This is a genomic window from Snodgrassella communis (assembly GCF_914768045.1).
GTDB classification, from domain to species: Bacteria; Pseudomonadota; Gammaproteobacteria; order Burkholderiales; family Neisseriaceae; genus Snodgrassella; species Snodgrassella communis.
The window spans coordinates 1-115,343 of record NZ_CAJZCD010000003.1 but is presented as its reverse complement, the minus strand read 5'-3'; the positions used below and the strand labels follow the sequence as shown (position 1 = coordinate 115,343).

The following is a 115,343-nucleotide window of genomic DNA, read 5'->3' as shown; positions in this document are numbered from 1 at the left end:
GTTTTATCAGAATGAATCCAGATTGTTTATAATTCATTCATAAGAAATGGTTTTAGATAAATATTATATAAATGTACCTGTACCTAGAAATGTTTGTATAAACATTAAAACTAAAACTTAAGCCTAGATTACATAATATGTTGTTGGTATTGAGATAATATAAAATTTTAATAAAGATTAGTGAAATGCAACATGCAATTCTAGATTAATCTATATAGCCAAATTTAAGGTTTATTATATAAATTAAATTTCTATTAAAGAATAATAATAAAATACTGATATTAAAAGATATTGTTGAAAAGATTGAAAAATGGTCTTATGTAAATATTAAATAAGCGATGAAATATTAAAATCTAATTTTGAAGTTATTAATGTTTATTTTATGTAAAAATAACGATAAATTAACATATAATAGCTTGCAGTTTTCTCAGAAGACAAAATAAATCCAAGCAAGGATTGTAATGCAACAGGCTAAGTTGCAATTACCTGATTGTGTATGTAGTAATTTAGACGCAAATTAACTCATGTCCATGCATTTTCATGTACATGACGACATGGTATCATCAACGTTTGTCCGATCGAAAATACCAAAACAGGCGGGAGTAGTATAGTCCTAACATTTAATACTATACCTGTAAGTTTAAATAGAATCTTTAACTTAATTTTATAAAGTTAGCTTGGAATCTGTTTAATGTGTTGAATTGCTACTCCTAATATATATACATGTAAATTATATCGCAAAAGTTATATTTTGCAAGGTTTGATTTAATTTTATGCAGGTCAGTGTTGCATTTTATTAATCTTTAAGTTGTAAATGATTGTTTAATAATAAATTTTAAATCAAACCTTAGTTATTTTTATTTGAAGGTAATTCAAATATGGAAAATTTTAATGTTGGCTTTGCCTCAAGAATGCAAGAAGTAGTGGATATACTCGGCAGTGTTTCTGAGTTATCCAGAAGAGTAGAGGTAGCTTATCCGACAGCATCAAAATGGGTTAAAGAGGGAGCTGAACCCAGTACCACTAATCTGATCAAAATAGCTCGTGTTGCCCAAGTAGAAATAAAATGGCTGGCAACAGGTAGAGGACCAAAATTTGAACAGCAAGGCGTAAACGGGCTGACAGATTTTTATGCAGAACTGGCTAATCCACTGATAAGAAATAACGTTATCGGTGAGGCCGAATGTGGTTATGGCAGTCATCTTCATACAGTCTGTGCCAGCGATTATGTATTTGTTCCGGTATACTTAACCGAGAATATGAATGATCTGGATGCTACAGAAAATAAAGCAATATGTACCACCGCTTTCAACCGCAACTGGCTGGAAAATTATCTGAATGTTGATCCGCAAAAACTCAGTACCCTAATTATTAAAGATGACAGCATGACCGGTGTACTCAACGATGGCGATCATGTGCTGATTAATCACGCTAAAAAAGCTGGTGGCGATGGCTTGTATGTATTACGGATCGGGAAGAATATTTTGGTGAAGCGCACTCAGCTAAAACCAAATAATCAACTTCTGGTAACATCAGCTAATAGTGTTTATGAACCATTTACTGTTGATTTAGCTAATACTGAACAGGATTTTGAAATTATAGGCAAAGTTGAATGGTTTGGTCGCAAAATCTGATTTGACCACTAGGTCTACAGGAAAAACCATATCAATGGCTGAATGTATCGTCCTTACTGAATCTGAAACGACTAATCAAATTGAGATAGTGTCTGTTAAACAGCTTAATAGCAATCTTAATTATTATTCCTGAAACCGTATGGCTTGTAACGATAACTGAAAACGGGTATATGCACACAACTGCATGTTTATTTAAAGAGGCAGCTCAGACAAATGAGTGTTAATCAAGCCTATGGTTGTAATCGGCTACAAATAGAACTAATAGGCTAAGTGGCATATGAAGCATCGCTGATATAACTGATTTTCATATCCATCTGGAATTTACTGGAAATTAGGTTAATCCAGATACAGTGCGAGCCATTCAATCAGTATCGGATAAGCTAAATCGATTGCTCTAGCGCAACTGACTATCCTTACTGCCACGCCGGTTGTATAAACTGAATGTTTTCTGCCTTTCCTTATCGCGTTCTGTCTGGCAGCTAACACAAAACCGTACACCTTGAATTGCCTGCCGGCGTGCCAATGGAATTTCCTCTCCACATTCTTCACAGAATTCTGCACTTTCAGCCGCCAGATCCATTTGCTGGCGTACATGATTAAGGGCATCTGCAATCGTACTCTCTATCTGTTGATTCACAGCATCATCTGAAGCCCATCCACTAGCCATAATAAATTCCTTTAAATATCAGGATATTGAAATGGGGGTGTTCATTTGATTTTCAATATGCTGCTAATTAACATCATTATTGTAAGCGTGGATAGCTAAATCAGAGGATTGTCGCTGTCATCCAGACAATGGCCTCAGATAAATAAAATGCTGGCAGCAAAACGACTATTATTATGGCTGAAAACAATGGTGATATGTATATCAGCGCAGTTGTTAAAATGCTGTGTATAAATTGTATTAAATAGTCTCTTGTATGCCATGTGTAGCATCATATGTGTCTAGGCTGCCTGCTGTTTACTTTGTAGCGAAACTGTATTTGTTAACTATTCAATCTATATGATTACAGGGCAGGCTTATAAGACAAATCATTCTCTAGTAGAAAAATAATCATTCAGACCCACAATCTTATAATTATTGCTGAGCTTTTCACTGGCCAGTTTACAGTAACAAACAGTTAATATTGTGTATTTGGCTAATATTGATTATTTGCCACTACAAATTAAATTAACCTATCTAAATCATAAATTTATTTACTTATAACTGGATTGCATTATGCGCTATCGTTTTATAGACTGATTTTGATTTATCTTGTTAAATCAAAATATTGTTAAAAAGGATGCGAATCATGGATGCACTTAAATTTAAGGAATGTGTAGAAGCATGTAATTGTTGTATAGCCTTGTGTCAGTATTGCTCAACAGCCTGTCTGCAAGAAGATGATGTCAAAATGATGGCTAAATGCATCAGTCTGGATCTGCAATGTGCTGAAATGTGTGCACTTGCAGTTAATTTTATGTGTAAGAACAGTGATTTTGTCGTACAGGTATGTCAGCTATGTGCACAGGTGTGCCGTGCTTGTGCGCAGGAATGTGGCCGCTTTGATATGGATCACTGCCAGCGCTGCGCTGAAGCCTGCAATGCCTGTGCAGATAAATGCATGGCGATGGCTGCCTGATATCACAAAGTTTTTCAGGCCATTATCAAAGATAATGGCCTGTTAGTATCTGCTATATCAAATTGTTGCTGGGAAATAAATCAACTGAAAGGTTTTTTGGTTAAAGTTGATTAGTTGCGGTGTATATATATGGATAAAACAAGCATACAAGGCTAGCCGGATTAATGACTGGTCTTGTGACAACAATTTTTTGCTATGCTTACTTCAGGCCAAGTACATCCTGCATATCAAATAGCCCTTGCTGATGCTGGCGCAGCCATACTGCTGCACGGACAGCTCCATTGGCAAAAGTGGCACGGCTGGAAGCTTTATGACTGATTTCCACACGTTCGCCGTCTGTAGCAAACAGGGCAGTGTGGTCGCCAACAATATCACCAGCACGAATGGTGGCAAAGCCGATGGTTTGCGGGTCGCGCGCGCCGGTGTGGCCTTCGCGGCCATAAACCGCACAGGTTTTCAGGTCACGGCCAAGGGCATCGGCAATGACTTCACCCATACGCAATGCAGTGCCGGAAGGGGCATCTACTTTGTGACGGTGATGCGCTTCAATGATTTCAATATCATAGCCCTCATTTAACACGCGAGCTGCGGTATTAAGCAAGGCAAAGGTCAGGTTTACACCCACGCTGAAATTGGGCGCAAATACAATAGCTGTTTTCTGCGCTGCCTCGGCTATGCGTTGTTTACCTGCGTCATCAAAACCGGTAGTGCCGATAACGTCTTTAACACCAAGACGTTCGCAAATAGCCAGATTACTAAGTGTGGATTCCGGTTTGCTGAAATCAATCAGTACATCGGTATTGTCCAGTACTTTTTCGGGGTCGTGACAAATGCTCACGCCAAGTTCCAGTCCGATAGCAAAACCGGCATCCATACCGATAGCCGGTGAGGCTTTGTGTGTCAGTGCACCACTTAATACACAATCTTGCCGCTGGCTGATACTTTGAATCAGGGCTCTGCCCATGCGGCCATTGGCACCGGCAACAGCTACTCTCAAGCGGGATGCAGACATATGATTACTCCGTTTTTTCAGGCACAGCAGTAGATACTGGCTGTGGTTGGGCAGTGATGGCATCCCCTTCGGCATGAATCAGCTTGCCATTAGCATCAAAGTAAAGTGTCAGTTTTCTTTCTTCCTGAATTTGGCTGGCGCGGGAAATCACAAACAGATAATCCCAGCGATTGGCATGAAACGGATCGCGCAGTAATGGTGTGCCAAGCAGCATTTGTACCTGCTCACGGCTCATGCCGGGCTGCAATGAGTTCACTACCTTCTGATCAAGTTCATTTCCCTGAATAATTTTCAGTTTGTACGACGGAATTTGTGCCAGTTTGGCTGTAGAGCAGGCACTCAGGCCAAGAACAGCCACTGCCAGCAGGCAGTATATTTTTTTCATGCTGATACCTCGGAGCCGGGACGAAACAGTTAGCAATGGCGATGGCGACATTGTATGACACCCAGTGGGCAATTGCTTTAAAAGTGCGTATTATAGCGAGTATTATCAGATCGTGGTGAAATAAGCGTCATGAATAACAATGTAGCTCAATTGAAAGATAACGGTTTAAAGGTGACTGGCCCCAGACTGAAGATTCTGGAGCTATTTGAAGCTCAGCCTGAATTGCACATGAGTGCAGAAGATGTGTACCGCCGCTTGCTGGATGAGGGCGTGGAAATCGGTGTGGCTACCATTTACCGGGTGCTTACTCAGTTTGAACAAGCTAATATTCTGCTGCGCCATCATTTTGAAACTGGCAAGGCGGTATACGAACTGAATCGCGGCGGCCATCATGACCACTTAGTGTGTATTAAATGCGGTAAAGTAACTGAGTTTTGCAGTGAAGAGATTGAACAGCTGCAAAAGAAAATTGCCGACGATAACGGCTACCGCATTGTTGACCATGCATTGTATATGTATGGTGTGTGTAGTGAATGTCAGCCACTTGATAATAAATATCTGTAAGTAACGGGCAGGAAATATAGGCATGAGCGAGCCTGAATACCCGTCATGTATTCCGGTGCTAGACAGTGAAAGTCTGGATTTCCCTGATATTGTAGCTGCACAACGTCAGCGTAACGGGCTGGTAGCCATTGGTGGCGATTTAAATCCGGCACGAATACTGGCTGCGTACCGGCAAGGTATTTTTCCATGGTATGCGCCTGATGAACCAATCATGTGGTGGGCATTTGCACAGCGGATGGTGCTATTTCCAACCGAATTGAAAATCAGCCGTTCACTGGCGAAAAATCTGCGCAATAAACCCTACGCGGTAACGATGAATTTTGCTTTCAGGCAGGTAATTGCCAATTGTGCGCAAACGCCACGTAATGGCCAGAACGGCACTTGGCTGGTGCCGCAAATGCAGCAGGCGTATTACGCACTGCACCAACAGCATCATGCATGTTCGTTTGAATGCTGGTATCAGAATGCAGACGGGCAGGTCTTTCTGGCCGGTGGTTTGTATGGCGTGCTGCTCGGGCAGATATTTTATGGAGAATCCATGTTTGCCCATGCTAGCGATGCTTCTAAAATTGCTTTTGTACATGCAGTACGTTATTTGCAGCAGCAAGGTGTGCCGCTGATTGACTGTCAGGTGTATACCAGTCATTTGGCCAGTTTTGGTGCACGGGAAATTCCATTTACTGATTTTATTGCCTGTCTGCGTCAGTTTAATGCACAGCCACTACTACAGCCGGTTAAACCACAGATACTGGCCGACAATGGTGTCGTCCCCTTATCCGGCAACAACTTTGACCTGATTCAATGATTATAGGAATACTTTATGTCTTTACAACAAGTAATTGAAACTGCTTTTGAAAATCGTGCCGAAATTACCCCGGCTTCTGTTACTGCGGAAGTAAAAGAAGCAGTAGCAGAAACTTTGCAACAACTGGATAGTGGTCGCCTGCGCGTGGCTGAAAAACAGGGCAATCAATGGCAGGTAAATGAATGGGCGAAAAAAGCAGTGTTACTGTCATTCCGTATCAGTGACAATGTGGTTACCGATGATGCTGTAAACCGCTATTTTGACAAAGTGCCCACCAAATTTGCTGGCTGGGGCGCGGCAGATTTTCAACAAGCCGGTTTTCGTGCCGTGCCGGGTGCGGTAGTACGTGCCGGCAGCCATATCGGTAAGAACGTGGTGCTGATGCCTTCATTTGTAAACATTGGTGCGTTTGTTGATGAAGGCACCATGGTAGATACATGGGCAACTGTAGGTTCCTGTGCTCAGATTGGCAAACATGTTCACCTCAGTGGCGGCGTGGGAATTGGTGGCGTACTGGAACCTTTGCAAGCTTCCCCCACCATTATTGAAGACAACTGTTTTATCGGTGCCCGTTCTGAAATCGTTGAAGGGGTAGTTGTCGAAGAGGGCAGTGTGATTTCTATGGGTGTTTTTATTAGCCAGTCCACTAAAATCTATGATCGCGAAAGCGGTGAAATTACTTATGGTCGCGTGCCTGCCGGTTCTGTGGTCGTGTCTGGCAGCCTGCCGGCCAAAGACGGCAGCCATAGCCTGTACTGTGCTGTGATTGTGAAAAAAGTGGATGCCAAAACCCGCGCCAAAACCAGCGTGAATGAATTATTGCGTGGTGTTTAATTTTCAATCTGTTTACAGTAAACAAAAGCCTGTTACTGGTCGTAACAGGCTTTTGTTTTCGAATGCGACAAATTACATATCTGCCACCATTCATCATATTTTTTATCAACTTAAGACCGATTGCGTATAGACTGATTGATTTTATTGGCCATCAGCGTGGCCGCAGTCAACAACGCACCTACCAGTATTTTATTACGCCAGCGTTTTGGTTTACTGGCCAGCTTCAGTGCCAAACCACCGGCCGGAATTTTGTCCACGATATTCAATGAACGCTGCCACAGGTTTGACTTGGTAGGATTGTGACCATTTTTAAGTTGTTCAGCTAGTAATTTTAATCGTGCACCTTGTGCCTGTAGGTCTAGCAGTTCGCGTTGCTGGGCTATATTCAGCTTACTGAATTTACTCATATTCAATGTTCTCCATTACCTTTGGTATCACTGGTATGTTTGAGATAATTGATGTCTTCATTTATGGCGGCCAGTGTTTCAGTCATAAACTGACTTTGTTTGCGTAGTAACTTAATAATCGCAATAGACATAAGCAGGATTAACAGCAGAAACAATATGGCGATGCCAAAAAACACCCATATTTTGGCCTGTGGTGTGAGCAGGGTATTCAGACCGAACAACAGACTGATAAAACCCAGAAAAAACATTAATCCGGCCAGCATGATAAGCACCAGCAAAGTAATAATACTTTGTAGCTGGGCAATGGCATCCAGACGCAGCATACGTACACGAATCCATAATAACTCACTACCGTATGTCAGCCAGATTTTCAGCTTGCGTAAATCGCGGCCAAGATTACCTAAACTCATGCAATGGTATCCGTTAAAGAGTGAATCATATTCAGGCAAGCGGTATAGTTACCAGATTGCCTGAATGTAGCCTGTATAGGCAGGTTTAGCGCTTACAGCGTCCGAGCATAATGCCGGCAATCAAACCAGCCGCAGCAGCAATACCCATAGCGTAATAGGGTTGTTCACGTACCAGCTCATCTGTGCGTTCGGCTGTAGCACGGGCTTTATCGGCCAGCGTGCTTTCCAGATCGCTCAGTTTGGATTTGGTATTACCTAATTTCTTGCGCAGCTGATCTTTCAGCTCCTTGGCCTGATCTGAACCATTATCACTGGCGTTTTCATATAAATCTTCAACTTCATCCAGCACTGAACGTACTTCTTTCATTAAATCTTTTTTTTGGGAATCAAAATCAGCCATAACAATTCTCCTAACAAGTGGCGTGAAAATATCGACAACATCAAAGTCAGCAGCTAACTTAACCTCAGTCGTGCAGCAAACAGACTGCCAGTTTAGGTGCAATATCGGTTAAAATAATTATTGGCTGCTAACATCTGTTACACAAAGACTACCTTAGCACAAGGATATGTTTTTGCACAGATATTGAACTATTAGCAATTAACCGTTTTGATGGGAATGGATAATGAGTGAGCTGGCACTAAAGAAAATATATTCGGGTAAAGTACGCGATCTGTATGCAATTGACGAGCAGCGCATGCTGATGGTAGCCACTGATCGCTTATCAGCTTTTGATGTAATTTTACCTGAACCTATAACAGGAAAAGGTGAAATTCTTACCCAGATATCCAACTTCTGGTTTAAAAAACTGCAACATATCATGCCTAACCATTTTACTGGCGAAACAGTGTACGATGTGCTTCCAAGCCAGCAGGCAGATAAAATTGCCAAACGCGCGGTAGTAGTGAAGAAATTGACGCCACTGAAAATCGAAGCCATCGTCCGCGGTTATCTTTCTGGCAGTGGCTGGCGTGATTATCAGTCTACAGGTGCTGTCTGTGGGATTCAGTTACCGGCCGGTCTGCGTGAAGCCGAGCAGTTGCCGGAAGTGATTTTTACCCCGTCCAGCAAAGCTGCCGTGGGTGACCATGATGAAAACATCAGTCTGGCACAATGCACCGCACTGCTGGGAGAAGAACTCACCAGACAGGTAAGCGCCAAAGCCATTGAGCTGTATACCGAAGCGGCTACTTATGCCCGCAGTAAAGGCATCATTATTGCTGATACCAAATTCGAATTCGGCTTGGATGAGAATGGTACTTTAACCTTAATGGATGAAGTGCTTACTCCGGATTCCAGTCGTTTCTGGTCAGTAGATAACTATCAGGTTGGTACCAATTCACCTTCATTTGACAAACAGTTTATCCGAGACTGGCTGGTGGCATCCGGCTGGAACAAACAACCGCCAGCACCGCAAGTACCGGCCGATATTATTGCCAGAACACTGGCTAAATATCAGGAGGCACTACATTTACTTGCAGGCGTGTCATCTTAGTCAGGACAGCAGGCAGATTGTTCAGTTACAACTGCTCTAAACTTTAATACCTATCTGAAATTAAACTTTTAGAAGCCATTGGTGCGAGTAAGCATCAATAAAGGCAAAGATTATTAACTAATCTATCAATTCTGAATTTATGATTTCATTATTGATCTTCTTCTAAGAAATGACACCTTAACCAGACTGGCATTATCAATATACCGGGCATACTTTATTATTAATCCTGAATTGATAGCACAAATTATGCTTTAGCAATAAGTATCTGTTTGAAACCATACCAGTGCTAACCGGCTTCGCGCTGGTATTCTTTTATCTGCATTCAGGCAGATTGAGTCCATTGACATTTACTGAATACAGACCATTTTTTAAAGAAAAAGTAATGAATATATCTGTAACAGAAGAATTATTGTTATAACGGCGCACTGTACGAAATTTCAAAGACCAGCCATTCACAACCGAGCAATATACACGCCTGATGGAAATTGCGCGCAACGCAGCTACATCGCATTTCTCACCGCAATGTTCTATTATCCGTGTTACAGATTTACAATTACGTGAACAGATTCGCGGCATCTGTCATTAGCAATATGTAGGAACGAAAAGTAATTTGCAGGTTTTTGTGGTTGATTTATATCGTAACCATCGTATCTGCAACCAGCTTGGCTTGGCATCAGCACCGATATTTTTATTCAGGGCGTGCAAGAAGCGATAATTGCCACACAAAGCGTGATAATTGCTGCCGAAAGCATGGAATTGGTTGTGTATACCTGAGCAGTATTCAGAACGATATCCGTCCGCTTATCCAGATACTAAAACTGCCCAAACTGACTTTTCCTCTGGTGGCCATGCAGATAGGCATTCCTGCTCAGATGCCTGAACGTAAATCCCGCCTGCCACTGGTAACGTGTTCATTTGAATAACATCATTATCGGAATCTATTCACTGTGGCCGATTTTGCTGAATACAATAAAATTGTGCAAACTTATTACGGCGTAAGCGACAGCAACCAGCGTATTGATTCATTTACCACCCAAATAGCCAGTAATTTATCAAATACACATTACAAACGTGGCAATATATTAGACATCATTCACAAGCAGGATTTTTGTGCTCTTTAAATAAAACATAAATCCTGCCATACATATATAATATGCCTCAACAGGCCTCACTATTCGTACTGTTAAATTTAAGCTGTTCAGAACAGTGAGACTGTTTTTGCCAGTAGCTCCCTGCATGACAGCACTGGCTTATTTACCTCCAATATTAGCTTGAGTAGCAGGTTACTGATATTCTGCTGACTAAAGCTAATGAGGATAAACAGACGTAGCTGGGCGCATATTCGATTACCAGACAGGCACCAGCAACACCATATTATCTGATGATGGAAACCACCATGCCACAACATCCTTATCGCCGTTTACGACCTGCCCGCCATGAGTTACCGGAAGTGGGCATATCCGAATCAGGTAATATCCGTTCTTTGCATCTGGGTACCCCTACCATTCAAAGCTCAATGAATGTAGATAATCCGGCCGAGCTGGTTCTATCATACAGCCGTGCCATGATGGCTTGGCTGCTGTTTGCCGATGATATGCCGCAACATATTACCCAGATCGGATTGGGCGGTGGTTCATTTGCACGCTGGATTGATGCCTATCTGCCTGATACCCGCCAAACTGCTGTTGATATCAATCCGCAGGTCATCAGCATTGCGCGCAGCATGTTTGAATTGCCGTTTGAAGGTGAAAAATTCGAAATTATCGAAGACGACGGTGCCGAATACATCAAAGTATTACGCGGCAATACCGACATCATTCTGGTAGATGGCTTTGATGGTGAGCAGATTATAGACAGTCTGGTAGCGGAACCATTTTTTGCTGATTGCCGTCAGGCACTCAGTGAACAAGGCATTTTTGTCACCAACTGGTGGCAGGGTGACAAACGTTTTCAAACCTTTGTACGCCGTCTGCGCGAAGTATTTGACAACCGAGTGTTGATGGTGCCGGCAGAAACTCATGGCAATATTGCCGTACTGGCCTTTCAGCAGCAGCCAACACTGCGCGACTGGGATAAGCTGAAAAAACGTGCCGGGCAACGCGCCAGCCAGTTTAATCTGGACTTACCCGCCATGCTGGCTGCCATAAAAGCTCAGCAGGTACACAGCAATCGTCCGCTGTCATTTAATGATTAAATAACCTCACGCTGGCGCGGCAACTCGCCCTGTCAGCGTAAACAGGCAGAAAGAATAAAGGAAAACCCGTGAGTTATTATGCCAAACATCTGTTTGTCTGCACCAATCGCCGTGATAACCCTTGCCGCCAGAGCTGCGGTGACAATAACGTCGGTGCCGATGCAGTCGATTACCTCAAAGGCCATGCCAAAGCAATGGGACTGATGGGCGTAGGTAAACTGCGCATCAGCAGTGCCGGCTGCCTCGGACGCTGTGATGAAGGGCCAGTTATGGTACTGTATCCGCAAGGTCGCTGGTATACCTATGTAGACGAAAGTGATTTACAGGAAATTCTTGATGAAGAACTGGCTAATGACCGAGTCGTTACCCGTTTATTAATGGATAAACCCGAAAGTAGTGAGTAAACCCGATGCTAAAGCAACAACCCAACATCTGGATTAACGGGCCGGCAGGACGGCTGGAAACCATATATTTACCGGCACAGGGCACCGCCCGTGGTGTGGCCGTGATTAATCATCCTAACCCATTACAGGGCGGACTGAATACCAACAAAGTCGTACAGACTGCTGCCAAAGCGCTGACCACTCTGGGCTTTCACTGTTATCTGCCCAATCTGCGCGGTGTGGGCAACAGCGACGGCGAGCATGATTATGGCCGCGGTGAAGTAGCAGACTGCCTTGCTGTAGTTGATTTTGCCCGTTCCCAGCATCCAGAAGTGAACAAACTGGTGTTGTCCGGCTTTTCCTTTGGCGGCTATGTTGCCTTATTCAGCGCCTTAACTGCCCGTCCGGATGCTTTACTGCTGATGGGGCCGGCAATCGGCATGTATCCTGTTGATGCGCCCAATGCCTACAATCCAGCCACTACCTTGCTGATTCACGGTGAAAAAGACGAAGTTGTACCATTGCAAAACAGCATGAACTGGGCAGAGGCGCAGGATTTACCTGTACTGGTTGTGCCCGGCTCCGGCCATTTTTTTCATGGCAAACTGATTTTGCTGCGCCAGTGGATTGAGCGGCTGTTTCCAGCGTTACTGGCTGAATAATAAAAAATATTCCTACCCTGAATGCTTAATTAAAATATAAGCAATTAAATATTAATGTATTTATTTTACAAGAGTTGTTCAGGGTGAATCAGAATTTACCTGTTCAGAATCTTATATTGGCAAGCACACCCATGAAACAATATAGCCAACAGCTAAAAATAGGCTCGCCAATATAAAACTAGAAAAGCGTACTATCAGCTGATTTCAAAATGTGCAGAACACACCCATTGCTGATTTAAAATCACATCTCCACAAAATTGACGATTAGACAGATAAACGGCTATTCAGGATTTTATGCATTAGCGTTACCAATAGCGTCAACTATATCATATATATATATCTTTTCTCGTTCAAAATCATGTTCCTTAACACCAAAAACTGATGTGTAGGCGATCATACCTTCAAGTATTAACATAATCAGGCAAGCCGCCTGCTCAGATGCTGCGGTTGCACCCAGCCATTGAGCAATAGAAGCCTGCATCCATTGTTTGTGTTCTCTAACAATAGAGCATATTTCTTCACTCCTATTGCCATATTCAGCCTGAGCACGCACAAACATGCAACCGCGATAGTCGTCATCATTAAACCACCTGATATGCCATGAAATAAGCGCATTAATTTTATCTTTTTTCTCCGAAAATACCGCAATCACATCTGTAAGTGACTTTTTAAAAAAAGCATTCCTCCTAAGTAATACTTTACTCACCAGCCCATTTTTGTCACCGAAATATTTATATAACGTTCGTTTTGATACTCCTGCATGTTCTGCAACCAGTTCCAGACTAACAGCGCAGTAACCAAATTCATTAAATAGTGATTCAGCAGCAGTAAGTATCTTATCAATAATTTCAGATTTCATTATTTTTACTTTTTAGCATATTTTTTAATTTTATCACAATAATACTATTTTGGTTAATTATAAATATTATTTGACCATATATGGTTTTAAAAATACAATAAGTAAACGATGTTGTTTACTTATTGTATTTATTTGAACAATTATGTTTACTTATTTATTACAGGAGGAATTCATGTTAGCAAAAATTAAAGGGGGAGAGGCCATGCAGCCCAGACCTAATGCAGTAGCGATATTGAGAGGTTTTACTGGTGGTACTTTGGGAATTTTCGTGTTACTCCTGATAACTTACTGGAGCGGTACTTTAGCAATCATGGCTCCATTTGGTGCAACATGTGTATTATTATTTGCCGTACCTAAAGCACCATTAGCCCAGCCAAGAAGTGTTATCGGCGGGCATTTTATCTCCGCTTTAGTAGGGATTTTGTTCATCAATTTATTTGGTAATGGAGTACTATCCATAGCATTAGCGGTTGGCATAGCCATTGCTTTAATGCAATTTTTACGTGTAGTCCATGCCCCAGCGGGTGCTAATCCCATTCTTATCATGATGTCAGGAATCACTGATTATTCATTCTTGATAACACCCGTACTAATAGGTTCAGTTCTGTTGGTTCTTGTCGCATTAATAGTCAATAATATCGGAGCTGGAACCCATTGGCCTTGTTATTGGTTGGGTTATCGTTCAGGTATGGATAACAAAAATATAAAATCAAAAGTGGACTAACCTGCCTGTATGATTTGGCCGAATGGTTAATAATTCTCAGTACTTAAATACTTCATCAGGTACTAACTAATATCATGCCAATGCAATAGGCAACCCCGAAACAGACTGCTTAATTTTCTGGATAGATTTTGTACTAGATATAAGGTATTTAGATTAAAATTTTATCATTGTACTTTATCCAGTTAATAAAAAAAGGCATAACCATGATGATTATGCCTTTTTTAATTTGTACCTTACAAATAAGCTTGGAAGCGATGAGACTTCCATCTTGCAAACAGGTTCTATACCCGCACAATAAGAAATACCGCTTTTTTCTTGAGCAGGGCAAACAGTCTGTGACTTGTGTACTGCTAACCATGAAAGTAGCTGCGGTTATAATTAATAGCCATTTTTCTTCACTTTCCCTGTTATTTTAATTGATAATTAAAGTTATTATCGATAAAATAGAATACAGAGATCCTTGTTAATATTATGTTTTTATACAAATATAGCTTATTGATACATTATCTTTTGTGTAGTAAGCTTTTTATTTTGTCTAAATACAGCACTTGTTGGATAAAGCCTATAACAATACTGGCTAAATAATAATAAGAATAAGTGATTTGGCTTAAGATTAATCAACAAAAAAGTTGTTGTAAATAATTATGTACTCTAGTTAGCATATTAAGCATCTGAATATTAAATTAGAAGATAAATATGAAAATTTTGAGAGAAGATTGTCTGCGTGAAATTTTACTACAAAGTTATAATAAAAAATTTACTATTGTTTGTGCTTTTATAAGTGGAAATGAATCTGATATAAAATAATTACTTGCCCAACATAATCAGGTTAAACTTATTATGGGTACGATCAATGCCTTTTCTTCTATTGATTTGATAGATTTTTGCATTGAAGAGGCTGAGGAGAATAATAATTTTAAATTTTATATTGATTTCAGATATGACGATAGCGTTCATTGGAAGCTTTATATGATAAAGCCAGATATTACTGTTATAGGGAGCGTCAATTTTACTCAAAAAGGGCTGAAATTTATTCAAGATATGTGCCTTTACATAAAGAATAAAGAGTTGTATTTAGACTATTTAAAAGAAAGTGCTGAAGTAAAAGCTTTAGATAAAGTATTCGATTGTAAGAATGAAAATTTTAATAATGAACTAAAAAATATAGAAAAAACATTCAAAATCCAGAATTTGGTTAAATTCAAATTGTATAGATTCAAGTTTGGAAGATTATTTAAAAAAAGAAATTCCACCTGAATTGGCAATTTTAATTTGGGATAGTTATATGGATGAGGAGGCGATGAAATATATTGAAGCGAAAGTTGGAAAAGAAAATTCTTGTGAGCAACTGAATTTTGATAAGCATGAATGTTTTAAGATTAAGCGTAAGTATGAGAAAGACTATAGAGAAATTGAGATTATTTTATGTATGAATGAACGAAGGAATAAAATCAAGTTTTTGTTGCCAGAAAATTGTCGTCGATAAATCAAAAGGTAATTTTTATCTTATTGATTTTTTAAAAAATATATCTGGAGAAGCATTCGAATTAACCAAAGAAATTAAAAGTAGAATTAAGGGAAAAGCTCTAAAATGGCGCAAAGATAGCACAGATAAAGTTAAATTAAGCTTTGAAGATTTAAATGAATTATTACAGAATCAATGATTTAAATTTTTAGTGTCATGTGTTTGGGTTATCTATTATGATGGTTGTAAAAAATTATTTATTCTTTAATATTGTATCGTTGTTTGCACAGGAATGATTAGTTTGTTTAGGCACCATTCTGATTTATCTGAATCATTTAATAATCCTTGAAGTCTTAATAAAGAAGTAAGATTTTATATAACTTGTCTATGGAAAAGCTTCCTAAGGAGAGTAGTTTTGCTTGCGACAGACGAAAGTGCTTTTCACTACAAAGTTAATTAGTTATCAGTATTACCTGACCAGATTAATCTGATAAAAGCCCAGAAATTTGCGGAAGCTGATACTGGGCTTTTGTTTTATATTCTGTAGATGTAATTTTTTATGCTATTTGCGTTTGATGTTCATCACCCTGACGTGTACGAATGGTGCCAATCTGGTAAACAGTTTCGCCCTGCTGCTGTAGAAAGTGCTGTACCGCAACAGCGTCTGCGGCATCTACAATCACTACCATGCCGATACCGCAATTAAAGGTACGATACATTTCCTGTATATCTACTTGTCCGGCCTGTTGTAGCCACTGGAAAAGTTTTGGCAGTGGCCAAGACTGTGCGTCTATTGTGGCAACGGTGTTATCTGGCAGGATACGGGGGACGTTTTCGCTGATGCCCCCACCGGTAATGTGTGCCATACCCTTGATGGTAAACTGTTTTAATGCAGCCAGAACGGGCTTAACGTATAAACGGGTAGGGGCGATGATGGCCTGCCGCAGGGTTTTGCCATTTTCGAATTCTGCGTCCAGTTCAGGTTGGGCACGCTCAATAATTTTGCGCACTAATGAATAGCCGTTGGAATGAATACCATTAGAGGCGAGTCCCAGTACAATATCACCGGCTACAATACTGCGTCCGTTGATGACCTGTTCTTTTTCAACTACGCCTACGGCAAAGCCGGCCAAATCATATTCGCCATCTGGGTACATGCCGGGCATTTCGGCGGTTTCACCGCCAATCAGGGCGCATCCTGATTGTTCACAACCGGCAGCAATGCCTTTAATCACTGTTGCTGCACATTCAACATCCAGTTTGCCACAGGCAAAGTAGTCCAGAAAAAACAGTGGTTCCGCTCCCTGTACCAGAATGTCATTGACGCTCATGGCCACCAGATCGATGCCGACGGTATCGTGTTGATCCCATTCAAAAGCCAGTTTTAGTTTGGTGCCTACGCCATCAGTACCGGATACCAGTACTGGCTGGCGGTATTTCTGGCTGATTTCGACCAGTGCGCCAAAGCCGCCCAGATCGCCTAATACTTCGGGGCGCATGGTGCGTTTAGCAAATGGCTTAATCTTTTCGACCAGCGAATCGCCAGCGTTAATATCAACACCGGCATCACGATAACTCAGGGACTGGCTCATTAGTGTGCTTCCTTTGGACAAGAACAAAGCTGATTGAGATGAAGTAGACAAAAACTGGGCAATTTTAACATTTTTCAGCTTTTTACGGTGCTGAAATTGGTAAGGTTTATTGCGGGTATATTCTGGCTGATATTTTTCGGGCAACTTTAAGCAGGATAAACCTCAGATAAGGAAGGGGGATAAGCTATGGCGAGTAGTTGGTTTAAATTTCCAGATATTGATGGTTTGTTATCTGCTTTGATATGCTGGTAGCAGACAGGGATTCTAGGTGGTTTAGTGCAGCAATCAAAGAAAAAAGGCCGAATTAATGAATTCGGCCTCAGGATTAGTCTGCCATAGGCAGCTAATGTATGGTGTATGCTGCTTAGGCTTTGCGAGCCGGCAGTTTTTCACGAATACGGGCAGCTTTACCGGTTAAGCCACGCAGGTAATACAGTTTGGCACGGCGTACATCACCACGGCGTTTAACTTCGATTTTTTCAACGGCTGGAGAGTATAACTGGAATGTACGTTCCACACCTTCACCGCTGGAAATCTTACGTACGATGAAGTTGCTGTTCAGGCCACGGTTGCGACGGGCGATTACAATGCCTTCGTAGGCTTGTAAACGGGTACGGCTACCTTCGGTAACGCGTACAGATACAACCACGGTATCACCAGGCGCAAATGCCGGGATTTCTTTATTCAGACGAGCGATTTCTTCCTGCTCTAATTGTTGAATCAAGTTCATGTTAAGCTTCCTATTATAATGGGATGTCCCGTTCCTCTTGTCTGATATGCTGCAAGAGTCTGGATTCCTCTGGGGTTAATCCACGATCGGCCAGTAAATCCGGACGACGTGTCAGTGTGCGCCTGAGCGCCTGAGTTAATCGCCATTGAGCGATTAAAGCATGATTACCGCTACGTAAAACGTCGGGAACTGTCTGTTGACGAAATTCTACCGGACGGGTGTAATGCGGGCAATCAAGTAAACCATTGGCAAATGAATCTTCTACTGCTGAGCGTGCATCACCAAGTGTGCCGGGTAGCAGGCGGATTACTGCGTCCATTAACATCATGGCCGGTAATTCTCCACCGGAAACCACAAAGTCGCCAATACTGATTTCGGTTACTTCGTTGCTGGTGAGAATACGTTCATCAATACCCTCGTAACGACCACACAGTACAATCAGCGCCGGTTCTCTGGCCAGACTGGCTGCCTGCATATGATTCAGCGGTTTGCCCTGAGGGCTCATGTAAATCAGTCGTCCCTGCGGGCTGCTTTGTCTGGCTGCATCTATGGCTGCCTGTAAGGGCGGAGCCATCATAATCATTCCGGGGCCACCGCCAAACGGACGGTCATCAATATAGCCCTGTGGATTATCAGCAAACTGCCGCGGGTTAATTGCTGCAAACTGCCAGATGCCCTGTTGTAAGGCACGTCCGGTTACGCCACTGTCGGTAAGGGCAGTAAACATTTCCGGAAACAGGGTGATGGCCTGAATGTGCATCAGTAGTCGCTGCCCCAGTCGACACAAATCTGCTGTTGTGGCAGGCTTACTTCGTCAATGTACTGGGCGACAAAGGGAATCAGTTTGCGGCCAAAGGCACCATCTACTACTAGCACGTCATGCGCACCGGTCTGCATTAATGAGCTGACAATACCCAGATTTTCCTGTGTACGGTTAATGACACTCAGGCCAATCAGGTCTGTCCAGTAATACTCATCATCATCAGTTTCGGCAAAGCTGGCACGGTCTATTTCGATAGTAAAGCCACGCAGTAATGCTGCGCTGTCACGATCGTTTATTCCATCAAACCTCACCTGTAATTCATCACCGCTGATTTTACTTTCGGCAATGCTTACAGTTTTGATCTGTCCATCTTTGCTCAGCTGCCATTGTGGATAGTCGAGCAGGCTGTCGGTATATTCGGTATCGGAATGGACTTTCACCCAGCCCTTTACGCCAAATACGCCCTTAATGTAGCCCATTGCTACCCATTGTGGCTGTGTACTATTCATCTGCTTTACTGCTGAATCAGGCCGCAGCCTTTTGCTCTTTAACCAGTTTGGCAACAGCTTCGCTTAATTGCGCACCCTGACCAATCCAGTGGTTCAGACGGTCTGCGCTCAGACGTACGCGTTCCTGTTTTTCATTGGCAACAGGGTTGTAAAAGCCAACGCGTTCGATAAAGCGACCGTCGCGACGGTTGTGAGAGTCAGTTACGACGATGTTATAGAAAGGACGGTGTTTAGAACCACCGCGAGCCAAACGGATAACTACCATTGTGTATATTCCTTAGTGAAAAAATCGAAGTAATTTTCTTCTGCCAATATAACAGAAAATCGCCAATTTTAGCGGGTAATTCCCAATTTTGGCAAGCTGTTAATGCATATTGTTGCATATATCCTGCTGTAGATTTATTTATTGCCGGATACTTATTTTGCTGACATGTTGGCTGATGCTGTCTGGGTAAGTTGTTGCTGTATATGGTTAAAATGTAATGAAATTTGGTAATGTTAGCTGGATATGCTGAAGGTGATTCAGATGTTTTCTATAATTATTTTTTATGGAAATCATGTGTTTATATATTATTTGTTGATATGCGGTATCAGGTTTTTGTTATTTGGGGCTGCATAGCTTCATTTCTTCGCGTATCATAGCTGCGACATGTTTTTGCGGATATCTTAACAATGAAACAGATTTTTTTGGATTTTGAACAACCTATAGCCGAGCTGGTACAGAAAATTGACGAGCTGCGCTTTGTGCAGGATGAATCGGCTGTGGATATTTCCGAAGAAATCGCGCGCCTGAAGAAGAAAAGCGATGATTTAACCAAAAATCTTTTTGCCAAGCTGACACCAGTGCAGATTTCGCAGGTATCACGTCATGCGCAGCGTCCTTATACTTTAGACTATATTGATGCGCTGTGTACTGATTTTGAGGAGTTGCACGGTGATCGTGCATTTGCTGATGATGCTGCTATTGTAGGTGGTCTGGCGCGCTTTAATGGTGAAAGTGTTATGGTAATCGGCCATCAGAAAGGTCGTGATACCAAGGAAAAAATTCGCCGGAATTTTGGTATGCCTAAGCCAGAGGGTTATCGCAAGGCTTTGCGTTTGATGAAGCTGGCAGAAAAATTTCAGATTCCTTTGCTGACTTTTATTGATACACCGGGAGCTTATCCGGGTATCGGGGCAGAAGAGCGTGGCCAGTCTGAGGCAATTGGTCGTAATCTGTATGAGCTGGCGCGGCTGCGGGTACCGGTGATTTGTACGATAATTGGTGAAGGTGGCTCGGGCGGGGCATTGGCTATTGCTGTGGGCGATTATGTAAATATGTTGCAGTTTTCTACCTATTCTGTGATTTCGCCGGAAGGTTGTGCTTCGATTCTGTGGAAAACGGCTGAAAAAGCGCCGGAAGCTGCTCAGGCACTGGGTATTACGGCCAAACGCCTGTATGAGCTGAAGCTGATTGATACTGTGATTGAGGAACCATTGGGGGGCGCTCATCGTAATTATCCGGAAATTATGCAGCGAGTTAAATCTGTACTTACCCGCCAGCTGCAAGAAGCTAAAGGTAAACAGTTGTCGACTTTATTGACGCGTCGCTTTGATCGCCTGATGAATTATGGTCAGTTCAGCGGTAAATAAATTTTGTATCCAATTATGTGACAGTATTGCGCAACAATGGTCAGCCACTATGGCTGGCCGTTGTATTTTGTCTGTCGGTCTTAGTGGCGGGCTGGATTCGGTAGTTCTGTTGCATGCTTTGACTCTTTTACGTCACCGTTTGCCGCTTGAGGTGTCTGCCATTCATGTACATCATGGATTAAGCCGTCATGCAGATGAATGGGCTGCTTTTTGTCAGCAGTTATGCGCATCTTGGTCGGTGCCGCTAAAGATAGTTAAGGTGGATGTGTGTGCTGTCGGTGAGGGACTTGAGGCTGCGGCTCGTAAGGTTCGGTATCAGGTTTATGCTGATAGTGAGGCGGATGCAGTGGTACTGGCACATCACCGGGATGATCAGATAGAAACCTTTTTTTTGGGGGCATTGCGTGGAGGTGGTTTACGTTCACTTTCGGCTATGCCAGCTGTGCGCAAATTAACTGAACGTACCGCTTTGTGGCGGCCATTGTTGCATTTTTCACGCCAGCAGTTACAGGCTTATGCTGATGAGATGCAGTTGGTGCATATTGAGGATGACAGTAACAGTAATTGTGCTTATTTGCGCAACTGGCTACGTCTGGATGGTTTACCTCACTGGCGTGAGCATTTACCGAATCTGGATACGCAGATTGAAGCAGCGGTTGGGCGCTTACAGGATGAGCTAGCTTTGCTGGATGAGGTGGTCGAAGCTGACTGGGCAATGATTCATGCACAACAGCAGGGATTTCAGATACCTTTATGGCGTACTTTGAGTGGGGTACGGCGCCGGCAGCAGTTACGCTTGTTTGCACATAAAAACTGTCTGGGGATGTCAACAGCGGCTGCGCTGATAGAATTTGAACGACAGTTAATGGAAAGTAAAAATGGTGCACAATGGTCTTTGCCTCAGGCTTGTATAATCTATTATGATTCCAGATTGTGGATTGACAGACATGAGGTCAACGGGCAATGGCGCTGGTTTGGACAGTTGCCAGTAGCCTGCCGGCAGTTGGTTGCTGCCCACTATTTGCAATGGAATCGGCATAGTTTTGGCTTGGCAGAAATTATTGCTGAGTGGACGGTGCGTCAAGTGCATGTTCAGGATACAATTGTTTTGCGAGGAGGAAGAAAAAAGGTTAAGAAATTATTACAGGAACGGAAAATTCCACCTTTTATGCGTGCTGTTTGGCCGGTCTTGTGTGATTCGAATAATCAGTGTGTTGCTGTTATTAATGTGGCTGTGGCAACTGATATTGGTGTGGTTAATGGCTGGATGCCGTTTATGGAGGATTTGCCTATCAGATTATAAATCAGAAAACTGATACTATATTTATCGCAGATTCAGCTGCTGATTAATGCAATAACGATAACTATTGATGCAATAACAATAATTAGAGGATACCAGTATGCATGATAACCGTACTCAACAGGTTGAAGAGCAGATGTTGGTGCGTAAGGCTCAGCAGGGTGATGCACAGATTTTTAGTTTACTTGTCAATAAATATCAACGTCGTTTAAACCATTTTCTGCATCGTTTTACTCATGATGAGCAAATAACGCTGGATTTAGTACAGGAAACGTTCCTCAAAGCTTATAAGGCGTTACCACAATTTCGTGCTGATAGTCAGTTTTATACGTGGTTATGCTGCATTGGAATGAATACAGCAAAATCTATGGCTGCTATTTCCGGGCGGGAACCTCAGATGATTACTGAGATTGTGGATGACGATGGCGAACAGATTGATGTTCTGGAATATCTGTCTGATTATCACACGCCGGAAGCGCAACTGCTTAATCGCGAATTGATTGATGCTGTGGATGAGGCCATTGATAATTTGCCTGTCAGTTTACGGCAGCCAATTATATTGTCGGAAGTTAATGGTTTAACGTATGAGGAAATTGCTCATGTGATAGGTTGTCCGGTTGGTACTGTGCGCTCGCGTATTGCACGGGCTCGTGAAATTTTGTCGGTGCAAATTAAAACCAGATTTGAACGTGAATAGGAGATCAGTTTTGGCAATACTTCAGACAGTCCGGTATTTGTCTGTAGTGGGGCAGGAAAACTGAATCGGCTATAGATATGGCTTTAATTGGGTAAGTACTATGTGTATCTGACTATTTTGTGATGATGATATTAATGGTTATGGTGTGGTTGAGGCAGCAGTAGTTGGCGGTATGAAACCAGACATCAATCCTGAACGTGGATGTGAGCATCTGATATAGTAACGCTGGCAACAATCACTTTCAAAACCAATTTTGATACCGCATATATGCCTATCATCAGTCAAAGTCGCTTTTGCTCTGCTAAGCTCTAACTTTGTTACCGCCGTATATTCTTTCATAGTTCTTTCAAAGTATGGTTACTATTAATCTGCTAAACATAAAATAAGATTTAATATTTTTAATAAATATGTTGTTTAAGATTAATAATTTATGTTGATTGGGCTGGTATGATTTTGTTGTTTGCATATTTTGCTGATAATTGGATATGCGATATGAATTTTAAATGCAGAATTTTTATTGAACTATATGTATTAACTGCAATTTCTATACAAAAGAAGTTAGTCTATTTAGGGTGATAGGATAATACTTTTTATTACTGATTATATTATTGATAGTTTGGCTAAATTTGTACCATTTTATTGATACAATTTGCTATTCAGTGATTTTTTGATTTTATAATTCTCTATTATTCTCATCATACCGAATTTCTATTTCAGATAGGGTTATTTTAGCTGAATAATTATAAATTAATAAAAAACGGATTCTTGTAGTGACCTTAGGTTTCGCCGGTAAACAAAAAATTATTATAAAAGTAGTCATTACTTTGATTTTTTAGTTGATTAAATTTTATTCAGACTATTATGTTTTTTTATCTTTTAAGAGCGTAAGCTGATGTTTTAAATCATCTGGTAAAAATACCTGAAAATAATCAATTCTATTATCGCTGTTTTATTCTATGTCAATTAAAGCAAATGCTTGTGGCCGATATTACTGTTTTTCGCATGAGTAAATTTGTTTGGTATGCTGGTTCTGCTTGATAATTCAATATTTAAAAAAGCAATTGAGCTAATCCGGCAATGGTTGCAAGTTCAATCAATGGTATCAGCGCATTAGGCTAAGACATCGGTTTGTAAAAAACGCTGAGTTAAATAGAGACTTATCTGAGTAAATTCCTATGTATCGGTCGCGGGAGAAATCATCAATCTTGATAAATATTTTCTGCGCTGTTCCTTGATCTTGGCTTTAAGCATTGGCTGAAATCCGTGTACAATAATATATCCATAGCCTGCCAAAGCAGGCTTTAATTTATCATATCAGGCAAATACTGTTGCATTAGAGTATACGGCCTGTACTCACGGCGGGAATGCTCCGGATTGCACGGTGCAACAATTAGGACAACGATACAATGGATAACCACGGTAACTTCAGCGAGCAGGAACGTCTGCATCTAGACACTGACCATATTTGTGAGCTGGTTGCTACTCTTTTACCTGTTGCTGAATATATCCATTCGCACACTCAATCTTATTTACAGATGCCCGAGCAGCAGCAGGCACTGACTGAACTGATTGCTATCCTGCACGAATTACATCCTGCTGATATGGCCACCTTGCTGGAGTCATTGCCATTGCAGGAACGTATGCTGGTGTGGAAGCTGGCCACTCCTACTGAAGATGGTGAGGTGTTACTGGAGGTTTCAGATCCGGTACGTGAAACTCTGATTGAGAATATGGCACAGCAGGAGCTGCTGGCCGCCGTAGATAAGTTAGATGCTGATGAGCTAGCCGAGCTAGCACCGGATTTGCCCAAAGAAGTTGTTTATGAGGCGATAAGCAGCCGCGATGAAGAAGAGCGGGCGCAGATTACCGCCGCCATGTCGTTCGAGGACAATCAGGTTGGCGCATTGATGGATTTTGAGCTGGTTAGTATTCGTGCCGATGTAAGCTGTGAAGTGGTATTGCGTTATCTGCGCCGGTTTGAGCGTCTGCCCGACCATACTGATAAAATCTTTGTTGTCGATAATTATGATGTACTGCAAGGCGTATTGCCTATCCGCAGCTTACTGGTAGCCGATCCGGACTTGCTGGTTTCTACTGTTATGGCTGATGATGTGGTTACTTTCCGTCCAGAAGACGATGCCGAAGAAGCAGCCGCAGCATTTGAACGTTATGATCTAGTTACCGCACCGGTAGTAGACAATAATTGTAAATTAATCGGACGTATTACCATAGATGAAATGGTGGACGTAATTCGTGAAGAATCAGAAACCGATATGCTGAATATGGCCGGTTTACGTGAAGAGGAAGATTTGTTTGCACCAGTATTCGATTCGGTAAAAAACCGCTGGATCTGGCTGGCTGTTAATCTGTGTACGGCTTTTGTGGCCAGTCGCGTGATTGGCATGTTTGAACACTCAATTGAAAAAATTGTTGCTCTGGCTACCTTAATGCCGATTGTAGCCGGTATTGGTGGTAATTCCGGTAATCAGACTATTACCATGATTGTACGTGCCATGACTTCCGGTCAGATTAGTAATAGTCAGGCGTGGCGTTTATTGCGCAAAGAAGAGGGCGTTGCTCTCGTCAATGGCATTATCTGGGGCTCAGTGATGGGCTTAGTTTCCTATTTTCTCTATCATAGTGTCGGCATTGGTTTGGTGATGGTGGCTGCTATGACGTTGAATCTGTTACTGGCTGCTACTGTCGGCGTGCTCATTCCGGTATGTATGCAGAAAGCCGGCCGTGATCCGGCACTGGGCAGCAGTGTGCTGATTACCGCTGTTACCGACTCCGGCGGCTTTTTTATTTTTCTCGGTCTGGCCACCCTGTTTCTGTTATAAACCAGTTCTGATAAGTAAATGATGAATGCTGATTTACCCATAACCATTGACGGCTGGTTACGCAACTGTGGCTTGCCACGGCTGGAAGCGCGTATGCTGCTTGCTCAGGTACTGGATATCAATTATGCCTACATTATTGCCCATGGCCAGCAACCGCTGAGTACTAGCGAACAGGCCAGCCTGAGTCAGTTGGCACAGCGACGGCTGGCAGGTGAACCATTAGCCTATCTGCTTGGCTGGCGCGAATTTTACAGCCGGCGTTTTCAGGTTTCTACAGCAGTACTGATTCCTCGCCCGGAAACGGAACATCTGGTAGAGGCTGCGTTGGCACATTTGCCTGAACAGGGCACTCTGTGGGATTTAGGTACGGGCAGTGGTGTCATCGCAGTAACCGTTGCCTGTGAGCGCCCTGATGCGCAAGTATGGGCAGCAGACATCAGTAGCGAGGCACTGGCTATTGCATGTAGCAATGCTACGGCCTTACAGGCGAATGTGCGTTTCGGGCAAGGATCATGGTATCAGGCACAGCCACAGCCGGCACTGCATAGTGTAGATGTGATTGTATCCAATCCTCCGTATATTGCTGCACACGACCAGCATTTGCAGCAGGGGGATTTACGCTTTGAGCCGCAGCACGCACTAACAGATAATCACAACGGTCTGAGTGCACTGGCAACTATTATTGCTGGTGCCGCAGCCTTTCTGCGTCCGGCAGGCTGGCTGTTACTGGAGCATGGGTTCGATCAGGGAGAAGCCGTGCGTGATATGCTGGCGCAACATGGTTTCAGCCAGATTCACACCTTACCTGATTTAGCCGGTCTGGATAGAGTGACTCTGGGACAAAGCAATATCCATCCCTGATTTGCCGCATCTAAAATTTTTCATTCAATATAAAAACATCAGGCCACAGAAACAAAGTCTGCGGCCTGATACAAGTTGTCATCACTTATTGCGGCATTAAAAATACTCAGAACAGATCAATTAAGATTGCCATCATTGACATAACCAAATTGACAAATGGCCGTAGTATAAAAGACAGTACGCCACTGATAATCATAAATATAATAATCCATGTGCCATACGGTTCAAGCTTGCGGTACTGCATCGAAGCACGAGGCGACAGAAAGCTGTCAACAAAGCGGGCGCCCGGCTGCGGCGGAATCGGCAGCAGACTGAAAAAGCAGAACACGGCATTAAACCGCATACCCATTATTCCCATCAGCATCATTGGTTCCTGAAAATACTCCGGTACCCAGCGACTGATAATCACCACAATCGTCCAGCCTAGACACATCAGCAGATTGGCCAGCGGGCTGGCAATGGCCACCAGACGCTCACCCTTGCGCAGATTAGTGAAATTACGCGGATCAATCGGTACCGGCTTGGCCCAGCCAACCATAAAATAACCCTGCAAAACAATCAGCGTAAAGGCCGGGACAATAATTGTTCCAACGATGTCAATGTACTTAGCCGGATTCAGGCTAAGCCTGCCCATCGTTTCAGCCGTACGGTCTCCACAATAACGTGCCATATAGCCACAGGCCGCTTCTGAAAGAGTAATGGCCAGTAAAATTGGCAAAATGGCCAACAATAGAAAAGCCAGATCAAATTTCTCCAAGGTACAATCCTTAAAACATAAATAAAAACCATCACACTAGGCACGATATAGTACCAGTTTGTCCTTTACAAACCAAATACAGCTGTATCACCTTTGCCTGCACGCACCAGTGTAATGCCTTCAGTCATATCAATTACCGTTGTCGGCTCCGTACCACACCAGCCGCCATCTATCACCAGATCAACCGTATGTTCCAGTTGATCACGTATCTCATACGGATCAGTTAAAGGTTCACTTTCGTGTGGCAGCATCAGTGTACACGATAACATTGGCTCACCCAGATTCTGTAATAACGCCAGCGCAATCCGATTATCCGGTACACGTAAACCAATGGTTTTGCGTTTGGGATGAAGCGTACGGGCAGGTACTTCTTTAGTTGCCTGTAAAATAAAAGTATAACTGCCCGGCGTTGTGGCTTTGAGTAAACGAAACTGGCTATTATCCACTCTGGCATAAACACCCAGCTGGCTTAGATCATGGCACATCAATGTAAGATGATGTTTCTGATCAATACCACGTAAACGCAGAATCCGTTCCATTGCCTCTTTGTTACCTAGCTGGCAGCCCAGTGCATAACAGGAGTCAGTTGGATAAACAATTACACCGCCATGACGAATAATATCCGCTGCCTGAGTAATCAGGCGTTCCTGCGGATCAGTAGGGTGGATAGCAAAAAATTGTGCCATAAATGATTTCCTCTTCTTGTGTTCATCATTGCAATCAGTTATTGTAAACATAAGCGTGCCACCCTGATAAGCTTAATATGCATCTACTAGTCTTCAAGAGGTGTTACAGGCAATAAACAGACGCAGCACATACTCAGGCGGGCAATAAAATAAACAGAAATTCTGCGAGAAAAACTTATTATGCAGCCTGAAATTATCAGTGGAGATTTACTGGAACAACCTGTCGAAGTTATTGTCAATGCATGGAACCGGAATATTATTCCATGGTGGTTACTATTGCCACAGGGGGTATCTGGTGCCATCAAGCGAAAAGCCGGCTACGCACCTTTTCGCCAGCTAGGCAGAGCAGGGGCGATCAAATTAGGTTCCGCAGTCGTTACCAGTGCCGGTAAATTACCTTATCAGGCCATCATTCATGTGGCCGGCATCAACATGTTCTGGCGCGCCAGCGCTTATTCAATCCGAACATCAGTTATTTCCGCCATGAACATTGTTAATACCCAGAACTATGCGTCTGTTGCTTTCCCACTGATTGGCGCCGGTTCAGGCGGTTTCAGTCCGGAGCAGGCACTTGAGCTTATGCAGGAAACATTGTTACCGATTGAAACCAACGCACGGGTTATTATTGTTAAATATATGCCCACTTAATCAATAACTGCACAAGAAATTATTAAATGGTTGATCAAATTTCTATTGTTCGGGCAACATCAGAGCAGCTCGATGCTGCTGCTTTACTGTTTGCTAGCTATCGCCAGTTCTACGGTCTGGCTGATAATCAAACAGAAAGCAGAAAATTCATTCAGGAAAGACTGGAGAAGCAGGATTCAGCCATCTTCATTGCCTATCATCAGCAACAAGCCTGCGGATTTGTACAGTTATATTTTTCCTTTTCTTCATTATCAATATCGTCCACTATAATCCTCAACGACTTGTATATCCCTGTAAACCATCGGCAAAAGGGCATCGCCACCCAGCTCATGCAATACGTGAAAAAATTTGCCCATGATGGTGGCTACAGTGGCATTTCATTATGCACCGCCAGTGACAATCACAAGGCAAGAGCCCTATATGAACAGGCGGGATATCAAATTGATAATCAATTTGTTTATTATTTTTTAAACTTAAAATAAACCCATAACAAAAGTGCCCGAAATAGCCAAACAGTAGTGAAATAGCCACACAATATTAAACATACTCAGCCTATCAGAATAAAAATGGCTGATTATTTTTGACTATCCGTAGAACATAATTTACAGTACGCCACTCTATCAAATCATCAACATTGCAATGGAAAGGAATAATTATGCTTGTACTACCTATCCCTTGCAGGTCAATCCAGGGCTAATCACCTCCTGATCCTTGGCTTCGGCCTGCCAATTTATTCTTCAGCACGCTAATCCTGTTCAGCCCCGATGAACATGGCTGGCTATTGCTTGCTTATTACCAAATAAAAATAATTGGAATGGATCAGAATGGGCAATTCTATTCAGCCGCTGGCGGACAACATCACCCTGATAGCAACACCAGAACTCTGGTTAGAGGGCGAGGCCATCCAGCAGCTACAAACAACAGCAACACTTCCCAATATTAAATTGGTAGCCGGTATGCCGGATTTACACCCCGGTCGTGGTTATCCGGTAGGTGCAGCTTTTTTTACTACACAATATCTTTATCCGGCACTCATTGGCGGAGATATCGGCTGCGGCATGTCATTATGGCAAACCACAGTAAAAATCCATGCCATGAATCAGGCCAAACTGATTAAACGTCTGGGCAATATCGACCAGCCCCTGTCTGAAGCAGAATGCATCAGCCTGTGGCCGGATATTCAGCCACTTGCGGAACACACGTATGCTTCCGGTACCATTGGCGGCGGCAATCACTTTGCCGAACTGCAAATGCTGGAAACCATTTATGCGCCGGAAACTGCCCGACAAATCGGCCTAAATCGGCGGCATCTGCAACTGATGGTGCATAGCGGTTCGCGTGGTCTGGGCGGTGTGATTCTGGATAAACACATTCGCCAGTATGGCCATCAAGGTTTAGTTGCCGATAGCGCTGCTGGCAGCACTTACCTGATGCAACACAATCAGGCTCTGGATTATGCACAACAAAACCGTGAGCTGATTGGCCGGCGCATACTGGCCAACCTGCGCGCACAGGGACAGAAACTGGTAGATATCAGCCACAACTTTATTGAGCCAGTCACCATTAACGGTGAAAGTGGCTGGCTGCATCGCAAAGGTGCCGCAGCAGCCACGAAAGGACTGGTGATTATTCCGGGTTCACGCGGTGACTTCAGCTATCTGGTGCAGCCACTGGATACAGCATCCGCCCTGTATTCACTGGCACATGGTGCCGGTCGCAAATGGCAGCGCTCAGCCTGCAAAGGCAGACTGGCAGCGCACTATACCGCCGAACAACTCACTCGTACCATGCATGGCAGCCGCGTAGTTTGCTGCAATCGTGAACTCCTGTACGAAGAAGCACCACAGGCATATAAATCAATTGATAGTGTCATTACCGCCATGGTGCAGGCAGATTTAATCCGACCAATAGCCCGCTTCAAACCGGTAATCACCTATAAAGTTCAAACGGAGAAAAAATAATGCAACTCTTACAATTATCTGCCGCTTATGGACCGGCTGAATGCTGTCTGGCAGTGGTAAAAGCGTTGGCACGCTTACAATATGAGGCTAAACAAATGCAGGTGAAAGTTGAAATTGTGGAGCAGGAGCCAGCTAAACATGGACTGCATTCAGTACTGCTTACCTTGGAGGGTGCACAGGCCAAGGCATTGGCTGATAGCTGGCAGGGCACCATTCAATGGATTTGCCCCAGCCCTTATCGACCGCAGCACAAGCGCAAAAACTGGTTTATCGGAGCAAGCTGTTTTAGCCCAACTATTCAGCAGCAGTCTGATGAAATTATCTTCGAGACCATGCGCGCATCTGGAGCTGGTGGTCAGCACATTAACAAAACCGAATCAGCAGTCAGAGCCACCCATGTGGCTAGCGGTATCAGCGTTAAAGTGCAAACTGAGCGCAGCCAGCATGCCAACAAAAAACTCGCTGTTCTGCTCCTACAGCATAAGCTGGCACAGCGGGCGCAGCAGTTACAGGCAAAACATAAAGCTGCACAACATAAGCACCATCACCAGATAGCGCGCGGTAATCCGGTGCGAATATTTACCCAACTTGATTTCAAACCTTTATAGTCGTCTACAGGCAACCAGATGTATTCATGGTTGCCTGCCAGATATAGCAAGCAAATAGCCGATATATTAGCCCTATATTCGGTCTCTTAATAAAATAGTTAAGAGACCGAATATAGGGCTTTTAAACACGAATTTATAATAACTAGCTTTGTGAAAAAGCATATGAGAAAATTAATGTAAATAATTAATAAAAAACAGGTGGCTACCATAGTCTGTTTCAGATATAACAGATACAGTATCAACACAATATCTGGCAAAACGCTACGATTGTAAAAAAACAATCCATGCAAATCATGACTAGATAAAACATCTGTTGTGCAGACAAAGGAAGCTATTATGAATCCCATTTACATCAATATTATCTTTAAAATGTTGGTAGCGTTTTGCATATTGCTGGTGTACATCAATTTATCCGGTAAAGGATCTCTGGCACCGATTTCTGCCATCGATCAAGTAGGTAATGTGGTTCTGGGGGCGATTATCGGCGGCCCTTTATATAATCCTTCCATCAGCATAACATTACTGATGAGTGCATCCATTTTCTGGGCAGGACTGCTATTACTTGTGCGTTATGCTACATTCAAGCGCAATATTGCTAAAGATTTTGTCGATGGTACCTCAATACGCTTGATGAAAAATGGCATCGTACAATCACAGAATTTTCGCAAAGCCAAATTGTCGATCCGCGATTTCATTATGTTATTGCATCAGCGCGGCTATCCTAGTCTGGAAGTACTCAGTGATGTCTGGTTTGAATACAATGGTCAGATGACAGTGGTCAAAAAAGGCGATCCGGCTATGGCTGTAGTGGTAATTGAAAACGGGGTGATTAATTATCCCAGTCTGGAAGCAGTGGGGCATGATGAGGAATGGCTGGAAAAAGAACTGAAACGTTTGGGACAAAAACTGGATGAGGTTTTTCTGGCCGAAGTGCATGAACAGAAACTCTGGGTTTATCCGGATGTGAAAAATGCCAGCTGAAATCACCATAGCACTTCTGCTTTGAAGTCAGATGGCTGCATCATTTCATACGTGTAGATGCAGCCGTAGCTAGTGAAATTAATACAGAATGCATTATAAATTAACCAGATATCTGTTTAATTCATAACATACAGTGGTCATGCTTAGTTATTGCTGTTTCTAAGGCTAAAATATTTGTTTTGCATTGATGTTCTTATCGCTAATGCCATAGGATTTAGTAAGTTATTTAAAAAAACTGATAACCTGATAGACAAGGTTTTTCTGGTTTGAGTATGTGTTTCTTTGACAGATAAGTGTCAATATTTTTCTCTTTTGTCTTTAGTTGCTGAGATACTTTGTTGATGGATAAGGCTTCAGTATGCAGTTGCAGTAAGCTTTCTGATGTGCTGAATGATTGCTTATTTGTTAATAAATTACCTAATTAATCATTAGGCAGGCCGATCTAGCAGTTAAATCTAAGTTGACATTAGGTTTGTCTGGAAATCTATATCCTGTTTATCTGCAAAATAGAAGTATTGTTCTGGGGATGTATGTGATATCTGGTCAGACTGATTTTGCGGATGTAAATATATCCGGATTGCTGATGATGCTATGTAGCTGTAATAACAAGCTAATCTGTGAATTTAGCTAAGCGTTTGTAAGAAATGGGAAAAAAATTATTCCAGTTACTCTTGAATTGTGAGCAGCTAACCTTACCTTATTTAGCGACTTGAATTTTACGCCCCGCAATTGATGCGGGTTTGTATTAACCAACTTTGCAGTGCTGCAAGCACTAAAGATGTGGAGAAGATTATATGACTATTCGTCCTTTGAATGACCGCGTTGTCGTAAAACGTTTGGAAGCTGAAGAAAAAACTGCTTCTGGTATTGTGCTGCCGGGTTCCGCTGCTGAAAAACCAGATATGGGGGAAGTACTGGCGGTAGGTAATGGTAAGTTACTAAAAAATGGTGACCGTCAGAAATTGGATGTTAAAGTTGGCGATAAAGTGATTTTTGGCAAATACAGTGGCCAGACCGTTAAGGTAGATGGCGAGGAATTGCTGGTAATGCGCGAAGAAGATATTTTCGGTATTGTTGAATAAATTATTTATTCAGATATTAAAATTTTATTGCGTAATTGATTATTTAAGATTAGGAGTTACAAATGGCAGCAAAAGACGTGAAATTCTCTGATGAAGCTCGTCAGAAAATGGTTGCTGGTGTCAATGTATTGGCTGAAGCAGTAAAAGTAACTTTAGGCCCTAAAGGCCGCAATGTGCTGTTAGACCGTGCCTTTGGTGGCCCACACATCACTAAGGATGGTGTGTCTGTTGCTAAAGAAGTGGAATTAAAAGACAAATTCGAAAATATGGGTGCTCAGCTGGTTAAAGAAGTAGCTTCTAAAACCAATGATGTGGCTGGTGATGGTACAACTACCGCTACTGTGCTGGCTCAGGCGATTGTGACTGAAGGTATGAAATATGTTACCGCCGGCATGAATCCGATGGATTTGAAACGCGGTATTGATAAAGCTGTTGAAGCTGTTATTGCTGAGCTGAAAGCCATTTCCAAACCAGTACCGGAAAAATCTAAAGAGATTTCTCAGGTTGCTTCTATTTCTGCGAATGCAGACGAATCTATCGGTGAAATCATTGCCAAAGCCATGAATGAAGTGGGCAAAGAAGGCGTAATTACCGTTGAAGATGGCAAATCACTGGAAAACGAAGTAGAAGTGGTTAAAGGTATGCAGTTTGACCGTGGCTACCTGTCTCCTTACTTCGTAACCGACGTGGAAAAACAGATTGCAGGTCTGGATAGCCCATACATTCTGTTGTTCGATAAAAAAATCTCTAACATCCGTGATCTGCTGCCAGTTCTGGAACAGGTAGCTAAAACCAGCCGTCCGTTGCTGATTATTGCTGAAGATGTTGAAGGCGAAGCGCTGGCTACACTGGTAGTAAACAATATCCGTGGTATTCTGAAAACTGTTGCTGTTAAAGCTCCGGGCTTCGGCGATCGTCGTAAAGCCATGTTGCAGGATATTGCTATTCTGACTGGCGGTACTGTTATTGCTGAAGAAGTAGGCTTGTCTCTGGAAAAAGCCACTCTGGAAGATTTAGGTCAGGCTAAACGCGTAGAAGTAGGTAAAGAAAATACCACTGTGATTGATGGCTTGGGTGACAAAGCTGCTGTTGAAGCTCGTGTTGCTGAAATCCGTAAACAAATCGAAGTGGCTACCAGCGACTACGATAAAGAAAAATTGCAGGAACGCGTGGCTAAACTGGCTGGCGGTGTGGCAGTAATTAAAGTTGGTGCTGCTACTGAAGTTGAAATGAAAGAGAAAAAAGACCGCGTTGATGATGCTCTGCATGCTACCCGTGCTGCCGTAGAAGAAGGTGTGGTAGCTGGTGGCGGTGTTGCACTGTTGCGTGCCCGTGCTGCAATCAAAGACCTGAAAGGCGCTAATGCTGATCAGGAAGCCGGTGTGAAAATCGTTCTGAAAGCAGTTGAAGCACCGTTGCGTCAGATCGTTGCCAATGCTGGCGATGAACCAAGCGTTGTAGTGAACAATGTGTTGAATGGTTCTGGTAACTATGGTTACAACGCTGGTACTGGTGAATACGGCGATATGCTGGAAATGGGTGTGCTGGATCCTGCTAAAGTTACCCGCACTGCCTTGCAGCATGCTGCTTCTATTGCTGGCCTGATGCTGACTACTGATTGCATGATTACCGAATTACCGGAAGATAAACCTGCTGCGCCTGATATGGGTGGCATGGGCGGTATGGGTGGTATGGGCGGCATGATGTAATGTTGCTTTAAGCACTCAGCTTAGTTAGGCAAAAGCCGGATATCAAAGATATCCGGCTTTTGTGTTGGTTAACAAAAGTGTTGATTTAAAATATTGAAATAGCCAGTATGGGGTGGTAAGTCTTAGAAATCGCTTCAGTATTTTGCTATTAGGCTGTACGGGCTGTTTATTTTAAAAAAATTTAATGCTGATATTGGTATATATCCGATATCAGCATTAGTTATTCTGTAGCTTTATTCCTGTAAACAGGCTATTTCTTGTTGGGAATATTGTAGATATTGATGGATGCTTTCAGCATTGATTTGCGTTAGATTCTACTTGGTGCAGAATTGTTGCAATTTATGGCTTCTTTTTTATGGCTCTTTAGTTCACACAAGGCTGCACAGGTTTGAATCTGACCAGTTTGACGATTTCAAAATGGATGATTCTGTGCATCAGTGCCAGCCAGATAGGCAGTTGGGGTATTGCTAATAATCTGCATGTTCCAGACTAATGGTATCGCTGGATTGGTATGCTGGGGAGAGTTGCTTTGATGGTGGTTATGCTGTCCTGTGTGGAAACACTAATGAGGATGGTGTATGCAGATTAAATTGAATTAATCAAAAATAGTTAGAAAATAATTATGTTGATTGATAAGATATAAATAATATTGAAATTTAGTCTGCTGTTTCTATATTCATTATTGTTTTATCGTATTTGGAGATATGCTAGAGCCTAATAAGTTTTTGGTTTTAAGTATTTTGTTATTTAAGCTTAATTTTGAGAAATTGTATGAATGATAAATGGGAAATTTATAAAGATCATGCTAATGAATGGCGCTGGCGTCGCACAGCTTCTAATGGCCGTATCGTGGGAACATCTACTCAAGGTTATGTAAATCGTAATGATTGTTTAGAAAATGCACGCCGCAATGGTTACACCGGCGACTTAGGTTGATTATTAATTGTATTGGTTTGAATGTATGCTTTTAATGAGATAACTGGGGAGTAATATGCTGCTATTTGGTATATTGCTTAACCATTTAACTTGATAATATGATAACAGGATATTGCAAGATATCCGGTTTGTGTTTGTTTAGAATAATATAAAGAATACATGTTGTAAGATTATGGTGGAAGTTAATAATTTCAGCGATCAGTGGAAAGGTATATATGGTAAACAATTGAGTTATTAAGGTTAGTTTATATCTATCCTTAATATGGATAATAAAGCAGCTTGGTGTGATGACAATTGGCTATGATTATTTAATCAGTTCAACACCGCGATTGGCCAGTTCATCCGCTTTTTCATTACCCGGATTGCCGGCATGGCCTTTTATCCAGTGCCAGTGTACCTGATGCTTGTTCACTTCAGCATCCAGTGCCTGCCACAGTTCGACGTTTTTAACTGGCTGCTTCGATGCGGTTTTCCAGCCGCGTGCTTTCCAGTTGTGAATCCATTCCTGCATGCCGTTTTTAACGTATTGGGAGTCAGTATAGATGTTGACGATACAGGGGCGTTTCAGGGCAGCTAGTCCCTGAATTACTGCGGTTAGTTCCATGCGATTATTGGTGGTGTTGGCTTCGCCACCAAAGAGTTCTTTACTGTGTCGGCCGGATTGCAGGAAAGCTCCCCAGCCACCCACGCCGGGATTCCCTTTGCAGGCGCCATCGGTATACAAGGTAACTTCACTCATGTTCATAAGCAATTTTGAAAAGGACTAACTATATCATGCCTGAGGCGGTAGTACTTTGCCGGGGTTGAGAATGCCTTGTGGGTCGAGGTATTGTTTTTGTGCCCACATCCATTTGATTTCTGCGTCGCTGCGTACTCGTGGCAGCCACTGATTTTTTAGTTGACCGATGCCATGTTCGGCAGCAATGCTGCCATGATGGCTTAATACTTGCTCATATATTAGTTGGTTAATGCTGTCTTCGTAATGATAGACGTCATTGCTCCGAATGTCGGCGATAAAAACATTATAATGCAGACTGCCGTCGCCAAGATGGCCAAACAGGATAGTTTTAGTTTGTGGAAAGGTGCTGGCCAGTTGTTGCTGGCAGTTTTCGACAAATTCAGCAACATGTTCAATTGGTACTACAATGTCATGTTTGATGCTGGCGCCCAGATTACGCTGTGCTGCGGATATATTTTCGCGTAGTGTCCACAGATGCTGACGTTCATTTTCTGATTGAGCAACCACGGTATTTAGCCAGTTACCCTGTTCAAGTACGCTGATTAAGGGTTCGGTTAAGTCCTGTGCAGGCAGACTATCGCTCAGTTCTAACAGAATATGCCAGTTGGCGCTGGTAGGCTCGCGTAGCTGGCTATAGCTGGCTGACAGGCTGAGGGCAGCCTGACTGATTAATTCGTAGCTGGAAAGGCGTTCGGCAAAGTGGTTTTTTAGTGCAGATAACAGGCTGGTGGCAGCGTGGATATTTTCTACTCCAACCCAGGCTGTTAATACGCTTTGCGGTGGTGCAAACAGTTTTAGGGTAGCAGCGGTGATAATGGCCAGTGTGCCTTCGCTGCCGATGATTTGCTGATACATTTCGTAGCCGCTGGTGTTTTTATGCAGTGGATATAGGTGGCTTACCAGCTCGCCATTGGCCAGTACATATTCCAGCCCCAGTACCAGATCGCGCATGGTGCCATAACGTACTACATTCAGACCACCGGCATTGCAGGCGATGTTGCCTCCTATCTGGCAGGAACCTTCACTGGCCAGACTGAGTGGAAAGTAGCGGTTGGCATCACGCGCTGCGGCCTGAACTTCTGCCAGTATCATGCCTGCTTCTACAGTAATGGTGTTGTCAGCCAGATTAAGCTGGCGCACGCGATTGAGTTTGCTCAGTGATAGGATAATACCTTTACCGGCGATGGAGGCATGGGGGGTGGCACCACCACATAATCCGGTATTACCGCCCTGTGGTGTAACGGGGATATGCTGCTGCTGGCAGTAGCGCAGGATGTTTTGCACACTGCTGACGGTATGAGGTTGTAATACGGCAAATACTTGTCCATGATACCGGTTGCGCTGGTCGGTGCAGAAAGGGGCGATGAGTTCGTTATCGGTGAGGATTTCACTGGGGGTGAGTATCTGTCGTAATCGGGTAAGGTGAGTAGCAGTTGGCATGGCAGTTATCCCTGTGGAGACGATAGGCTGATTGTAAGGCAGGTGTAGCTGGCAATGGTAAATATACGCTATCAGGCAAGGTTTACAGTACAATATTGCTATTCATTCATATTAGTAAGGAAGTGGCATGTATTTTGTTGATCGCAGTGCCGTGGTGCTGAAACCTGCTCAGGCTTTTCTCGACTGGTTGCAAAATACCAGTGATGACTTGCCTGATTTAACGCTGGCTCAGTTACAGAGTAATTGTACTACGTTGCTGGTGCCGGAATTTGAAACTCCGGAACAGGTAATTGGTTATATTGGTGAGCGCTTTATGCTGATTTTTGAAGCTGAGCTGTCTGGCTGGGAAATTGACCGCAAGTTGTGGCCGGCAATAAATATTGACCAATTCTGGAATTTTTTCACGGTTGAGGTACACGATATGGTGCTGGATCTAGTAGATACCGATTTGCAGGTATCACCAGTTTATGGTGAAGCGTAAGCGTACGCGCTGATGTCAGCATGTATTGTGCGCTTGCGGCCGTCTTTGAGTGCCCGATGTCTAGCGGTGGGTATGCACGGGCTGGCATTAGGTGTCATTATGCTGTATAGCACGGGCTGGCAACGTGTATTATGGTTGCTGGCGTGGATCTTTTCTGCATTGTGGGCAGGTTATGGATTACGCCAGACTCAGGTGAAACGGATTGAAATCAGCCCGCAGGGACAGGTAAGTTTGGTGTTTATGCACCGGAAAACTGCTATGCCGGCTATTCTGTGCTATGGCAGTATGATCAGGGCGAAAATGATGGCCATGCAGTGGCAAACGGCCAGCGGTAGGGTATACCAGCTTCTGCTGCCGGATATGATGGATGCTCAGGCATGGCGGCGCTTACAGGTATGGGGACGCTGGTGCCAGTTGCACAAGGCAGAGCCTGGTTTAAGGCAATCAATTTTGAATAAGGTTATTCATTGGTTCAGGCTGAAGGATAATAATTTAAAATAATGACACAGAAATTTCACGCAGCCGAATTGGCTCAATGGCTGCAATATCTTGAAAACGGAGTTGCTGGCGGGCAGATTGAAATGGGGCTGGCACGTGTAGAGGCCGTTCGTGAACGTATGCGGTTACAGCCACAATGTCCACTGATTGTGGTCGGTGGAACTAATGGCAAAGGTTCGGTTTGCGCCTATCTGACACAGATTTATCGTGAAGCCGGCTATCGGGTTGGTACGCTGACCAGTCCTCATTTGTTGCGTTTTAATGAACGAATTGCCATTAATGGGCAGGCAGTTGCTGATGAGCTGATTGTCGCTGCGTTTGAACGCATTGAGGCGGCACGGGCAGATACAGTATTGACTTATTTCGAATTCAATACGCTGGCTGCGGTAGCTATTTTTGTGCAGCAGCAGGTAGATGTGATGGTGCTGGAAGTGGGGTTGGGTGGCCGGCTGGATGCGGTAAATATATTTGATGCCGATGTTGCGGTGATTACCAGCATTGATCTGGATCATGAGGCATTTCTGGGCGACACGATAGAAAAAGTGGCGTTTGAAAAAGCGGGTATTATGCGTTGTGGCAAGCCGGTGGTGTGTGGGCAGTTGCCAGTGCCATGCAGTTTGGCGGCACAAGCGCAGACAGTAGGAGCGGATTTACTTCTGATTGGGCGAGATTTTGATTACCACAAACAGGGGTTGCAGCAGTGGTCGTATCGTTTTCATCCGCAATCTGACAGTTTGTATGCTGCTGAGCATGCCCGCCATGCTTTACCGATACCGGTATTACGCGGTGATTTCCAGATGAATAATGCAGCCTGTGCGTTAACAGTGCTGGCGTGCTTGTCTGAATATCTGCCATTGGACATCGGTGCGATTAAGCGTGGATTGTTGCGTGTGCGTCATCCGGGACGGTTTCAGATATTGCCTGGCCAGCCTCTTACCGTGCTTGATGTCGGGCATAACCCTCATGCGGCACGAGCATTGCGCAGTAGCCTGATTACTTTGCCCTATGCAGAAAAACGTATAGCCATATTCAGTATGCTGGCGGATAAGGATATTGATTCGGTTCTGGAAATTATTAAAGACCAGTTTGACTGCTGGCTGATTGCGCCGCTGGATTTACCACGTGGTATGACTATAGAAGCATTACAGCAGAAATTTACTCAGCATGCTATTACTACTGTAACTGCTTATCCTTCGGTTCGGGATGCTTATGTATCAGCTTTATCGCAAGCGGGTAAAAATGATAGAATTGTGGTGTTTGGTTCATTTCATACGGTAGCAGAAATAATGGATTTACCATCGCAGTAATATTGGAAAATAGAAGTGGATAGCACAGAGGAGTTGGTGAATTAAATGAATGCACAGGAAAATTATGAACAGTTGAAACGGCGTAATCGACGCCGCTTGGTAGGAGCATTACTCATGGTGGCCATTGCTGCCATATTGCTGGCTATTATGCTGAGCCGTCGTACACCACAACCAGTACCGGCTCCGCAACTGGATATTATGGCTGCTTCTGCAAGTAAAGCGGCCAGTGCGGATACGCAATCCACTTCTGCCGTAATACTGGAACCGGTGGCGAGCGCGCCGGCATCTTCTGTAACAGTACCTGTTGCCGGAGTGAATAGTACGGTGCCAGAAGCGTTGATTGCGTCTGAAGCTAAATCTGGCAGTGCTGTATCTGGATCAGCTACAACACCTCAAATGGCTACACCGCATGCGAAACGTACTGAAACAGTTACTACAAATGCTGCTCCAGTGAAAACACCTGCTCATACTCAGACCACGCAGCAGGGTGAGGCAAATTCGGCATCTAACAGACCGTCTTTGCATTCAGCCAGATCGGTAGCTGAAAACGGTGTAGTGGCCAGTGTGCCTGCTGATAAAAAAGCTCTAGAAAAAAAACGGTTGCATAATACACAAAATGTACCGGAATCCAGAACCAAAGGTGCTATAACCAGACCAGCTGATATGGCAGAGAAAAATACAGCGGGGCAGGTGACTAAAGCCACAAACAGCCAAAACCATACTGAAGTAACGGCGAAGCAAAACAAAAAAAACAATGAAGCGGCAAGTACCGCTGGAAAGGCAACAGCTAAATCCGCTATTACTGGTGCGGAGAAGAAAACGGCAACAGCACCTAAAACTGTCAATAAAATGGTGGCACCGGCAAAACAGGCTCCTACAGCTAAACCGGCCAATAATGCAGGCCGTGCGAAAAACGGTGCCGCAGCAGATAAACTGACACCGCAGCAGATACTGGAAAATAAAGCCGCCGGTACGGTGACCAAGAAAGCTGGATCTAATCAAGGTTCCATCAGTACTACTTCCACCAGTAACAGTAAAGCAGTTGTGGAACGTACCGTAATTCAGATTGGTGCCTATACTACTGAGGCTCAGGCTAATCAGGTGCAGCAAAGGCTGGCGGTTGCCGGTGTGGCCACTACTATAAGCAGCAGCCAGACCAGTAAAGGTACGCTGTATCGGGTACGTAGCCGCGTTTATAATAGCCGCAGTCAGGCGATGCAGAATCTGGATAAAGTGCGTGCGGTAGGATTGGATGGGCTGGTAATTGGTTTATAGGAAGTTGATACTGGCATGACAGTGTTTGATGTATTGTCTCTAGGCCTGATTCTTTTGACTACGCTGGTTGCCATGATGCGTGGACTGGTGGGTGAAATAGCCTCACTACTATGCTGGGTTGTAGCCTTTATCGGTGCGAAGGTACTGGCCGTGCCTGTGGCCAATCTGGCCTTTACCAGTATGCAACCGCAGGCACTGGCTACTTCGTTGTCTTTTGTGCTGGTATTCGGGGCTTTATGGATAGTGCAGCGTCTGTTGCGTGCGCTCATTACTTCGGCACTGCAAACCATAGGGCTGGGCGGGGTTAATCGTATTCTTGGAGCCTGTTTTGGAGCCGTTAAGGGGGTTATTATTGTTACACTGGTGGTGCTGATATGTACTTTTACTGATTTACCGAAATCACCTATGTGGCGCAATTCAGTCACGGCAGGTATGTTTGAACAGCTGGCGATGCTGGCAGTGCCGTATTTGCCGGCTTTTCTTGCTGATAAGCTGAATTCACCATCGGTATAACGGTATGAATAAGGTAACCAGATACAACGCGCGTTTTAATGATAAAAACGCGCGTATTTATTTGTCTTAAATGGAGAGAATGATGTGTGGTGTGTTGGGAATTGTTGCGCATGAACCGGTAAATCAGCTTTTGTATGATGGTTTACAAATGCTGCAACACCGAGGACAGGATGCAGCCGGAATTGTAACTGCTGAGGGTACAATGTTTCATATGCATAAAGGCCGTGGTATGGTGCGTGATGTATTCCGTACCCGCAATATGCGAGAGCTGGTTGGCAATATTGGCATTGCTCATGTTCGCTATCCGACTGCCGGCAATGCCAATTGTAGTGCCGAGGCGCAGCCATTTTATGTTAATTCACCTTTTGGTATTGTACTGGCACACAATGGTAATTTAACCAATACCGAAGAGCTGTTCAAAAATGTGTGTTTTACTGATTTACGCCATGTCAATACCCGTTCTGATTCTGAAGTATTGCTTAATGTGCTGGCTCGTGAGCTGGAAAATCAGGTTGGCAATCGTACAGCACTGACGCTGACAGATATTTTTGCAGCAGTCTCCACTTTGCATAAACGTGTGCATGGTGCTTATGGCGTAGTGGCACTGATTGCTGGCTATGGAATGCTTGCTTTCCGTGATCCGTTCGGGATTCGGCCACTGTGTCTGGGTAGAAGAGTACAGAACGGACATACAGATTATGTGGTGGCTTCTGAATCCGTGGTGTTTCCGAGTCTGGATTTTGAACTGGTACGTGATATAGCACCCGGTGAAGCCATTTTTATCAGTAATGAAGGACAATTGTTTTCACAGCAGTGTGCTCAGGAATCACACCTGATGCCCTGTCTGTTCGAGTATGTATACTTTGCTCGCCCGGATTCAGTGATTGATGGAGTATCTGTATATCAGGCGCGGCTGAATATGGGCGTTACGCTGGCGGAGAAAGTAAAGCGGACGCTGGATTTACAGGATATTGATGTGGTTATGCCCGTGCCGGATACCAGCCGCCCTAGTGCGATGGAGCTGGCACAGCATCTGAATAAACCCTTTCGTGAAGGGTTGTTTAAAAACCGCTATATTGGCCGGACATTTATCATGCCCGGGCAGGCAGTACGCAAAAAATCAGTACGGCAGAAGCTCAATCCGATGAATTATGAGTTTAGCGGTAAAAAAGTTTTGCTAGTGGATGATTCGATTGTGCGTGGTACCACTAGCCGTGAAATTGTGGAGATGGTGCGTGAAGCAGGGGCGACAAAAGTTTACTTTGCCTCTGCTGCACCGGCGGTATTGTTCCCCAATGTTTATGGGATTGATATGCCTACCCGGGAGGAATTGATTTCTTATCAACGCAATGCTGAACAGGTGGCTGCTGAAATCGGTGCGGATGCCGTGGTGTTTCAGGATTTATCCGATTTGCAGGCTGTGGTGCTAAAACTGAATCCGCAGATTGAAGGATTTGACAGCTCTTGTTTTGATGGGCGCTATATTACTGCTGATGTGGATGAGGCTTATCTGCAACGCCTTTGTGCAGATAAGAATACACTGGGCACTTCTTTTGTGATACCGGGTCTGATTGAGCACAGTGTCAGTGTGCGGGAAGATGAAGACGAAGAGGAGTAAGCCGATACTATTATCTGGATCCGTTTAGCTATTCAATTGCTGTGAGAAGATTTATTTGCTGATAAATTAAGCTAATAGAATGGGAAGATATTCAAGCGGTAGTCAATTGAAAAGCAGCCTTTATGGCTGCTTTATTATAGAAATCAGATATAGCCATTGAGGCTTATCCGGCTACTGTTCAGTAATCAATAATCACTTTCATGGCTTTTTGGTCTGCGGCATGTTTGAATACATCATAAGCTTTTTCCAACTCGTTAAAATGGAAATGATGGGTCGCCAGCTTTTCCATAGGCAGTTTGCCTGAGCAACAGGTTTTTAGCAACATACCAGTGGTATTGGCATTGACCAGACCGGTGGTAATGGTGAGATTTTTAATCCACAGTTTTTCGAGCTCAAAATTTACTGATTGTCCGTGTACGCCTACATTGGCGAGATGACCGCCTTCTTTCACCACGCGCTGGCAGATGTCCCAAGTAGCACTAAGTCCAACTGCTTCCATGGCGCAGTCTACGCCACGGCCATTGGTGAGCGCCAGCACGCGTGCCACTGCATCTTCTTTAGCAGAATTGATAATCTGGGTGGCACCCAGTTCTCTGGCCATGTGCAGACGATTATCGTCCATATCAATCATGATAATCTGGCTGGGTGAATACAATTGCGCGGTTAATAAACAGCTCATTCCTACTGGGCCGGCACCAACAATGGCAACGGTGTCACCGGGTTTGACATCACCGTATTGCACGCCGATTTCATGCGCAGTGGGAAGGGCATCAGATAGCAATACAGCAACATCTTCATTTAAATCTGCCGGTAATCGGTAAAGAGAGTTATCTGCAAATGGTGTGCGCACATATTCAGCCTGTGTACCATCAATCATATAGCCCATTATCCAGCCACCACCATTCTGGCAATGTGCATAAAGCTGCTTTTGGCAATTTTCACAGGTACCGCAGCGGCTGACACAGGAGATAATGACTTTATCACCTTTCTTAAAGTTTTTAACACCGCTGCCAGTTTCTTCAACTATGCCAATACCTTCATGTCCCAAAATACGACCATTGAATTTACCCGCTTTCTGGATGGCAGTTTGCTCAATTTCTGGATTTTTGCCTTTCCAGATGCCCAGATCAGTGCCACAGATGGTGGTTTTGGTTAAACGGATAACTGCATCAGTGGGTTCGATAATTGCCGGTTTGGCGCGCTCTTCGAATCTTATGTCCCCAGCACCGTAGTACACCATTGCTTTCATACTCTTTACTCCTTTAATTATTAAAAAAATCATCCGGATAGCTATACTACCAGAATTATCATACGCTTTACTCATTGTAGTACAAAGATAGCCTATACAAAATTTTATTACTGGCTGTTGTGGCCAAAAGGTTTGTTTATTTTAATCTGTCTCAAGTTTTAGCTATTTACTACCGTAGTCATGTTTATTATTTTAAAATTATGGACAGTTTGACAGGTATTAAAGCTGCTATTGTGTGATGAAATGTGCTGTTGTGGCTAATTTGACAACAAAAAATATCCGTGGGTTTGACACGGATATTTTTTATTCAGCAATTAAATTATTTTGTCTGATACTGGCTTGCCATCCAAACCTTCCATCATGTCAGATAATTCATCGGCATGGTCTTCTTCTTCGGCCAGAATATGTTCCAGCATACGTTTGGTCGTGGTGTCATAATCGCCAACATACATAATTGTCTGCCGGTATAAGTCAATGACAATGCGTTCTGCAATTAAGTCTGCTTCCACCATGTCGCGCAAGGTTTCGCCTTCGATGTATTCGGTAGGTGAGCGCTGAATAAAAACATCAGGATTCAAATCCGGCTCGCCACCTAGCTGGGTAATGCGCTCAGCCAGCATGGCCGCATGTTTCTGTTCTTGCTGGGCGTGTTCCATAAATTCTTCTTTTACTGCATCCATAAACAGGCCACTAGCCATATAGTAATGGCGTAAATAACGCAGCACACACACCCATTCTGAGGCTAATGCGATATTGAGCAATTCAATTACCCGCTCAACATCCAGTTCATAAGTTGATGTTACCGCACCGTCCTGATAACTTTTGCGTGCGTTGGCACGCAATTCTTCGGTAGTGCTGAATTTAATATCACGTTTTAGTGGTTTGCGTTTGTTCATGTTTTATCTCCTTGCTTATACGAGTAGTTCTCGGTTTGTTGTCCAATGTTCCATTTGTAAGGTAGCTGATTACATAAGTTGTTGTCTATGCAATTATTTTTAATATAGGTAATAGTTGGATGAATATAATTGCATAATGTATATTTAAACGTTTTAAATTTTAATATTTAATATTTAAAGTGAAATTAGATTAATAATTACTGAATAACTATTTTTGATATCAGTGATATAGCACCACATTATTACTTTATTTGCCTGTATGTTTTAATTTTTGAGTGCTCAATTTATTGCGATGGCGGGTGGGTGCAGCCAAGCTGATATCCAACGACAGAATAAAGCAGTAACGGATTTTTTCAGGTGTAAGTTTATCGTTTATCAATACAACTAATACTCGGGATATTAGATATGATAAATTAAATTTTGTTTGATTGATAAATATAGATTTGTAAATCAGATATTTAGCTAAGATATTATGCTTAAATTTAAGAATGCAGGCAGAAGAATCTGATGATGATTTCTTAAACTGTTTAAAATTGATGATAAAAATAAAATATAAATTTTGTTATTGATCAAGTTAGATAAAGAAAGGCAGCCAGTTATGGCGCGTTCAAGCTTGATACTTAATTTGCTAGTAATTGCTGTTTATTTTGCTTGGATAGCCTGTGGTGGCGCTGTATTATCGGTATAGTTAGTTTACTACATGCCCCATATTGCCCAGTGGCAAACAATAAATGCTGATTTCACGCCACCAATTGTAGGACGGCGAAAACTTTTACACCTTTTTGCTGATTCTTTTGTACCGCGCCAGCAATCTCGCTGGCGCATTCTTTTGTACTTTTTATTACTCTTCCGGCGTGCGCGGCAATTCAGAAATTAAACCTTTCTGATACTTCAATAAAGCAGCTCGATACCTCCGCCAAGCAAGTAATCCCTTTTCTGCTTCTGTGCTTTCTTCTTCGGTATCAGCAAAATCAATCATATCTTGATATGCTGCTATTTTTTCAGTAGCAACCGATAGCAAGGTATTAATTTTCGCCTTTCGTTTTTGCTGCTGTTTCTGTGCCTCGGCTTCTGGCGACATAACCCATTTATTTTCTTTTTCTGCCCAATGATGGAAAGAATCAGGACGAGGAGTGTCTGTCACTGTTTCCGGCAATTTGCCCGGCTCATCGATTACTACTACTTCTCCAGTTTCTTTGCTATAAAAAACTTCGTAGCGATGATCTTCAATATATTGCCACTCTGTGTCGCACCACTGCGCAACATAGCCAACTCTTAATTCTGGCGGTTCGGCTTTAATGCATAACCTTGGTAATAGATAATGTCCATTATTTTCTAATGGGTCTAAATCTGCTGTAGTCATACCAACAAAGTAGTTGTTTTCGTCTAGTTGACATACAGGAATAGTGGGAGCATATATTTTCATTTTTAATCCTTAAATTTTGATACAAGCAAGTAAAGCAATATTCCGTGGTCGCGTTTCTGACCCTCCTGATACGCCTCCGTAAATCTCACCGCCTAACCCGACTGTTGATAGCTCGGCACCATAAGTTATAGAATTGCCTATATCAGCATTTGCTGATCTATAAGGGCCAAAAGAATGGCTATGTGCCGCCATCATATCCAACTGATAAGAACCCAATGCCCGACCCGTATCAACTCCTCGCCCATCATCCCAGCCGCGTAAGAACTCTCCACGCAAATCCGGCAAATTAAATGTAGTTTTACCGTCTCCTGCACCAAAGGTAGTACCAATGGCAGCAAACAGGTTGGCATAAGTTATCCGTGATATTTCAGCACCATTGGCTTTTAACCAGCCTGTAGGCGCAGTCGATATAGCAAAGAACTGAACAGCACCAGCAGGTGTTGCATTAATATCCTGAGTGCCATCAAAAGGCACACCATTGATATTTCGCGCCGTTTGCAACCGTGTGGCTTGTGTAGCAAATTTTGCCGTGCTATTACTAATTATCAGTTTAATTGCGTTTACAACCTGTTTTGTATTAGCTTTTTCGGGAATAATGCCAGCTTCACTTAATACTGCAATCAATTCTTGCTGGATTTGATTCAGCCAGCTGGCTGGCAATATAGTGCCCAGTTCGCTTATTCCGTCACCATCATGAAACAGTCCATCTTGCGTATCAATTGGATACATAATTTATTTGTCCTTATATGTAAAACGTATATCGGTAAATGCTGGTTTTAGTTCTTTTAATATATTTTCGATAATTACATCGCCATATGCTGCTAATCTGTCGCCTGCTGCCGATATGCCTGCACGAAAATTTGTGGTGCGATTGTCTGCATTTTTAATATTTACCCACCACACCCACATAATGTCTTCACGCGCCAGCCTGTCGCCGGCACGGCTAATACCTGCACGAAATGGCTGCGGTTCGGTTATATTGATGTCATAACCAATTGAGGCTGCCATCTTTTTGAAATAGGGGATACTTAGTCCGCCGGTTTCGTTAATTTTTGCAATAACCGCCTGTATTCTCTGTTGGCCATTTTTGCCGGTGCTGTCCAGATTAAGCACTTCTTCCCAGCGCACGATATAGTTCCCAGATGTGCGCGGGTCTATCACGCCCAATTTGCGACGGGCAGCATTTTGTACTTCATCCAGACAGTTGCCATCAATTCTGGCAGCATTTCTTACCGCTAGCGCGGTACGGTTGTATGCGACTGGCGGCAATAGTCCTAGTAAGGTGTTGGTGTAATTCATAACATGCTCACATCAACCTTACCCAGCATAAACCATTCAATTTTTTTACTTGTCTCTGCTGTCAGATTGGTTGTTGGCTGGGTCATTTTTCGGTCAGTAACGCTGGGTACGTCACTAATAACTGCTTCCAACTGTGATGCAATCACGCTATCACCGGGTTTTATTGCGCTAAAATGCTCCTGCAAGGCTTGTCTGATATCTGCGGTTGCTCTGTCAAGGGTTGCCCCGAATAAGCGCACTTTAACTTTAACATCAACCTTGGTCACCTCCGGTTTGATTACAAAGCTGTTTTTAGCTGTAACCGGTCGCACTGAATCAATATAATCCTGTACTTTGCTGACTATCTCATCGCTGGGTACATTATTGCCGCTGGTGATGACAATATCTACTGTACCCAATCCGCGATGCAAAGGGTAAACATAGGCACTGCTTACGCCATCTACGCTCAATGCCCATGCTTTGTAATCGTATTTATTGCCACCAGCCGGCGGGCGGCGCAACAGTTCCAATAGGCGTGCCAGTAATGCGCTGTCTGTTTCGGTATCGGTGCCACCAACAGCTTGCTCAATCCGTACATCTGTGGCAACACCGGGCGGTGCTGACATAAATTGGCCGGCTACAGCCTCGTGCTGATTGGCAGCGGTACCCGGTTCGGTTGCAATAATCTCAATTGTGGCAGTACCTTTTATACCAATCACGACAGCAGTGCGCACCCGATAAAAGAGGTTGCCACACCTGATTTGCACATCCGCAGGTATGGTGGCACCGGTGTTACCAGTTACACTGGCTGTGCCGGCGGCCAGTGTGGCATTTTTTCGGCGGATACCGCGCAGGTTACAGTGCCGTTCCAAATACTCGGTATCAGCGGTATCTGGAAAAAACTGTTTTAATATCCACGCCTGATGCGCATACTGACCAGTAGCACAGCTGGCCAGACTGCTGGCACGGATATAGTTGTCGCTGTCTGCGGTTACATCTGCATCAGGATTCAATGACACGGTATCGCGTAAAATTGCGGCGCGTATCTCGTCAAAGGTGGGTATGTCCTGCATGTTTAAATTCCGTTTAAATTACTTTTATTGGGCAGTTAAAAGTAAACTTTTCGCCTGCCTGCTGGGTTACTTCAATATGCAGATGAAGTCTGCCGTTATGCGGTTGTACGGTGGTCACTTGGATATCTGCCGCGCGGCCATCATTAATCAGCGGCTGCAATGCCTGCTCCGCATACTGTTTGGCCAGCAAGCTGACGCGCTGTACGTCTTTTTCTCGTTCAAGGGTGTACAGTAGTGAGCCCAGATTGACGTCAGCCCAGTAGCTGCCGCGCGGCGTCATTAAGCGCAGGTACACAGCGTTTTGCAGGTTGTTTATGCTTTGGCCTGTATAGCTGCCTGTGCGCGTGTCGATTTCTCTATCCATGACTGGTATTTTAGTAACTTGACCTGTATGGCTATAGCTGTCTGCGTTCAGCAGTTAAACTGGTTTACCCACGCCCATGGTATGGTCATGATTGGTTAGGCTGATACTGCCGGCAGTTACATCGCCAGTAGTGGAATAGCTGCCGTCTGTCTGTGCGATATTGCCGGAAAAAGTAGCACCGCTGCCACCTCTGACCGCCATGCCACCATTACCGTTAATCTGGCCATTGGCAGTCAGCTGCTGCGAACAGTTGACGTCAGGAGCGGTAATATTGACACCGGCACTGGCATTGATGTTCAATTCATTGCAATCGATATTGATGACTTTTCCATTTTTAAGGGTGATGGATGCGCCACTCTGGTTATAGATGGCCACTTCACCCGGTGCCAGTGATTTAATCCGGTAATCACCGTTTTCTGTGGCGATAACAATACCATGCGTGGTGGTACCGCCCAGCGGGATGATAATGGCTTCGGTTCCCGGTGGCGGGTTGCTGGTAAAGCCAAATTGCTGGACGTGTTCGACATCCTGCAAGGTTTCGTCAGCAAGGCCGGCTACCTGTGCCGTTTGCATTGGTTCGCTGGCATTAACCCGGTTTAGCACACCTCTAAATGCTTGTCTGACACTGGTTTGACTATCACTGATGATTGACCTTGTGCGTTTGGCCAGTTTTGCAATACTGCTCATAATTATCCTTGTGTTATAAAACGGCCAAATCGGTCGGTTTAGATTTACGCTTGCGTCCGCGCCGTTTTTTGTCGCGGTCTGTGACACCTTTGCGCTTGCCTTTGCGCCCACGGGCACGTTTCGATTTTTCGTTATAGGCATCTGGTATCCAGACACCGTCTTCTTTCAACCTCAACTCTGTACAGCTACCGCTGTAACGGTTAAGCATAAACCGGCGTCCCATGAGGAAAAATATGGCATCAATGCCTTGTTCTTCGTCTATAACATGGACACGTTGCCCCGGTGTCCATAGTGTGCCGTCCTGCGTCTTGTGGTCAGGTACGGTTATGGTCAGGGTAAAGCCCTCCAGTCGCCAGTCTGCAAGCTTCTTTTTGGCATGTTTCTGTAGCTGCTCCAGATTTTCAGCATCGTGTATAACTTCTGTTCTGGGCTTGTGTAGGGTCATGGTAGGGTCTTTGTATACCCACTTTAAATCATGCTTAGATTTATCCCCATGCTTGGTATGACTTTGCCCTAAAAAAGTAACTTCGGAATAGCGATTTTCGGTGTTATATTCAATTTCAATACTTTGCAGGTTACGTCTGTTATCGGTACGGCTATGGCACAGGGTGGCAACCGGCGGGCTGGTATAGTCAGCACCGCCTACAATCAGGGTGCCATCCGGCTCCATCCAAGCATGCAAGCCGACGCTGTTGGCCAGTTTAATTAGTGTCTGCCATGCAGTTGTACCCGGTTCGATATCAATCTTGGTTAAAACTGGGTTCTTTTCGGCCTTTAATACGACGTTTTTAATGGCTGGCCATGGTGCAGCAATTTTTTTGGCCGCAGCCAGTATGGTCATACCCTGATAGTTAATCTGCGCTACGCTGCAATCAACCAGCAGGCCAGCCAAATCACGGCCGGCAAAATTGATGCTGCGGTCTCCTTTGTACACTGATTCACGCTGCCGGCCGATGATGCCTGTCATCACTAACTGGTCATTAATCAGCACTTCGCATTGCAATGAACTGTAGTCAGCCAGTTTGGGCTGATTTTTGGCAAGATTGGTTTCAAAGTTGAATGCATCTGCCGGTATCAGAAAATCACTGTCAATATCATAGCTTAACCAGTCCTGATGCTCTTTGCCGCCAACTCTGACTGTAACCTTGTTGCCGTATGGGTAAGGTAGTCGATTATCATTATTTGACATAGTAATTAATCCAGTCGTTACGCTGAATAAATGCCGGGTGCTTGAGGTGTGGATTGAGACGCATCAGCTCAGCTGCGCGCTGCATATCGCCGTAAAAGGCATGGGCAATCTGGTGGATGCTCCCGTCCATACCGGCGGGCTTAACGCGCAACGGCGGCTTTTGATTGATGACAGCCATAATCAGGGCGTTAAGCTGCGCTGCGCCATCCTTGAGCCGTGCACTGGTCAGGGTAACTTGTGTGTAAATGTTTGCGGCCTCTGGGCTTTTTGCAGCCGTTGCGGTGCAGTAGGTGGTGCGCAGTTCATCTATGGCTGTCTGTATGCGTTTGCGCATATCATTATTGATGTGCATTAACTCGCTGGCCGTTACCTCGTCACTATCCTGTTCTATCAGTTCGATGGTGATTTGCAGCAATATATTAATGCTGATTAACTGCAATGCCTGTGCTACTGGTCGCATTTGCTGTGATGTAACTCTGCGCACATGATTACCGGCCTCATCGCTATTGTCGCCGGTATCCTCTGTGGTGAGGATTTGCTCCGGTATTCTGTTTAGTTCATCGACGCGATTAGTTAGTACGTCGTACATTTGCTGAGTTGTTAAGCTGTCTGTCCCGTGGCCTGCATCATTGTTTAGTCCATCGCTGACCATATCGGCCAGTGACCGGGTCAGCCTTGCTGCGTCCTGCCCAAATGAGGCAGCAGAAAAGATACCACCGGTAAAATAGGGCAGCGGGTCAAGGTCAAAGAATCTGCACACACTGCCAACCACACCACAAAAGGCTGCATACAAGCCATTGGCACTGCCCCAAATAGCTGAGACAGCATTCTTGACGCTCATGATGGCATCAACATATTCCAGCAGCTGCTGGGTATAACCATCCAGCGTACTGATTATTTCCTCAATCTTGCTTAAAAAAGTATTTTCAAACAGAAAAATCGGCTGTGATTCTTTAGTCTCGCGAAAGGTCACATCAATGGCAACATAATTCACATTGTCAGCTTCGGTACGAAATGACCAGCTGGTTGCAATCATGTCCTGCATCACGCCAAATATCGGATGTATCAATACACCTGCGCCCGGTTCTTCCAGTGCCTTGAGCAACTTCAACAGGCGGGTATCAAAGTTGGCACCAAAATAGACGGCTGATATCTGACACTGCCGTCCCTGTGTGCCCATGTCTTCCAAATCCGTACCGGCAGCAAATGGCCGGCCATGTTCCGCCAGTACTTTGCTGTTGCTGTCATTGATTGACAATACATCAAAGCCAATATTTTTATAACTGGCCGGCTGTAAATTGTTTGTCCATGCCACCATGCTTTACCCTCTGCCAAACATCTGTAGCTGACGTTCTGATACCTGTTCAGCAATAATTCTGCCATCCACCGACAGACTGATTTCGTTGCGTATAATCTGTTGCTGTGAAGCCAACGTACTGTTAATGCGCTCAAGGCGCGCACCCAGCTCGCTGCTGTTGGTCTGCATTGCAGCCTGAAAATCGGCCGTTTGCTGTATTATCGCCGGCTGCACTTTATCTGCGGCCAGTGCTGTGGGCTGTATGTTGCCAACATCAAAACGTGAATTCATTTGCCCCGGCTGTGGCATGATGCCGGCCATTTGTGCGGCATGCATGCTCTCCGGTGTATAGCGTGTTTCATGCGGGCGAATACTGGTCAGTTCTTCACCGGCTTTTTTACCCATAAATGCCCCGCCAATACCGCCGATAATGCTGCCAATAAAGCCGCCGATGGCTGTACCTACCACGGGGACAAATGAGCCAATAACAGCGCCGGCCGTGGCTCCGGCAGCCATTCCGGCCAGTGCGCCACTAGTTTCACTTGCGTTTTTGATTTGCTCGTTCTTCTTTTGTTCTGCATTAAGCGTGTTATCGTGAGCAATCTGATAGGCGTTATAGCCGCCAATGCCTACAGTAATGACAGCACCGGCAGGGCCCCCCAGTTTGCCGCCACCCTTGATAATCACTTTACCTGCGCCTTTGGCCACTTTTCCCGCCGCTGAGGCCGTGCCTTTGGCTCCACCTGATGCCACTTTAGTGCCGGCCGACCATACTTTACTGCCGGCTGCTTTGGCTGCATTGCCGGTTTTGGCCAGAAAGCCACCGCCTTTAGCCAGCTTGCCCACTTTGCCCAATTTACCCTTGCCCATGCCTCCTAGTGACATTAATCCCAATGAGCCGGCAGCGGCCATGGCTGCTGTAGTCAGGGCACCAAAGGCCACTGATGTCCCGCCTATCATTTTGCCCAGTTCGGGATATTTGTTGCCATAGTCTGCCAGTTTCTGATTAACATCACCGAGGGCTTCATCCATGCCTTTGAGTGATTCCATGGCACCAAAGTCTTTGGTGTTGTCAAAGTTCTGTTTTTTGGCAAAGGTGGTATCCTGAATAACCGCATGCGCAGTATCTACGGTACCTTTGGCATTCTGTAATTCTTTCATTACATCATTACCAAAATCCTTGTTATTTTTGATGGCCAGCAACGCCATCAGTGCCTGCCGGTCTGATACAAGTTCACCCACCGCTGTACCGCTTAAAATCGTGGCCTGCTGTTCCAGTAACTGCTTTTTGTCTGTGTCATTCTTGGACACGGCGATTTTTTTCTGCAAGTCCTGATACTGCTTGTTGCTGGACATGTATTCATCAACAATGTTCATGAACGCATCCAGCGTATTTTCACCTTTTTGCTTGCGTTTAAGCAGGGACTGGGTCAGGTCAATACCGCTATGCTTTTTGCCCTTTTTGTCGATGTATTCCGCTTTTTGGAATTTTGTCACTGCGTCTGCGGAAGTAATTTTAGCGGCCAGATTGACAAAGTTATTGCCTCCCTCGTCAGCTGAGCCGGCAGTGATACGTGTCTGCTGCAATGAGCGCAGCAACACATCAAAATCTTTCATGCCATTCATACCGCCATTGGCAGTGGCAGCCATCGCCTGTGGCAGCCACTTGGCCATGTCGTTTAATTCAAACTGTCCGGCCTGTCCGGCAGCCATCGCTTTATCAAGTGCCAGCCCGACTTCTTCGGGTTTTATGTGATACTGCTGCATGGCACTGATGGCAATCTGCGCCACTTCGTTACTGTCTGCCCCAGATGCTACTGACGCGCGCTGAATTACCGGTAATAGCTGCTTGGCTGTATCTACTTCAACAGTACCCGATGCAATCATGGAATTGAGCGCATCCAGTGCTTGGTCTCTTGAGCCACCCTGTTCGGTAACGGTTTTTTTTACCACATCATACAATTCCTGCTTGCCGGCAATCCGTCCTTTGGAATCGCGGTCTGAATAGGCTGTATTGGCGGCATAGGCCAAATTTAAATCAAAATTACGCCGCTTTTCTATTGGGTCTTTTAGCATCATCGCTGCGCCAACACCACCGGCAATCAGCGCGCCACCAGCCTTGCCCCATTTCATAGCACCGGCAAATTTGGATGATTTGCCCATCTCGGCATTCAGTTCACGTATCCGTGCTCGCGTTACAGTGGCTGCGCGCTGCATTTCACGCTGCGAAGCCTTGCCACTGGAAGCTAATGCTGCGTATGCCTGCTGTGTGCGGTTAATTTCGCGCCGTATTTCCTGTTCTGAGCGGATGCCCAGCCGCGCACGTGCGCCAGCTGCCTGCCGTTGCTCTCTTTCTACGGTACGAATTACCCGCACCTGCTCAGCACCTGATTTTTTGGTTTCCTGTGTGGTAGTGGTTGCCAGCGTTTTGACGTCTGTCTCCAGCTTTTTTAACGCTGTACTGGCACCGCTGTCCTTGGCTCCAAGGGTCAGGGTAAGCTTCATTTTGGAATCGGATGACATGAAAAAACACGCTTTAAATGCAGATTAATAGTGCTATTCTGCCGGTTTAAAGCGTGTTTAAATAAGCTGTTCGTGTTCAGCACCAATAACAATATCCCGCACAGGGCGGGATATCGGTAACTGGATGCTGTTGTAGCTTATCTTAACCTAAATCAGCAGTGACCAGTCAATGGTTTTGTTATTGGCTGTTACTGGTGCTATCTTTTGTACCGGTTTTGGCTACCTCGTTTTTTTGGGGACGCCGCCGTAATGATATGATTTCTTTTTCCGGCTGCACCCCCATGCTTTCCAGTACGCTGTCAATCCATGCAGACAGCTCGGCATGACACATATTGCCTACTGCTTCCGGTGTCAGCATTACCTTGGCTAAAATGATGCATGCCTGCCGGTAGTTCTGATGCGCTACTTGATAACTGATGCGTTTTACGCCGCTTCCGGGTTTAATTCTTCTGACTGGCCAGCGGCGCTGAACTTTGCATTTAAACGCTTAACCGTCTCAACAATACCATTATAATCAATAGAAAACAGATTATTCAGCAGAAAATCCACGGTAACATCTGCCGGGTCAATGCCTTTGATGGTAATCATTTTAGTCACATAGGCCAGTGTTTCCAGAATCTCGGCCTGCCTTTCGCCAGTGGGCTTGTCGGTGCTAGCGTCCAGTTCATCCATCAGCGCCATTTCCTGCACCAGTGTGATGGGTCTGAGACTGTAGTCATAGTAGGTTTGGCCGTTGTAGTCCAGCCCGCATATCAGTTTGGCGTTTTCTGTCAGCATTATTCTGTCACCTTATCCAGTGCAATCATTTCAATATCAATACGCGCCTCATTCTCTACCTCATACTGCTCTGAGCATTCAGTTGAAAAGCAGTGTAAATAACTGGTGCGCTTCTCCTCCGCATTAATGGGGAAAATGGTAATCTTTGCCTTGGTAATATTTTCCCAGTCGATTTCTGTACCATCGAAAGGTACAGCAGCAGTCAGGCTAAGGCTGTATTCTGTTACACCGTCTGCATAGCCACGTGCCTTGCCTCGGCGGTTCATGGTTTTCACTACTTTGCGCCCGGTGGTGGTCTTGGGCTTGATGCTGATGATTTCCACCTCACGGCCATTTACTTCCATGACTACCGCACCGACATATGTAGCGTCAGTATTTCTTGCCATAATTATCTCTCTCTGATGTGGACAGCATAATCAAGAATTAATCACGCTGTCCGTTTAGTTCTGTCAGGGTTACAGGTACAGGTCAACCCGGCCGGCAAATACATGCAGCCCATTGACCACATCGGCAGGGATAACGGCGTCCAGTCGGTTAGGGTCGCTGCCGTTTCGCTGCACAATCAGGTTTTCTTTATTGCTCATTACCGCTTCCAGAATTTCGGCATCTTCGCACTGGTTGAGTACATCCAGTATTTCCGAGCGAACACGCCGCGGTGTTTTATCTGACAGCTTGTCACGTGGAAAACGTAAGGCAATGCGCTGGTTTATGGCATCGCGAACATAGTCCAGTGTACGAATGGTGGTAATATCCAGCAGTGCCGGGTCATCGGTACCGGTAGCGTTTTTAGTATAGGTGGACACAGCACGCATAATCTGCACTTTATTGGTAACCACCTGTAACGGTGTTAGGCCGTTGTAAAGGGCATTATTGAACTCGGCAAACAGTGGCCAGTCGGCATCAGACGTGACGGTCAGTCCTTTAATTTCCAGCGTGTTTAATGGCTTGGCTGGGTCTTCTTCAAAGGCCAGCACGGCTGCATAGCCAGCAGCAATAATCGCGTTGCTTTCAATGGCATTTTTGTACCATGCAATGGTAATCCTGCCATCATTTAACTGTCCGGCAAATGTGGTGCCGCTGGCCAACGTCCCGCGCCAGCCCATCACACCGATACAGCCACGCTTTTCTATCGCGTTGGATACGGAATTTACGTGGTCAGCAAGGGCTTTGGCATTTTTGTTATCAGCATACACATTGCAGATAATGTGATAACGCTTGCCGGCTACTCGGTCCAAGGCAGGGCTGATATCAGCATTAACATCACCATCTTTAAAGGCTGTTACTGTGGCTACTACATCACTGGCTGTTATCCGCGCGGTGATGGCAATCTCATTACCAATAGTGCCTTTATTCTTGGCCGTCAGCTTGATTTGTCCCTCATTGGCCACGGCAGTAACCAGTGCATCAGGTACATTGATGACATTGGCCAGACGGCCGGCAATTGCAGCGGCGTTTTCACCACTGGCAACTGCTACCTGATAATCAGTGCCGCCAATGGCCACGGTGGCCACACCCACACCGGATGCGGTACCGGTTAGGGTCACACCGGCCGTAGCAGCAACACCTGCATCTGCATCAGCCACGCCAATAACGGTTAAATCAAGATACTTGTTATTGGTGAACGCCTGTGTGACGCAACGGTGTGCCCATGAGCCGGCACCAAACAGGTCAGCAGCTTCGGCATCACTAAATAATGATATTGGCGTTAACGGTGGCTGCGTTCCGGTGGGTAACATCGGCGCAATCAGCAGCATTTTTTGCGGATTGGTGGGCAGGCCTCGTACCGCTGTGCGGGTATTGAATTCAATATAACGCCCGGGTACGCGGATGCTGCCGGGTACGGTGTCAAACTGGATTTGTTCAGTCATTTTTACCACCTCCTTTTTTACCCGCCGGTGATAATTCATCAGGCAGACGGATTAAATCACCATCTGCGACCAGCCTGCGGTAATATAATGACATCGGCACATCGACCGGTGTCTGTTCAATATAGGCATTGGCGCGGTCTTCTGTAGGCACACGCAAGCCCGGTGCTGCTTTAACTTTCATTTTGATTGTCTTTCATGTCCAGATTAGTGTCGATTTGTGCGCCGGTGTTTTCATCAAGAATTAATGCCGTCATGGTATTAAAATCTGCATCGGTTGCTGACTGCTGGGCACCGTACTGGCTAAAGATATAATCTGGGTCATCCGGGTCTGTGACCAGTTCAGGGTAACGACCGTTTTCCAGTGCCTCAAATGGCCAGTTAGCATTAAATTCAATTGATACAACACTTAATGCACCATTTGAAACATAAGCATTTTTAAGTATGATGCGCACATTTTTTGGAATTAGCCCGAAACTGTTCAGGCGTCCGTCTAGCCGTTGTCCTGATAGCAGCCGCAATACAGCATAAATCAGGGTATTGCTGCCAACTTCCCGCATACTGGCACCACCTTGCCGGCCGGCCTGTTCACTGCGTAGTGACCGCGTGGCACACATTACTGCAAAAGTGGCTGATTGCTCATAGCGGGCATGTGCCAGATTTTTGGTGCTTACTTTTGCACCACCATAGGCAACCCAGACAGCAGGCACACGTCCGATTGCCCGTGCCCAGCTTTCGCTATCCAGTTCACCGCCATAGCATTTGACTTCCTGCACCATCCTGCCCAAACCGGATTTAAGCCGTTCAACAATGGCATTTTCAATTGCAGTAATCATCACCTGCGCCCGAAAACTCGCCCGCTACCGGGGGCAAACTCAACTACATCACCAGTATCAACCTGTGCGCCGTCTGTTTTTACACCCAGTGTTACCAGTCCGTTGGCAATGCTCTTTAACATACCCAGCGCATCAACCCTGTATTTATTCAAAATGTCTTCATTCATTAATACATCACTGGTACTGCATAAACGATAGCGGGCGATATCACAGCAAAGCCGGGTTAAAATGGGCGGAATTTCAGCAAATGGCAGGGGGTAACGTCCCAGATAGCCGTTAATTTCTGCGGTGGCATCTTCCAGTGCCAGTTGTGCTGCATCATGATTCACTTCGCCGGTTCGTTGCTGGTCAGTTAGCTGAATCATGGTGTCTTCACCAAAACGGGCAACCATGTCTGCTACAGTGGCATAGCTCATAAGACATTCCCGGTATCTTCGTTCACCACTGCCCGTATTTCCAGTTGCGAATCTGTCACAATGCGCATCCAGTCTTCCTGGGTCTTAACCTCCATACGCTGCAATAGCTTCCACTGATTATTGAATTGAATTCCACGACGCCAGTATGTACGCTCACTTCCATCCAAGGTGCGTACAGCTACTATCTGCGCTTTGCTGGCATCATCTGGTTCGCGTCGGCTTACAGCCCAATTTTCCACAGCTTTGCTATCCATTTTACTGGCATCAGTACCGGCATCAGTACCAGCATCAGTACCGGCCAGTTTATTTTTTTCTTCGGGTGTTTTTTTCTTTGTCATCGTATTTTCTCCACAGGCAGCCAAGCTGCCTGATTTTTTTATTTCAAGAACAATTCAGTATGTACTTTTAGAGTGCCTGCCCTGATATTGGTTGTGCCGTTAATTATCTGCATTTCCAATAGCTCTTTTGCTGTAGTTTCCAGTTCTGGCGGTACAATAAGCTTGGTGGGTCTGATAAGCAGACTGTTGCCACCGTCAGCTTTAAGCTTCCTCATTTTGAGGATGACCGCATCCAGATTTTCCGCAGTTAGTGGCGTCTTGACTGCGGCGTGTGCCAGCTGCCAAAAACCATAACCGGCATTACCACGTGCGCGGGCACCGTATAAATACTGGTCTAACAGAAACACATGATCAGATTCCGCACTGTTATCTTTAGTGTCCAGATCTGGTGCAGCACGTTCCTGCCAGATAAGAGGTTTGAATACATTCACATCATCAATAACATACCATGTCGGGGCACTGTTCGCAGTGCCAATTGTCAGATTAGACTGGTGAGTAACATCACCACTACCATCTGACTTGGCGTATACTGGATGTTCTTCATCAAAAAAACATTGGCCGTCATAGCACTTTTCGTTGATGCCTTCTGACAGTAATGGCCATACCGTTTGGTCTGGCAGTAGTCCGGCGTTGAAGCCCAACTGTTGGGACATCATCCGATAATTACCGAGTTGGTCATCTTCCATGGCTGTACGCGGCACGGCAACAGTGCCCTCAAACAGTTTATTTTCAATGCGAAAGGCAGATTGGCTCACTAAATTAATGACACGTTCTCCAACCCATTCTTTCATATTCGGCATTGAGCCGAGCCATGAATAAACATTGCTGTCCGTTGTTGATGGAATAAGCATGGCAACTGCTGGCCATGTAGGCTTGACGCGTGCCAAGCCGTTCTGGAACTCCTTGCGCAGCGATATGGTCAACGCTTTCAAAAGCTCTGCATTTGGTTCTGCCATTTATTTTCCTTCCTCTTTCATCAATTCCCGATATTCCGCTTCACTGTAGCCCAGTGCCTTAGCTGCCGCTTTCTCATTCTCTGTTAATGCCGCTACCTTTTCGGTGGTGGAATTGGCGGCACTTTGCTGCCCGCTCTTTCCAGATAAAGCGGCAATTGCAGGCATGGTGGCTAGGTAGGCTGTCAGCTGTGCCAGTCCGTCAGGGGTTGCAGCCAAATCTGTCGCCCATTGTTTTTGTGCTGGCAGCAGTTGGCCATTTGCCAGTGCATTTTCAATTACCTGCGCTGACTGGTTGCTGTTTAACTGTGCAGTTAAAGCAGCTATCTGTTTCTGTAGCTCCTGCATTATGTCGACAGATACCAGCTTTGCCGGGTCTGGGTTGTTTACCTGTGCTGACAGGGCAACAATTTTGCTGTTCTGCTCGGCCAGTTTGGTGAATGCTGCGGATAAAGCCACATCTGCCGGCTGGGTCTTTACCAGTGCAGTTAAGGCTGTCTGTAGCTGTTGCTCGGTTGCGTCCGGCATTTTGAATGCCTGCCGTAATAGTTTTAAAATCTCTTCCATGCTGTCTGCTTCTTTGTCTTTGGTTGTAAAAAATTGTGAACATGCCGCCATTAATTCAGCCATTCCGTCCAGTGCCGGAAAATTGGTTATTGCCGCATGCAAAAGCCTCAAAACATAGCCATTGTTGTCGTAAGTAAATACAGCACTGACATACCGGTATTCACGTGCAGCAATCATGCGAGCGGCGTTTTCTATCCATTCCACATCGGCAAACAGGCCTTTTCCGGGGATATACTCAACATGTTTAATCCAGCCTGCTGCTGGTGCAGGGCGGCCGTTTTCGGCTGCGTTAATGGTTTGATGTTCGTAATCAATTACCAAATCGTTTTTAGTAGCATTGGCCTGCGACGCAACGGTAAAACCATTGGTATTGTCGAGAATCCAATACGGGACATCGTCGGGGCGGCCATCGGCAGCCGTACGAAAGCGTCCATCTGGTAATAACTGGATACGTTTTTGAGTGTTGCTGCTGTTGTCTGTTAATACTAATTCACCAACTAGCGCAGCTATTTTCCGTGTCATTGCATCCTCTACGTTGTCGTGATAACGCATTGTGCAATGGGCAGATAAATAGCAAATAGGTGACTGGATTCAGCACCTGTATTTTTGGGCGATTAACGGGTAAATGTAATTTGCCAAGAAGAATGGCCGGTAAGAATCGATTTAAAGATATTTAAAAGCCATTTAACAGCGATTTAAATTGATGATGGCTATAGTTGCCTATATTAGCCAGAATAAACGCCACAGCGGGCGTTTATGGCGATTTATGTGATTATTTTATCAGATTCTGAAAATAGGTCTGTACGTCTTCCATAATATCCGCTTCATCCTGCTCGGTCAGTATCAGGAATTCACGCTGTGGCATTTCAACTTCCACCTTATTGCCTTTGCTGGTCTCGCGCTTGATTGTACCGCCAAAATTGTGGATAGCAGCATAAATCAGATTAGTACCTACCACGGCACTATCATTATCCGACATTTCAGTAATGCTGTTTTTCAGCATACCGGTATCAGTCAATGGTGTGCCTGTCCGTTTTTTGGGTGATTCCCACGGCACTGGGCGGCCACCATCGGCAAAGTTTTGAGTAACGGCACTTAACATAGTGCCGGCAATCGTTCCCATCAAGGTGGTACGATTGCTGACACCGGCACCAAGCTCAGCAAGGGCTTTTTCTACTGTCTTGATTTCAATAGTGACCTCAATACAATCTTTCATAACTTACCATACTCAGATAGTTAAACAGGTTTATTTCAGTTGCTGCAATTTTTTCTGTAATGCCTCCAGCTCGCTGTCACTAATGGCCTGATAGGATTTGACTTGTATCTCTTTGGATTTACCCATCTGCCGGATAACAGCCAACATGCGGCCGGTCTTAGTTTTGCGGATTAATGAAAAGGTATTATTTTCGCCTTTAAAAATCATGTCAGGCATATTAATCACTTCGGGCAATTCTTGGTAAAAATTATCAGCGTCTTGTCCGGCCACATTCTTAATCTGTTTGATGAGGGTATCATCCGACAGCCACACGCTGGCACGACTGGATTGCAGCAGTTGCTGGTTTTCGTCTGACAGCATGCCGGCAGCAAATTTCATTGAGCGCCCGGTGCTTTTACCCGCTGCACTCTGCTCACCATTTTCCTGCCGTTTTTTGGTCTGTTTAATTTCTTTTTGCAGCCGTTGCAGACTGGTTTTAAACTCTGCGCCCGTCATATCCGCCTTAGCAAATTGCTGTGCCAGTTTGCGGTCGTACTCGTCCAGATTAGGGCGGTAATTTATTTTGCCGACATGGTAATCAAAACCCTTATCAGTTTTAACCAGCGTGCCATCTGGTGCCCGGTAGGCTTTGGTGATATAGGTCTGGCCGGATTTGCTGGTACTTTCGCTGTCAATCAGATTCTCGGCCGTGCTTTCGCTGATAATAAGGCCACGACGCTGGATATCTCGAATAGCCAGCGCAATTACGGAGCAGCGGCAGTGATGACCGTTTGGCGGATAAAACGTATCCCAGAACGGGTCATCATAGCGGTAAACCAGTCCAGACATGGCTACATGTGCCGGTCGAGAACGGTAATCATTGACATCCCTATACTGCAAATATGGGCGACTATCGACATTTTTCATCAGGCTCTGGTAACGGCCGGCAGAAAACGCCGCCTGCATATTGGTACGGTAAATGTTTTCTAGTCGCCGTGGGGAGCCAAACACTTCGCCTGTATCTGGGTCGATAATTTCCGTCTTACCGTTTCCGTCTTTATGCACCCAGCCGGCCGCCTGCATGTGGCTGAGTATGTCTTTTTTAAACTGGGCAAAAGGCGTGCCGTTTTTAGCCGAATCAACCAGCGCAGTCTTGATATTCTGCATCATGTCCAGATTGGCTATTCTGGCCACAGTGATAACCTTGGCTGCATCTTCCGGGCTCATTTCACGGCGGTTTTGAATCGATACGCCTTGGTCTTCCAGCCACTTGATTGCTTTTTCCGGTGGCAGATTTAATGCGAATGCCGTTTTAGCCATGAGCATGTCCTAACAAATCGGCCAGATAAAGGGCATTTTGCATATAGTTTTGCAGCTGGCTGTTATCCAGTTGCGGGTACAGCTTCACCAGTGCCGTACTGGCTTCTTCGTAGTCATTACAGGCCATTAAGGCCGCTACAGCCTGCTGTACCATCGGATTTAGCTGGGCATTAAAATCCGGGTTTTGCAGTGCTTCGTTCAGCACTTGGTCAAGAATGCGGTTTTCTTTATCCTCTGGCTGGGCGTTACTGGACAGGGCAGCAGTTCGCGTTGGATTACAGCAGCTGCATCCTTGGTGTGCGCTTAATTGTGCCTGTTGCTCGCCACTACTGAGCAGCAGCTCACCCGGTTGCGGGTCAGGTATGCCAAGCCGTTTGCGCGCCCATGGTTCCGGTATCTGCATGCCCACACCAACCAGCTTGGGCAGGGCATCGGCCAGCTGGGTCAAATCTCCTGGTTCCTGTACGTCAAACGCAAAGGAGGGAATGCGTCGCGGGTCAACATTAGGAAAATTAATCTGCAAATACGGCAAAATAATCTGCTGGGTAATGGTTTCCTCCAGCCGCTTGGCATCCGCAATCATTAAATCGCGTCTGACCTCATTGTGAATCTGTCCCAGCGCATTGGTACTGGCTTTGCCATCAGCACCGCTGGTCAGGGTCTGACCCAGTATCAGCTTAGAAATGGATTTCTCGCACCAGTCAATCATCTGAATAAACGGATTATTACCACTGTAACCACTGGTGGCATCGATGATTTCCACTTCCATATCTTTAGGCATGATACCGGCGGCATTATGACCAATTTGTGCCAGCGCGCGCAGCAGGGTGCGCTTGTCTTTTTCTGAGGTACCGGCTTCGTATTTACCAATGCGGATAGGAATGCCATACAGTTCGAGAAATTCGGCAAAATCGGCACTGGAATAATGTTTAAACATGTACATCCATGCCAGCAGGCGGAATAAACCCTCACGTGCCGCCTGTACACTGCGCATTTTGTGCATATGCACCACCCAGCCCAACGGCCATAAAGCTTCACCTTGCTCGTTAGTGGGGGTTTTCAGCAGCAGATTGTCGTCTTTATCCCATTTAAACCATGATTGCGGTCGATGAGTAAACTGCACCGGCAGTTGCCGGCCATCAACCAGCTCCCATGTGATTTCAAGCGGAGAAAATCCATGACCGACGGCGTCCATCATGTCCAGCAATACCTTGTTAAAACCGGGTATACCGCGGATTAAATCATCTGCTGCGGTGGTTAGCTGTTCCTCTGCCGGAGTAGGGTTACGCGGTGGCTCAATAGTGTACTCAAGGGTCAGTATGGCATTCTTGCGAGTACTCATGGCTGAGCCGATGGCAGAATCTTCCTCAATATCGCGATACAAATCATGCTGTGCCTGAATATTGCCCGATTCTGCCGATTCCAGTATATTTTTTAACTTACCCGGGGTAAGGCCACTGGCCGGATGCTCACTTAATACCCGCCGCAATGCGGTTATCTGCGCTGCATTGGTTTGCAATTCACCATCTTGCACCAGCTTTTGTACCTTGTTTTTTCTGTCTTTCTTTACCATTACAGCTATCTCCATTTACTTCTAAATTCTGGAAAGTCATCGTCTTTAACGCAGATATATTCAATCGGCGCACTACAGGTCTGTGCCAGCATCCACAGCATTTGCAGGGCATCTGGTCCATCATCGTGGTCTGCACGGGGAAAATGGCGCAACTGGTCGATTAGGGTGGTCTGATTGGGATGCAAACGGATGAAGCCGTTTTGCATATGTGGCTGGATTGATTCAATGCGCAGCAGTTTATCGGCTATGGGTTTGATACCAATGGCCGGAATGTGTACACCCAGCTGTGCCGAGCGTTTGACCAGCTCTGTTTTAAGAAATTCCTGAAACTGTACAGTTTCAATACCCCATTTTAGGCAGTTATATTGTTTTTGCAGGGCAATAACGTCGGAGATAATCCGGTCAGGCAGGCGTTTTTTAATCTGCGCCTCAACCACATCCAATACACCGTTTTTACGGTCATAACCACCAACCAGCAATGCCGACGGGTCGCGCGCTTTGCCGGCTTTACCCAGACTTGGGTCACAGGCACCGTAATAAATCCAGTCAGGCAGCCGGTTAACCCAGAAAATAATACTGTTGGCAAAAGGCGCATCATCACCGGCCAGCGGGTCATTCTGATACTCTGATGCGAATGAAGACAGCCCGATTTTGGCACGGATAGTCATCAGCTCCAGTATGCCGCGTGCGCTCCAGCTGGTGACTGCGCCTTTCAGCATGGCTGTTTCATTGGCCTGATAAAATGCCCGTGCGGCTTTTCTGCCTGCATTACGGCGGATTTCTTCCCATTTTTCCCACAGCACCATATCATCCGGCCACTGCACCACCGCTTTGAATTTGCGCGCCGTCCAAAATTCATTGTTCAGCATGCGACTTAACACACTATCATAGTGCAGAATGGTACCAATATAGACAATGTCCAGCTTCTCACCGGCACCACCCAGCGGGGTAATGGTCTTTTCCAGCCAGCTTTGCAACTTGTCACGCTGTTCCGGGCTGTTTACCTGCTCATCATTTTCAATATCATCCAGTACCACCACGTCAGGACGCTGTGCACCATGACGCAAACCACGGATTTTTTTACCTGAGCCAGCCGCCTGAATCTTGGCATCATTGGCCGTAATAATCATCCCCGCCTGCCAGATTCTGCCCTGTCCACATGCCGCGGCAAAATCACAGCGCAGCCGTGGATTGGCTTCCAGCTCGGCCTTGATGGCTTCTAGCATCGGGTATGCCTGTTCAATACTGTCCATCACAATCAGCGCATATTTTTTATAACCGCATACCACACACCACAGTACAAACAACTGAGTGACAATAGTCGATTTAGCTTCGCCACGTGGTGCAGCAATAGCATCGCTCTCACTTTCACCACTGCGAATAATTTCCGGCAGACGCTGAAACAGATATCTATGTAGCTCTGATTTACCCGGCTTTTTGATATAGTGCGGAAAATAGTTATTAACAAAATATTCAAAACCATTATTTTTATCCAGCACCTGTGTTCGCCGTGCCGCCACGGCTGCCGGGTCGGAATCAAAGCCGGTTACCTCTACTTCAATTTTAGCGCGCAGCTCACCTGATATTTTCAGCAAGCTCTGCAAAAATTCCTTTTTCTTCATCAGCTGTAACTTTTCTGTATTTCTTGGCCAAACGGTTCCAGCACCTCAACAAAAACCGCCAGATATTGCGGATAGCGCTCCTGTATGAATGCAGTCAGTTTATTAATCACTTCCAGTACCGTGGCCAGCTGGTCAGTTTCCGGCAATACTTTGCGGCTGGCTGCAACCGTCTTATTGAATGCATCGGCCAGACTGGCCAGCAGGTCAACTTTCTGCTCGTGGCTTAGGTCTATATTAAGTGACAGTTCGTCAATCGTTGCCTGATACTGCACCAAAAAACCAGATAAAATCGACCGGCTGACATCCTCCAGCCCGCCAGTGGCCATCAGATTCGCCGCGCGCATTTTGTCCCAGTCATTGCCTTTTTGCCGGTCGCTTTCTTTCCAACGCCGTGCCGTGGAAAAGGCAACCTCGGCCATCATGGCAGCAATTACCAGTGACTGCCGTTCAAAAACATACAGCCGGTATACTTTGTCACGGATTTCCTGAGAATATGCCATCAGCCCCCCAACTTGAGCTTGATTAGCTCAATCGCCACAGCAACCATGCCACCAGTCAAACCGCCATAGATTGAGCCATTGATAATCGCCGCACGTTTACTGTCTGTGTGTATCTGCTGGATACGTACAGCCAGCTTATCCTGCTTGCTCAGGGTTGCATCCTGTTTATCTTCGATTCTTTTCAAATGCTGCAAAAGATCATTTGGATTGGTCATATTTGTTGTCATGTTTTATCTGCTTTTCTGTCCAGTTTTTCGGCTACTTCTTTCACTTCATTGCGAATATCGCGCAGCAGTGCAGTAATCTGTTCGTTTTCGCGGCGCGCATCCTCACGGCGTTGATAAGCCAGTTCAATGTTGTGCAGCCGCTCAGTCAGACGCTGATTATCCTTGTCGCTTTTGTCCAGCTTGGCTGCCAGACTTTTGACATAAAACCCGATGATGGAAATGATTAAGCCCAATGCAGTTTGCAGGGCTGCGTCAATGGTAAATGCCATGCTTAGCCTCCCGGGATGGAATCATAAAAAGCAATTTCACAGGATAAATAATCCTGCTTCCGGCTAGACGCATACAGACGCTCATCCTCTGGTACTACCTCAGCTACATCAGCCAGCACAACATTGATATGCGTTTTTTGCTCACTAATAGACAGGTCGTAGCAGCGAATATAAAAAATAGTATTAAATCGATTATCCATCGCAATACTGACCTGCCAGCCAAGGGTTAAAAGCTTGCGCCAGACTGTATAAATAAATTCTTCCTGTTCATGCGCCCGTCTTAAACCGGCTTCAATTTCATGATGATGAAAAGTCAGGGTTTTATTGACAGCCTGCCGGTATATAAACAGCTGAGTATCATGGTTCATGTGTTTCCCTTTCTCCGTTTGCCCATGCGCGCCATGCCGCATTTTGATTTTCCAGCTCGCCAAGATACGCACCCATTTCAATCGCATGATTCAGCAATGCCGCTACCGAGCCATTTTGCAAATGTTTAGGTTTAACAGGCACAGTTAACAGCTCAGCCGGCGGTAATGGCATAGTCGGGATTTCTACCGTGTGAGCAGTACTATTCGTAACCAAAGGCGGCGTTGTAGATGCGCACGCCGTTAGCATCAAGGCCAGTACAATCGTTATTGTTTTCATTTTTGATTACCTCATCTTTCAATTTATTAGCTTTATTTTTGATAACAGCATTGGCCGCAACCAACCGTTGACTGATATCAGCGGTTTTATGTTGCTGCTCTAACAGCGCGGCATTGGCTTTTTTAAGCGCAGCAGCATGGGCTGCTGATAAATCAGCCGTATACTGTGCGTACTCCACTTTTACCTTAGCCAGCTCCGCCCGTGCCTTGGTCGCATCTTTGCGCCCAGACATTTGCCCAAGCTGAAAACTAATCGGGCATACCAACAGCAGTAATGCCGCTAGCAGTACAGCTTTATATTTATCACTCAAACTAATCATATTCATGCCTTTGTATTTTTTTTAACAAGGGACGGTACACCGCCCCTTGCAAGCTTAGTTATCCAAATCCGGCTGCTTCTCAGGACTGTCAGCATGTTTAGCAGCAATCCATTTCATAGCCACCGCATAGCCACCGACAATACCCAAATACGCAATCCAGATTTCTGCATCACAATCAGGCAAAGCAATGAATTTATAAGTGGCCGCACCCGCAGCGACATTTGCCCACAGCTTGCTGTGCGATAACTGCCCAGTTTCCACATTATTAACAAGGCCGCCAAAGTACTTAAATAATTTTCTTATCATTTTCTTTTGCCCACTTAACAAACTGATTAAAAACCTCACGGTTTTCTTTTATCGTGCGCAGTACTGGCGAATATTTCTCGTAGAGGTCAGTTATGCCCTTATACAAAAGCAGCAATAACACATAACCATAGCCAGCGAATGCCGCAATACAGCTGACAGTAGCCAGTATGATGACGACCAGCTCAGGATTACAGACAAAATAGAACACTAATAGAGGCAGCCAGCCAAGCATCATAAGATATGCGAGATTGCGGGCAATCTCTCTAAAAATACGTTTCAGCTTCATGCATCAGCCTCCGCAATCAGAACTTCGGCCACAGCTTTAGCAATCAGCCATTTCTTCGCATTCCATACCGCCAGTTCGGCATTATTACTGATAAAAAATAACTCCAGAATAATGCCGCCGGCTCGCACATAGCCCAGTCGCGTATGCTGGCCAGCATTCTCCGGCTGATAGCCTTTATCTCCGCGCAGGCCACTGCCAGTTACATCGGCTACAGCCTTGCACAGCCGCTGACACAGGGCGCGGTCTTTTGGCTGTGCCAAAGCTTCCACACCCTTGCTGCTTGCACTGGATGAGGCATTACAGTGAAATTCAACCGCAACCTTGCTGCCGCTGATTAACTTGATTGCATTATTTAAGGGCTGATTGGTTGTACCAGTACCATCAGTACGATAGTGAACACGTGCTTTTTCCAGATAATACGCAACCATATTACGCATCTCACAAGCGATACTGGCTTCCGTGATTTGAGATTTTGCATTAATTGCACCCGGGTCAGTATTACTGTGTCCGGCTGTAATAGTGATAATGCTCATAAAAAAATATCCATCTGTTAAAGTATGGATATTTTTGAATATTAACGTTTATGGTAAATAGCTGTACATCTTCAGCACGGTGATTCAAACAGGCCGGGCTGATAGGCCATCGCATTAATCTGTTCATGGATGATTTTCCAGCCAGTACGCTCACTAATCTTATAGCGCGGGCACAATTGCAGCAAGGCCATGCGCGCACTTTTTTTATCGTACTGGGTCAGGTACTCAAAATCATGCTTGAACTGTGCATAATACAGGGCACGCATCGCCGTCGCACACCGCGGTATATACTCATCTGAGTTTCTGAATCGTTCCAGCAGCTTTGTAGTCATTTCCTCGCCGATTGCCTCGCATAATATCCGGTAGCGTGGGCAGTCCTTAACCCCCGCACTAAACCTGAAACTAGTGCCACCAATAGCATCAACCAGTGCTTTTGTGGCTTCAAGGCCAATAATATCCATGATTTCATGCATAATCGGCGGCAACAGATGCTTTATACTTTCGAATGACATGGGTCGTACTCCTCATATCTCCGGTCTGCATGGATTTGCAGCGCAGCTATCAATTTATGCAAATGCCAGTCATTCAACCATTGCACCCGGTCAACCCCAAACATATGCTTGGCCAGTTTGTGGGCATAATTCCACGGCAGCTTATTATCGGCCAGCAGGGCGGCTACTTTGCCTATCATTGCCGTATTAGATTTACGGTGATTGGGTGCAGCGTATCGTTTCGGTTTAGTAGGCTTAAAACCCAGCCGGCACATCTCCCTGATTACGCATTCCAGCTCGTCCTGATTCATTTGCGTACTGGATGATTTACCGGTCAGGCGCACCAACAGCGCACGGTAGGCTGAATCCTCAATACACAGCTGCTGTTGTGCTATTTTTATCTTGGCTATCATACTATTTCTGTTATGTTTATTCATAATGCGTCCTCCGTTTGGAGCGATAATTACATATTAATCAGAAAAAATGCACGCAAAAAAAAAGACAACTGATATATCAGTTGTCCCTTTGGTCTATAACCGCGTTAAGAGGTACAGGCTGGCAATTCCTGATTGTACGGCTCAATCACAAATTGCTCCTTACCCGGCACAATCGACAGCCCCGGCACAGGCGACTGCTCAAACAGCGCAGCTTCATTCAGCACCGCATCCTTATTAATTTCCTTTTTCACCCGGATAAAGCGACTGAAATCTGCACATTGCTCCATCAGCGCAATCACCGCATCTACACCACGGATTACCACCTTAGGCGGATTATTGCGCCATGAAACCTTACCGGTTATCAAGTCAGCAAATTTCACCTTGTTGCCATCAGTCAACACATCACGGTGCGTCGTGCAGTATGCTGCAATTCCGGCTTCCAGTTCGGCCAGCTCCTCATCAATCGGTGCCACCCTTGCTGCGGTATCCTCCTGCAACTGCGCAATACTGTCATTCATTTCACCCTGAATCTGTTCGCGCAGACGCAATAAATCACCCATGCGCTTGATACCTGCAACCGCATCATCACGTGAATGAATAAAAGCCGGTAATGCTTCGCGTTTAGTTCTCAGTTTTTTAGCTGCTGCCATATATAAAAAATCCTTTAACGTTTATTTAAAACCTGATTAATTAGTTGTTTAATCGCCTTTAAATTTGACTGTCCTTGCCGTTTTTGCTCCTCTGTTAGTCTTTTATCATGATTTAATAATTTTGGTCGTGGCCGCTCCGGTATCAGCTCAATCAGTGCCACCGGTGGCGGCCAGCGTACCGTTTTAGCGGCCAGTAGCTGAAAAGCCTTAGTAATGCGGCCTTGGTCTAACTGCTCATCAAATCCCGCAGTGCGCGGCTCCAGTGCAATCAGCCAGCCCTGTGCCGTGGCCTCAATCCCATCGGATGGCGGTGCCCCCTGTAAGCGCAAAGTACACAGCAACTGCAAGCCTGCAATAATTTCCTGTCTGACAAACGCTTTCATTTCATACTTTCAAGCCGTGCAAGGCTCTCCACCATCTTGTTACTACCGTTTTGTGTCATAGGCTGCTCAACAACCTGCTGTACAGTACCGCGCCAGTTACTCAACACCTCATACAAATAGCCATGGGATTTAAGCGGCGTCTTGAGCGTACCGGCATCGCGTGCGCTCAGCACCTCACCAAGTGCCCATATCCATGCCGCTGATGGTGCTTTCGTTATCCGGCCATCACGCTGAATACACTGATTGAGAATATCCGGCCGCAACTCAGCCAGCAGCTTGGCCATTCTTGCCCCCGAAAGGCTCGACTTTTCAGGACGAAACAAACCAAGATATTTAACCAACTGCTTAGCTAAATCACCGCCAACCTGCGCCAGCGTCCACAGTAATTCGCGTGCATCCTCATTAGCAATCAGGGCATCAAGACTGTTTTCAGCTCCGCATACAGGGCAGCGCGTTTTCATGCTTCCCGCTCCTCATCGCGTATAATCCTGATATCATTACCAAGGGCATTGATTACTGATTCCGGTGTAACCTTATTACCAAAAAACACATGTATAGCTTCGAGCATACCCCCCTCATAAGTGAGTTTAATGCGCTGCGCCTCCTGCTTGAAATTTGTCACATTCAGTATGGCACCCTTAATCAAAGCATCTTTAATGGCCATATCCAAATATTGGTCAAATTGTGGGCTATTTCTGTTTATGGTCATAACATGCTTCATGGCTGAATCCCCCCCAGCCGTTTACTCTCTGCACCACTCATCGCATGATTTAACTGCGCATCTTTTCCTTTGTCATATCCCTCAGCATAATCATCATATCCAGCCCGTTTGGCCGAACTTGAAGCATTTATCGTGCGTGGTTTTGACGTACTAGTCAGATTTAATCTATTCAGATATATGCCTAATTTTTGCTGTTCTTCCTCTCCGACAGCAAACTTTTCCACCTTGAGATAAACAGTTGACACCCAGCCAAGACAAAACTCGTCAGCACGGTATGTTTTATTTTTAGCCAGTTTGACCCGCTTTAGTTTAGTGGCGATATATTCCCGCCGTGCAGCGCGCAATTGGCGCAATAAAACCTCATACGCATATGCTGCCAGCTCCGGCTTTGGGGACATTCCATAAAACCGGAAATGTGCCATCTGATTACCAGTACCCGCCCCCAGACTTCTGTATATGTAACCATCAACACCAAAAGCATCTTTACAGATTTCAAACAGGACAAATTGCCATTTTGGAATGGCCACAGGAATTTTAACGCTGGTCTCAATTATCTCCGACATCTCTACATCTATATCTGTCACACCAAACTCACGCATCAAAGCTTGCGCATGTTTAAACGCCTGCGCTGCTTCATTTTCGTTTGCTGACTTAGCCAATCGTAGGCATTTTTTGATTTTTTCAATCGCTTGTTCTTTATTCATATCAATCTCCATTCCGATAATTATCACTATTGATTAACCAGTATTCCGGTTTCAAAATCTCAGCAGATGCCACCACCGCAGCAGCATCAGTTCTCAAATAACCTTTTTCAGCGGCGCGTTCTTTTTCTCGTTTCCTGCGCTGAATCTCATTACAACAATCCTTACAGTAGGTTAGAAATCCAGTTGCATGGCGTCTGCTTTCTGAAAAATAACGCGAACTCACCGGCAGCCATTTCTTGCATACAGGGCAATACTTTTTAGACTTGCCATTAACCACCCGAATTTGTCTGCACTGCCTCATCTGATTAGCTCCTCATCTACCGGCTCATAAACCACACCACGCATCCGCTCCTCATCGCCCATATGCTCATACATAGCTGCTACCGCATCCGCCTGCTGCTGCGCCTCTTCATCCTGCTGCTTAACTAATACAGCAGATGGCATAGATACCTTGGCCGGTGCCGGATTGCATCCCGCCGGCTGGCAACTTAAAACCAGCGAAAAAGGCACCGCCAGAATCCAGTACATAAAACGGCTTTCCTTTAATTCCATTTTAATTTTCCTTTATAATCAATTATTTATTATGATTTATAGGTAAAAAATATATAATGCATCAAGCATTTATCATTTTTAGCTTAGCTAATCAGCATCTTTTCAAACTCTTTTACCATAGCCACATCAAACGGCCGGTTATTAACCTTTGTCATACGGGTTACACCCCGTACCAGCTTTGCCAACCGCCGCGTATTACCATGCGCAGCCACAACCAACGCCTGTACCGTATCCGGGTCAATACCACTAATTGACTGATTAATAATAGCCTCCAGCTCACAATCAGGCACCGTATCGCCTAAATCAAACCTGAATGCCACCCGACTATATAACTGCTTTAATTCCCCCTTACTGCCGCGCAGATTAACCAGCAAGCGAGGCATACCGGCCAGTACCAGCCCGATACCAGTCTTATCATGAATTCTGCGCAGACATTCAAGCGCACGCAATGGCAGATTTTCCGCTTCATCCACCAAAATAATCCGGCCACTATCCTTTAACTTCTTAATCAGTGCCTCAATCAACTGATGCAAACTGCCGCGACTTTCCGCACCAACCTCAGCCGCAATACAGGACAGCAACACCTTTGCACTGTAACTCGGGTCAGAATCAACCATAATAGCGTCCGGATTACGCCTTACATAAGCTTCCAGCGCACTCGTTTTACCCAACCCAGCCTGTCCATACAGCACAACAGTCTCACCCTCAACATGCGCCAGCCTGAGCACCTCCTCAATACGGCGCGCCGTTGTTGTATATGTGTAACTTAACTGCGTACGGATATCATTTGCCCGTTCTCGCTGTGTTTGCAGCCACGCAGCAACCATCTTATCTAAAGCAGCCACATCCCCAGCGTACTTGCCTTGCAAATACTGATTAATCGTTGCCGGGCTTTTTCCGATACCACGCGCAACATTGCCTTGTGAAATACCACGTTCATTGATATAGTTCTGTAAATCCTGTGCTATAGACATTTTAATAACTCACTTATTGAAAATTGGTTCAGGGTCTAGGTAACCGGTTGCCTCCGGTTGCCGCCTCACAATAAATCCCAAATCTCTTGGTCTGATTTAATAGCTTGGATAAGTGCCGAATCAGAAGCGTTGGCGCACAGCATCTCCGGCGAACAAGCAAAAACATTACAAAACTTCTTATCATTCATTGCAGCAGCAAGTGCCACCAGCATAGCCACAGCCTCCGATGCAGTTAAATCAAACGATTTGAATAAACTAAAAAAATAGTCACGGCAAAAAGTCGCAATAGTTACATCATCATCAGCGGCATCAACGGCTGCTTTAAACATTTTTAACGCGGTGATTTGTCTGCCTAGCTCTTGATTACACATATCTTGCCCTTTCTCAGTCAGTACCATGATTTTGCTCCCAAGCATCTCGGTCGCTCTCAAACATAAACAACGGTTTACGCTCTTCTTTCTCTGCTTTCACGTAATCACATACCGGAATTGCCGCACCATTACCCAGCAGCAAGCCAAAATTAGGCTGATGCTCAATTGCCGGTTTTAATTCAGCCTCAGCAATCGCAATCTGTTCTTCCTTACGCCGTACCCGATTCTTAACCCGTTTTTCTTTCAGTTGCTGCATCAAAGGCTTAGGCATAGCATCGCGTTTATTGCCCTCAAATACCGCCTTACAGATAAACTTACCGTCCATCGTCCGCACAATCACATGCTGATAATCATGTAAATCATAGGCAACCCGCACCTGCGCACCGTGGTAATTAGCTAAATCAACATGAAAATAACTATTGTCCATAAGTGATACCAAGCCACGATTAGTAACCCTAATCGTCTCTGGCATAAACAGCGTATCCAGTTCAATATCAGTCAACCGGTCAACCTCCACACCATCCTTTTGCAGACGCATAGCGCGGTATTCAGCAGGAGAGTAGTGAATTCCATCCACATTCTTAGGCAATGCACGGTGTGGGCGGTGGTTATACTCATCAATACACCGAGTCACATCAGCAATAAACTGCTTCCAGCTAGGCAGTTTAGCCTTATATTTCTTCTGCTCAGGAGTCAGCTCCTTGCCCTTACTCTCCGCATTTAAGGCACTATCCAGCTTTCGGTACATCATATTTTTCGTACTGCTATCCATACCACGGCCGGTATACGTCTCATACTCCTTAGCTAAAGCAATAAGCGTCCCATCCCATAGCCCCTCAATAATCCCGCGTCCTTGCGGATTACCCGGCATACCCGTTTCATGATGGATACCAAGGCGGGCACAATAACCAGTTACCTCATGGTCAATCATCTTACTTGTTTGACCACCGCCATTATCCGAGTAATACATTAGCGGCAAGCCAAAATTCTTAATACCGATTCTTAACGCATCAGCAACAGCAACCGTACTTTCAGCCAGCGATACAGAAAAACCCACAATCATCCGGCAACAATCAACAATCACCGTTACCTCAGGCTTGAATGGCCGGCCATGGTCAGGATGGGCTATTTTTGCTTTAAAACTATGCCCGTCACCAATCCAGACATCATTAGGAGAGAGTGCCAGCCAGTCGCGCTGCACATAAGGCAACAATGATTTATATGCTGCACCAGTTTTGCGCCCGCGCTCCCTAGCAATTACCGGCATCTTCTTCAATGCACGCCTAACAGCATCTATAGATGGCAGTTCAGCAACATCCTTACCTGCACCAATCCAGTTCTTAGCAAAGCCCCTGTATGCCTGAGTAACACTAGGATTACTTGGACTGGAATAAAAGGACATAAAATCCGGCAACCAATCGTAAGCCAGCAATGGCGTTTTAGGTTTAGTTTGCCGTGGCGATAATGCCGCCAGCCTTTCATTAGGTGTTTTCGCTGCCTTGTATATACGAAGCCACTTATACAAAGTATTGAACGATAAATTGCGACTTGCATTACTTCTGGCATTAGCCACTTCAATCAGTTTTACCAAATGTTCAGGCAGCAATCCGGAATCAACCTGCTCAATCACATATCTGACAGCTTCTTTGACACCCAAACCTGCAACGTGATGCATCTTGCTAACTTCTTGGCACAATGACATCCGAGCATATGCTATATCTTTTTGTTTATCTTTTAGATTGCCTACCTCTTCATCTATTGATAAACCTAATTGCTGTAAACGTTTTGTAACTACTGTTGTTTTTTTATCTGTATTTGGTAAGGCTACCTTTTCAAAATTGGCTAAAATTTGATTTATCAGCTTTTTCTTGATGGCAGATTGAACATCACAAGGCAACAAATCAACAGTATATTTGCGAACTCCTCCATTTCTTCCATTACCTGGAACGATTTCAAATGGCCAACTTTCAATTCTTGCCCGTTTTTCAATTCCTTGTCTGGATTTAGGCAGCATCGACAAAGATAAATTTGCAATATCGGTTGCTGTTAAATATTTAGTTTCCATAAAACATAATTTTCTTTGGTTAGATTTTGCATATTTAAGATGCACTATTTGCTGCAATACCTTATCATTCAGTTATTAATTACTGTTTTGGGAAGTACGGGATGGAAATTCCTACGCGCATAACGAGTAGGCCAAATTTCTTCAGCAGCAACCCCTATTGCAGCAGCAATAATTCTTTCGCCTTTTAAATATGGTGCTGCAAGTGCTGTTTTTAGGGTGTTTGAACTTAATCCTGCTTCTCGCGATAAAGCAGCGATAGACCAGCCTTGTTTTTTAAGTGCCGCTACTATATCGGCGCGATGCCAATCGGCTGTATTTTTTTGCATATAAACTTACTCCATAGCTTAACGCTGTTGAATTCATCAAAATGCTTAACTTATGGATATAATAATATGCAAAAACTTATTAGTAAACCTGTTGCAAATAAATTTTCGTAACTTTTGAGATGAATTTTATTAATCAATTGAATATAAAATGTTTTTTTTATTTGCAACAGATGTGTTTATTTGCAACTTTAGTTGCAAATAGTTCGAATTTATATGCAAAAGATGAATAGTATGCAAACTTTTAAAGATCGCCTTCTTTTTCTATTTGGTAACGACACGGGACCAACACAAATTGCTAAACAAATTGGTATGACTTTTCAGGGATTTACTCGCATTTGGTATGATGGAGGTATCCCAAAAGCTGAAACCTTAATAAAAATAAGAGAAGTTACAGGATGTGATTTAACATGGCTGCTTACTGGAGAGGGGAGCCCATTCCCAGATGAATCACAGCAAACAAAATTATTAGATAGTACATCATTACTATTAGATAAAGATTCTACTTCAATGGTTTATGATGTTCTTGGTCACACTGTGAATGTTGACGACTTCGTATTTATTCCTTATTACGAGGTAAAAGCTGCCGCTGGTAGTGGTTATTACAACTCCGATGAAAACCATACTTTAGTACTTGCATTTCGTAAATACTGGATAAAAAACTATTTACGAGCAGACCCTAATCATTTGAGCGTGATTACAGTTAAAGGCGATTCAATGGAGGGAGTGCTAAATGACGGCGATAATATTCTGGTAAATCACGCCAATAATAAGCCCGGTTCAGGCCTTTATGTTATACGTATCGGTGAAGATTTAATTGTAAAACGGGTACAATCTTTACCAGGTGGACGGCTTCTTATAATGTCCGCCAATGAAGCATATCCACCCTTTGAAGTTGATATCTCATCACCTGCAAGTGATGTATCAATTATCGGCAGGGTTGAATGGTTTGGTAGATACATTTAAAAAAAGGATTAGCTTGGCTAGTTTACGAATTTCTAAGCAAATTTTTTTTATCGATTAAAAAAATGTTTTTTTGTTTAGTCGATAAGCGTTCTGATTCTTAATCTTATATAACTAATTAATTTAATTGAACAAAAGACTAAACAAAAAAACAGTGCATTTTGTTTAGTTTTTTGTTTAGTTGTCATTTTCTAAACAAGAGAGTTGTAGAATCTTCGAAAAAGTTACAAGCTATAGCGCCAAATAAAAAATAATGTATAAAAACATGTTTTTAAAAAGTATTTTTTTAACTTTTACGCTTAATTTAAGTTTTACGGCAACGTAAAACTTAAGGCAAAAAACTATTACGCACAAAACACATAAAACCACATTATCCAAAGCTATAAAAACCGGCTTTTAGCAACAGTTTAAACATTGCTCAAACCTTATTTATAATCTGTTCAAAAGGTATCAAAAAATGCGCAATTTTTGCCTAAAATGGTACAAAAGCTGAATCCCAAATTTTCCCCCCTTTCCCCTCCCACAATCCCCGTGTTTCCTATATTTCAGCCTTTTTTGTGTGTGTTGCAGAAAGGTGCAAAAGAAAGCACTACCCCACACAATACAGGTTATCCATTTTCGTTGTTAGATTCTCTTAGTGATTATTTAAATTCTGTTGGGCATCCGGTTTATCATAAACACCAAAATGGTCAACAATTGTACTACTGGCTTTATTCAGCCCTAAAACTTCTACTTGTGTGCCTGCTCGGCGGAATTTAATTACAACTTTATCTAAGGCTGCTACAGCGGTTATATCCCAGAAATGTGCTTGAGTAAGATCAATTGTTACCTTTTGTACGACTTCTTTAAAGTCAAATGAACTAGTAAATTTTGCGGAAGAGGCAAAGAATACTTGTCCATACACTGTATAAGTACGTTGCTCGCTGCTGGGTTGCTCGGTCTTAATGTGCAGATAATGGGCGACTTTATTGGCATAGAATAATGATGCCAGTAATACCCCTACAAATACGCCGTAAGCAAGGTTATGGGTAAATACAACCACAACTACGGTAGAAAGCATAACAATATTGGTTGATAGTGGGTACGATTTAAGATTTTTGATTGAGTTCCAGTTAAAGGTGCCAATGGAAACCATAATCATGACAGCTACTAATGCAGCCATGGGTATTTGGCTTACCCAGTCTTGTAAAAACACCACTAATAATAAAAGTACAGTTCCTGCGATAAGTGAGGATAAACGCGTCCGCCCGCCTGACTTCATATTAACCATTGATTGGCCAATCATTGCGCAACCGGCCATACCGCCGAAGAAACCTGTGACGATATTGGCGATACCTTGCCCCTTACATTCACGATTTTTATCACTGGGCGTATCGGTAATATCATCTACAATGGTTGCGGTCATCATCGACTCTAATAAGCCAACAATAGCTAATGAAATGGAGTAAGGTAAAATAATCAATAAAGTATTGAGATTAAAAGGAACATTCGGGAGTAAAAAAGTAGGTAAGCTTGTGGGCAGGGTACCCATATCACCAACTGTACGTATATCCATTCTAAAATACATATAGATACCGGTAAGGATAAGAATACACAGTAGTGGCGAAGGAAAAATTTTTCCAACTTTGGGGATATAAGGGAAGAGATAAATAATACCAAGCCCTGTGATAGTCATCGCATAGACATGCCATGTTACATTAGTCAGTTCGGGAAGTTGGGCTAAAAAAATCAGGATAGCTAATGCATTAACAAACCCCGTTACTACTGAGCGGGAAACAAAGCGCATTAAGTTTCCTAATTGAAGAAAACCCGCAATAATCTGAAAAATACCACATAAGATGGTTGCGGCCAGTAGATACTCAATCCCATGCGCTTTAACCAGACCAGCAATCAATAATGCCATTGCACCGGTAGCAGCAGAAATCATACCGGGGCGACCGCCTGTAAAAGCAGTAATAACCGCTATACAAAAAGCTGCATAGAGTCCTGTCTTGGGATCAACACCGGCAATGATTGAAAAAGCTATTGCTTCGGGGATAAGGGCAAGTGCGACGACGAGCCCGGATAGGGCATCATTTCTGATATTTGAAAACCATTCTTGACGTAAAGATTGCATTGAATTTAATCACCACTGAAAAACAAAAGAGAATTACAGCGTGAAGCAATGCATATCAAATTTTGATAGAAAAAAACACGATTTCTGTGCATCACGCGAGTAATTGTAATTATTTTTGATAGAAACAACTCGCTATAAATTACACAGCTATACTCCGAAATTAAATTTATTTAATTATACTAATAAAATTTTAACGATTAGACAAGATTAATTTCCTGATTATGGTTAATGTTATGGGATAGCCATAGCTGATACTCGATCGGGTAGTTTATATCAATATAGTTATATTGAGCGATTTCAGTGTATGTATTGCCCGGCAGTATTGAGTTTATGTCTTTTTTAATAATCTAAAGTAAGCAATGAAAGTAATCAAAGAATGGCTAACGGTTTATGGTTCCGGAAAGCTGCATGAGATATTCAGCAATGTGACACTAAATGGATATAAAATGTTGAAGCACGCAGCGCTATTTGATGCGTAGGCGGTGTACTAAGAATGGGACAGTCATAAACTGAATTCCGGTTATCCCGGAATTCAGTTATATAATCAGACAGCTAATAATTCATGCCATTATTAAAAATGAATATTTAAATTCGCTTTGGCAGAATTACTATGCCAATGATTACCATTTTCATACTGATATTGTATACCAGCATTGATATTTCGGCCGATTTGTATATTACTACCTACCGCTGTATTCCAGCGTGTTTTGGCCGAAGACCATCTGCCCGCTTTTTCATTGCTATGCATACCTGCAAAACCGCCACGAGTGGCATAATCCCTATCCTGAAAATCATGCTCAACTCCTACTGAACCAAAGATACTATACAATGTGTCTTTGATATCAAAGCGGTATTGGGCTAATAAATTAGCAGTACCTGCTATTACTCCTTTATTCAGTTTTCTGGCATGCAAACCAAATCCGTGCGCGCCATCTTCTGTAAAGCTGTTTTGTTGCAGATAGTCATATCTCATTCCCAATTGTGGCGTGAGCGTTAGTCTGTTGAGGTTAAATGGCTTACCGCCGTTAACTGCCAGTTGCCATAAATTTCCTTTGACTTTGGCACCGCTCTGCTCAACTTTTTCTCCTAACCATATCTGATGATTAACATCGTTGGAGAAACGGTTATAGCCTAAACTGCCGCTAAGGAATGCGCCTTTCCATGCATCTGGTGCATAGAACGAACCAATCATCAAACCATTGCTTTTGATATCAGCACTTGCATCAGGTTCATTCCAGCTCGAATTCTGGAAAGTATAGGCTATAGCGCCGGATAAACCATTACCGAAGTTTTTGTTGGCGCCCAGTATACCGTTATTGGTATTTTGTTTACCTTTGATTCCGGATGGATTCCAACGGTTTTTAGCATGGTTAAATTTAACAATCGCTTCAACTTTATCTGAAGTGTTCTGAACAGATGACATAAAATCATTATTCAGTTTACCCATTGCCAATGTATTCACCACATTAGCATTGCTATATACCGCTCCCGATAAAGAATATAGCGACCGCTTCAGGCTTTGCGCTGATTGTACATTCTGGATACTAACAGCACCTTCCACTAAATCCTGCTTTTGCGTATCCTGTAGCTCAGACATCTGCAAGCTATCCAGTTGGGTAAAGGTTTTATCTACCGCATCGGCTGCCGATTGAATCGCCTGATCTGCTGCACTGCGTGTTAAAAGATGATTGGCTAAAACAGCTGTACGGGCAGGAATCCGGGTAATATCAAAGTTAACATTATGGCCATCATAAACGGTTTTGCCATCTAATAATATATTGGCGGATAACTCTGTTTTATCAAATTCACCATTGCGTTGCTGAGCATTTATCACTTCAACCTTTGTTCCTGTTTCTGGGATAAAGCCAGATTTAAGTGCATCAAAATACAAACGTCCGGCCAGATTAGCTGTACCATTGATGGTGGTTTGACTACCTAGATTGGTTTGGAAGGTGGCGTCTGCTGTCTGAGTAAAATTGCCATTAATGGTGGCATCACGGCTTATGAAAGTACCTGCATTATTAACAGTACCAGTACTACCTTTAACTTGATAGGTACCGCTATCAGCAATATGTGCTTTTGATTGATTGCTGCCATCTAAAGCCAGCATACCTGAGTTAATCTGGGTTTCACCCTCATAAGTATGTTGCCCCTGTAATATCAATGTACCGCTTCCATTTTTAATTAATCCGCCTTTTCCGCTTATGTCATTGCTGAATATATATTGTCCGTCAGTCACATTGGCAGAGAAATTACCAAAAGCAAATTGTGCCGGACCATTAACTGCTTTACCGATATTTAACAACCCCCAGCCATAAACAGAATCCACACCTTTGGCACCAAGGTCGGTAGCCGTGGTGAGTAAGGTGGTACGTAAATTGTCATTAGTCATCCATGGGTATTTTTGTTTCACCAATACGGCAGCACCTGTAACCTGAGGCGCTGCGATTGAGGTACCTGCCGCGGCAGAAAGTGGTAACGAATTAATATCCTCACCAGGCTGTGCTTCTAGATTAGCCATGTCAACTCGCCAATAAGCAGCCATGCACCAGTCTTTGGCATCGCCACAACGATTAGAACGCTCATTAATCTTATTATCCGGATCTACCCCAGCTACTGCTATCCAGCCTTTTTGTAATTCAGGTTCAATCAATGGCAATAGCGATTGAATAGAGGGCTGCTTCTCACCATTATTAGCTGTACCCCAGATAAAAAGCATATCATCCTGTACTAAAGAAGTAACCTGACCTATATAAGATGTTTCCTTAGCAGTAGCATTTATAGGATTTAAATATTCATCAGCATAATCAATATATCTTTGCTTATGATCTGCATAATTGCTGCCATAGCTGTTGTTAACAATTTTTACACCTTGCTGATTAAGAGCATGAAATGCACTTAATGCTGCTACACGTCCTTCTATGAGGCCTGGTGTCGGGTAAGACGCAGCAGCGAGATGTAAATTAGCGTTTGAAGCTATTCCCAATACCCGATCATTAACATTTTTACCTGCTAAAACCAATGCTACTATATCTCCGTGAGTATGCGTACTTTGGGGAGGGTGGTGAGTACCAAACTCACCCATATCAACAGTATTTTCGGGTAATGCTGGATGTTGAGTATGAGCTGGTAGATCAACTATTCCCACTTTTACCCCACTACCATCAAGTCCCTGATCACGAGCGTCTTTTAAATTCAAACGATTAGCCTGTTGATTATCACCACCATATTGATTCTTACTTAATGCTACTTTTTCGGCACTTTCGGAACTATCAAATTTGGAGGGGTCATCCGAAGGCATTGGAATTTCAATAGGTTTAGGCGGATCGATAGGCTTAGGCGGGTCAATAGGTTCAGGAGGGTCTATAGGTTTAGGAGGGTCAATAGGTTTAGGCGGGTCTATAGGTTTAGGCGGATCGATAGGTTTAGGCGGATCGATAGGCTTAGGCGGGTCAATAGGTTCAGGAGGGTCTATAGGTTTAGGAGGGTCAATAGGTTCAGGAGGGTCTATAGGTTTAGGAGGGTCAATAGGTTTAGGCGGATCGATAGGCTTAGGCGGATCGATAGGCTTAGGCGGGTCAATAGGTTCAGGAGGGTCTATAGGTTTAGGAGGGTCAATAGGTTCAGGAGGGTCTATAGGTTTAGGAGGGTCTATAGGTTCAGGAGGGTCTATAGGTTTAGGAGGGTCAATAGGTTCAGGAGGGTCTATAGGTTTAGGAGGGTCTATAGGTTTAGGAGGGTCTATAGGTTTAGGAGGGTCTATAGGTTCAGGAGGGTCTATAGGTTTAGGCGGATCGATAGGTTCAGGAGGATCGATAGGCTTAGGCGGATCGATAGGTTTAGGCGGGTCTATAGGTTCAGGAGGATCTATAGGTTTAGGCGGATCGATAGGTTCAGGAGAAGGCTCTACTGGTGAAGGTAATTCCGGTTTTGGCGATGGTATAGGTGGTGTACCTTCGGCACCACTTCCTCCTAATTTGCCACCCGTGTTTGTAGCATGCACATGTAAATGATCCCTATGTTCATTACAGGCAGTCAATGCTATTGAAACAGCAATAACCAATGATTTAAGCATCAACTTAGAATATTTCATACTGATTATCTCCTTGATTTCAAACAATTGTTTGAAATTAATAAAAAATCTTTAAATAAAATATCATATTTTAATGAATTTTAACTTTAAGTTTTTTCTACAATTTTCTTCCTTTTTGGTATTTATATGCTATTAATGTTAACATACATATTCCTTTATTTACAAACTAAGCCAAATTTTATTAATTGATAATAAAAATAATACAAACAGCAATATAAAAATAAAGTTTCAGGATGAAATTGGCATAAAATTACAATGGTGACTATTATGCTCAATTTCTGCCTCAGTTAATTAAGCTGATTCGATTCAGGATTAATAGCAGCTCGCTCTTGCGTTAATTGGCGCTACTACCAAGGATATTTGTTTTATCAAGTTATGCGTTTGTATCATTCTTCGTTTAGGCGTTTCGCTGAATAGCATAGGTGAAGTTTCTGAGCTGACAGGAAAACGTGTACCTCTTGGCGTATTCAGCGAAATTCGGCTATCGAAGTGGGTACAGGCTGACTTTGTTGCTGATATTGCTGTATTTTTGTCTTCGATATATCGGGGGGAGTACCTGAATATTGGCCTTGCAGGCAGTATCATGATGGGGTTGCTGCTGTGTGTGTCCATGCATTTTCGTATGGCTTTGAGTGATATAGGCAGGCCTAGCCATTGCTGCCATAGGGTGGTGCGTTGGTAACTCCAGATAAATCAGGCTGTTCAGATGCTGGCGCAAAAACTGGGTTAATGGATGTTTGCCCAGATGGCTGTTGACTTTGGCATAGGCCTGTGCAGTTTACATGGCGCAATAGTGGATGGTTTCTTTTAGCGCTGGCAGACTACTGCCGTTTGCTTAAGCTGTTGTTGCAAGATATTGAAGGGGCACTCGCTGGCCAGCTCTGCGCTGTTATCATCAATTACTTGCATGGTGAAATAGTAATATGCTGGCCATTATTATGTGAGTTAGTGTTCGATATCTACCTGGCTGAGCAAGATGCATGTCGCTATCCTGTCAGGCAATGGCTGCTGCTAGCTGGGGCAGCAGTGGGCATTGATGTCAGGATTTTTGCTGAGAGAAGTAGCGATGAAATCAGGTACGAGTATGCGGATGTGCTGGATTTGTTTGTGCAGGCCTTTGATGGGTAATTGTGATTTTTGCGAATCATGCTAAGTATAGCTACTCAAGCCGCGCTGATGTGGTTGAGCAGGGTAAAGAGACGGCTACATTAATACCATTAGGCAGGTGATAAAGTTCAAAATTCAATGAGGTTGGGATTGGCGATGTTAAATTGTCAATTTTTTTTAAGTTGATATGGTGTTATTGAGAAGAAATCTCTGTTTGATTGATTTAGAACAACTGTTGATTTACTGATATGTGATTTTAGTGTTGGTGTAAAAAAAGCCCGCCATTGGAGTTTATAGGTCTAAATAGGAGAGAAATTGACGTATAAAATGGCGGGAATGCAGGAAAATAAATAGCTTATTGGCTATTTGGTTAAGAATAATAGCAAATAATTTGATCTTGGTCTACAAATGTTGTTAATTCTGAAAATATTATTCATCGTTAATATAATATATTTTATATATTTGATCTGTATGTAAACTTTGATGTGTGATTTAACTCTATATTTTAAAGAGAAAGGATGGGGTAGTTGATGTTGCTAACAGCCGCTGCTGGTACGGACAGTTAGGTTTGTTTCTTAAGGTTTGTAAGCAAAGGTGGCAGGAATAAAGTGGGTTTGGACGTTGGGGCGCAGTCTTCAAAGTACTGTATACATGCTTTTATGTTAATTAATTTAGGTGTGTATGGTGAAAGTGATTGTTTTTTGAAGAATGTTCTGTGACTGTGATATCTGGATTAGTTAGCAAACGCAAAATGGCAAGATTAAGGTAATTGATATTTTTATTTAACTTTAATGCGATGATTATTAGCATAATATGCTGATATTAAGAAATATATAGAGATTTTATTGTTTTTTTAAGATTTGTATGGATTATTGTTGGTTGAGCGTTTAAAGTTAATACAATTAGATTGATTTAGTCTATTTTTGTTTTACTGGGGGATTGTGAGTATATGGCAATTTTGTCTGGAGTAAAGACGATTAAGAAGGTCGCTAGAGAACACAGGCAAAGTATTCTGGCATTTAGTACGGGTAAAAATGCTGTTGCTGCTTATCTGGCTATTAAGGACAGCTTTACGCATGTTTATCCTTATTATCTGTATCTGGTGCCAGAGCTGGAGTTTGTAGAAGAACAGCTTGATTTATATGAGCGACAGTTTGGTATCAAGATTACCCGTTTGCCGCATCCTGCACTGTATCAGATGCTCAAGGCACATGTTTTTCAGCCTTTGTGCAATGTGGCGGCGATTGATGAAGCACAATTGGAGGATTTTGATTATGCCGATATTCAAAAGGTAATGTGCCGGATGTTTGATTTGCCGCCGAATACGCCGGTGGCGAATGGTACTAGGGTGGAGAAAAATCCAAAGCAGCGGCTGAGTATGTTGCGACATGGTTCGATTGTGAAGAGCCAGTGTCAGTATTATCCGGTATGGGATTGGAAAAAAAGGGATTTGCTAGATTGTTTTACGCAACATCACGTCAGACTTGGAAGTGATTACAAGGTATTTGGTTGTTCTTTTGATAGCTTGGATTTACGTTTTCTACTGCCAATCAGGCAGTTTTATCCGCGTGACTATCAGAAGATTCTGGAGTTTTTTCCATTGTGTGAACTGGAAATTTATCGTTGGGAGTGTGCTCATGGAAAAGGATAAAAGTGTTGTCAGGGCTGGTATATCTGTACAACGTAATTTGGACAGAAAGGCACGGAATATTTCTGAGCAGAGGTCTTTCTTGGCGTGTTCTGAGCGTGCTGGACGCCGTCGTGCAGATACGGACGCACTGATGCAGCTCGGGGAGTTGAAACAGGAGTTTGAACGGGCAAAACAGATGCCCAGACAGCTACGTCAGCGGGTTATGGATAGTGAATACTGGTGTACGGTCTGCTTTCAGACACATGAGCAGTTGATGTCTTTTCTTAATGCACTGAGGATACCACCTTGTGAGAATAAGTATATTGACGGGCAGGTGCTGGCACAAAAACTGGGAATTACGTTGCCACCAGCTGAGGTGAGATTTCGTTTATCTTCTTATGTAGATAAGGATTTTCAGAAGCTGGTCGATAATTAAGAGGCTGGTCTGTAGTTGTAAGCGGAATAAAATAACCGCCTTGTTCTGGAGAACGGGGCGGTTATTTTATGTGGATTTTACAGTGCTGTGCGTTTGTCCCACTCTTTGCTCAGGCGTTTGGCGGAAACGGGATAAGGGGTTTTCAGTTCCTGTGCAAATAGAGAAACGCGCAGTTCTTCAAGCATCCAGCGAAATTCGGCTATGGCTGTGGGTATCGGCTGGTTTTGTTGTTTATATTGGGATATTTTTTCCTGCCATGTATCGGTGAGTGCCTGAATATCTGCTTCGCGGGCAGTATCACGGGTGATGTTGCTGCTATATTTGTCCATGCGTTTGAGCATAGCTTGCAGGTATATGGGCAGACGCGGCCACTGCTGCCACGGGGTGGCACTGGCAAAGCCGGGGTAAATCAGGCTGTTGAGGTGCTGGCGCAAAAGCTGGGTTAATGGATGTTTACCCAGATGGCTGTTAACTTCGGCATAGGCCTGTGCGGTTTGCAAGGCATAGTGGTTAACAGCTTCTTTTACTGCTGGCAGACGGCTGCGCGCCCGTTTGAGCTGCTCCTTGAAGGATTTTTCGTCACGTGGCAGGTCGTCTTCGCCTATCAGGGCGCGGTCAAGAACTGTATGTGTGAGGTCTTCGCGCAGGGTGTCGGTGCCAAGATGCTTGAGCAGCATGGCAATGTGGGTAAAGTCTGGCAGGCCTTTGTTGAGGTCTTTAATCTGTTCTTTCAGGTGCAGGCTCATCAGGGCGAGTACGCCACTGCGATGTGCCTGTTCGGCGGCAATAGCGGTATCAAACAGGCGTAAGGCGATGCTGCCGTTTTTTTGCAGTTGCAGGCCAAGATAGCCGGTAAGTTGCTGCTCGGCGCGGGCAAATTTGATGCTTTCTGGCAGTTTGCCAATATCCCAGTTGGTGATGTTGTCGCGCTCAAATTCGTTGCTGTTGTCGCGGAAGGTTACCGCAGCCGCCTGTCCGAGCTGTTGTTGCAGGATACTGAGGTCACGCCCGCTGGCCAGTTCTGTGCCGCTGTCATCTATTACTTGAATGTTGAAATAACAATGTGCTGGCAATTGTTGTGTGCGCCACTGTTCGATGTCTATCTGGCTGAGCAGTCGCATGTCGCCGGCCTGTCGGGCAATGGCGTGTGCCAGTTGCGGCAGCAGCGGGGCATTGGTATCGGGATTGCTGCTTAGAAAAGTGGTGATGAAATCGGGTACGGGTACGCAGATGCGCCGGATTTGTTTGGGCAGGGCTTTGATGAGTAATTGCAGTTTTTCGCGAATCATGCCGGGTACGAGCCACTCAAGCCGCGCGGGGCTGATGCGGTTGAGCAAGGGCAGGGGGACTGCTACGGTAACGCCATCCAACGGGTGATGGGGTTCGAAACGGTAGCTGAGGGTACAGCGGCCGTCTTTGGTACTGAGGTATTCGGGAAACTGGTTTTCGGTGACATTGCTGGCCGCATGTTGCATCAGGTCGTCACGGCTCAGGTACAGCAGTTGGGGATTTTCGGCTTCAGCCTGTTTGCGCCATGTTTCAAAGGTGCGGATATCGGCCAGTGGCAGATGGTGGTCTTTGCTTGCTACACTGGCTGGCAGGCGCTGGTCGTAGAAGCTGAATAGTGCTTCTTCATCTACCAGTACATCCTGCCGGCGAGATTTGTGTTCCAGTTCGGTGATTTCTTCTATCAATTTCTGGTTATGCTGGAAAAAAGCTGCTTTGAGGTTGCACTCCTGTGCTACGAGTGCGCTGCGGATAAAGATTTCACGAGCTTCTTTTGGGTTGATGCGCCCATAGCTTACTGGACGACGGGGCAGGACGGTAAGGCCGTACAGGGTGATGCGTTCGCTGGCCACTACTTCGCCGCGTTTCTGTTCCCAGTGTGGTTCGAAGTAGTGATGGCGCAAAAGATGAGGGACTTCGCTTTCAATCCATTCTGGTTCGATTTTGCCAACATCACGGGCATATAAACGGGTAGTTTCGGTGAGTTCGGCAGCAATAACCCATTTGGGTTTGCTTTTAAATAATGAGGAGGCGGGAAAAAGATGAAAATGAATGCCGCGCGCGCCGGTGTAGTCGTGTCCTTCGGGACTTTTCAGACCAATATTGGTTATCAGGCCGGTGAGCAGGGCGCGGTGAATCTGTTCGTAGCTGGCCTCTTTGGCCTGTTGCCGGTTGTGGCGTTGTTGCCGACGGGCAATCTGCTGCTGTTTGAGTTTGGCGGATAAATCCTGATCGCTGTTATTGTCGATGTCTGGCTGAGTGGTAAGGTTGGCAGGTGTTTGCCGGTAGGCGCTGGCTTTATCGGTAAGTCCCATGTCTATGGCAATCTGTGCCAGCTGGTGATGCAGTTCACGCCACTCACGCATGCGCAGGTGGGAGAGGAAATATTGATGACACCACTGTATCATCTGCCGGTTGGATAAACCTTTATCGCGTTCACGCTGGTAAGAATCCCAGATATTGAGATAGGCAAGAAAGTCAGATTGTTTGTCGTTAAAGCGTTCGTGCGCTTTGGTCGCTGCTTCACGTGCTTCCAGTGGCCGTTCACGCGGATCCTGAATCGATAGTGCTGCTACGATTACCAGCATTTCAGCAACGCATTGCAGACGTTTGCCAGCCAGCAGCATGCGGCTGATGCGTGGGTCTAGCGGCAGGCGCGCCATTTGTTCGCCCAGTTTGCTTAGCTGGTTGTGTTCGTCTACTGCACCAAGTTCGAGCAGGATTTGATAGCCGTCGTTGATATAGCGTTGCTCGGGTGCCTGTAAAAAGGGGAAGGCGTTCACATCGCCCAGTTTAAGGCTAATCATGCGCAGGATAACAGCGGCTAGATTGCTGCGGATAATTTCTGGGTCGGTAAAGGCTGGGCGCTGGTTGAAGTCTGTTTCGCTATACAGGCGGATACAGATACCAGCAGCAACGCGGCCACAACGGCCGGCACGCTGACGTGCAGCAGCCTGACTGATGGGTTCGATGTGTAATTGTTCTACTTTGGCGCGGGCGGAATAACGTTTTACCCGAGCCAGTCCGGTATCGATAACATAGCGGATGCCGGGTACGGTAAGGGAGGTTTCGGCAACGTTGGTAGCCAGTACGATACGGCGCTGGCCACTATCTGGATGAAAGATTTTATGCTGTTCAGCCGCAGACAGGCGTGCAAACAGGGGCAGGATTTGGTCGTTACGGCGTAGTGGCGATTGCTGTAATGCATGTGCAGCTTCGCGGATTTCACGTTCGCCGGGCAGGAATATCAGGATATCACCATTGCCTTCACGTGCCAGCTCGTCGGCAGCATCAATAATGGCGTCGTTGATTTCTATTTCGGCTTCGTCTGCATCGGTGCTGTGCAGGGGACGATAGCGTATTTCTACCGGATAGGTACGACCAGATACTTCGATGACAGGAGCGGGGATGCCATGCAGGGTAAAATGCTGGCTAAAGCGTTCGGCATCAATGGTGGCCGAGGTGATGATGACTTTCAGGTCGGGACGTCGTGGTAAAAGCTGCTTGAGATAGCCCAGTAAAAAGTCGATGTTCAGGCTGCGTTCATGCGCTTCGTCGATGATGATGGTGTCGTAGGTGTTGAGAAAGCGATCAGTCTGACTTTCGGCCAGCAGGATGCCGTCGGTCATCAGTTTGATATAGCTTTCGGGTGCGGTTTTGTCGTTAAAGCGTACTTTGTAGCCTACAGTTTGGCCAATCTGGCTATGCAGTTCTTCGGCGATACGCTCGGCTACTGAGCGGGCAGCCAGCCGTCGTGGCTGGGTGTGGCCAATTAGTCCGGCTACGCCGCGCCCCAGTTCGAGGCAGATTTTCGGCAGCTGAGTGGTTTTACCTGATCCGGTTTCGCCGCAGATGATAACTACTTGATGCTGGCTGATGGCCTGTTTGATTGCTGCACGTTTTTCATGGACGGGCAGGGTATTGTCGTATTCAGGCACGGGTAATCTGGCCAGTCGTTGCAGATAGGCCTGATGGGAGCGCTGGTAACGGCTGTTTACTTTTGCTTCACCGCCGTAACGGGCAGGATTTTTGCAGGCTTGTTGCAGGTAAAAGCGGTCTTTGCTTAGGATTTGATTAAGTTCGTATGCAGACATGGCACAGATACTGCCGAAAAATAAGTAGATATGAGTATTATACCAAATCTGCTTAAAATGCTTTTTGGTGGCGGTTTATAGCGATTTTTTATGTCTAATCTGGCAATTTGGAATGCTAACTGGTGGATAAGTAGCTGCGTGGCTTGCTGTTTTAGAAAAAAATGGTTGCTGTAGTAAAGAAAGTAGTGTGATGCTCTGTTTTAGCAAATAAAACCGTGCGCGGTGTTCTGATGGATTAGAACACCTCTGTGTAGATTTTGAGATTGCACTGCGCCGGAGATATCTGAAAGGTTCAGTTATGCGGGCGTTGCTGGTGCCTGATTTTCAGGCCAATCATGATGAGTACGCCAAATAAAAAAGTACATACTAGTCCCATAAAAATAAACATGATGCGAGTCATGGACATACGTATTGCGGCATCGTCTCCCATAAACAGCCAGATAAACCATGAGGCCAGTATAATAAACAGAACAACAATAGCGATAATCAGTGAGGTCTGTGGGCGGGCAGTATGATTGTTTGGCATGATATGACCTGTTAAAGATGATGGATAACGAGTGGTTTATCTTTATGGCTGACTACTTCGGTATCCAGATTAAATATGGTTTGAATATTGTCTGTGGTAATAATATCGTCTGGTGTGCCTTGCATGATAACTTGTCCGTTTTTCATGGCAATAATATGGTCGGCATAGGCTGCGGCTATGTTGATATCATGCACGACCATGATGGTTGATAATCCCTGTTCGGTAGTGAGCTGATGCAGCAGGCGCATCAGCTCGCGGGCATGGTACATATCCAGATTGTTGAGTGGTTCGTCCAGAATAACATGTTTGGTTTGTTGACAGAAAGTCATGGCGACAAGGGCGCGCTGGCGTTGCCCACCAGAAAGGTCACTCAGGTAGCGCTGTTGCAGTACTTCCAGTTCAAAACGTTGTAATGCCTGATCAACAATTTGCTGGTCTTGGGGAGTTACCCGCCCCTGATTGTGTGGATAGCGGCCAAACAGCAATAAATCACGTACGGTAATCCGACTCTGTATATTGTTCTCTTGCGATAATATCGCCAGCTTTTGGGCGATGGCGGTAGATTTGCTGTGGCTGACATTAAGTTCGTCGATATGTATGCAGCCTTGTTGCAGTGGTAGCAGACGCGCAATCAGGGAAAACAAGGTAGATTTACCTGCACCATTGGAACCAATCAGTGCGGTAATGCTTTTATCTGGTATGTTAAGATTGATATCGCGCAGGATTGCTGTGCCACTAATATTGTGGTTAACATTTTTTATGGTAATCATAATGCTGTCTGGTTAAATCGGTAAGCAGAAAAACAGTTAATATAAATAAGTATGTGTCTGAACAGTTTAGCGTTTACGCTTTAATACCAGCCACAGAAAGACAATGCCACCGCAAAATTCAATGACGACACTCAATACTCCCTGCATGCCGAATAGGTGTTCAAATAATAGCTGGCCACTAATCAGTACCAACGCAGCCACCAGAAATGCGGCTGGAATTCGCAGCTGATGCTTCATATTGGGTACACACGCATTCACCAGTGCACATATCAGTAAGCCAAAAAAGCTTACAGGCCCTACCAGCGCGGTGGAAACGGAAACCAGCAGGGCAATCCACAGCAGAATGCTGCGGCTCAGACGGGCATAGTTTATTCCCAGTGCAATTGAGGCATGGCGCCCAAGCATAAGGACATCCAGCTGATAGCGCATGCGCCAGATCCAGACAGTGCTAACCAGCATTACGCTGATACCGATTATCAGCATGCTGAGGTTTACGGAGGTAAATTGGGCAAAATAGCGCGTCTGAGCAACGGCAAACACGGTGGGATCAATCAGGCGCTGTAACAGGCTGTTGAAGCTGCGGAACATGACGCCAAAAATCATGCCGGTGAGTATCAGTCGAGCCAAGTCACCATTACTGTTTTTGGTTAGCGTGCGAAACAATAGTAAGGACGCTATCATCATTAATGGTGCTTCAATAATGAATTTACTTAGTGCGCCAATACTGGTATAGCCTACTGCGCCAAATACAAACAGGGTAACGGTTTGCAATAGCAGATAAAGTGAATCGTAGCCAAGCAATCCCGGGGTGAGAATGGGATTATGGGTCAAGGTCTGGAAAAGCAAGGTTGATACGCCAACTGCATAGGCGACTGTAAGCAGCATGAGCAGCTTTTTGCCGCGCAGTTGCAGAACAAAATCCCAGCCGCCCTTTACTCCGTAAGTCATAAACAGGATGCTGGTAATGATTAACAGAATACTGAGCACGCCGAGGAAACGTGCACTTGCATGGTGAGACGGCATGGTTGGATTAAGCTGCATGTACGGAAGGCTTTCTAAACAGCAGATACAGGAAAATCATGGTTCCGGCTATGCCGAAAATCAGGGATACCGGTATTTCATAGGGCGGGTCAATAGTGCGGCCGATAATGTCACATACTAGCAGGGCGTTGGCACCCAGAAGTGCAACTGCGGGCAGATTCTGCCGTAAACGGTCACCCGCCAGTCGGGAAACAATATTGGGTACGACCAATCCGATAAATGGAATCTGCCCAACCGTTACCACCACGATGGCAGTAATCATGGCAACTGTGATCAGGGAAATCCACATCATTTGCGCATAATTAATGCCCAGATTGGTACTGATATTCTGCCCCAGCCCGGCAATGGTTAATCGGTCGGCGAGAAAATAGATAAGCAGCGCCATCAAACCGGTGAGCCACAACAATTCATAGCGGCCTGCCAGTACGGCAGAAAAATCACCGGCAAACCACACCGCCAGCAATTGCAGGGTATTGGTTTCTACACCTATGAAATTCACCAGTGCTTCAATGATGCTGCCGTAAATAATGCCGATTAACGGAATCATCATCTGCCGGTGGGCTGGCAATCGGCGGAACAGAAATAAAAACAAAGTCATGCCCAGTAATGCAGCAATACTGGCACAGCTCATTTTGGTCAGCTGGGTAGCTTGTGGCAACCAGATGGATACCAGTAGTACACCAAGTGCTGCACTTTGAGTGGCTCCAACCATATTCGGTTCGAGGAAACGGTTGCGCAATACAATCTGTAATACCATGCCAGCCACCGCCAGCGTGGCACCGGTAAGGATAATAGCTACAGAACGGGGTAGGCGGCTATACAGTAGCAGGGAGCGTGTATCGCTGCTGCTAAATAGGTCACCCCAATGAAAAGTGGCTGCACCGATGCTAATACTGATAATCAGTAACAATGGCAGTAGTAACAGATTGATTGTATTAATCTGGGAAGAACGAAACATAAGGCACGAAAGGATACAGGCAACAGGTTTGCGCTATTGCCGCGAATTTGCGCGGCAAAGCAAAACCTGATAACTGTGGATGGATAATGCGCAGCTTAGTGAGTGAAAGCAGCCTTGATATTGGTCAGGTCGGTTTTCATTTGTTGCACACCGCCTGCAGCCAGATAGGATGCACTACTCAGATAAACAACATGGTTTTCTTTCCATGCTTTTGACTGGCGTACCAAATCGTTATTAAGTACGGCCTGAGCAGTTTTACCTTCTTCACCAATGGCTGCTGTGCGGTCAATAACGAATAACCAGTCTGGATTGATTTTCTGTACATATTCAAAAGATACAGACTGGCCGTGCGGTGCAGCCGGAATACTGGTATCTGCAACCGGTACACCTACCTGAGTATGAATCCAGCCAAAGCGTGAAGAAGATCCAAAGGCAGAAAGTTTGCCGGCGTTTACCATCAGAATCAGGCCGGTACCTTTCCCTTTGACAGCCTGTTGTGTTTCAGCCAGCAGGTTCTGGATATCATCATGTAGCTTTTTGGCTTCGGCTTCTTTCTTAAACAGCTTGCCATAGCTATCAAGCATTTTCAGGCCATCACCAATCAAATCCTGTCCGCTGTCTGACATATCCATAGTAGGAGCCAGCGCAGCCAGCTCATCATATTTAGGTGCAGTACGGCCAGAGATAATAATTAACTGCGGTTTCAGGGCATGCAGGGCTTCCATATCCGGTTCAAACAGCGTGCCGACATTGTTGACCGTTTCTAAAGTCTGCTGCAAATACGGTACCAGTACTTTTTTGGGTGCACCGGCAACAGGCACTTTCAATGCCTGTAAATCATCCAGCGTAGCCATATCAAAAACCACCACTTTGGATGGATTTTCCGGTACCGCCATTTCACCACGGGCAGTATTGACGCTAACAGTTACGCCATTGCCAGCAACAGAGGCAGACGCAGCAGTGCTACTGGCATTGTTGTTTTCATTACTTTTCTGATTGCAGGCAGAAAGTAAAGACAGAGTCAGTACGGAAAGAGCAAGAGGTTTCCAGCAAGATTTAATCATTTTTAGAATTTCCTATCATTATCGTTTGCAAAAATTATACTGCCTGAGCAGAAGTAAAGTGATTTTTTTCTGAGACATCGCATTTATTTTTCAATAAAGTTGTGTCGTGCTGCATGATAGCTTTCTTCATTTTCCCCCTGACGCCAGTAGGGAACAGCATAGTGGCGCAAGGGTGGTAATTGCCATTGTGTACGCAGTAATTCACGCAGTGGCTTAACCAGAGTGGCTTCGCCCGCAATCCAGGCAAAATCGTCACAGGTAAGGGGAGCAAAAGTGCTTACCAATTTCACCAGTGCCGGAACCAGACTTAAATCGCCGTAAAAGGTGTGCAAACGCATTCCGGCAGGCAGGGAAAGAGTAGCTGGTAAATCCTCTACCTGAGGGAGCAGCAGCACCACATCACCACATGCATCCGTCTGTATAGCAGCAAGCAGTGATTCAATGGCCGGTAAAGCCGTGATGTCGCCTGCGAACAAATAACGCGCAGCCGTTTTCAGCATCGGATTCGGACCACCGGGAGAAGAAATCCCCAGCATATTTCCCGGCTGAGCCTGTTCGGCAAACGCCGAAGCAGGGGCACTGTTGCCATGTTTCACAAAATCAATGCTAATCGTACATGCCTTGGCGTCATAATCGCGGATAGTATAAGTGCGTACAATCGGTTTGTTATCTGGTTCAACCCAGTTAAAGCCGTGGCCTGAAAATTGGGGCAGTTGTGGTGTTGATTGCCCGTGGCGTGCCAGAAAAATCTTAATGTGCGCACCGTTAAACTGGTGCGGATAATCAGCTAGCTCATCACTGTGCAAAACTAGCCGGCGTAAGTTAGGGCTTAAATCAATAATATCTTGTACACGTACCAGATAAGCGTGATGTGGTGAACGTTTCTTCATTATTATTGCCGATTTATGGGGTCAAAAAGTGCCAGTTGCAGGCTTTTGCCAAACATACTGCCGTGATTTTCATTAGGAAAATAGTCTTGTCTGATAGCTAAATCAGCATGTTGCTGTAATTCATCAACCAGTTTTTTTCTCAGGCTGCCTTGTCTGGCTATCAGCTCGTTGCGTATGCTGATTCGTGCCGCAACTTGAGGATTTTTAGGAATTTTATCTACCTTATGTCTGCTGTTTAATAGCCACAAGCTGCGGGCAGACAAAGTATTCTTGCGTTTAAGCACAGCCGCAACTTCCTGTTGGAGTAAATCTCCGTGCAACCACACAGACGGATCAGCAGCGATATAGTGCTGGAAAAGATCAGGCCGGGTACACAGAGTATGCAACACCATCAGCCCGCCATATGAATGCCCCCAGAGCGTTTGTGCGTTAATATTAACCGGCACTATCTGCTGTACTGCCGGCATAATTTGATTTTGGATCAAATCCAGAAACAGATCAGCACCACCATTTATTCTGCTTGAATCCAGCGGGTCAGTATTGTCATCAGCTGGTGCTATGGTGTAATCATAGGCGCGAGCCTGTACGTCAAAACGCTTAGCCGTAGCATAGCCCAGCAGTACCAGTACCGGAGGCTGAGCCTGTGTAGCCAATGTTTGCATGTTCGCCGGAGTAAGGAAGTCCAGCACAGCATTGCCATCCAGTGCATAGAAAACAGGAAAACCATTGGTCGGTGCTTTCTGGTCTGGGATGGCTATGTAAACACGATAATGACGCTGCCCATCCGCCGAGGTAAACGGCAGCGTAGTAAAGTGATAACCGCTGTGCTGCTGGTGTAGTACAGCAAGATTGGCACTTACATTCAAATTAGGCTGTGCTTTAGCTGTGTTGTGCAAGATTAAGGCCGTAAAAAACATTAATAAAAAAATAATAATCTGGCGCATATGTAATCTTTCCGTCAGTTGACTGGTTCTACAGAACATATGGAGACAACAGAATGACAGTGAAGTAAGATTTTGTTTCCGCATTGCAAAAAATGATGAAATAGCTGTAAAAAATCGCCAGACCAGATTGTTTTGTTAAAACATATTGCTAATCAATAAATCATGTTTAACCTATTTGAGGTGCTCGTTTGGGTTTTCAAGTAAATAATAATCATTACTATTTATTACTATAACTGATTTTTGCTTTCAAGTCATGATAAAACATCATTTTAATAACACAACAGGTTGCCACAAGGGCAACCTGTTGGAACAAAATATCAGAACGAAACTTTCATATTGCCCCAGACAGCACGACCACGTTCATTATAAGTGTAAGCCGTACCACGCAGAGTAGACGCGTAGATGCGTTTATTGAAAATATTCGACATACCGGTGCGGACATTAATATTCTTATTAACAGCATATCCGGCAGAAATACCCCAGATACCATAGCTGCCAACTTCTTCGCCGCTCAGGCCGCCCGTGTCTTTTCCGCTGTTACCCTTGCCGGCTTCAACCGGATTGACAGGAACAGTGCGCGGCTCCTGACGACCATAGAAAGTATAGGTCAGCACAGCATCCCATTTTTCGGTTGGAGACCATGCAAGAGATGAATTTATCGTATATTTTGGAATAACGGATAAAGGATTACCAGTCTCCTTATTCTTAGAGTTAAACATATAAGTAAAATTGTTCACCCATTTCCACTGCTTAGAAAACGGCAGCGTCAGATTTCCTTCCAGTCCTTCTACCAGCGCCTTGCGAGTATTTGTCCATTCAAAATAATCGTAGCCACCGGCGCGGGTAGTCATAGCAGTACTGGCGGTAAAAATAATCTGCCGGCCAGCCTCAATCTTATTTTTATAATCATTGCGGAAATAAGCCAGCGAGGCCAGATAACCATCTTTATTAAATTCGAAGCCCAGCTCCTTATTAATACTGGTTTCCGGTTTCAGTTTACTGTTACCAATCAGATAACAGCCACGACCACTGCCCGATGAAGTGGCACAGCCATTACCTTTGCTGTACAGCATATAACTGTCTGTACTCTGATACAGATTCGGTACCTTGTAAGCGCGCGCAATGCCACCCTTAATCAGCCAGTTCGGATGCAGCTGCCAGGCCATGTTCACCCCCGGGCTGATATTTCCGCCCGTTTTATTATTGTGGTCGTAACGCAGCATCGGTACCAGCCTCAACTTATCAGTAAGGCTGATATTATCTTCCACATAGCCTGCCCAGCTACTTAGCGCCGGCGTATGATTGGCTGCTGCCGGGTAAACAGCATCGGGTAAGGGAATGCGACGCAGACCGTCCGGATCATCCAACTTCTCGTGCTGATATTCTGCACCTAAAGTCAGAACATGTGGCACACCCAAAGTAAAAGGAATATTTACCTCACCAGCCAGACGTTTAGTAGTTAGAATACTGTCGGCGTAAGTAATCTCCTTACTGCCCAAATCCTGACACAAACCTTCAGGGCCGCCAGACAACGCTTCCGAGCAATGACTGTTGGTGGTTTTATCATATTGCGCTACCAGCTTGCTGTCGCCCCAATCCCAAATCCCTTCATGCGTCAGCGCAAAACTCTGGCGGTATATCCGGCGTGTTTCCTTACCGTATAAACTTTTAGTGTAATCAGTTTGCACATTGTTCGGACCATCACCGTTGTAGCGATTGCCTTGCCGGCTATAAGTAGCATCCAGAGTTAATGTTTGTGCTGGTGACAGGCGCCACGCCAGACGTCCGGCCACATCCTTATTAATCAAGCCCTCCTGTCCGGCAGCCAGAGATTTACTGTTTTTGTCGTTTAAACCCTGATTAATGTAGGGTGAATCAGCATCAGTGCGGTTCAGATTCCCATATAGCCGGAATCCCAGCACATCTTTCACGATTGGTCCGCTTAAATCAAAGCCGATACGGTGAGAATCACCCTCCCTTTTATCTGCCGGTAAATTCATAAAGGCATTAACCGCACCATGAAATTCATTACTGACTTTTTTTGTCACTACGTTAACCACACCACCGGCTGCGCCAGAACCATAGCGTGCTGCGGCTGGCCCGCGAATTACCTCAATCGACTTGATTTCAGCTACCGGTACCCAGTTACTGTCACCAATCGTATCCCGTTCACCGCGCCAGCTCATACGCGCACTGTTACGCGAAGTAACCGGCCGGCCATCAATCATAATCAGCGTATTTTCCGGCCCCATCCCGCGGATATCAATCTGGCGTTTGTTACCATGCTGGCCGGAGGCTGTATTACCGGTTAGATTTACTCCCGGCATCGTGCGCACCAGTTCAGAAATATCATTTACCGGTGGTTTATGTTCAATATCCTTATTATCAAGTTTGGATACACCAAGTGACTGTTTAACCTGCTTCTCAGCCGTCACATAAACATCTTCCAGCCTCGCGATACCATCTTGAGCATATACAGTACTGCCAGAAAAAATTAACGGAAAGATAACTAATTTAAAAGAAGGAAATACGTGTTGAGACATACAAATCTGTACAAAGAAAGCCAATTACTGATATCAATGATAATTAATATCATTATTGATTGCAATTGAAACCGTGCTTAACTAACCAAGAAATACAAATTTGTACTTAAACAGTATAATACTTTCCTATGGTTACACAATTCAGTTAATTGTGACAAAATTTGACACATTTAATAAATTATTTCACTTAGCGAAGAATTAACTACAATTAACCAATAAGATAAATTATTTATTTAAAAAATAAATGTATCTAATCAGCCTTGTTTTCTGCGCATACTGTGTCTCGCAGGCTAAATTAAACAGCAAAAACTGGCAAGTTTTCGCCCGATGCAGGAAAGTAGCTAAATCTTAACTAAAACAGATAATCATCATCATGAAGAAAAAAGTTACACACTATTTTTATCTCTATATTGTAATGTTGTTATCGATTGTAAGCTCCCCGTCTGTCCTAGCGGAAACTATGACTTCAGGCAGTTCCGCTCCTGCTGATTCAGTAATGGCATTACCAGTAACTCAAATCTGTGCAGGCACACCATGGCCTGATATTGTTTGGATACACGTGCATGATAATGAAGAAACCGCACGACAGACTGCTGTACAAACCCTAAGCCGAATACAGCAGGGTTGTTTACTGGATTTACGTCATGATGGCAGCCGGGAAATCAGCATACAAAATAATCAGGCAAACTATCATTTTGACCCCAACCGGATTTTCACACCGCTAGGGCGCCAGAGCTCACTGAAATGTCGTGATGGCAATTGTGCTATTGCTGCCGAGCAGCTAAATCAGGCTGCTAAGCATTTTCTTAACCAGTATCTGATGCATGCCCGGCTTATCGTTGCCGTACATAACAACCATCCGAATGGGCTGTCTGTACATAATTATAAGGCAGGTGGTTCAATGGCTCAGGCGATGAATAAGATTGCCATCAGCCCAAACAGCGATGCGCACGATTTCTTTTATGTGACTACTCAACAGGCGTTTGATTTTCTGGCCAGCCGTAACTTCAATGTGGTTTTACAGAATAACCAACAGGTTCAAGATGATGGTTCTTTGTCTGTGTGGGCGTCTCAACAGCAGATTGACTATATCAATGTTGAAGCAGGAATGGGGCATAGTGCTACCCAGCTGGCTATGCTGGCTGCAGTCTGGGCGTATATGCAGCAGTATTATCAAGTGTAGTTTATGATTTAAGGTTGATTTATTTATAAGCGGTCTCAATACCAAAACGCACTCCCCCTAATGGTTATCACCGGGATATTGAGTGTGTGGCTAAAATCGGTATTTGTCTGAATTGCTTGTAATTCAAAAATATAATTTTAAGTATAAAAGAATTAATACACAATTTTTCAAAACTGGCACAGATCATGCTAGTACTTATATCGAAGTTAGCAGGAGCTAATATTTACTGAATATAGTTACCTGCAACTGAAAAAATTTAAAATTTGTTGTTATAAACTCTTAACCCTAGGAGCTAAGTATGAAATCATTACAAAAAGGTTTTACCCTGATTGAATTGATGATCGTTATTGCGATTATCGGTATTCTGGCAGCTATTGCCATTCCACAATACCAGAATTACATTGCCCGCTCTCAAGTTAGTCGTGTAGTGGCTGAAGCAGGTTCGCTGAAAACACCTGTTGAAACTTGTATGCTTGATGGTAAAACTCAACTTGGTCAGGAAGTTGGTCGATGCCAACTGGGTGCGACTGGTTCAAATTTGATTACTGGGGACTTACAGGATGACGGAACGGCGCTTCCTGCTAACACTGGTGTACCTCAAGTAACAATGAATGCAAACGGTACTGCGACAATTGAGGCAGAATTTGGTCATAATGCTGCTACAACCTTAGCAGGCGGCAAAGTAACTTGGACTCGCAATTCTGCTGGCTCATGGACATGCACAACTGATGTTCCTGCTAAATATGCAGCAACTGGTTGCCCTTCTACAGCTGCAGGTAATTAATTTAGGTATATGTAAAAAAACGGGAATTTTCCCGTTTTTTTATTTGTTTAAATTATTTAAATATTTATCAATGATGCTTTATATAATAAATCAATAATGCATCATCGGATAAATATGATTTAAATAAAAGTTAAAAAATATAAATTTAAGTGGCAGGTTGTTTTTTTTGAAAATAAATGTTAATTTAAAAATAGATAAATTACTTCTTTTTTTTCTAGTATGTGCCATATTACCCAATGGTTTATTCAAGTTAATATGTTCTTATACCAATACGCTAAGACCATGGCTTAATCTGGACTATATCGTTGTTGCAATGTTTTTTTGTTTGCCACGTTTCTGGATACGGGTTCTAGCGGCATTATTACTGGTGTATATTTTCCTGATTGATTGTTTACTCATTGTAGTGCAGCTTTTTCCATTACATGGCATCAGTGATGCTATTCATTTGCTGCCACTGATATGGCGGGCTCCAATAGAATATTGCTTGATGTTGGGGCTAGCTGTAATTTGGTTAGTTGTCATATTTTATCTAAATTTTAAGCAAAATAATAATTATTATGTTAAGCAACGAATAGTTTTAGGCTTGTACCTGCTTCTAGTAGGAGCAATGTACAATTCTTTAATCTCACCTAATTTTGCAGAGAGTAGATTAGTATTTTTCTTTGTTCAGGATAATAGTAATAATTTTTCTCAAACCGATAATTCTAATGCCGATGCAAGAATGTTGAATTCTGGTAATAAATCTTTGAGTTTGCAGCTCTTCAAACATAACGATAATAATAAATTGTTACTCATAATAAATGAATCATGGGGTTCTGCAATAAATACAAAATTACAAGATGTTGTTATTCAAAATATATTGAATAAACATGAGCATTTTGAGATTCTTGAACGTGGTATTAAAAAATTCAACGGTGTTACTGTACAGGCTGAACTAAAGGAATTATGTCAAATTGATTTACCTTTACTCGATACACATAATATAGTTAACTTGAATTTAACTAATTGTCTACCTAATTTGTTGCAAAAACGGGGCTATACAACATTTGCTATTCATGGCTCTACTGGAAGTTTCTATAATCGTGTTGCCTGGTATCCTACAGTCGGGTTTCAATATCAGCGATTTTTAGAAGATATGCCACAATCACCGCGGTGTTCTCCATTTAACGGTGTGTGTGATAGTGCCATTTTTGCAGACGTGAAAAAAATGTTGTTACACAAACCAAAGACATTTGTATACTGGATGACATTAACAACACATTTTCCTTATGCTAAACAGGATATGCACAATAATAGATTAGACTGTCAGCAGTATGGTCTTATCCAAGGTAGCAATTCTTGTCGCAATCACGTGTTACAAACGCAATTTTTTGATCAGTTGGCTCAATGGGTAAATGATCCTCAAATGAAAGGCGTTGAAGTAGTTATTATCGGAGACCATATGCCTCCCATGTTTGATGTAAATGAACAAAATACTGTGTATAATCAAAATACAGTGTCATGGTTACATTTTAAAATAAAATAATTATCTAAAAGCTGGTTTCAAATCATAAATTTTTAATTTCCAGTAATGGTGCAATTACTGATTGCATATCTGGAATGGTTTGCATAATTACTTCCATGAGGTTCAATGTGACATGTCCAAGTACCATTCTCCGAACGTTCCAGATTAATAACTGTTCCACTAATTGCAGGAGAAACATTATTTCCTAAAGTTGCACTTAGGCCTCTAATATTATCCTGATTAGAAATAATATTGGCATTTGATAAAATATTGGAATCAATATGATTACTATCTATACCAATAAATTCATAAAGCTTACCATTGACAGACTGACCATCTAACGATCTATTCATGGTTGGGACATTGCCGGTAGCAATGATGGTATCTATAGCAGTGGTTGTGGCTTTAAGCTCATAATAGGCGCGAGTGAGCTGGGCTTTAGTAACATTATTCTGATATGACGGTACAGCCATAGCAGCAATGATGCCGATGATAGCTACTACAACCAAAAGCTCAATTAATGTGAAACCCATCTGGGTCTTTGTTCTTGCTTGACAATTGTCTGAGTATTGCATAATAGAATTGTTTATACGGATAAAACAATTATTCAAGCAATATGTATACCAATTTTTAATATATCAGAATAATGACATAGATTTATATAAGTCTCTATCAAATAGAATTTTTCCTTAGCCATTACCCAAGTGGATTAATCAAGCTATTTATTATAATGTATAGTTTATATTAAAAATCTAAAGTAATTATTGATATATATCAGTAAAGGAGTAAACAGATTATTGTTCAGTGTTTATGAATTTCATCAAAGATATATTTTGCCATGTGCTCACTGGCTCCCTGATGTTGCTGAATAAAAGCTTCTGCACTATCTGACATACGCTGCCTTTGCTGTGAATGAGCAAGTAAAGCTAATGTTGTGGCTGCCCAGTCATCGGCTGACTGAATTTGCCGTGCCGCACCGGCAGCAATTGCTTTAGGTGCTGCATCGGCAAAGTTGTAGGTAGATGGGCCAAACAGAGTAGGGAGCTTGCAGGCAATGGGCTCAACAATATTATGGCAGCCACTATCAACCAGACTACCGCCTACAAAAGCAATATCGGCACACAGATAATAGGCAAAGAGTTCGCCAATGCTGTCGCCAATCCAAATTTGCGTTTCTTCTGCAATATCCTGATTATCGCTGCGTTTCTGAGTAATAAAATTTAATTTTTCGGCATATTCAAAAGCTGGCTGAAAACGTTCTGTGTGGCGCGGGATGATTACCAGCAAAGTATTGCCGAACTTTTGTTGCGCCCATGCGTCTAGCAATAATTTTACTTCGTCTATACCATGATAAAAACGGGTGCTGGCACAAACTACTACTGGCCGGTTGCCGATACGCTGTTTAAATGTCTGTGCCAGCGTGTACATATCTGTTGGTGGCGATATATCGTATTTGGTATTACCGCAAACCTGTATATTGACGGCACCGATTTTCTTTAGCCGCTGGGCATCGGCATCGGTTTGTGCATAGCAGCCGGTTAGCGTAGCCAGTGGTGGTGCAACCAGTGAGCGCACTTTCAGATAACCGCGCAGGGATTTTTCTGATAAGCGTGCATTGGCCATAAACAGGGGAATGTGATTCTGAGCACAAACATTCATCAGATTAGGCCAGATTTCTGTTTCCATTAAAATACCGAATAAGGGCTGGTGTTCGCGGATAAACTGGCTAACCCATGTTTTTTTATCATAGGGCAGATAGCGACATTGTGCTTCGGGAAAAAAATGTTCTGCGGTAGCACGGCCAGTGGGCGTGGTTTGAGTCATTAGCAGCGGTGTATCTGGAAAAAGACCTTGCAAGGCGCGGATAAATTGTAATGAAGCGCGGGTTTCGCCTACAGAAACACCGTGAATCCAGATTGCATGTTTTACCGGATTTGGATAAGGTTTGCCAAAACGTTCCGGCCAGTTGAGTGCATAAGCCGGAGCCAGTTTCGCTCGGCGGCGCAGATATCTGCGTAAAAAGGGTGGAGCGAACAGCCATAAAAATTGATATAAAAGATTCAGGAGCATATGCATTAACTGTAGAAGCCGGTTTTACGGCGATTATAAATTAAAAATCTGGCTTGATTATCAGCATTTATTGCTGGGCTGCATAAGCAGCCGCGCAGATACATTGGTAAGTGTGCTGTAAAGAAACGGATATGCCTGTTTGCGCTTACGCTTCTGCCATATCGAGTGCCTGACGGATATTCACTTCAACAATACGCGACACCCCTTTTTCCTGCATAGTTACGCCTACCAGCTGTTCGGCCATTTCCATCGTCAGGCGGTTATGCGAAATATAAACAAACTGAGTTTGTGCCGACATTTGTTGTACCAGATTACAAAAGCGGCTGGTATTGGCATCATCCAGCGGTGCATCCACCTCATCCAGCAGGCAGAATGGCGCCGGATTAAGGCTGAACAGGGCAAATACCAGACTCATGGCGGTTAAGGCTTTTTCGCCACCGGAAAGCAGATGAATGGTACTGTTTTTCTTGCCGGGCGGGCGTGCCATGATGGAGACACCAGCACTGAGTAAATCATCACCTACCATATCCAGATGCGCTTCACCACCACCAAACAGGGTGGGGAAATAGCTCTGTACTTTTTCGTTGACCGCATCAAAAGTGGTTTTAAAGCGGCTTTTGGTTTCTTCATCAATGGTGCTGATAGCCTCTTCCAGCAGGGCAATGGCTGCCTGTACATCAGCGGTTTGTTTCTGATAATACTCAGCGCGCTCGTGTGCTTCTTCCAATTCCTGCAATGCGGCCAGATTAACTGCACCGAGTGCGTTGATTTTTTGTGCCAGTGCTGCAATCTGCTGGCTTAGTTCCGGTGCCGCCTGAGCGGACTGGGCAAACTGCTCAGCCAATGCATCCAGATTGGCGTTATTCTGCTGGAGTGTTTCATGAAAGCGTCTGGCATTGAGCAAAGCTTCCTGCTGCTGTAACAGGGCTGCTTGGGTATCGGCCTGTAACTGCGGTAAGCGGCTGTTGAGGCTATGTTGCTGCTGCTGCGTCTGTTGTAATTGCTGCTGAAGTTGCTGGAGCTGTTGCTGTGCGGCTGCACACTGCTCACCAGCCACGTCAATCTGTGCATTCAGTTCTTCGGTTTGCAGGGTTTGCTCATCGTCCATTTCCTGCTCGGCAATACCCAAAGCCAGCTCACTCTGGCGTTCCTGCCAGCGTTCGGTATCGCGGGCAATGCGCTGGCGTTCCTGAGTGGCACTCTGAATGCATTGTTGCAGCCGTACAATGGCCATTTCCACCAGCCCTTGCTGCCGGCGTGCTTCCAGTAAGGCCAGTTGACTTTGTTTTAATGTTTGCTGCTGGCTGTGCTGGCTGGCGGTGTGATTTTGTAATTGTGGACGCAACTGTTCAATAGCCAGATTCAGGTTTTCAATATCAGCCTGAGACTGTTGCTGTACCTGCTGCTGTTGGGTCAATTCGCTGTTTATCAGCGCGCTTTCCTGCTGAATATGTTCACGCCGTAACTGCCCTTGGCCGGTGCGTGCCAGTAACTCAGTGGCCTGAGCTGAAGCAGTTTGCCAGTGCTGTTGTTGCTGTTTTAGCTGCTGCTGGCACTGATTTAGCTGGGTTTCAGTATTTTCTAGATTGCGCTGTGCCAGCTGCATGGCTTCTGCTGCCTGCTGTAATGGTTTTTCCAGCGCCGCCTGTGCCTGCTGCTGCTCACGCAGTTGCTGCTGCTGTTGCAGCAGACTGATGCCATTATCTTCGGTATATAAAGTAACACTAACCGCATCAACACTATGACCTTCCGGAGTGACAATCAATTGATGGGGCTGTAAGTCTGCCTGCAAAAGCAGGGCTGCATCCAATGTTTCAGCACATAATACCTGTCCAAGCCAATAGTGTATCGCTTGCGTAAAAGGTGCCTGTACTTCTATATGCTGCAATAAGGCATTAGGCGCAAGAGGCTGTTTTTCTGCTTCATCAGCCTGATTGATCCATACTGTTGTGCATTCGGGCAGGATATCGGCCAGTTTTAACTGCTCAGTATGCTGCGCCTGTAGCTTGTGTCCCAGAACCACGCTGGTGGCGTGCTGCCATTGTGGCGCAACCTGCATGTGTTGCCACAGCAATGGAATATCCGCATCAGTTACGTCTGCAATGCTGCTGCGCTCAGCCTGCGGGAGCAAGGCAATTAACGTTTCTACCTGTGCGCTTAGCGTAAGCTGCTGTTTGTCCAGTTGCCGGTGCTGTTGCTGCGCCAGAATAAGTGTTTGTTGTGCGTTTTCACGTTGCTGCTCATATTGCAGCAGGTTTTCTTCCAGAGTGGCCACAACCTGCTCCAGCTCTGCTGCGGTGTCCTGCGCTTGTTGCAGTTCTTCGGTTTGCGGTAAGGCCAGTTGTGCCAGTTCTTCTTGCAAACGCTGCTGGCGTTGCTGCAACTGGTTAATACTGCTGGTTGCATGGTGATGTTGCTGTTGCTTAATCGCCAGCTCACGCTCCAGCCGTGCCAGCTCATTTTGCTGATTCTGGCGGGTGCGCTCACCCTGATGAGCCAGTTCTTCCAGTTCCGGCATGCGCGCTTCATGTTCCGCAGCCTGTAGTGCCCATTGTTCGCGCTGTAGCTGCTGTTCTTCCAGCTCCATACCAGCAGTTTTGAGCTGCTCCTGCTGTTGCTGGTCTTCATTATGCAGTCGTTGCAGCTCCGTTTGTGCCTGCGCCTGCTCACGTGCAATGCGCTGCTGCCAGTCTCGCCGGTGGCGAATTTGTTCTTCCAGCCGCGCCCAGTGTTCACGCAGGCCGGCACGCTTCATTTCAGCTTCCCGTACCTGCTGCTGCTGTTGCTGCTCCTGCTGGCGTAATTGTTGCAGCGTTTCTTCCAGTGCCTCCACTTGTTGCTGGAGTGTTTCCTGCGCACTGCCATGCTGTTGGTACAGCAGTGTGGCACTATCGGCCTGATGCAGTGCCTGCTGCCACTGGCTGTAATCAAATAAATCCTGTTTATCAGCAATCTGGGCTTTCAGTTCCTGATAGCGTCGGGCAGTATTGGCCTGTCGCTGTAACTTTTCTACCTGACGATCCAGCTCGCTTTGTAAATCGGCCAGCCGTTGTAAATGTTCGCGCGTATCGGCCAGCCGGTTTTCAGTTTCACGCCGGCGTTCCTTGTATTTGGATACGCCGGCAGCTTCTTCAATATGAGCACGCAGCTCTTCCGGCCGCGCTTCAATAATGCGCGAAATCATGCCTTGCTCAATCACCGCATAGCCACGAGCACCTACACCCGTGCCGAGAAACAGATCAGTAATATCGCGGCGGCGCACGACCTGATTATTGATGTAATAAGTAGAATCGCCCTGACGAGTAAGCTGGCGCTTTATCGCCACTTCCGCATATTGTCCCCATGCGCCTTGAAGCTGGCCATCACTGTTATCAAACACCAGTTCCACACTGGCGCGCGGAGCCGGACGGCGGGTATTGGCACCATTGAAAATCACGTCCTGCATGCTTTCGCCACGCAACTGTCTGGCCGAGGCCTCACCCAGTACCCAGCGTACCGCATCTATCACATTGCTTTTACCACAGCCATTTGGCCCGATGACAGCAACCAGTCTGCCCGGTACCGCAATCGTAGTGGGGTCAACAAATGATTTAAAGCCGGAAAGCTTGATGTGGGTTAGACGCATAGCAACAATAAACGCAGGCAAAAGTGCCAAAAAGCGACTATTTTAGCCGGTTTTAAACAAAAAGACAGTTTTAGTTACAACGTACAGCAGCTTGTCACATTTCAATATAGCCAATAACGAGCAGCCTTAATCCCTGCTATTGGCACAGTCGTGCTTATTCAGCCCGTCAATAATGGCACACTGAGGTGAGGCATTGCCACCGCAATGCTTATACCAGTTTTCCAGCGTATCCTTCATACTGTTCAAATCATTGATTTTCTGGTTCAGGCGCTGGATATGCTCCCCAACCAGCGCCTTCACATCGGCACTAACGCGCTGCGGATTATTGCGTAATGCTAATAGCTCAGCAATCTGTGCTAATGAAAAATCCACTTCACGCGCATGTTTAATAAAACACAGAGTAGCAATATCTGCATCACTATAACTGCGATAGCCATTGCTCTGACGCAATGGCCGGATTAAACCGGCGGCCTCGTAATCCCGAATTGTCTTACAGGATAAACCGGATAATTTTTCTGCTGTACCAATATTCATAGCGCATTAAGAAAATACTGTAAATCCGAATTAAAATTTGACTCTATCACAGCGTTAAGGTTTAAGCTTTATTTTGTAGATTTTGATTTAACCCAAACCATAAGGAGGCAAAAATGCAAATGGTTCAGTTCAAAATTGACGGCATGAGCTGCGAAGGCTGTGCCAAAAGTGTCACAGCAGCATTGCAGGGCAGTCCGGGTGTAGAAACCGTGGCGGTAAATTTTGCCACCAGCATTGCCGATATTGGCTTTGATGACCGCCTTACCAATGTAGAAACCCTTAAAGCTGCCGTAGAGGCAGCTGGATTTGATGTAGTTTAGCCCACTAGGCAGAACGGTTGCACAGGTAAAGGACAGGACAATGGATGAAAAGCAGCACTCAAACAGTAACAAAACCGCAACAGCGCGTTTTGCTATTGAAGGCATGGACTGTCAGGCCTGTGCCAACCGCATTGAAAAAGTATTGCGCCGGCAACAGGGCATTATTGCAGCCGATGTTAATTTTGCCAGCGATGAATTACAAACCTGTTTTGACAACAGCATTCTGACTACAAACGAAATCGTGCAGATAGTTGCTAAAACCGGCTTTAAGGCTATACCAGCCAGCAGTACCGGTATCGAAACACTGGCTGATACACAGTCTGGTGAACATACCCGCATATCATGGCGATTAGCAATAATCTGGCTGATTGCCATGCCGTTTATTATTGGTATGCTAGGCATGTTACTGGGACAGCAGTGGATGCTGCCACCGCTATGGCAGTTTATACTGGCATCCATTATCCAGCTTGGCTTCGCATGGCCGTTTTACAATAGCGCCATCAAATCCCTACAGGGCGGTGTAGCCAATATGGACGTACTTGTGTCTCTGGGCACAATAGCCATCTGGCTTTACTCCAGCGTAATGCTGTTTAACCAGCATAATCATGCACACCAGTATATTTACTTTGAAGCCAGCGTCATGGTGATTGCCTTTGTATCGCTGGGTAAATATCTCGAACAGCGCACCAAAAAACAAAGCCTCAACAGCATGAGTATGCTGCTGCAACTCACCCCGAAAATGGTACGCAAACAAACTGCTCATGGCTGGCAGCAAGTACCACTGAGCCAGATACAGCCGGGCGATATCCTGCAAACCAATGCCGGCAATCGCATTGCTGCCGATGGCATCGTATCCAGTGGCGAAGCGTGGTGTGATGAAAGCTATCTCACCGGCGAATCCAAACCCTTATTAAAACAGACTGGTGACAAAGTATTGGCCGGCGCACTGCTTAGTAACGGCAGCATTACCTATCAGGCACAAACCCTCGGCAGCCAAACCCTGCTGGGCGACATGATGCAGGCACTGGCGCAGGCGCAAGGCAGCAAAGCACCCATCGCACGGCTGGCCGACAAAGTATCCATGATATTTGTGCCTACAGTGGTTGCCATCGCCGTATTAACCTTTATCCTCAACTACTGGCTTAGCGGCGATTTTAATCAGGCAATTACCCGTGGCGTAGCCGTGCTGGTTATTGCCTGCCCGTGTGCACTGGGGCTGGCCACACCTGCCGCCATGATGGTAGGCATGGGACGCGCAGCACGCAATGGCGTATGGTTTAAAGATGCCGCCTCACTGGAGCGTACCAGCCAAGTAACTACCGTTGTACTGGATAAAACCGGCACCCTTACCAATGGCAAGCCACAGATTATTGCCCAATGGTGCGCTCCCAACAGTAACTTTAATAGCCAGAAAATTCTGCAACTGGCTGCTGCCGTAGAACAGCTTACAACCCACCCACTGGCACAGGCCATCATACAGGCTGCACAACAGCAGCAACTGCCTGCATTAACCGCTACCAACAGCCATAGCGATATTGGGCAGGGGACACAGGCACAGATAGCAGGTTACGGCAATGTCAAAGTGGGCAATCCGGCCTATTGCCGATTCAGCATTCCGCAGGAGCTGATGGAACAGGAAATCTGGCAGATTGCCAGCATCGTAGTTATCGCCATCAATGAAGAAGTGGCTGGTGCATTTGCCATTGCCGATGCCCTAAAAGAAGATACCATCAGCGCCATTCAGCGCTTACAGCAACAGCATATTGAAATCCAGATGATGAGTGGCGACCAGCACAGCGTAGTCGAACACATCGCCAGACAACTGGGTATCAGCCATTATCAGGCACAAATGAATCCGCGCGCCAAAGCTGAGGCAGTACATTTACTGATGCAGCAGGGCAAAGTTGTGGCCATGGTTGGCGATGGCATAAACGACGCACCAGCACTGGCCGCAGCCGATGTCAGCTTTGCCATGTATGGTGGGGCAGATATCGCCACCAATACCGCTTCGGCCACCTTAATGCGCCATTCCGTAACCCAAGTAGCCGACGCCCTTGCCTTAGCCCATGCCACCGTACGTGTGGTGAAACAAAATCTGTTTTTCGCCTTTTTCTATAATATTCTTGGTATACCCTTGGCCGCCATCGGCTGGCTTAGCCCGGTTATCGCCGGCGCAGCTATGGCGATGAGCTCCATCTCCGTATTACTCAACGCTTTGCGATTGCGTAAAAGCAGATTGGATTGAACAATTATCTTGATTGTGCCAGTAGCCAGATATTAATCATATTCTCAAGGCTCTATATCTAAAGTCGCGAAGAAATTGTCTGAAAATTAGTTAATTACAGATAAGATTAAATATCTAATAAAAACTAAGATATGCGCCATGTTAGCTTTATTACCATTGTGTTATTTATTACCATGTATAAATAGTATTGTTATTTTTTCAATTTCAAAATATTAAGCCAAATTTTATCTGAAAAATATTATGATAGGAGAATGAACAGTGCAAACATACGGGCTTAAATTAACAACCAGAATAGGGTTGTTCTTGATGGCATATACACCATTGTTTTGATTTCTTTCATTCTGGCAATTTTATGAGTATAGAAAATATTTAAATTGGTCTGGCTGGAGTGCAAACTATATCAATTATACCTTTATTCATTATTTTGGATTAGCTGCAGTGCTACTGCTTCTAAATTGCAGAGCAGAGTAGGGGAAGACTCCGAAAAAAATTACCATACTAGAAATATCATCTACAGTATTTAGTACAGTAGCTGAATTACCTCATCCGGCCGGCAAAAGCATCCCTCCTGCCGGCCATTTGAATTTTAAGCCAGCCAGCTTTCCAGCACCCGAGCCATTATTTGCAGACGGTGTTGTGGCAACGACTGCAATTCTGCTGGAACCTGCCCACTGCGCAACTGCTGGAGCAACTGAGTAATTTCTGCCCGGCTGCGGTTGGCAATATTTTCCGGCAGAAACTCATTCAGCTCCAAATCCTGCATCCCCAGACTATTGAGCGTTGTTCTACTGATATTGCTTACCGCCTGATCAGCTATATCGCCCTGAGCATTGCGATAGAATACCTGCGCCAGCGTCTGCGGATCATCTTCCCCATTTTGCATCAGCTTCACCGCATTTGCCGTTTGCCGTTGCAGATTCTGCCGATATTCATCAATTTGCGCACGCAAATAATCTGCCATCGCCTGCGGATTGATGTCTTCCAACACCTGTCCTTTAGGCAGGAAACGTATCTGCGTATTTGCCATCCCCTCAACCAAATTCAGATTCTGGCTTCCCGCCGGCTGTATATCTAGCTGAGACAGCAGATTTTGTACCCGTGCCGCCGCACTACCATCACCCACCTGATTGGCCGGATCCAGCGCAGCCTGTAACTGCTCTATTCTGGCTTCTACAGCTTTCAGCATGTTATCTAGCTGCTGCTGCATTTTTATTGCCGTTTCAGCTCCACCAGCCTCAGCCATCGAAGCACTGGCCTCATCCGCCGCCGCCATACTGGCTATTTGCGTAGGCGTATTGGCTCCAGCAGTGGCCGCTTGTACCATTTTGGCCAACTGCTGTTTCTGTTGTTGCAGCAATTCCCGGATTTGTTCCAGATTCTTCAGCGTTTCATTGCCGTTTTTGGCAATTTCCTTCAGTATCTTGTCTGCAAACTCATCCATATTCCACGGCTGTACCTGATTGAGCGATTCCTGTAACTGCTGCATGGCTTGCTGCGATTTTTTGCACATATCGATTAGTTTTTTGAGATTTTTTCCATCCATCAACACCTTACCTGTATCCGGATCAATCACAATAGCATCAAAACCATTCTTCAGCTCATCCAGAGCCTTATAATCCGCATCCGTCACAAACAGCTCCGGATTATTCAGCCCCAGCAGAATATAAGCCGGATTACCATAACGAATCGACATATAGGCACTGCGGGCAATACCAGTCAGACCGGCTAAATTATTTTTCAACAACATCGGCGTCAGCGGCTTATTAGAATATGAACCACTGAATATCAGCCGGTGAGAAAAATAACTGGTAAACGGCTCGCGGTCACTCAGCAGCGTATGCATGTATTTAGCGCGTGAATCATGTATCTGCTCATCAAACAGCTCTGTCACCTCAGGATATTTCGGCGTATACGCTTCCGGACTATTCCGGATTCTGTCCATCAGCACTTTCATATCACTGCTATCTTTAGCTTTAAGCCGTTTCCAGATATCCGCTCCCAGCGCATATAAATCCTTCAATTGCGCAATTTTGCCATTCTTACCATTCAAGGCTGCGTCCTGCATGGCCTTGGCTCGCTGC

Annotated in this window: 120 protein-coding genes and 1 pseudogene; 42 read left to right on the top strand and 79 right to left on the bottom strand. The window is 44.8% G+C overall.

Annotation, left to right across the window (positions count from 1 at the left end; translation table 11 throughout):
* Positions 1-878: 878 nt before the first annotated feature.
* Positions 879-1,634: an XRE family transcriptional regulator gene (locus MJ761_RS04720; RefSeq protein WP_093092082.1), complete on the top strand. Its 756-nt coding sequence runs from the start codon at positions 879-881 to the stop codon at positions 1,632-1,634.
* A 394-nt stretch (positions 1,635-2,028) separates the two neighbouring features.
* Here MJ761_RS04720 and MJ761_RS04715 read toward each other — a convergent pair whose 3' ends face one another.
* Positions 2,029-2,301 carry a DksA/TraR family C4-type zinc finger protein gene (locus MJ761_RS04715; protein ID WP_093092080.1) on the bottom strand — a complete coding sequence of 91 codons (273 nt, stop codon included), beginning with the start codon at positions 2,299-2,301 and terminating at the stop codon, positions 2,029-2,031.
* Positions 2,302-2,926: 625 nt separating this feature from the next.
* Here MJ761_RS04715 and MJ761_RS04710 point away from each other — a divergent pair.
* Positions 2,927-3,256 (top strand): four-helix bundle copper-binding protein, encoded by a 330-nt coding sequence (locus MJ761_RS04710; protein ID WP_037407962.1) that lies wholly within the window; start codon positions 2,927-2,929, stop codon positions 3,254-3,256.
* A gap of 199 nt (positions 3,257-3,455) precedes the next feature.
* On the opposite strand, the gene dapB is transcribed toward MJ761_RS04710, so the two are convergent.
* Entirely contained in the window at positions 3,456-4,268 is an 813-nt protein-coding gene (gene dapB, locus MJ761_RS04705; protein ID WP_093092078.1) for a 4-hydroxy-tetrahydrodipicolinate reductase, read from the bottom strand.
* Positions 4,269-4,272: 4 nt separating this feature from the next.
* Positions 4,273-4,653 carry an outer membrane protein assembly factor BamE gene (locus tag MJ761_RS04700; protein ID WP_051608261.1) on the bottom strand — a complete coding sequence of 127 codons (381 nt, stop codon included), beginning with the start codon at positions 4,651-4,653 and terminating at the stop codon, positions 4,273-4,275.
* A 129-nt stretch (positions 4,654-4,782) separates the two neighbouring features.
* Between MJ761_RS04700 and fur the strand changes: the two genes are divergently transcribed.
* Genes fur through dapD form a run of 3 tightly spaced genes read left to right on the top strand, consistent with a single transcriptional unit; the run spans position 4,783 to position 6,856 of the window.
* Positions 4,783-5,217: a ferric iron uptake transcriptional regulator gene (fur, locus tag MJ761_RS04695; protein WP_037407964.1), complete on the top strand. Its 435-nt coding sequence runs from the start codon at positions 4,783-4,785 to the stop codon at positions 5,215-5,217.
* 22 nt (positions 5,218-5,239) lie between these two features.
* Positions 5,240-6,022, top strand: a complete 783-nt coding sequence (gene aat / locus MJ761_RS04690; protein WP_093092076.1) for a leucyl/phenylalanyl-tRNA--protein transferase — start codon at positions 5,240-5,242, stop codon at positions 6,020-6,022.
* Positions 6,023-6,037: 15 nt separating this feature from the next.
* Entirely contained in the window at positions 6,038-6,856 is an 819-nt protein-coding gene (gene dapD / locus MJ761_RS04685; protein WP_093092074.1) for a 2,3,4,5-tetrahydropyridine-2,6-dicarboxylate N-succinyltransferase, read from the top strand.
* Positions 6,857-6,966: 110 nt separating this feature from the next.
* Here the strand turns inward: dapD and MJ761_RS04680 are convergent, their stop codons facing one another.
* The 3 genes from MJ761_RS04680 to MJ761_RS04670 form a co-directional block, all read right to left on the bottom strand.
* The gene (locus MJ761_RS04680) at positions 6,967-7,263 is read right to left on the bottom strand and encodes a hypothetical protein (protein ID WP_037407967.1); all 297 of its coding nucleotides are present in this window, start codon (positions 7,261-7,263) and stop codon (positions 6,967-6,969) included.
* A gap of 2 nt (positions 7,264-7,265) precedes the next feature.
* On the bottom strand, positions 7,266-7,673 hold the full coding sequence (locus MJ761_RS04675; RefSeq protein WP_093092072.1) for a phage holin family protein: 408 nt from the start codon (positions 7,671-7,673) through the stop codon (positions 7,266-7,268).
* An 85-nt stretch (positions 7,674-7,758) separates the two neighbouring features.
* Positions 7,759-8,073, bottom strand: coding sequence for an ElaB/YgaM/YqjD family protein (locus tag MJ761_RS04670; protein WP_037407968.1), 315 nt, complete (start codon positions 8,071-8,073; stop codon positions 7,759-7,761).
* 223 nt (positions 8,074-8,296) lie between these two features.
* Here MJ761_RS04670 and MJ761_RS04665 point away from each other — a divergent pair, with 223 nt between their 5' ends.
* From MJ761_RS04665 to MJ761_RS04645, 6 genes and pseudogenes are all read left to right on the top strand, one after another.
* A complete protein-coding gene (locus tag MJ761_RS04665) occupies positions 8,297-9,166 on the top strand; it encodes a phosphoribosylaminoimidazolesuccinocarboxamide synthase (RefSeq protein WP_093092070.1) in 870 nt (289 codons plus the stop codon).
* Between the two features lie 430 nt (positions 9,167-9,596).
* Positions 9,597-9,752: pseudogene (locus MJ761_RS10925) on the top strand (nitroreductase family protein); the annotation flags it as partial.
* A gap of 40 nt (positions 9,753-9,792) precedes the next feature.
* Positions 9,793-10,089 carry a nitroreductase family protein gene (locus tag MJ761_RS04660; protein ID WP_093092066.1) on the top strand — a complete coding sequence of 99 codons (297 nt, stop codon included), beginning with the start codon at positions 9,793-9,795 and terminating at the stop codon, positions 10,087-10,089.
* Between the two features lie 473 nt (positions 10,090-10,562).
* A complete protein-coding gene (locus tag MJ761_RS04655; protein WP_093092265.1) occupies positions 10,563-11,360 on the top strand; it encodes a polyamine aminopropyltransferase in 798 nt (265 codons plus the stop codon).
* Positions 11,361-11,428: 68 nt separating this feature from the next.
* Positions 11,429-11,764, top strand: a complete 336-nt coding sequence (locus MJ761_RS04650; protein ID WP_037407971.1) for a (2Fe-2S) ferredoxin domain-containing protein — start codon at positions 11,429-11,431, stop codon at positions 11,762-11,764.
* A 5-nt stretch (positions 11,765-11,769) separates the two neighbouring features.
* The gene (locus tag MJ761_RS04645; RefSeq protein WP_093092063.1) at positions 11,770-12,405 is read left to right on the top strand and encodes an alpha/beta hydrolase; all 636 of its coding nucleotides are present in this window, start codon (positions 11,770-11,772) and stop codon (positions 12,403-12,405) included.
* Between the two features lie 292 nt (positions 12,406-12,697).
* Here MJ761_RS04645 and MJ761_RS04640 read toward each other — a convergent pair whose 3' ends face one another.
* Positions 12,698-13,264: a TetR/AcrR family transcriptional regulator gene (locus MJ761_RS04640; protein WP_093092061.1), complete on the bottom strand. Its 567-nt coding sequence runs from the start codon at positions 13,262-13,264 to the stop codon at positions 12,698-12,700.
* Between the two features lie 172 nt (positions 13,265-13,436).
* On the opposite strand from MJ761_RS04640, the gene MJ761_RS04635 reads away from it, so the two are divergent.
* The 3 genes from MJ761_RS04635 to MJ761_RS04625 all read left to right on the top strand — a co-directional run bounded on the left by MJ761_RS04635 (position 13,437) and on the right by MJ761_RS04625 (position 15,652).
* On the top strand, positions 13,437-13,988 hold the full coding sequence (locus MJ761_RS04635; RefSeq protein WP_093092058.1) for an HPP family protein: 552 nt from the start codon (positions 13,437-13,439) through the stop codon (positions 13,986-13,988).
* Between the two features lie 840 nt (positions 13,989-14,828).
* A complete protein-coding gene (locus MJ761_RS04630) occupies positions 14,829-15,245 on the top strand; it encodes a phospholipase D-like domain-containing protein (RefSeq protein ID WP_093092056.1) in 417 nt (138 codons plus the stop codon).
* 176 nt (positions 15,246-15,421) lie between these two features.
* Positions 15,422-15,652 carry a hypothetical protein gene (locus MJ761_RS04625; RefSeq protein ID WP_093092054.1) on the top strand — a complete coding sequence of 77 codons (231 nt, stop codon included), beginning with the start codon at positions 15,422-15,424 and terminating at the stop codon, positions 15,650-15,652.
* Positions 15,653-16,010: 358 nt separating this feature from the next.
* Here the strand turns inward: MJ761_RS04625 and purM are convergent, their stop codons facing one another.
* From purM to rpsP, 5 genes are all read right to left on the bottom strand, one after another.
* Positions 16,011-17,045, bottom strand: coding sequence for a phosphoribosylformylglycinamidine cyclo-ligase (gene purM / locus MJ761_RS04620; RefSeq protein WP_093092052.1), 1,035 nt, complete (start codon positions 17,043-17,045; stop codon positions 16,011-16,013).
* Between the two features lie 364 nt (positions 17,046-17,409).
* On the bottom strand, positions 17,410-17,775 hold the full coding sequence (rplS, locus tag MJ761_RS04615; protein WP_025331156.1) for a 50S ribosomal protein L19: 366 nt from the start codon (positions 17,773-17,775) through the stop codon (positions 17,410-17,412).
* A 13-nt stretch (positions 17,776-17,788) separates the two neighbouring features.
* Complete coding sequence (gene trmD, locus MJ761_RS04610; RefSeq protein WP_093092050.1) at positions 17,789-18,535, bottom strand: tRNA (guanosine(37)-N1)-methyltransferase TrmD; 747 nt, start codon at positions 18,533-18,535, stop codon at positions 17,789-17,791.
* The gene (gene rimM / locus MJ761_RS04605) at positions 18,535-19,047 is read right to left on the bottom strand and encodes a ribosome maturation factor RimM (protein ID WP_093092048.1); all 513 of its coding nucleotides are present in this window, start codon (positions 19,045-19,047) and stop codon (positions 18,535-18,537) included. The genes trmD and rimM overlap by 1 nt, the downstream gene beginning before the upstream one ends.
* A 16-nt stretch (positions 19,048-19,063) precedes the next feature.
* Entirely contained in the window at positions 19,064-19,312 is a 249-nt protein-coding gene (rpsP, locus tag MJ761_RS04600; RefSeq protein ID WP_037407977.1) for a 30S ribosomal protein S16, read from the bottom strand.
* 407 nt (positions 19,313-19,719) lie between these two features.
* Here rpsP and MJ761_RS04595 point away from each other — a divergent pair, with 407 nt between their 5' ends.
* From MJ761_RS04595 to prmC, 5 genes are all read left to right on the top strand, one after another.
* A complete protein-coding gene (locus MJ761_RS04595; RefSeq protein ID WP_093092046.1) occupies positions 19,720-20,679 on the top strand; it encodes an acetyl-CoA carboxylase carboxyltransferase subunit alpha in 960 nt (319 codons plus the stop codon).
* Positions 20,657-21,982, top strand: coding sequence for a tRNA lysidine(34) synthetase TilS (tilS, locus tag MJ761_RS04590; protein ID WP_093092044.1), 1,326 nt, complete (start codon positions 20,657-20,659; stop codon positions 21,980-21,982). The genes MJ761_RS04595 and tilS overlap by 23 nt, the downstream gene beginning before the upstream one ends.
* Before the next feature lie 97 nt (positions 21,983-22,079).
* Complete coding sequence (locus MJ761_RS04585; protein ID WP_093092042.1) at positions 22,080-22,676, top strand: sigma-70 family RNA polymerase sigma factor; 597 nt, start codon at positions 22,080-22,082, stop codon at positions 22,674-22,676.
* A 1,406-nt stretch (positions 22,677-24,082) separates the two neighbouring features.
* Positions 24,083-25,516 carry a magnesium transporter gene (gene mgtE / locus MJ761_RS04580; protein ID WP_093092040.1) on the top strand — a complete coding sequence of 478 codons (1,434 nt, stop codon included), beginning with the start codon at positions 24,083-24,085 and terminating at the stop codon, positions 25,514-25,516.
* Between the two features lie 18 nt (positions 25,517-25,534).
* A complete protein-coding gene (gene prmC / locus MJ761_RS04575) occupies positions 25,535-26,377 on the top strand; it encodes a peptide chain release factor N(5)-glutamine methyltransferase (protein ID WP_176715068.1) in 843 nt (280 codons plus the stop codon).
* Positions 26,378-26,483: 106 nt separating this feature from the next.
* Here the strand turns inward: prmC and MJ761_RS04570 are convergent, their stop codons facing one another.
* Both MJ761_RS04570 and MJ761_RS04565 read right to left on the bottom strand, forming a co-directional pair.
* Positions 26,484-27,134, bottom strand: a complete 651-nt coding sequence (locus MJ761_RS04570; RefSeq protein WP_093092038.1) for a site-2 protease family protein — start codon at positions 27,132-27,134, stop codon at positions 26,484-26,486.
* A 65-nt stretch (positions 27,135-27,199) separates the two neighbouring features.
* Positions 27,200-27,820, bottom strand: a complete 621-nt coding sequence (locus tag MJ761_RS04565; protein WP_093092036.1) for an L-threonylcarbamoyladenylate synthase — start codon at positions 27,818-27,820, stop codon at positions 27,200-27,202.
* 180 nt (positions 27,821-28,000) lie between these two features.
* On the opposite strand from MJ761_RS04565, the gene MJ761_RS04560 reads away from it, so the two are divergent.
* From MJ761_RS04560 to MJ761_RS04525, 8 genes are all read left to right on the top strand, one after another.
* Entirely contained in the window at positions 28,001-28,468 is a 468-nt protein-coding gene (locus MJ761_RS04560) for a macro domain-containing protein (RefSeq protein WP_093092034.1), read from the top strand.
* 26 nt (positions 28,469-28,494) lie between these two features.
* A complete protein-coding gene (locus tag MJ761_RS04555) occupies positions 28,495-28,950 on the top strand; it encodes a GNAT family N-acetyltransferase (protein ID WP_093092032.1) in 456 nt (151 codons plus the stop codon).
* Between the two features lie 342 nt (positions 28,951-29,292).
* Positions 29,293-30,429, top strand: coding sequence for an RNA ligase RtcB family protein (locus MJ761_RS04550; RefSeq protein ID WP_093092030.1), 1,137 nt, complete (start codon positions 29,293-29,295; stop codon positions 30,427-30,429).
* Complete coding sequence (prfH, locus tag MJ761_RS04545; protein WP_093092028.1) at positions 30,429-31,037, top strand: peptide chain release factor H; 609 nt, start codon at positions 30,429-30,431, stop codon at positions 31,035-31,037. The genes MJ761_RS04550 and prfH overlap by 1 nt, the downstream gene beginning before the upstream one ends.
* A gap of 336 nt (positions 31,038-31,373) precedes the next feature.
* Positions 31,374-32,018 (top strand): DUF421 domain-containing protein, encoded by a 645-nt coding sequence (locus tag MJ761_RS04540; RefSeq protein ID WP_093092026.1) that lies wholly within the window; start codon positions 31,374-31,376, stop codon positions 32,016-32,018.
* A 794-nt stretch (positions 32,019-32,812) separates the two neighbouring features.
* Positions 32,813-33,100, top strand: a complete 288-nt coding sequence (gene groES, locus MJ761_RS04535) for a co-chaperone GroES (RefSeq protein WP_037405031.1) — start codon at positions 32,813-32,815, stop codon at positions 33,098-33,100.
* Between the two features lie 62 nt (positions 33,101-33,162).
* Positions 33,163-34,809 carry a chaperonin GroEL gene (gene groL / locus MJ761_RS04530; RefSeq protein WP_037490223.1) on the top strand — a complete coding sequence of 549 codons (1,647 nt, stop codon included), beginning with the start codon at positions 33,163-33,165 and terminating at the stop codon, positions 34,807-34,809.
* 771 nt (positions 34,810-35,580) lie between these two features.
* Positions 35,581-35,745 carry a YegP family protein gene (locus tag MJ761_RS04525; protein WP_093092024.1) on the top strand — a complete coding sequence of 55 codons (165 nt, stop codon included), beginning with the start codon at positions 35,581-35,583 and terminating at the stop codon, positions 35,743-35,745.
* Between the two features lie 304 nt (positions 35,746-36,049).
* Here MJ761_RS04525 and rnhA read toward each other — a convergent pair whose 3' ends face one another.
* Both rnhA and MJ761_RS04515 read right to left on the bottom strand, forming a co-directional pair.
* On the bottom strand, positions 36,050-36,484 hold the full coding sequence (gene rnhA / locus MJ761_RS04520) for a ribonuclease HI (protein WP_037405035.1): 435 nt from the start codon (positions 36,482-36,484) through the stop codon (positions 36,050-36,052).
* Positions 36,485-36,517: 33 nt separating this feature from the next.
* Positions 36,518-37,924 (bottom strand): FAD-binding oxidoreductase, encoded by a 1,407-nt coding sequence (locus MJ761_RS04515; RefSeq protein WP_093092022.1) that lies wholly within the window; start codon positions 37,922-37,924, stop codon positions 36,518-36,520.
* A gap of 127 nt (positions 37,925-38,051) precedes the next feature.
* Between MJ761_RS04515 and MJ761_RS04510 the strand changes: the two genes are divergently transcribed.
* From MJ761_RS04510 to purF, 6 genes are all read left to right on the top strand, one after another.
* The gene (locus MJ761_RS04510) at positions 38,052-38,405 is read left to right on the top strand and encodes a hypothetical protein (protein ID WP_093092021.1); all 354 of its coding nucleotides are present in this window, start codon (positions 38,052-38,054) and stop codon (positions 38,403-38,405) included.
* A gap of 12 nt (positions 38,406-38,417) precedes the next feature.
* Positions 38,418-38,906, top strand: a complete 489-nt coding sequence (locus tag MJ761_RS04505; protein ID WP_093092020.1) for a protein YgfX — start codon at positions 38,418-38,420, stop codon at positions 38,904-38,906.
* Entirely contained in the window at positions 38,906-40,210 is a 1,305-nt protein-coding gene (folC, locus tag MJ761_RS04500) for a bifunctional tetrahydrofolate synthase/dihydrofolate synthase (RefSeq protein WP_093092018.1), read from the top strand. The genes MJ761_RS04505 and folC overlap by 1 nt, the downstream gene beginning before the upstream one ends.
* Before the next feature lie 45 nt (positions 40,211-40,255).
* A complete protein-coding gene (locus tag MJ761_RS04495; protein ID WP_093092016.1) occupies positions 40,256-41,485 on the top strand; it encodes an SPOR domain-containing protein in 1,230 nt (409 codons plus the stop codon).
* Between the two features lie 15 nt (positions 41,486-41,500).
* A complete protein-coding gene (locus MJ761_RS04490) occupies positions 41,501-41,998 on the top strand; it encodes a CvpA family protein (protein WP_093092014.1) in 498 nt (165 codons plus the stop codon).
* 82 nt (positions 41,999-42,080) lie between these two features.
* Positions 42,081-43,616, top strand: a complete 1,536-nt coding sequence (purF, locus tag MJ761_RS04485) for an amidophosphoribosyltransferase (protein ID WP_093092012.1) — start codon at positions 42,081-42,083, stop codon at positions 43,614-43,616.
* A gap of 178 nt (positions 43,617-43,794) precedes the next feature.
* On the opposite strand, the gene MJ761_RS04480 is transcribed toward purF, so the two are convergent.
* The 47 genes from MJ761_RS04480 to MJ761_RS04250 form a co-directional block, all read right to left on the bottom strand.
* Complete coding sequence (locus MJ761_RS04480) at positions 43,795-44,865, bottom strand: zinc-dependent alcohol dehydrogenase family protein (protein ID WP_100150229.1); 1,071 nt, start codon at positions 44,863-44,865, stop codon at positions 43,795-43,797.
* 314 nt (positions 44,866-45,179) lie between these two features.
* The gene (locus MJ761_RS04475; protein ID WP_037405048.1) at positions 45,180-45,761 is read right to left on the bottom strand and encodes a ferritin-like domain-containing protein; all 582 of its coding nucleotides are present in this window, start codon (positions 45,759-45,761) and stop codon (positions 45,180-45,182) included.
* 841 nt (positions 45,762-46,602) lie between these two features.
* On the bottom strand, positions 46,603-47,187 hold the full coding sequence (locus MJ761_RS04470; protein ID WP_239392865.1) for a tail fiber assembly protein: 585 nt from the start codon (positions 47,185-47,187) through the stop codon (positions 46,603-46,605).
* Positions 47,188-47,196: 9 nt separating this feature from the next.
* Positions 47,197-47,916, bottom strand: a complete 720-nt coding sequence (locus tag MJ761_RS04465) for a phage tail protein (protein WP_239392864.1) — start codon at positions 47,914-47,916, stop codon at positions 47,197-47,199.
* Positions 47,917-47,919: 3 nt separating this feature from the next.
* Positions 47,920-48,486 carry a YmfQ family protein gene (locus tag MJ761_RS04460; RefSeq protein WP_093093127.1) on the bottom strand — a complete coding sequence of 189 codons (567 nt, stop codon included), beginning with the start codon at positions 48,484-48,486 and terminating at the stop codon, positions 47,920-47,922.
* Positions 48,483-49,538, bottom strand: coding sequence for a baseplate J/gp47 family protein (locus MJ761_RS04455; protein ID WP_093093129.1), 1,056 nt, complete (start codon positions 49,536-49,538; stop codon positions 48,483-48,485). Before MJ761_RS04455 ends, MJ761_RS04460 begins: the two co-directional genes overlap by 4 nt.
* A 13-nt stretch (positions 49,539-49,551) precedes the next feature.
* Positions 49,552-49,902 carry a phage GP46 family protein gene (locus tag MJ761_RS04450; protein WP_037406360.1) on the bottom strand — a complete coding sequence of 117 codons (351 nt, stop codon included), beginning with the start codon at positions 49,900-49,902 and terminating at the stop codon, positions 49,552-49,554.
* A 54-nt stretch (positions 49,903-49,956) separates the two neighbouring features.
* The gene (locus MJ761_RS04445) at positions 49,957-50,589 is read right to left on the bottom strand and encodes a phage baseplate assembly protein V (RefSeq protein ID WP_093093131.1); all 633 of its coding nucleotides are present in this window, start codon (positions 50,587-50,589) and stop codon (positions 49,957-49,959) included.
* A 13-nt stretch (positions 50,590-50,602) separates the two neighbouring features.
* On the bottom strand, positions 50,603-51,778 hold the full coding sequence (locus MJ761_RS04440; RefSeq protein ID WP_093093133.1) for a phage baseplate assembly protein: 1,176 nt from the start codon (positions 51,776-51,778) through the stop codon (positions 50,603-50,605).
* Positions 51,768-53,093, bottom strand: coding sequence for a DNA circularization protein (locus MJ761_RS04435; RefSeq protein WP_239450458.1), 1,326 nt, complete (start codon positions 53,091-53,093; stop codon positions 51,768-51,770). Before MJ761_RS04435 ends, MJ761_RS04440 begins: the two co-directional genes overlap by 11 nt.
* Positions 53,094-53,099: 6 nt before the next feature.
* Positions 53,100-55,598 carry a phage tail tape measure protein gene (locus tag MJ761_RS04430; RefSeq protein WP_093093137.1) on the bottom strand — a complete coding sequence of 833 codons (2,499 nt, stop codon included), beginning with the start codon at positions 55,596-55,598 and terminating at the stop codon, positions 53,100-53,102.
* A gap of 178 nt (positions 55,599-55,776) precedes the next feature.
* Positions 55,777-55,956, bottom strand: coding sequence for a hypothetical protein (locus tag MJ761_RS04425; RefSeq protein ID WP_093093140.1), 180 nt, complete (start codon positions 55,954-55,956; stop codon positions 55,777-55,779).
* 65 nt (positions 55,957-56,021) lie between these two features.
* Positions 56,022-56,375 (bottom strand): hypothetical protein, encoded by a 354-nt coding sequence (locus MJ761_RS04420; protein WP_093093142.1) that lies wholly within the window; start codon positions 56,373-56,375, stop codon positions 56,022-56,024.
* Positions 56,375-56,761, bottom strand: coding sequence for a hypothetical protein (locus MJ761_RS04415; RefSeq protein ID WP_037406374.1), 387 nt, complete (start codon positions 56,759-56,761; stop codon positions 56,375-56,377). Before MJ761_RS04415 ends, MJ761_RS04420 begins: the two co-directional genes overlap by 1 nt.
* A 69-nt stretch (positions 56,762-56,830) precedes the next feature.
* Positions 56,831-58,243 carry a phage tail sheath subtilisin-like domain-containing protein gene (locus MJ761_RS04410; RefSeq protein WP_093093144.1) on the bottom strand — a complete coding sequence of 471 codons (1,413 nt, stop codon included), beginning with the start codon at positions 58,241-58,243 and terminating at the stop codon, positions 56,831-56,833.
* On the bottom strand, positions 58,236-58,424 hold the full coding sequence (locus MJ761_RS04405) for a hypothetical protein (protein ID WP_093093146.1): 189 nt from the start codon (positions 58,422-58,424) through the stop codon (positions 58,236-58,238). The genes MJ761_RS04410 and MJ761_RS04405 overlap by 8 nt, the downstream gene beginning before the upstream one ends.
* The gene (locus tag MJ761_RS04400) at positions 58,414-59,076 is read right to left on the bottom strand and encodes a phage protein Gp37 (protein ID WP_037406380.1); all 663 of its coding nucleotides are present in this window, start codon (positions 59,074-59,076) and stop codon (positions 58,414-58,416) included. Before MJ761_RS04400 ends, MJ761_RS04405 begins: the two co-directional genes overlap by 11 nt.
* Entirely contained in the window at positions 59,076-59,492 is a 417-nt protein-coding gene (locus MJ761_RS04395; RefSeq protein ID WP_093093149.1) for a gp436 family protein, read from the bottom strand. Before MJ761_RS04395 ends, MJ761_RS04400 begins: the two co-directional genes overlap by 1 nt.
* Positions 59,489-59,830 carry a hypothetical protein gene (locus tag MJ761_RS04390; RefSeq protein ID WP_093093151.1) on the bottom strand — a complete coding sequence of 114 codons (342 nt, stop codon included), beginning with the start codon at positions 59,828-59,830 and terminating at the stop codon, positions 59,489-59,491. The genes MJ761_RS04395 and MJ761_RS04390 overlap by 4 nt, the downstream gene beginning before the upstream one ends.
* Before the next feature lie 38 nt (positions 59,831-59,868).
* On the bottom strand, positions 59,869-60,786 hold the full coding sequence (locus tag MJ761_RS04385; RefSeq protein ID WP_093093153.1) for a Mu-like prophage major head subunit gpT family protein: 918 nt from the start codon (positions 60,784-60,786) through the stop codon (positions 59,869-59,871).
* Entirely contained in the window at positions 60,787-61,872 is a 1,086-nt protein-coding gene (locus MJ761_RS04380) for a phage protease (protein ID WP_093093155.1), read from the bottom strand. It lies immediately after the preceding gene.
* A 250-nt stretch (positions 61,873-62,122) separates the two neighbouring features.
* On the bottom strand, positions 62,123-62,566 hold the full coding sequence (locus MJ761_RS04375; RefSeq protein ID WP_093093157.1) for a phage virion morphogenesis protein: 444 nt from the start codon (positions 62,564-62,566) through the stop codon (positions 62,123-62,125).
* A gap of 30 nt (positions 62,567-62,596) precedes the next feature.
* Positions 62,597-63,865, bottom strand: coding sequence for a phage minor head protein (locus tag MJ761_RS04370; RefSeq protein WP_239392863.1), 1,269 nt, complete (start codon positions 63,863-63,865; stop codon positions 62,597-62,599).
* Positions 63,858-65,438, bottom strand: a complete 1,581-nt coding sequence (locus MJ761_RS04365; protein ID WP_093093244.1) for a DUF935 domain-containing protein — start codon at positions 65,436-65,438, stop codon at positions 63,858-63,860. The genes MJ761_RS04370 and MJ761_RS04365 overlap by 8 nt, the downstream gene beginning before the upstream one ends.
* Positions 65,439-65,443: 5 nt before the next feature.
* The gene (gene terL / locus MJ761_RS04360; protein WP_093093161.1) at positions 65,444-67,060 is read right to left on the bottom strand and encodes a phage terminase large subunit; all 1,617 of its coding nucleotides are present in this window, start codon (positions 67,058-67,060) and stop codon (positions 65,444-65,446) included.
* Positions 67,060-67,560, bottom strand: coding sequence for a DUF1804 family protein (locus MJ761_RS04355; RefSeq protein WP_093093163.1), 501 nt, complete (start codon positions 67,558-67,560; stop codon positions 67,060-67,062). The genes terL and MJ761_RS04355 overlap by 1 nt, the downstream gene beginning before the upstream one ends.
* Positions 67,560-67,787: a hypothetical protein gene (locus tag MJ761_RS04350; RefSeq protein ID WP_093093165.1), complete on the bottom strand. Its 228-nt coding sequence runs from the start codon at positions 67,785-67,787 to the stop codon at positions 67,560-67,562. Before MJ761_RS04350 ends, MJ761_RS04355 begins: the two co-directional genes overlap by 1 nt.
* Positions 67,784-68,056 (bottom strand): hypothetical protein, encoded by a 273-nt coding sequence (locus tag MJ761_RS04345; RefSeq protein WP_051608415.1) that lies wholly within the window; start codon positions 68,054-68,056, stop codon positions 67,784-67,786. The genes MJ761_RS04350 and MJ761_RS04345 overlap by 4 nt, the downstream gene beginning before the upstream one ends.
* Before the next feature lie 2 nt (positions 68,057-68,058).
* The gene (locus MJ761_RS04340; protein WP_093093167.1) at positions 68,059-68,424 is read right to left on the bottom strand and encodes a hypothetical protein; all 366 of its coding nucleotides are present in this window, start codon (positions 68,422-68,424) and stop codon (positions 68,059-68,061) included.
* Positions 68,414-68,596 (bottom strand): hypothetical protein, encoded by a 183-nt coding sequence (locus MJ761_RS04335; RefSeq protein ID WP_093093169.1) that lies wholly within the window; start codon positions 68,594-68,596, stop codon positions 68,414-68,416. Before MJ761_RS04335 ends, MJ761_RS04340 begins: the two co-directional genes overlap by 11 nt.
* 28 nt (positions 68,597-68,624) lie before the next feature.
* Positions 68,625-69,020, bottom strand: coding sequence for a hypothetical protein (locus MJ761_RS04330; RefSeq protein WP_093093171.1), 396 nt, complete (start codon positions 69,018-69,020; stop codon positions 68,625-68,627).
* 54 nt (positions 69,021-69,074) lie between these two features.
* Positions 69,075-69,326, bottom strand: coding sequence for a hypothetical protein (locus MJ761_RS04325; protein WP_051608416.1), 252 nt, complete (start codon positions 69,324-69,326; stop codon positions 69,075-69,077).
* Positions 69,307-69,612, bottom strand: coding sequence for a hypothetical protein (locus MJ761_RS04320; RefSeq protein ID WP_093093173.1), 306 nt, complete (start codon positions 69,610-69,612; stop codon positions 69,307-69,309). The genes MJ761_RS04325 and MJ761_RS04320 overlap by 20 nt, the downstream gene beginning before the upstream one ends.
* Positions 69,609-70,145 carry an N-acetylmuramoyl-L-alanine amidase gene (locus MJ761_RS04315; RefSeq protein ID WP_093093175.1) on the bottom strand — a complete coding sequence of 179 codons (537 nt, stop codon included), beginning with the start codon at positions 70,143-70,145 and terminating at the stop codon, positions 69,609-69,611. Before MJ761_RS04315 ends, MJ761_RS04320 begins: the two co-directional genes overlap by 4 nt.
* 71 nt (positions 70,146-70,216) lie before the next feature.
* Positions 70,217-70,657: a Mor transcription activator family protein gene (locus MJ761_RS04310; RefSeq protein WP_093093177.1), complete on the bottom strand. Its 441-nt coding sequence runs from the start codon at positions 70,655-70,657 to the stop codon at positions 70,217-70,219.
* Entirely contained in the window at positions 70,639-71,073 is a 435-nt protein-coding gene (locus tag MJ761_RS04305) for a gp16 family protein (RefSeq protein ID WP_093093180.1), read from the bottom strand. The genes MJ761_RS04310 and MJ761_RS04305 overlap by 19 nt, the downstream gene beginning before the upstream one ends.
* Positions 71,074-71,177: 104 nt before the next feature.
* Positions 71,178-71,723, bottom strand: a complete 546-nt coding sequence (locus MJ761_RS04300) for a host-nuclease inhibitor Gam family protein (protein WP_093093182.1) — start codon at positions 71,721-71,723, stop codon at positions 71,178-71,180.
* Positions 71,724-71,737: 14 nt separating this feature from the next.
* Positions 71,738-72,106 carry a hypothetical protein gene (locus MJ761_RS04295; protein WP_093093184.1) on the bottom strand — a complete coding sequence of 123 codons (369 nt, stop codon included), beginning with the start codon at positions 72,104-72,106 and terminating at the stop codon, positions 71,738-71,740.
* Entirely contained in the window at positions 72,103-72,567 is a 465-nt protein-coding gene (locus MJ761_RS04290) for a hypothetical protein (protein ID WP_093093186.1), read from the bottom strand. The genes MJ761_RS04295 and MJ761_RS04290 overlap by 4 nt, the downstream gene beginning before the upstream one ends.
* Complete coding sequence (locus MJ761_RS04285) at positions 72,564-72,827, bottom strand: hypothetical protein (RefSeq protein ID WP_093093189.1); 264 nt, start codon at positions 72,825-72,827, stop codon at positions 72,564-72,566. The genes MJ761_RS04290 and MJ761_RS04285 overlap by 4 nt, the downstream gene beginning before the upstream one ends.
* Positions 72,824-73,531: a DUF2786 domain-containing protein gene (locus tag MJ761_RS04280; protein WP_176715092.1), complete on the bottom strand. Its 708-nt coding sequence runs from the start codon at positions 73,529-73,531 to the stop codon at positions 72,824-72,826. The genes MJ761_RS04285 and MJ761_RS04280 overlap by 4 nt, the downstream gene beginning before the upstream one ends.
* A 1-nt stretch (position 73,532) precedes the next feature.
* A complete protein-coding gene (locus MJ761_RS04275; protein WP_093093194.1) occupies positions 73,533-73,832 on the bottom strand; it encodes a hypothetical protein in 300 nt (99 codons plus the stop codon).
* Positions 73,829-74,083, bottom strand: a complete 255-nt coding sequence (locus tag MJ761_RS04270) for a hypothetical protein (protein WP_093093196.1) — start codon at positions 74,081-74,083, stop codon at positions 73,829-73,831. Before MJ761_RS04270 ends, MJ761_RS04275 begins: the two co-directional genes overlap by 4 nt.
* A gap of 83 nt (positions 74,084-74,166) precedes the next feature.
* Positions 74,167-75,057: an AAA family ATPase gene (locus tag MJ761_RS04265; protein ID WP_093093198.1), complete on the bottom strand. Its 891-nt coding sequence runs from the start codon at positions 75,055-75,057 to the stop codon at positions 74,167-74,169.
* 65 nt (positions 75,058-75,122) lie between these two features.
* Complete coding sequence (locus MJ761_RS04260; RefSeq protein WP_093093200.1) at positions 75,123-75,455, bottom strand: hypothetical protein; 333 nt, start codon at positions 75,453-75,455, stop codon at positions 75,123-75,125.
* Entirely contained in the window at positions 75,442-77,493 is a 2,052-nt protein-coding gene (locus tag MJ761_RS04255; RefSeq protein ID WP_093093202.1) for a Mu transposase C-terminal domain-containing protein, read from the bottom strand. Before MJ761_RS04255 ends, MJ761_RS04260 begins: the two co-directional genes overlap by 14 nt.
* Positions 77,494-77,561: 68 nt before the next feature.
* Positions 77,562-77,819, bottom strand: a complete 258-nt coding sequence (locus tag MJ761_RS04250) for a helix-turn-helix domain-containing protein (RefSeq protein ID WP_093093204.1) — start codon at positions 77,817-77,819, stop codon at positions 77,562-77,564.
* A 231-nt stretch (positions 77,820-78,050) separates the two neighbouring features.
* Between MJ761_RS04250 and MJ761_RS04245 the strand changes: the two genes are divergently transcribed.
* The gene (locus MJ761_RS04245) at positions 78,051-78,782 is read left to right on the top strand and encodes a S24 family peptidase (RefSeq protein ID WP_093093246.1); all 732 of its coding nucleotides are present in this window, start codon (positions 78,051-78,053) and stop codon (positions 78,780-78,782) included.
* Positions 78,783-79,413: 631 nt separating this feature from the next.
* Here the strand turns inward: MJ761_RS04245 and MJ761_RS04240 are convergent.
* A complete protein-coding gene (locus MJ761_RS04240) occupies positions 79,414-80,895 on the bottom strand; it encodes a SulP family inorganic anion transporter (RefSeq protein WP_093093206.1) in 1,482 nt (493 codons plus the stop codon).
* 571 nt (positions 80,896-81,466) lie between these two features.
* Positions 81,467-84,988, bottom strand: coding sequence for an autotransporter domain-containing protein (locus MJ761_RS04235; protein ID WP_239392862.1), 3,522 nt, complete (start codon positions 84,986-84,988; stop codon positions 81,467-81,469).
* 771 nt (positions 84,989-85,759) lie between these two features.
* On the opposite strand from MJ761_RS04235, the gene MJ761_RS04230 reads away from it, so the two are divergent.
* From MJ761_RS04230 to MJ761_RS04220, 3 genes are all read left to right on the top strand, one after another.
* Positions 85,760-86,116, top strand: coding sequence for a hypothetical protein (locus MJ761_RS04230; protein WP_093093210.1), 357 nt, complete (start codon positions 85,760-85,762; stop codon positions 86,114-86,116).
* A 928-nt stretch (positions 86,117-87,044) separates the two neighbouring features.
* Positions 87,045-87,746: a hypothetical protein gene (locus MJ761_RS04225; protein ID WP_037405055.1), complete on the top strand. Its 702-nt coding sequence runs from the start codon at positions 87,045-87,047 to the stop codon at positions 87,744-87,746.
* Positions 87,733-88,161, top strand: coding sequence for a hypothetical protein (locus MJ761_RS04220; RefSeq protein ID WP_093093212.1), 429 nt, complete (start codon positions 87,733-87,735; stop codon positions 88,159-88,161). Before MJ761_RS04225 ends, MJ761_RS04220 begins: the two co-directional genes overlap by 14 nt.
* 77 nt (positions 88,162-88,238) lie before the next feature.
* Here the strand turns inward: MJ761_RS04220 and hrpA are convergent, their stop codons facing one another.
* From hrpA to MJ761_RS04175, 9 genes are all read right to left on the bottom strand, one after another.
* Complete coding sequence (hrpA, locus tag MJ761_RS04215; RefSeq protein WP_093093214.1) at positions 88,239-92,261, bottom strand: ATP-dependent RNA helicase HrpA; 4,023 nt, start codon at positions 92,259-92,261, stop codon at positions 88,239-88,241.
* Positions 92,262-92,553: 292 nt separating this feature from the next.
* Positions 92,554-92,787, bottom strand: a complete 234-nt coding sequence (locus MJ761_RS04210; RefSeq protein WP_093093217.1) for a hypothetical protein — start codon at positions 92,785-92,787, stop codon at positions 92,554-92,556.
* Between the two features lie 11 nt (positions 92,788-92,798).
* Complete coding sequence (locus tag MJ761_RS04205) at positions 92,799-93,557, bottom strand: iron ABC transporter ATP-binding protein (protein WP_093093219.1); 759 nt, start codon at positions 93,555-93,557, stop codon at positions 92,799-92,801.
* A 66-nt stretch (positions 93,558-93,623) separates the two neighbouring features.
* Complete coding sequence (locus tag MJ761_RS04200; protein WP_218060229.1) at positions 93,624-94,598, bottom strand: iron chelate uptake ABC transporter family permease subunit; 975 nt, start codon at positions 94,596-94,598, stop codon at positions 93,624-93,626.
* The gene (locus MJ761_RS04195; protein ID WP_093093221.1) at positions 94,588-95,556 is read right to left on the bottom strand and encodes an ABC transporter permease; all 969 of its coding nucleotides are present in this window, start codon (positions 95,554-95,556) and stop codon (positions 94,588-94,590) included. Before MJ761_RS04195 ends, MJ761_RS04200 begins: the two co-directional genes overlap by 11 nt.
* Positions 95,557-95,651: 95 nt before the next feature.
* Positions 95,652-96,620, bottom strand: coding sequence for a siderophore ABC transporter substrate-binding protein (locus tag MJ761_RS04190; RefSeq protein ID WP_218060230.1), 969 nt, complete (start codon positions 96,618-96,620; stop codon positions 95,652-95,654).
* 83 nt (positions 96,621-96,703) lie between these two features.
* On the bottom strand, positions 96,704-97,510 hold the full coding sequence (locus MJ761_RS04185) for a siderophore-interacting protein (RefSeq protein WP_093093224.1): 807 nt from the start codon (positions 97,508-97,510) through the stop codon (positions 96,704-96,706).
* Between the two features lie 2 nt (positions 97,511-97,512).
* Positions 97,513-98,454: an alpha/beta hydrolase gene (locus MJ761_RS04180; protein ID WP_176715094.1), complete on the bottom strand. Its 942-nt coding sequence runs from the start codon at positions 98,452-98,454 to the stop codon at positions 97,513-97,515.
* A 317-nt stretch (positions 98,455-98,771) separates the two neighbouring features.
* Complete coding sequence (locus MJ761_RS04175; protein WP_093093228.1) at positions 98,772-100,997, bottom strand: FepA family TonB-dependent siderophore receptor; 2,226 nt, start codon at positions 100,995-100,997, stop codon at positions 98,772-98,774.
* 460 nt (positions 100,998-101,457) lie between these two features.
* On the opposite strand from MJ761_RS04175, the gene MJ761_RS04170 reads away from it, so the two are divergent.
* From MJ761_RS04170 to MJ761_RS04155, 3 genes are all read left to right on the top strand, one after another.
* Positions 101,458-102,180 carry a hypothetical protein gene (locus MJ761_RS04170; RefSeq protein WP_093093230.1) on the top strand — a complete coding sequence of 241 codons (723 nt, stop codon included), beginning with the start codon at positions 101,458-101,460 and terminating at the stop codon, positions 102,178-102,180.
* Positions 102,181-102,478: 298 nt separating this feature from the next.
* On the top strand, positions 102,479-102,964 hold the full coding sequence (locus MJ761_RS04160) for a pilin (RefSeq protein WP_093093232.1): 486 nt from the start codon (positions 102,479-102,481) through the stop codon (positions 102,962-102,964).
* A gap of 166 nt (positions 102,965-103,130) precedes the next feature.
* Positions 103,131-104,489 (top strand): sulfatase-like hydrolase/transferase, encoded by a 1,359-nt coding sequence (locus tag MJ761_RS04155; protein WP_093093234.1) that lies wholly within the window; start codon positions 103,131-103,133, stop codon positions 104,487-104,489.
* Between the two features lie 32 nt (positions 104,490-104,521).
* Here the strand turns inward: MJ761_RS04155 and MJ761_RS04150 are convergent, their stop codons facing one another.
* From MJ761_RS04150 to MJ761_RS04130, 4 genes are all read right to left on the bottom strand, one after another.
* Positions 104,522-105,001, bottom strand: a complete 480-nt coding sequence (locus MJ761_RS04150; protein WP_275413922.1) for a pilin — start codon at positions 104,999-105,001, stop codon at positions 104,522-104,524.
* A 268-nt stretch (positions 105,002-105,269) separates the two neighbouring features.
* A complete protein-coding gene (waaA, locus tag MJ761_RS04140; protein WP_093093250.1) occupies positions 105,270-106,538 on the bottom strand; it encodes a lipid IV(A) 3-deoxy-D-manno-octulosonic acid transferase in 1,269 nt (422 codons plus the stop codon).
* 145 nt (positions 106,539-106,683) lie between these two features.
* The gene (gene smc, locus MJ761_RS04135; RefSeq protein WP_093093238.1) at positions 106,684-110,163 is read right to left on the bottom strand and encodes a chromosome segregation protein SMC; all 3,480 of its coding nucleotides are present in this window, start codon (positions 110,161-110,163) and stop codon (positions 106,684-106,686) included.
* A gap of 126 nt (positions 110,164-110,289) precedes the next feature.
* On the bottom strand, positions 110,290-110,697 hold the full coding sequence (locus MJ761_RS04130) for a MerR family DNA-binding protein (RefSeq protein ID WP_093093240.1): 408 nt from the start codon (positions 110,695-110,697) through the stop codon (positions 110,290-110,292).
* 113 nt (positions 110,698-110,810) lie between these two features.
* Between MJ761_RS04130 and MJ761_RS04125 the strand changes: the two genes are divergently transcribed.
* The gene (locus MJ761_RS04125) at positions 110,811-111,017 is read left to right on the top strand and encodes a heavy-metal-associated domain-containing protein (RefSeq protein WP_037405079.1); all 207 of its coding nucleotides are present in this window, start codon (positions 110,811-110,813) and stop codon (positions 111,015-111,017) included.
* Positions 111,018-111,057: 40 nt separating this feature from the next.
* The gene (locus MJ761_RS04120; RefSeq protein ID WP_093093242.1) at positions 111,058-113,262 is read left to right on the top strand and encodes a heavy metal translocating P-type ATPase; all 2,205 of its coding nucleotides are present in this window, start codon (positions 111,058-111,060) and stop codon (positions 113,260-113,262) included.
* A 586-nt stretch (positions 113,263-113,848) separates the two neighbouring features.
* Here MJ761_RS04120 and MJ761_RS04115 read toward each other — a convergent pair.
* On the bottom strand, positions 113,849-115,343 hold a 1,495-nt coding region (locus MJ761_RS04115), incomplete at its 5' end, for a T6SS phospholipase effector Tle1-like catalytic domain-containing protein (RefSeq protein WP_239392860.1).

Excerpts from the sequence above, each read along its gene's own strand:
- MJ761_RS04395 (WP_093093149.1), bottom strand. The coding sequence starts at position 59,492 with ATGAGCTATGCCACTGTAGCAGACATGGTTGCCCGTTTTGGTGAAGAC.
- MJ761_RS04700 (WP_051608261.1), bottom strand. The coding sequence starts at position 4,653 with ATGAAAAAAATATACTGCCTGCTGGCAGTGGCTGTTCTTGGCCTGAGT.
- MJ761_RS04625 (WP_093092054.1), top strand. The coding sequence starts at position 15,422 with ATGAACGAAGGAATAAAATCAAGTTTTTGTTGCCAGAAAATTGTCGTC.
- MJ761_RS04370 (WP_239392863.1), bottom strand. The coding sequence starts at position 63,865 with ATGGCTAAAACGGCATTCGCATTAAATCTGCCACCGGAAAAAGCAATC.
- MJ761_RS04295 (WP_093093184.1), bottom strand. The coding sequence starts at position 72,106 with ATGAAAGCGTTTGTCAGACAGGAAATTATTGCAGGCTTGCAGTTGCTG.
- MJ761_RS04585 (WP_093092042.1), top strand. The coding sequence starts at position 22,080 with ATGCATGATAACCGTACTCAACAGGTTGAAGAGCAGATGTTGGTGCGT.
- MJ761_RS04285 (WP_093093189.1), bottom strand. The coding sequence starts at position 72,827 with ATGAAGCATGTTATGACCATAAACAGAAATAGCCCACAATTTGACCAA.
- MJ761_RS04340 (WP_093093167.1), bottom strand. The coding sequence starts at position 68,424 with ATGAACCATGATACTCAGCTGTTTATATACCGGCAGGCTGTCAATAAA.
- MJ761_RS04170 (WP_093093230.1), top strand. The coding sequence starts at position 101,458 with ATGACTTCAGGCAGTTCCGCTCCTGCTGATTCAGTAATGGCATTACCA.
- MJ761_RS04480 (WP_100150229.1), bottom strand. The coding sequence starts at position 44,865 with ATGAAAGCAATGGTGTACTACGGTGCTGGGGACATAAGATTCGAAGAG.
- MJ761_RS04565 (WP_093092036.1), bottom strand. The coding sequence starts at position 27,820 with ATGGCACAATTTTTTGCTATCCACCCTACTGATCCGCAGGAACGCCTG.
- MJ761_RS04440 (WP_093093133.1), bottom strand. The coding sequence starts at position 51,778 with ATGTCAAATAATGATAATCGACTACCTTACCCATACGGCAACAAGGTT.
- MJ761_RS04655 (WP_093092265.1), top strand. The coding sequence starts at position 10,563 with ATGCCACAACATCCTTATCGCCGTTTACGACCTGCCCGCCATGAGTTA.
- MJ761_RS04260 (WP_093093200.1), bottom strand. The coding sequence starts at position 75,455 with ATGGTACTGACTGAGAAAGGGCAAGATATGTGTAATCAAGAGCTAGGC.
- MJ761_RS04380 (WP_093093155.1), bottom strand. The coding sequence starts at position 61,872 with ATGACACGGAAAATAGCTGCGCTAGTTGGTGAATTAGTATTAACAGAC.
- prfH (WP_093092028.1), top strand. The coding sequence starts at position 30,429 with ATGCAACTCTTACAATTATCTGCCGCTTATGGACCGGCTGAATGCTGT.
- MJ761_RS04635 (WP_093092058.1), top strand. The coding sequence starts at position 13,437 with ATGTTAGCAAAAATTAAAGGGGGAGAGGCCATGCAGCCCAGACCTAAT.
- groES (WP_037405031.1), top strand. The coding sequence starts at position 32,813 with ATGACTATTCGTCCTTTGAATGACCGCGTTGTCGTAAAACGTTTGGAA.
- terL (WP_093093161.1), bottom strand. The coding sequence starts at position 67,060 with ATGAAGAAAAAGGAATTTTTGCAGAGCTTGCTGAAAATATCAGGTGAG.
- purM (WP_093092052.1), bottom strand. The coding sequence starts at position 17,045 with ATGAGCCAGTCCCTGAGTTATCGTGATGCCGGTGTTGATATTAACGCT.
- MJ761_RS04445 (WP_093093131.1), bottom strand. The coding sequence starts at position 50,589 with ATGAGCAGTATTGCAAAACTGGCCAAACGCACAAGGTCAATCATCAGT.
- MJ761_RS04515 (WP_093092022.1), bottom strand. The coding sequence starts at position 37,924 with ATGCCAACTGCTACTCACCTTACCCGATTACGACAGATACTCACCCCC.
- MJ761_RS04465 (WP_239392864.1), bottom strand. The coding sequence starts at position 47,916 with ATGTATCCAATTGATACGCAAGATGGACTGTTTCATGATGGTGACGGA.
- MJ761_RS04120 (WP_093093242.1), top strand. The coding sequence starts at position 111,058 with ATGGATGAAAAGCAGCACTCAAACAGTAACAAAACCGCAACAGCGCGT.
- MJ761_RS04235 (WP_239392862.1), bottom strand. The coding sequence starts at position 84,988 with ATGAAATATTCTAAGTTGATGCTTAAATCATTGGTTATTGCTGTTTCA.
- MJ761_RS04450 (WP_037406360.1), bottom strand. The coding sequence starts at position 49,902 with ATGGATAGAGAAATCGACACGCGCACAGGCAGCTATACAGGCCAAAGC.
- MJ761_RS04550 (WP_093092030.1), top strand. The coding sequence starts at position 29,293 with ATGGGCAATTCTATTCAGCCGCTGGCGGACAACATCACCCTGATAGCA.
- MJ761_RS04640 (WP_093092061.1), bottom strand. The coding sequence starts at position 13,264 with ATGAAATCTGAAATTATTGATAAGATACTTACTGCTGCTGAATCACTA.
- purF (WP_093092012.1), top strand. The coding sequence starts at position 42,081 with ATGTGTGGTGTGTTGGGAATTGTTGCGCATGAACCGGTAAATCAGCTT.
- MJ761_RS04350 (WP_093093165.1), bottom strand. The coding sequence starts at position 67,787 with ATGACAACAAATATGACCAATCCAAATGATCTTTTGCAGCATTTGAAA.
- MJ761_RS04315 (WP_093093175.1), bottom strand. The coding sequence starts at position 70,145 with ATGAGCATTATCACTATTACAGCCGGACACAGTAATACTGACCCGGGT.
- MJ761_RS04190 (WP_218060230.1), bottom strand. The coding sequence starts at position 96,620 with ATGATTAAATCTTGCTGGAAACCTCTTGCTCTTTCCGTACTGACTCTG.
- MJ761_RS04375 (WP_093093157.1), bottom strand. The coding sequence starts at position 62,566 with ATGAAAGATTGTATTGAGGTCACTATTGAAATCAAGACAGTAGAAAAA.
- MJ761_RS04265 (WP_093093198.1), bottom strand. The coding sequence starts at position 75,057 with ATGTCTATAGCACAGGATTTACAGAACTATATCAATGAACGTGGTATT.
- MJ761_RS04420 (WP_093093142.1), bottom strand. The coding sequence starts at position 56,375 with ATGCTGACAGAAAACGCCAAACTGATATGCGGGCTGGACTACAACGGC.
- MJ761_RS04390 (WP_093093151.1), bottom strand. The coding sequence starts at position 59,830 with ATGACAAAGAAAAAAACACCCGAAGAAAAAAATAAACTGGCCGGTACT.
- MJ761_RS04325 (WP_051608416.1), bottom strand. The coding sequence starts at position 69,326 with ATGATAAGAAAATTATTTAAGTACTTTGGCGGCCTTGTTAATAATGTG.
- MJ761_RS04645 (WP_093092063.1), top strand. The coding sequence starts at position 11,770 with ATGCTAAAGCAACAACCCAACATCTGGATTAACGGGCCGGCAGGACGG.
- MJ761_RS04290 (WP_093093186.1), bottom strand. The coding sequence starts at position 72,567 with ATGAAAACGCGCTGCCCTGTATGCGGAGCTGAAAACAGTCTTGATGCC.
- MJ761_RS04345 (WP_051608415.1), bottom strand. The coding sequence starts at position 68,056 with ATGGCATTTACCATTGACGCAGCCCTGCAAACTGCATTGGGCTTAATC.
- MJ761_RS04510 (WP_093092021.1), top strand. The coding sequence starts at position 38,052 with ATGTATTTTGTTGATCGCAGTGCCGTGGTGCTGAAACCTGCTCAGGCT.
- MJ761_RS04270 (WP_093093196.1), bottom strand. The coding sequence starts at position 74,083 with ATGGAATTAAAGGAAAGCCGTTTTATGTACTGGATTCTGGCGGTGCCT.
- MJ761_RS04210 (WP_093093217.1), bottom strand. The coding sequence starts at position 92,787 with ATGCCAAACAATCATACTGCCCGCCCACAGACCTCACTGATTATCGCT.
- MJ761_RS04320 (WP_093093173.1), bottom strand. The coding sequence starts at position 69,612 with ATGAAGCTGAAACGTATTTTTAGAGAGATTGCCCGCAATCTCGCATAT.
- MJ761_RS04250 (WP_093093204.1), bottom strand. The coding sequence starts at position 77,819 with ATGCAAAAAAATACAGCCGATTGGCATCGCGCCGATATAGTAGCGGCA.
- folC (WP_093092018.1), top strand. The coding sequence starts at position 38,906 with ATGACACAGAAATTTCACGCAGCCGAATTGGCTCAATGGCTGCAATAT.
- MJ761_RS04335 (WP_093093169.1), bottom strand. The coding sequence starts at position 68,596 with ATGCCATTACCGCCGGCTGAGCTGTTAACTGTGCCTGTTAAACCTAAA.
- MJ761_RS04710 (WP_037407962.1), top strand. The coding sequence starts at position 2,927 with ATGGATGCACTTAAATTTAAGGAATGTGTAGAAGCATGTAATTGTTGT.
- MJ761_RS04240 (WP_093093206.1), bottom strand. The coding sequence starts at position 80,895 with ATGCAATCTTTACGTCAAGAATGGTTTTCAAATATCAGAAATGATGCC.
- hrpA (WP_093093214.1), bottom strand. The coding sequence starts at position 92,261 with ATGTCTGCATACGAACTTAATCAAATCCTAAGCAAAGACCGCTTTTAC.
- MJ761_RS04525 (WP_093092024.1), top strand. The coding sequence starts at position 35,581 with ATGAATGATAAATGGGAAATTTATAAAGATCATGCTAATGAATGGCGC.
- smc (WP_093093238.1), bottom strand. The coding sequence starts at position 110,163 with ATGCGTCTAACCCACATCAAGCTTTCCGGCTTTAAATCATTTGTTGAC.
- MJ761_RS04405 (WP_093093146.1), bottom strand. The coding sequence starts at position 58,424 with ATGAAAGTTAAAGCAGCACCGGGCTTGCGTGTGCCTACAGAAGACCGC.
- MJ761_RS04245 (WP_093093246.1), top strand. The coding sequence starts at position 78,051 with ATGCAAACTTTTAAAGATCGCCTTCTTTTTCTATTTGGTAACGACACG.
- MJ761_RS04125 (WP_037405079.1), top strand. The coding sequence starts at position 110,811 with ATGCAAATGGTTCAGTTCAAAATTGACGGCATGAGCTGCGAAGGCTGT.
- MJ761_RS04275 (WP_093093194.1), bottom strand. The coding sequence starts at position 73,832 with ATGAGGCAGTGCAGACAAATTCGGGTGGTTAATGGCAAGTCTAAAAAG.
- MJ761_RS04150 (WP_275413922.1), bottom strand. The coding sequence starts at position 105,001 with ATGGGTTTCACATTAATTGAGCTTTTGGTTGTAGTAGCTATCATCGGC.
- MJ761_RS04365 (WP_093093244.1), bottom strand. The coding sequence starts at position 65,438 with ATGGTAAAGAAAGACAGAAAAAACAAGGTACAAAAGCTGGTGCAAGAT.
- MJ761_RS04720 (WP_093092082.1), top strand. The coding sequence starts at position 879 with ATGGAAAATTTTAATGTTGGCTTTGCCTCAAGAATGCAAGAAGTAGTG.
- groL (WP_037490223.1), top strand. The coding sequence starts at position 33,163 with ATGGCAGCAAAAGACGTGAAATTCTCTGATGAAGCTCGTCAGAAAATG.
- MJ761_RS04665 (WP_093092070.1), top strand. The coding sequence starts at position 8,297 with ATGAGTGAGCTGGCACTAAAGAAAATATATTCGGGTAAAGTACGCGAT.
- MJ761_RS04205 (WP_093093219.1), bottom strand. The coding sequence starts at position 93,557 with ATGATTACCATAAAAAATGTTAACCACAATATTAGTGGCACAGCAATC.
- MJ761_RS04495 (WP_093092016.1), top strand. The coding sequence starts at position 40,256 with ATGAATGCACAGGAAAATTATGAACAGTTGAAACGGCGTAATCGACGC.
- aat (WP_093092076.1), top strand. The coding sequence starts at position 5,240 with ATGAGCGAGCCTGAATACCCGTCATGTATTCCGGTGCTAGACAGTGAA.
- fur (WP_037407964.1), top strand. The coding sequence starts at position 4,783 with ATGAATAACAATGTAGCTCAATTGAAAGATAACGGTTTAAAGGTGACT.
- MJ761_RS04460 (WP_093093127.1), bottom strand. The coding sequence starts at position 48,486 with ATGAATTACACCAACACCTTACTAGGACTATTGCCGCCAGTCGCATAC.
- mgtE (WP_093092040.1), top strand. The coding sequence starts at position 24,083 with ATGGATAACCACGGTAACTTCAGCGAGCAGGAACGTCTGCATCTAGAC.
- MJ761_RS04410 (WP_093093144.1), bottom strand. The coding sequence starts at position 58,243 with ATGACTGAACAAATCCAGTTTGACACCGTACCCGGCAGCATCCGCGTA.
- MJ761_RS04595 (WP_093092046.1), top strand. The coding sequence starts at position 19,720 with ATGAAACAGATTTTTTTGGATTTTGAACAACCTATAGCCGAGCTGGTA.
- MJ761_RS04160 (WP_093093232.1), top strand. The coding sequence starts at position 102,479 with ATGAAATCATTACAAAAAGGTTTTACCCTGATTGAATTGATGATCGTT.
- prmC (WP_176715068.1), top strand. The coding sequence starts at position 25,535 with ATGATGAATGCTGATTTACCCATAACCATTGACGGCTGGTTACGCAAC.
- MJ761_RS04675 (WP_093092072.1), bottom strand. The coding sequence starts at position 7,673 with ATGAGTTTAGGTAATCTTGGCCGCGATTTACGCAAGCTGAAAATCTGG.
- MJ761_RS04175 (WP_093093228.1), bottom strand. The coding sequence starts at position 100,997 with ATGTCTCAACACGTATTTCCTTCTTTTAAATTAGTTATCTTTCCGTTA.
- MJ761_RS04280 (WP_176715092.1), bottom strand. The coding sequence starts at position 73,531 with ATGAATAAAGAACAAGCGATTGAAAAAATCAAAAAATGCCTACGATTG.
- MJ761_RS04310 (WP_093093177.1), bottom strand. The coding sequence starts at position 70,657 with ATGTCATTCGAAAGTATAAAGCATCTGTTGCCGCCGATTATGCATGAA.
- MJ761_RS04300 (WP_093093182.1), bottom strand. The coding sequence starts at position 71,723 with ATGGCAGCAGCTAAAAAACTGAGAACTAAACGCGAAGCATTACCGGCT.
- dapB (WP_093092078.1), bottom strand. The coding sequence starts at position 4,268 with ATGTCTGCATCCCGCTTGAGAGTAGCTGTTGCCGGTGCCAATGGCCGC.
- MJ761_RS04355 (WP_093093163.1), bottom strand. The coding sequence starts at position 67,560 with ATGGCATATTCTCAGGAAATCCGTGACAAAGTATACCGGCTGTATGTT.
- trmD (WP_093092050.1), bottom strand. The coding sequence starts at position 18,535 with ATGCACATTCAGGCCATCACCCTGTTTCCGGAAATGTTTACTGCCCTT.
- tilS (WP_093092044.1), top strand. The coding sequence starts at position 20,657 with ATGGTCAGTTCAGCGGTAAATAAATTTTGTATCCAATTATGTGACAGT.
- MJ761_RS04475 (WP_037405048.1), bottom strand. The coding sequence starts at position 45,761 with ATGAACAAACGCAAACCACTAAAACGTGATATTAAATTCAGCACTACC.
- MJ761_RS04255 (WP_093093202.1), bottom strand. The coding sequence starts at position 77,493 with ATGGAAACTAAATATTTAACAGCAACCGATATTGCAAATTTATCTTTG.
- MJ761_RS04330 (WP_093093171.1), bottom strand. The coding sequence starts at position 69,020 with ATGATTAGTTTGAGTGATAAATATAAAGCTGTACTGCTAGCGGCATTA.
- MJ761_RS04200 (WP_218060229.1), bottom strand. The coding sequence starts at position 94,598 with ATGCAGCTTAATCCAACCATGCCGTCTCACCATGCAAGTGCACGTTTC.
- MJ761_RS04670 (WP_037407968.1), bottom strand. The coding sequence starts at position 8,073 with ATGGCTGATTTTGATTCCCAAAAAAAAGATTTAATGAAAGAAGTACGT.
- MJ761_RS04195 (WP_093093221.1), bottom strand. The coding sequence starts at position 95,556 with ATGTTTCGTTCTTCCCAGATTAATACAATCAATCTGTTACTACTGCCA.
- MJ761_RS04430 (WP_093093137.1), bottom strand. The coding sequence starts at position 55,598 with ATGTCATCCGATTCCAAAATGAAGCTTACCCTGACCCTTGGAGCCAAG.
- rimM (WP_093092048.1), bottom strand. The coding sequence starts at position 19,047 with ATGAATAGTACACAGCCACAATGGGTAGCAATGGGCTACATTAAGGGC.
- MJ761_RS04180 (WP_176715094.1), bottom strand. The coding sequence starts at position 98,454 with ATGCGCCAGATTATTATTTTTTTATTAATGTTTTTTACGGCCTTAATC.
- MJ761_RS04385 (WP_093093153.1), bottom strand. The coding sequence starts at position 60,786 with ATGGCAGAACCAAATGCAGAGCTTTTGAAAGCGTTGACCATATCGCTG.
- MJ761_RS04715 (WP_093092080.1), bottom strand. The coding sequence starts at position 2,301 with ATGGCTAGTGGATGGGCTTCAGATGATGCTGTGAATCAACAGATAGAG.
- MJ761_RS04130 (WP_093093240.1), bottom strand. The coding sequence starts at position 110,697 with ATGAATATTGGTACAGCAGAAAAATTATCCGGTTTATCCTGTAAGACA.
- MJ761_RS04220 (WP_093093212.1), top strand. The coding sequence starts at position 87,733 with ATGGAAAAGGATAAAAGTGTTGTCAGGGCTGGTATATCTGTACAACGT.
- MJ761_RS04425 (WP_093093140.1), bottom strand. The coding sequence starts at position 55,956 with ATGCTGACACCGGAAGCAGTAGGCAATATGTGTCATGCCGAGCTGTCT.
- MJ761_RS04185 (WP_093093224.1), bottom strand. The coding sequence starts at position 97,510 with ATGAAGAAACGTTCACCACATCACGCTTATCTGGTACGTGTACAAGAT.
- MJ761_RS04560 (WP_093092034.1), top strand. The coding sequence starts at position 28,001 with ATGCAGCCTGAAATTATCAGTGGAGATTTACTGGAACAACCTGTCGAA.
- MJ761_RS04400 (WP_037406380.1), bottom strand. The coding sequence starts at position 59,076 with ATGATTACTGCAATTGAAAATGCCATTGTTGAACGGCTTAAATCCGGT.
- MJ761_RS04630 (WP_093092056.1), top strand. The coding sequence starts at position 14,829 with ATGGGTACGATCAATGCCTTTTCTTCTATTGATTTGATAGATTTTTGC.
- MJ761_RS04490 (WP_093092014.1), top strand. The coding sequence starts at position 41,501 with ATGACAGTGTTTGATGTATTGTCTCTAGGCCTGATTCTTTTGACTACG.
- MJ761_RS04305 (WP_093093180.1), bottom strand. The coding sequence starts at position 71,073 with ATGAATAAACATAACAGAAATAGTATGATAGCCAAGATAAAAATAGCA.
- MJ761_RS04680 (WP_037407967.1), bottom strand. The coding sequence starts at position 7,263 with ATGAGTAAATTCAGTAAGCTGAATATAGCCCAGCAACGCGAACTGCTA.
- dapD (WP_093092074.1), top strand. The coding sequence starts at position 6,038 with ATGTCTTTACAACAAGTAATTGAAACTGCTTTTGAAAATCGTGCCGAA.
- MJ761_RS04455 (WP_093093129.1), bottom strand. The coding sequence starts at position 49,538 with ATGCAGGACATACCCACCTTTGACGAGATACGCGCCGCAATTTTACGC.
- MJ761_RS04470 (WP_239392865.1), bottom strand. The coding sequence starts at position 47,187 with ATGAAAATATATGCTCCCACTATTCCTGTATGTCAACTAGACGAAAAC.
- MJ761_RS04415 (WP_037406374.1), bottom strand. The coding sequence starts at position 56,761 with ATGGCAAGAAATACTGACGCTACATATGTCGGTGCGGTAGTCATGGAA.
- waaA (WP_093093250.1), bottom strand. The coding sequence starts at position 106,538 with ATGCTCCTGAATCTTTTATATCAATTTTTATGGCTGTTCGCTCCACCC.
- MJ761_RS04225 (WP_037405055.1), top strand. The coding sequence starts at position 87,045 with ATGGCAATTTTGTCTGGAGTAAAGACGATTAAGAAGGTCGCTAGAGAA.
- rnhA (WP_037405035.1), bottom strand. The coding sequence starts at position 36,484 with ATGAGTGAAGTTACCTTGTATACCGATGGCGCCTGCAAAGGGAATCCC.
- rplS (WP_025331156.1), bottom strand. The coding sequence starts at position 17,775 with ATGAACTTGATTCAACAATTAGAGCAGGAAGAAATCGCTCGTCTGAAT.
- MJ761_RS04555 (WP_093092032.1), top strand. The coding sequence starts at position 28,495 with ATGGTTGATCAAATTTCTATTGTTCGGGCAACATCAGAGCAGCTCGAT.
- MJ761_RS04505 (WP_093092020.1), top strand. The coding sequence starts at position 38,418 with ATGTCAGCATGTATTGTGCGCTTGCGGCCGTCTTTGAGTGCCCGATGT.
- MJ761_RS04540 (WP_093092026.1), top strand. The coding sequence starts at position 31,374 with ATGAATCCCATTTACATCAATATTATCTTTAAAATGTTGGTAGCGTTT.
- rpsP (WP_037407977.1), bottom strand. The coding sequence starts at position 19,312 with ATGGTAGTTATCCGTTTGGCTCGCGGTGGTTCTAAACACCGTCCTTTC.